General features: G+C 64.5%; 94 protein-coding genes and 2 tRNA genes (1 of these 96 only partly in view). 53 read left to right on the forward strand and 43 right to left on the reverse strand.

Translation table 11 applies throughout. The annotated features are described in order from the left end of the window. Nucleotides 1–469 carry the start of a 3-deoxy-7-phosphoheptulonate synthase class II gene (locus K8R92_11310; protein ID MCE9620477.1) on the reverse strand. It extends 905 nt beyond the left edge of the window, so the window shows 469 of its 1,374 coding nt (coding positions 1–469); the start codon lies at nucleotides 467–469; its stop codon lies off the left edge, out of view. Nucleotides 470–498: 29 nt separating this feature from the next. Next, nucleotides 499–582, reverse strand: a tRNA-Leu gene (locus K8R92_11315). Nucleotides 583–686: 104 nt separating this feature from the next. Between K8R92_11315 and K8R92_11320 the strand changes: the two genes are divergently transcribed. Genes K8R92_11320 through K8R92_11345 form a run of 6 tightly spaced genes read left to right on the forward strand, consistent with a single transcriptional unit; the run spans nucleotide 687 to nucleotide 6,538 of the window. Further along, a complete protein-coding gene (locus K8R92_11320) occupies nucleotides 687–1,298 on the forward strand; it encodes a DoxX family membrane protein (GenBank protein ID MCE9620478.1) in 612 nt (203 codons plus the stop codon). A gap of 4 nt (nucleotides 1,299–1,302) precedes the next feature. Then, on the forward strand, nucleotides 1,303–2,364 hold the full coding sequence (locus K8R92_11325) for a hypothetical protein (protein MCE9620479.1): 1,062 nt from the start codon (nucleotides 1,303–1,305) through the stop codon (nucleotides 2,362–2,364). Next, entirely contained in the window at nucleotides 2,361–3,143 is a 783-nt protein-coding gene (locus tag K8R92_11330) for a MotA/TolQ/ExbB proton channel family protein (protein MCE9620480.1), read from the forward strand. Before K8R92_11325 ends, K8R92_11330 begins: the two co-directional genes overlap by 4 nt. Continuing rightward, nucleotides 3,140–3,613 (forward strand): biopolymer transporter ExbD, encoded by a 474-nt coding sequence (locus tag K8R92_11335; protein ID MCE9620481.1) that lies wholly within the window; start codon nucleotides 3,140–3,142, stop codon nucleotides 3,611–3,613. Before K8R92_11330 ends, K8R92_11335 begins: the two co-directional genes overlap by 4 nt. Then, nucleotides 3,606–4,166 (forward strand): biopolymer transporter ExbD, encoded by a 561-nt coding sequence (locus tag K8R92_11340; GenBank protein MCE9620482.1) that lies wholly within the window; start codon nucleotides 3,606–3,608, stop codon nucleotides 4,164–4,166. The genes K8R92_11335 and K8R92_11340 overlap by 8 nt, the downstream gene beginning before the upstream one ends. Further along, on the forward strand, nucleotides 4,163–6,538 hold the full coding sequence (locus K8R92_11345; protein ID MCE9620483.1) for a hypothetical protein: 2,376 nt from the start codon (nucleotides 4,163–4,165) through the stop codon (nucleotides 6,536–6,538). The genes K8R92_11340 and K8R92_11345 overlap by 4 nt, the downstream gene beginning before the upstream one ends. 49 nt (nucleotides 6,539–6,587) lie before the next feature. Here the strand turns inward: K8R92_11345 and mqnB are convergent, their stop codons facing one another. From mqnB to K8R92_11375, 6 genes are all read right to left on the reverse strand, one after another. After that, entirely contained in the window at nucleotides 6,588–7,217 is a 630-nt protein-coding gene (gene mqnB, locus K8R92_11350; GenBank protein MCE9620484.1) for a futalosine hydrolase, read from the reverse strand. Between the two features lie 2 nt (nucleotides 7,218–7,219). After that, a complete protein-coding gene (gene hisS / locus K8R92_11355; GenBank protein ID MCE9620485.1) occupies nucleotides 7,220–8,575 on the reverse strand; it encodes a histidine--tRNA ligase in 1,356 nt (451 codons plus the stop codon). Nucleotides 8,576–8,599: 24 nt separating this feature from the next. Further along, nucleotides 8,600–9,508 (reverse strand): hypothetical protein, encoded by a 909-nt coding sequence (locus tag K8R92_11360; GenBank protein MCE9620486.1) that lies wholly within the window; start codon nucleotides 9,506–9,508, stop codon nucleotides 8,600–8,602. A gap of 62 nt (nucleotides 9,509–9,570) precedes the next feature. Next, entirely contained in the window at nucleotides 9,571–10,431 is an 861-nt protein-coding gene (locus K8R92_11365) for a hypothetical protein (protein ID MCE9620487.1), read from the reverse strand. Further along, nucleotides 10,428–11,042: a hypothetical protein gene (locus K8R92_11370; protein MCE9620488.1), complete on the reverse strand. Its 615-nt coding sequence runs from the start codon at nucleotides 11,040–11,042 to the stop codon at nucleotides 10,428–10,430. The genes K8R92_11365 and K8R92_11370 overlap by 4 nt, the downstream gene beginning before the upstream one ends. Continuing rightward, nucleotides 11,036–12,730 (reverse strand): methylmalonyl-CoA mutase, encoded by a 1,695-nt coding sequence (locus tag K8R92_11375; GenBank protein ID MCE9620489.1) that lies wholly within the window; start codon nucleotides 12,728–12,730, stop codon nucleotides 11,036–11,038. Before K8R92_11375 ends, K8R92_11370 begins: the two co-directional genes overlap by 7 nt. 96 nt (nucleotides 12,731–12,826) lie before the next feature. Here K8R92_11375 and K8R92_11380 point away from each other — a divergent pair, with 96 nt between their 5' ends. The 6 genes from K8R92_11380 (at nucleotide 12,827) to K8R92_11405 (ending at nucleotide 24,114) form a co-directional block, all read left to right on the forward strand. Then, a complete protein-coding gene (locus K8R92_11380; protein ID MCE9620490.1) occupies nucleotides 12,827–13,834 on the forward strand; it encodes an EamA family transporter in 1,008 nt (335 codons plus the stop codon). A 33-nt stretch (nucleotides 13,835–13,867) separates the two neighbouring features. Further along, a complete protein-coding gene (locus K8R92_11385; protein MCE9620491.1) occupies nucleotides 13,868–14,968 on the forward strand; it encodes a hypothetical protein in 1,101 nt (366 codons plus the stop codon). 167 nt (nucleotides 14,969–15,135) lie between these two features. Continuing rightward, nucleotides 15,136–18,033, forward strand: coding sequence for a hypothetical protein (locus tag K8R92_11390; protein ID MCE9620492.1), 2,898 nt, complete (start codon nucleotides 15,136–15,138; stop codon nucleotides 18,031–18,033). An 81-nt stretch (nucleotides 18,034–18,114) separates the two neighbouring features. Further along, entirely contained in the window at nucleotides 18,115–20,007 is a 1,893-nt protein-coding gene (locus K8R92_11395; GenBank protein ID MCE9620493.1) for a hypothetical protein, read from the forward strand. Between the two features lie 265 nt (nucleotides 20,008–20,272). After that, the gene (locus K8R92_11400; protein ID MCE9620494.1) at nucleotides 20,273–22,042 is read left to right on the forward strand and encodes a hypothetical protein; all 1,770 of its coding nucleotides are present in this window, start codon (nucleotides 20,273–20,275) and stop codon (nucleotides 22,040–22,042) included. A 74-nt stretch (nucleotides 22,043–22,116) separates the two neighbouring features. Beyond that, a complete protein-coding gene (locus K8R92_11405; protein MCE9620495.1) occupies nucleotides 22,117–24,114 on the forward strand; it encodes a hypothetical protein in 1,998 nt (665 codons plus the stop codon). Between the two features lies 1 nt (nucleotide 24,115). Here K8R92_11405 and K8R92_11410 read toward each other — a convergent pair whose 3' ends face one another. Next, complete coding sequence (locus K8R92_11410; GenBank protein MCE9620496.1) at nucleotides 24,116–25,987, reverse strand: ABC-F family ATP-binding cassette domain-containing protein; 1,872 nt, start codon at nucleotides 25,985–25,987, stop codon at nucleotides 24,116–24,118. 79 nt (nucleotides 25,988–26,066) lie between these two features. Here K8R92_11410 and K8R92_11415 point away from each other — a divergent pair, with 79 nt between their 5' ends. Continuing rightward, on the forward strand, nucleotides 26,067–26,864 hold the full coding sequence (locus K8R92_11415) for a hypothetical protein (protein MCE9620497.1): 798 nt from the start codon (nucleotides 26,067–26,069) through the stop codon (nucleotides 26,862–26,864). Continuing rightward, nucleotides 26,865–27,608: a hypothetical protein gene (locus K8R92_11420; GenBank protein MCE9620498.1), complete on the forward strand. Its 744-nt coding sequence runs from the start codon at nucleotides 26,865–26,867 to the stop codon at nucleotides 27,606–27,608. Here K8R92_11420 and K8R92_11425 read toward each other — a convergent pair. The 5 genes from K8R92_11425 to K8R92_11445 form a co-directional block, all read right to left on the reverse strand. Beyond that, on the reverse strand, nucleotides 27,603–28,157 hold the full coding sequence (locus K8R92_11425; GenBank protein ID MCE9620499.1) for a CPBP family intramembrane metalloprotease: 555 nt from the start codon (nucleotides 28,155–28,157) through the stop codon (nucleotides 27,603–27,605). The genes K8R92_11420 and K8R92_11425 overlap by 6 nt on opposite strands. Nucleotides 28,158–28,164: 7 nt before the next feature. After that, the gene (locus K8R92_11430) at nucleotides 28,165–28,776 is read right to left on the reverse strand and encodes a methyltransferase domain-containing protein (protein MCE9620500.1); all 612 of its coding nucleotides are present in this window, start codon (nucleotides 28,774–28,776) and stop codon (nucleotides 28,165–28,167) included. A gap of 155 nt (nucleotides 28,777–28,931) precedes the next feature. Then, on the reverse strand, nucleotides 28,932–29,288 hold the full coding sequence (locus tag K8R92_11435; protein MCE9620501.1) for a hypothetical protein: 357 nt from the start codon (nucleotides 29,286–29,288) through the stop codon (nucleotides 28,932–28,934). Then, nucleotides 29,285–29,878 carry a sigma-70 family RNA polymerase sigma factor gene (locus tag K8R92_11440; GenBank protein ID MCE9620502.1) on the reverse strand — a complete coding sequence of 198 codons (594 nt, stop codon included), beginning with the start codon at nucleotides 29,876–29,878 and terminating at the stop codon, nucleotides 29,285–29,287. The genes K8R92_11435 and K8R92_11440 overlap by 4 nt, the downstream gene beginning before the upstream one ends. Before the next feature lie 20 nt (nucleotides 29,879–29,898). Beyond that, nucleotides 29,899–30,855 carry a DUF1573 domain-containing protein gene (locus K8R92_11445; protein ID MCE9620503.1) on the reverse strand — a complete coding sequence of 319 codons (957 nt, stop codon included), beginning with the start codon at nucleotides 30,853–30,855 and terminating at the stop codon, nucleotides 29,899–29,901. Nucleotides 30,856–30,946: 91 nt separating this feature from the next. On the opposite strand from K8R92_11445, the gene K8R92_11450 reads away from it, so the two are divergent. Together K8R92_11450 and K8R92_11455 are read left to right on the forward strand one after the other, a co-directional pair. Then, entirely contained in the window at nucleotides 30,947–31,516 is a 570-nt protein-coding gene (locus tag K8R92_11450) for a PH domain-containing protein (protein ID MCE9620504.1), read from the forward strand. Continuing rightward, entirely contained in the window at nucleotides 31,513–32,310 is a 798-nt protein-coding gene (locus tag K8R92_11455) for a PH domain-containing protein (protein ID MCE9620505.1), read from the forward strand. The genes K8R92_11450 and K8R92_11455 overlap by 4 nt, the downstream gene beginning before the upstream one ends. Here the strand turns inward: K8R92_11455 and K8R92_11460 are convergent. Then, entirely contained in the window at nucleotides 32,270–33,394 is a 1,125-nt protein-coding gene (locus K8R92_11460) for an alpha/beta hydrolase (protein ID MCE9620506.1), read from the reverse strand. The two genes, K8R92_11455 and K8R92_11460, sit on opposite strands and share 41 nt — an antisense overlap. A 57-nt stretch (nucleotides 33,395–33,451) precedes the next feature. Next, nucleotides 33,452–34,282 carry a VOC family protein gene (locus K8R92_11465; GenBank protein ID MCE9620507.1) on the reverse strand — a complete coding sequence of 277 codons (831 nt, stop codon included), beginning with the start codon at nucleotides 34,280–34,282 and terminating at the stop codon, nucleotides 33,452–33,454. Between the two features lie 187 nt (nucleotides 34,283–34,469). On the opposite strand from K8R92_11465, the gene K8R92_11470 reads away from it, so the two are divergent. Beyond that, nucleotides 34,470–35,333 (forward strand): PEP-CTERM sorting domain-containing protein, encoded by an 864-nt coding sequence (locus K8R92_11470; protein MCE9620508.1) that lies wholly within the window; start codon nucleotides 34,470–34,472, stop codon nucleotides 35,331–35,333. Between the two features lie 48 nt (nucleotides 35,334–35,381). On the opposite strand, the gene K8R92_11475 is transcribed toward K8R92_11470, so the two are convergent. From K8R92_11475 to metH, 7 genes are all read right to left on the reverse strand, one after another. Further along, complete coding sequence (locus tag K8R92_11475; GenBank protein MCE9620509.1) at nucleotides 35,382–36,587, reverse strand: hypothetical protein; 1,206 nt, start codon at nucleotides 36,585–36,587, stop codon at nucleotides 35,382–35,384. Further along, nucleotides 36,584–37,585, reverse strand: coding sequence for an SPFH domain-containing protein (locus K8R92_11480; GenBank protein ID MCE9620510.1), 1,002 nt, complete (start codon nucleotides 37,583–37,585; stop codon nucleotides 36,584–36,586). Before K8R92_11480 ends, K8R92_11475 begins: the two co-directional genes overlap by 4 nt. Before the next feature lie 37 nt (nucleotides 37,586–37,622). Beyond that, a complete protein-coding gene (locus K8R92_11485) occupies nucleotides 37,623–39,287 on the reverse strand; it encodes an aminotransferase V (protein ID MCE9620511.1) in 1,665 nt (554 codons plus the stop codon). Between the two features lie 80 nt (nucleotides 39,288–39,367). Then, complete coding sequence (locus K8R92_11490; GenBank protein MCE9620512.1) at nucleotides 39,368–40,492, reverse strand: glycosyltransferase family 2 protein; 1,125 nt, start codon at nucleotides 40,490–40,492, stop codon at nucleotides 39,368–39,370. 27 nt (nucleotides 40,493–40,519) lie between these two features. Then, nucleotides 40,520–41,134, reverse strand: coding sequence for a hypothetical protein (locus K8R92_11495; GenBank protein ID MCE9620513.1), 615 nt, complete (start codon nucleotides 41,132–41,134; stop codon nucleotides 40,520–40,522). 123 nt (nucleotides 41,135–41,257) lie between these two features. Further along, nucleotides 41,258–42,748 carry a hypothetical protein gene (locus K8R92_11500; protein MCE9620514.1) on the reverse strand — a complete coding sequence of 497 codons (1,491 nt, stop codon included), beginning with the start codon at nucleotides 42,746–42,748 and terminating at the stop codon, nucleotides 41,258–41,260. A 62-nt stretch (nucleotides 42,749–42,810) separates the two neighbouring features. After that, entirely contained in the window at nucleotides 42,811–46,335 is a 3,525-nt protein-coding gene (gene metH, locus K8R92_11505; GenBank protein MCE9620515.1) for a methionine synthase, read from the reverse strand. Nucleotides 46,336–46,430: 95 nt separating this feature from the next. Between metH and K8R92_11510 the strand changes: the two genes are divergently transcribed. From K8R92_11510 to K8R92_11575, 14 genes are all read left to right on the forward strand, one after another. Then, a complete protein-coding gene (locus tag K8R92_11510) occupies nucleotides 46,431–47,948 on the forward strand; it encodes a hypothetical protein (protein MCE9620516.1) in 1,518 nt (505 codons plus the stop codon). A gap of 57 nt (nucleotides 47,949–48,005) precedes the next feature. Next, nucleotides 48,006–49,157, forward strand: a complete 1,152-nt coding sequence (locus K8R92_11515; GenBank protein MCE9620517.1) for a hypothetical protein — start codon at nucleotides 48,006–48,008, stop codon at nucleotides 49,155–49,157. Between the two features lie 32 nt (nucleotides 49,158–49,189). Further along, nucleotides 49,190–50,002, forward strand: coding sequence for a hypothetical protein (locus tag K8R92_11520; protein MCE9620518.1), 813 nt, complete (start codon nucleotides 49,190–49,192; stop codon nucleotides 50,000–50,002). Beyond that, nucleotides 49,999–50,970, forward strand: coding sequence for an ATP-binding cassette domain-containing protein (locus K8R92_11525; protein MCE9620519.1), 972 nt, complete (start codon nucleotides 49,999–50,001; stop codon nucleotides 50,968–50,970). The genes K8R92_11520 and K8R92_11525 overlap by 4 nt, the downstream gene beginning before the upstream one ends. Beyond that, on the forward strand, nucleotides 50,963–52,258 hold the full coding sequence (locus K8R92_11530; GenBank protein MCE9620520.1) for an ABC transporter permease: 1,296 nt from the start codon (nucleotides 50,963–50,965) through the stop codon (nucleotides 52,256–52,258). The genes K8R92_11525 and K8R92_11530 overlap by 8 nt, the downstream gene beginning before the upstream one ends. A 9-nt stretch (nucleotides 52,259–52,267) precedes the next feature. Continuing rightward, complete coding sequence (locus K8R92_11535) at nucleotides 52,268–53,737, forward strand: hypothetical protein (GenBank protein MCE9620521.1); 1,470 nt, start codon at nucleotides 52,268–52,270, stop codon at nucleotides 53,735–53,737. Nucleotides 53,738–53,793: 56 nt separating this feature from the next. Continuing rightward, a complete protein-coding gene (locus tag K8R92_11540; protein MCE9620522.1) occupies nucleotides 53,794–54,339 on the forward strand; it encodes an HIT domain-containing protein in 546 nt (181 codons plus the stop codon). Between the two features lie 318 nt (nucleotides 54,340–54,657). Continuing rightward, nucleotides 54,658–56,052, forward strand: a complete 1,395-nt coding sequence (locus tag K8R92_11545; GenBank protein ID MCE9620523.1) for an MFS transporter — start codon at nucleotides 54,658–54,660, stop codon at nucleotides 56,050–56,052. A gap of 152 nt (nucleotides 56,053–56,204) precedes the next feature. After that, on the forward strand, nucleotides 56,205–57,962 hold the full coding sequence (locus K8R92_11550; protein ID MCE9620524.1) for a 30S ribosomal protein S1: 1,758 nt from the start codon (nucleotides 56,205–56,207) through the stop codon (nucleotides 57,960–57,962). A gap of 284 nt (nucleotides 57,963–58,246) precedes the next feature. Further along, a complete protein-coding gene (locus K8R92_11555) occupies nucleotides 58,247–60,085 on the forward strand; it encodes a hypothetical protein (protein ID MCE9620525.1) in 1,839 nt (612 codons plus the stop codon). 35 nt (nucleotides 60,086–60,120) lie between these two features. Beyond that, nucleotides 60,121–60,939, forward strand: a complete 819-nt coding sequence (locus K8R92_11560) for a hypothetical protein (protein MCE9620526.1) — start codon at nucleotides 60,121–60,123, stop codon at nucleotides 60,937–60,939. Beyond that, complete coding sequence (locus K8R92_11565; protein MCE9620527.1) at nucleotides 60,940–62,220, forward strand: MFS transporter; 1,281 nt, start codon at nucleotides 60,940–60,942, stop codon at nucleotides 62,218–62,220. Then, entirely contained in the window at nucleotides 62,217–63,944 is a 1,728-nt protein-coding gene (locus K8R92_11570; protein MCE9620528.1) for a glycosyltransferase family 39 protein, read from the forward strand. Before K8R92_11565 ends, K8R92_11570 begins: the two co-directional genes overlap by 4 nt. Before the next feature lie 9 nt (nucleotides 63,945–63,953). Continuing rightward, complete coding sequence (locus K8R92_11575) at nucleotides 63,954–64,268, forward strand: hypothetical protein (GenBank protein MCE9620529.1); 315 nt, start codon at nucleotides 63,954–63,956, stop codon at nucleotides 64,266–64,268. Here the strand turns inward: K8R92_11575 and K8R92_11580 are convergent. After that, complete coding sequence (locus tag K8R92_11580; protein MCE9620530.1) at nucleotides 64,246–65,790, reverse strand: HAMP domain-containing protein; 1,545 nt, start codon at nucleotides 65,788–65,790, stop codon at nucleotides 64,246–64,248. The two genes, K8R92_11575 and K8R92_11580, sit on opposite strands and share 23 nt — an antisense overlap. A 38-nt stretch (nucleotides 65,791–65,828) precedes the next feature. Here K8R92_11580 and K8R92_11585 point away from each other — a divergent pair, with 38 nt between their 5' ends. After that, a complete protein-coding gene (locus K8R92_11585) occupies nucleotides 65,829–66,194 on the forward strand; it encodes a ClpX C4-type zinc finger protein (GenBank protein ID MCE9620531.1) in 366 nt (121 codons plus the stop codon). On the opposite strand, the gene trmB is transcribed toward K8R92_11585, so the two are convergent. Genes trmB through rpsU form a run of 3 tightly spaced genes read right to left on the reverse strand, consistent with a single transcriptional unit; the run spans nucleotide 66,181 to nucleotide 67,756 of the window. Beyond that, nucleotides 66,181–66,828, reverse strand: a complete 648-nt coding sequence (trmB, locus tag K8R92_11590; GenBank protein ID MCE9620532.1) for a tRNA (guanosine(46)-N7)-methyltransferase TrmB — start codon at nucleotides 66,826–66,828, stop codon at nucleotides 66,181–66,183. The two genes, K8R92_11585 and trmB, sit on opposite strands and share 14 nt — an antisense overlap. Nucleotides 66,829–66,833: 5 nt before the next feature. After that, the gene (gene rsfS, locus K8R92_11595) at nucleotides 66,834–67,439 is read right to left on the reverse strand and encodes a ribosome silencing factor (protein MCE9620533.1); all 606 of its coding nucleotides are present in this window, start codon (nucleotides 67,437–67,439) and stop codon (nucleotides 66,834–66,836) included. Between the two features lie 8 nt (nucleotides 67,440–67,447). Further along, nucleotides 67,448–67,756 carry a 30S ribosomal protein S21 gene (gene rpsU / locus K8R92_11600; protein MCE9620534.1) on the reverse strand — a complete coding sequence of 103 codons (309 nt, stop codon included), beginning with the start codon at nucleotides 67,754–67,756 and terminating at the stop codon, nucleotides 67,448–67,450. 106 nt (nucleotides 67,757–67,862) lie between these two features. Here rpsU and K8R92_11605 point away from each other — a divergent pair, with 106 nt between their 5' ends. Then, a complete protein-coding gene (locus K8R92_11605) occupies nucleotides 67,863–68,354 on the forward strand; it encodes an NYN domain-containing protein (protein ID MCE9620535.1) in 492 nt (163 codons plus the stop codon). Beyond that, on the forward strand, nucleotides 68,351–68,974 hold the full coding sequence (pdxH, locus tag K8R92_11610) for a pyridoxamine 5'-phosphate oxidase (protein MCE9620536.1): 624 nt from the start codon (nucleotides 68,351–68,353) through the stop codon (nucleotides 68,972–68,974). The genes K8R92_11605 and pdxH overlap by 4 nt, the downstream gene beginning before the upstream one ends. Before the next feature lie 19 nt (nucleotides 68,975–68,993). On the opposite strand, the gene dnaE is transcribed toward pdxH, so the two are convergent. The 4 genes from dnaE to K8R92_11630 all read right to left on the reverse strand — a co-directional run bounded on the left by dnaE (nucleotide 68,994) and on the right by K8R92_11630 (nucleotide 75,870). Continuing rightward, the gene (dnaE, locus tag K8R92_11615) at nucleotides 68,994–72,872 is read right to left on the reverse strand and encodes a DNA polymerase III subunit alpha (GenBank protein MCE9620537.1); all 3,879 of its coding nucleotides are present in this window, start codon (nucleotides 72,870–72,872) and stop codon (nucleotides 68,994–68,996) included. Nucleotides 72,873–72,970: 98 nt separating this feature from the next. Further along, nucleotides 72,971–73,867, reverse strand: a complete 897-nt coding sequence (locus tag K8R92_11620; GenBank protein MCE9620538.1) for an aminotransferase class IV — start codon at nucleotides 73,865–73,867, stop codon at nucleotides 72,971–72,973. 106 nt (nucleotides 73,868–73,973) lie between these two features. Further along, entirely contained in the window at nucleotides 73,974–74,867 is an 894-nt protein-coding gene (locus tag K8R92_11625; protein ID MCE9620539.1) for a hypothetical protein, read from the reverse strand. A gap of 418 nt (nucleotides 74,868–75,285) precedes the next feature. Then, the gene (locus K8R92_11630) at nucleotides 75,286–75,870 is read right to left on the reverse strand and encodes a sigma-70 family RNA polymerase sigma factor (protein ID MCE9620540.1); all 585 of its coding nucleotides are present in this window, start codon (nucleotides 75,868–75,870) and stop codon (nucleotides 75,286–75,288) included. A 212-nt stretch (nucleotides 75,871–76,082) separates the two neighbouring features. On the opposite strand from K8R92_11630, the gene K8R92_11635 reads away from it, so the two are divergent. Next, nucleotides 76,083–76,850: a type II secretion system GspH family protein gene (locus K8R92_11635; GenBank protein ID MCE9620541.1), complete on the forward strand. Its 768-nt coding sequence runs from the start codon at nucleotides 76,083–76,085 to the stop codon at nucleotides 76,848–76,850. 11 nt (nucleotides 76,851–76,861) lie between these two features. Here K8R92_11635 and K8R92_11640 read toward each other — a convergent pair whose 3' ends face one another. Beyond that, nucleotides 76,862–77,860: a hypothetical protein gene (locus K8R92_11640; GenBank protein MCE9620542.1), complete on the reverse strand. Its 999-nt coding sequence runs from the start codon at nucleotides 77,858–77,860 to the stop codon at nucleotides 76,862–76,864. Here K8R92_11640 and dnaK point away from each other — a divergent pair. Continuing rightward, nucleotides 77,812–79,977 carry a molecular chaperone DnaK gene (gene dnaK, locus K8R92_11645; protein ID MCE9620543.1) on the forward strand — a complete coding sequence of 722 codons (2,166 nt, stop codon included), beginning with the start codon at nucleotides 77,812–77,814 and terminating at the stop codon, nucleotides 79,975–79,977. The two genes, K8R92_11640 and dnaK, sit on opposite strands and share 49 nt — an antisense overlap. 99 nt (nucleotides 79,978–80,076) lie before the next feature. Here dnaK and K8R92_11650 read toward each other — a convergent pair whose 3' ends face one another. Both K8R92_11650 and K8R92_11655 read right to left on the reverse strand, forming a co-directional pair. Then, the gene (locus K8R92_11650) at nucleotides 80,077–81,042 is read right to left on the reverse strand and encodes a metalloregulator ArsR/SmtB family transcription factor (GenBank protein MCE9620544.1); all 966 of its coding nucleotides are present in this window, start codon (nucleotides 81,040–81,042) and stop codon (nucleotides 80,077–80,079) included. Between the two features lie 12 nt (nucleotides 81,043–81,054). After that, nucleotides 81,055–81,729, reverse strand: coding sequence for a tetratricopeptide repeat protein (locus K8R92_11655; protein MCE9620545.1), 675 nt, complete (start codon nucleotides 81,727–81,729; stop codon nucleotides 81,055–81,057). A gap of 38 nt (nucleotides 81,730–81,767) precedes the next feature. Here K8R92_11655 and K8R92_11660 point away from each other — a divergent pair, with 38 nt between their 5' ends. After that, nucleotides 81,768–82,166 (forward strand): hypothetical protein, encoded by a 399-nt coding sequence (locus K8R92_11660; protein ID MCE9620546.1) that lies wholly within the window; start codon nucleotides 81,768–81,770, stop codon nucleotides 82,164–82,166. 4 nt (nucleotides 82,167–82,170) lie between these two features. On the opposite strand, the gene K8R92_11665 is transcribed toward K8R92_11660, so the two are convergent. Both K8R92_11665 and K8R92_11670 read right to left on the reverse strand, forming a co-directional pair. After that, nucleotides 82,171–82,707 (reverse strand): DUF456 family protein, encoded by a 537-nt coding sequence (locus K8R92_11665; protein MCE9620547.1) that lies wholly within the window; start codon nucleotides 82,705–82,707, stop codon nucleotides 82,171–82,173. Then, nucleotides 82,704–83,444 (reverse strand): UvrB/UvrC motif-containing protein, encoded by a 741-nt coding sequence (locus tag K8R92_11670; GenBank protein ID MCE9620548.1) that lies wholly within the window; start codon nucleotides 83,442–83,444, stop codon nucleotides 82,704–82,706. The genes K8R92_11665 and K8R92_11670 overlap by 4 nt, the downstream gene beginning before the upstream one ends. 113 nt (nucleotides 83,445–83,557) lie before the next feature. Between K8R92_11670 and K8R92_11675 the strand changes: the two genes are divergently transcribed. Continuing rightward, entirely contained in the window at nucleotides 83,558–84,568 is a 1,011-nt protein-coding gene (locus tag K8R92_11675) for a sigma-70 family RNA polymerase sigma factor (protein ID MCE9620549.1), read from the forward strand. Here the strand turns inward: K8R92_11675 and gcvT are convergent. Both gcvT and lpxD (K8R92_11685) read right to left on the reverse strand, forming a co-directional pair. Further along, nucleotides 84,557–85,702 (reverse strand): glycine cleavage system aminomethyltransferase GcvT, encoded by a 1,146-nt coding sequence (gene gcvT / locus K8R92_11680; protein ID MCE9620550.1) that lies wholly within the window; start codon nucleotides 85,700–85,702, stop codon nucleotides 84,557–84,559. The genes K8R92_11675 and gcvT overlap by 12 nt on opposite strands. Then, the gene (gene lpxD / locus K8R92_11685) at nucleotides 85,699–86,781 is read right to left on the reverse strand and encodes a UDP-3-O-(3-hydroxymyristoyl)glucosamine N-acyltransferase (protein MCE9620551.1); all 1,083 of its coding nucleotides are present in this window, start codon (nucleotides 86,779–86,781) and stop codon (nucleotides 85,699–85,701) included. The genes gcvT and lpxD (K8R92_11685) overlap by 4 nt, the downstream gene beginning before the upstream one ends. 86 nt (nucleotides 86,782–86,867) lie before the next feature. Between lpxD (K8R92_11685) and bamA the strand changes: the two genes are divergently transcribed. The 7 genes from bamA (at nucleotide 86,868) to K8R92_11720 (ending at nucleotide 94,786) form a co-directional block, all read left to right on the forward strand. Continuing rightward, nucleotides 86,868–89,360: an outer membrane protein assembly factor BamA gene (gene bamA, locus K8R92_11690; GenBank protein MCE9620552.1), complete on the forward strand. Its 2,493-nt coding sequence runs from the start codon at nucleotides 86,868–86,870 to the stop codon at nucleotides 89,358–89,360. A 73-nt stretch (nucleotides 89,361–89,433) separates the two neighbouring features. Then, entirely contained in the window at nucleotides 89,434–90,081 is a 648-nt protein-coding gene (locus K8R92_11695) for an OmpH family outer membrane protein (GenBank protein ID MCE9620553.1), read from the forward strand. Nucleotides 90,082–90,135: 54 nt separating this feature from the next. Continuing rightward, the gene (locus tag K8R92_11700; GenBank protein ID MCE9620554.1) at nucleotides 90,136–90,732 is read left to right on the forward strand and encodes an OmpH family outer membrane protein; all 597 of its coding nucleotides are present in this window, start codon (nucleotides 90,136–90,138) and stop codon (nucleotides 90,730–90,732) included. Nucleotides 90,733–90,745: 13 nt separating this feature from the next. Next, complete coding sequence (gene lpxD / locus K8R92_11705; GenBank protein MCE9620555.1) at nucleotides 90,746–91,789, forward strand: UDP-3-O-(3-hydroxymyristoyl)glucosamine N-acyltransferase; 1,044 nt, start codon at nucleotides 90,746–90,748, stop codon at nucleotides 91,787–91,789. Next, on the forward strand, nucleotides 91,786–93,153 hold the full coding sequence (gene lpxC / locus K8R92_11710; protein MCE9620556.1) for a UDP-3-O-acyl-N-acetylglucosamine deacetylase: 1,368 nt from the start codon (nucleotides 91,786–91,788) through the stop codon (nucleotides 93,151–93,153). The genes lpxD (K8R92_11705) and lpxC overlap by 4 nt, the downstream gene beginning before the upstream one ends. A gap of 24 nt (nucleotides 93,154–93,177) precedes the next feature. Beyond that, nucleotides 93,178–94,032: an acyl-ACP--UDP-N-acetylglucosamine O-acyltransferase gene (lpxA, locus tag K8R92_11715; GenBank protein MCE9620557.1), complete on the forward strand. Its 855-nt coding sequence runs from the start codon at nucleotides 93,178–93,180 to the stop codon at nucleotides 94,030–94,032. A gap of 16 nt (nucleotides 94,033–94,048) precedes the next feature. Next, complete coding sequence (locus K8R92_11720) at nucleotides 94,049–94,786, forward strand: hypothetical protein (protein MCE9620558.1); 738 nt, start codon at nucleotides 94,049–94,051, stop codon at nucleotides 94,784–94,786. A 53-nt stretch (nucleotides 94,787–94,839) separates the two neighbouring features. Here K8R92_11720 and K8R92_11725 read toward each other — a convergent pair whose 3' ends face one another. After that, complete coding sequence (locus K8R92_11725) at nucleotides 94,840–96,006, reverse strand: M24 family metallopeptidase (GenBank protein MCE9620559.1); 1,167 nt, start codon at nucleotides 96,004–96,006, stop codon at nucleotides 94,840–94,842. Between the two features lie 18 nt (nucleotides 96,007–96,024). After that, nucleotides 96,025–97,728: an energy-dependent translational throttle protein EttA gene (ettA, locus tag K8R92_11730; GenBank protein ID MCE9620560.1), complete on the reverse strand. Its 1,704-nt coding sequence runs from the start codon at nucleotides 97,726–97,728 to the stop codon at nucleotides 96,025–96,027. A 377-nt stretch (nucleotides 97,729–98,105) separates the two neighbouring features. Between ettA and K8R92_11735 the strand changes: the two genes are divergently transcribed. From K8R92_11735 to K8R92_11750, 4 genes are all read left to right on the forward strand, one after another. After that, a complete protein-coding gene (locus K8R92_11735) occupies nucleotides 98,106–99,035 on the forward strand; it encodes a hypothetical protein (protein MCE9620561.1) in 930 nt (309 codons plus the stop codon). Between the two features lie 415 nt (nucleotides 99,036–99,450). Then, the gene (locus tag K8R92_11740; protein ID MCE9620562.1) at nucleotides 99,451–100,386 is read left to right on the forward strand and encodes a hypothetical protein; all 936 of its coding nucleotides are present in this window, start codon (nucleotides 99,451–99,453) and stop codon (nucleotides 100,384–100,386) included. A gap of 50 nt (nucleotides 100,387–100,436) precedes the next feature. Further along, nucleotides 100,437–100,510: transfer RNA gene (locus K8R92_11745), tRNA-Met, on the forward strand. Nucleotides 100,511–100,672: 162 nt separating this feature from the next. Further along, complete coding sequence (locus tag K8R92_11750) at nucleotides 100,673–101,968, forward strand: hemolysin family protein (GenBank protein MCE9620563.1); 1,296 nt, start codon at nucleotides 100,673–100,675, stop codon at nucleotides 101,966–101,968. Nucleotides 101,969–102,011: 43 nt separating this feature from the next. On the opposite strand, the gene K8R92_11755 is transcribed toward K8R92_11750, so the two are convergent. The 3 genes from K8R92_11755 to K8R92_11765 form a co-directional block, all read right to left on the reverse strand. Further along, nucleotides 102,012–104,657 (reverse strand): hypothetical protein, encoded by a 2,646-nt coding sequence (locus K8R92_11755; GenBank protein MCE9620564.1) that lies wholly within the window; start codon nucleotides 104,655–104,657, stop codon nucleotides 102,012–102,014. 148 nt (nucleotides 104,658–104,805) lie between these two features. Further along, nucleotides 104,806–106,041, reverse strand: coding sequence for an efflux RND transporter periplasmic adaptor subunit (locus K8R92_11760; protein ID MCE9620565.1), 1,236 nt, complete (start codon nucleotides 106,039–106,041; stop codon nucleotides 104,806–104,808). Further along, nucleotides 106,038–109,214: an efflux RND transporter permease subunit gene (locus tag K8R92_11765; GenBank protein MCE9620566.1), complete on the reverse strand. Its 3,177-nt coding sequence runs from the start codon at nucleotides 109,212–109,214 to the stop codon at nucleotides 106,038–106,040. Before K8R92_11765 ends, K8R92_11760 begins: the two co-directional genes overlap by 4 nt. Before the next feature lie 213 nt (nucleotides 109,215–109,427). On the opposite strand from K8R92_11765, the gene K8R92_11770 reads away from it, so the two are divergent. The 4 genes from K8R92_11770 (at nucleotide 109,428) to K8R92_11785 (ending at nucleotide 115,299) form a co-directional block, all read left to right on the forward strand. Beyond that, nucleotides 109,428–110,063 carry a TetR/AcrR family transcriptional regulator gene (locus K8R92_11770; protein MCE9620567.1) on the forward strand — a complete coding sequence of 212 codons (636 nt, stop codon included), beginning with the start codon at nucleotides 109,428–109,430 and terminating at the stop codon, nucleotides 110,061–110,063. A 53-nt stretch (nucleotides 110,064–110,116) separates the two neighbouring features. Then, complete coding sequence (locus K8R92_11775) at nucleotides 110,117–111,589, forward strand: efflux transporter outer membrane subunit (protein ID MCE9620568.1); 1,473 nt, start codon at nucleotides 110,117–110,119, stop codon at nucleotides 111,587–111,589. Between the two features lie 34 nt (nucleotides 111,590–111,623). Then, nucleotides 111,624–114,164 carry a hypothetical protein gene (locus K8R92_11780; GenBank protein MCE9620569.1) on the forward strand — a complete coding sequence of 847 codons (2,541 nt, stop codon included), beginning with the start codon at nucleotides 111,624–111,626 and terminating at the stop codon, nucleotides 114,162–114,164. Between the two features lie 73 nt (nucleotides 114,165–114,237). Continuing rightward, nucleotides 114,238–115,299, forward strand: a complete 1,062-nt coding sequence (locus K8R92_11785; protein MCE9620570.1) for an NAD-dependent epimerase/dehydratase family protein — start codon at nucleotides 114,238–114,240, stop codon at nucleotides 115,297–115,299. Nucleotides 115,300–115,343: the final 44 nt, after the last annotated feature.

Raw genomic sequence — 115,343 nt, forward strand, 5'->3', positions numbered from 1 at the left:
GCTGCGGATCGGGGGCGCGAGTCTTCTCGTGGAACTCCAGGCCATTGACCAGGTCGCCGCGGTAGGAATCCAGCTTGACGTCGCCGCGGGTCTCGAACTCATCGCTGCGCGGCTTGGCGTACTGCCCGGCGATGCGCCCGACGCGGATCACCGGCAGGCTGCCGCCGTGGGTCAGCACCAGGCTCATCTGCAGCAGAATCTTCAGCTTGGCGGCGATGACGGAGCTGCGGCACTCGTCGAACATCTCGGCGCAGTCGCCGCCTTGAAGCAGGAATCGACGGCCTTCAGCGGCATCCGCCAGCTGCGACTTCAGCGACTCGATCTCCCAGCTCGTGACCAGCGGCGGCAACTGGGAGAGCTCCGTCAGGGCGTGGTCCAGCACGGCCGGATCGGGATAGCGCGGCTGCTGCAGCACGGGGAAACGCTTCCAACTGTCGGGGGTCCATGAAGTGTTGTGGGAAGCGGACATGGTTTCTCTTTCGGCGCCGGTCAATCAAGTGCGGGTGACAGGAATCGAACCTGTACGGGGTTGAGCCCACTGGAACCTAAATCCAGCGCGTCTGCCAATTCCGCCACACCCGCGGCGATGGCGATCCTAGCACCGCTCGTTCGGGATCTTGTCGATAGCATTGTGGCCACGTCTGGTTTCAAGCGAGTTCCAGCACCTCCATCGACCGAATCCCCCCATGAGCCTCAGTCAAAACGCCTCACTTCATCTCGCCCCGCTGATCAGCCGGATCCTGCTTTCGGTCATCGTCCTGCCCGCGGGTTACGTCTCGATTTTCCGCAGCTCCAACTTCACCGCCGATGAGGCCGCCCGCGTCGACTCCATGGGCAGCCCGGCAAAAATGATCGAGAACTCGGTCGAGAAGATCAAGCCCGCGGCGTGGCGCGTGGAGATTCCGGCTGCGGAAGAGAGCGCCCAGGGCGCTGACGGCGAGCATGCCATGCGCAACCTGAACCGACTGGCGCTGCGGCTGGACGACTCGAAAGTTCCGCAGCCTCTGATCGTCGCCTGGGTCTGCGTGATTGCGGAACTCGTCGGCGGATTCATGCTGCTCCTGGGCCTGCTCACGCGCTGGTTCGCGCTGCTGCTCTTCGTCGGCGGCATCTTCCGGCTTGGATTGCTGACCTGGCCGCAGGTCCACGACGCGCTGCCCTGGGAGTGGACCGTCGGGCAGATGCATCTCTTCTCGGCGGCGCTGGCCGCGGTTCTGCTGGCGTTCTCGCTGGTCCTGACCGGCCCGGGAAAATTCTCGCTGGACCGCGCCTTCTTCGCCCGCAACGGCGCGGATTGAACCCATGTCCGAGCCCATGGCGAAATCGGGAGATCCCCACGCCGCGGCGATCGCCGACGACGTCCGCCGATTGGGCGGCCGCCACCGCGACGAGGGCGGCGCCCAGAAAGTTTTCGCCTGGAGCGCGGCACTCGGGGCGCACGTGCTGCTGGCGCTGCTGGTGATCTCCGCCACGGTGACCGTGGTGCAGTACTCGCGCAAGGCCGTCGCGCCGCCGGTGCTGGTGCTGGATTTCGAGCGGCCCGCCTACGCGCCGACGGCGAGCATCGCGACCGAGGCGGAGAGTGCGGCCGCTGCGGACTTCCGCCAGTCCGCCAACCTTCCCGCCGCGACGGAGGCAAGCGACCAGTCGGTGTCGCAGTCGCAGGCGCTGCAGAGCGCCGTGGAACAGGCGCTGATCGCCGTGCGCCAGGTGCAGGCCCCGGTTTCGCTGGCGGCCCACGAGGTCGGTCAATTCAGCAACTCGCCCAAGGCGGTCACCATCAATTTCGCCGGACTCAAGGCCAGCAATGCGCGGCGCGTGGTCTACCTGGTCGACGCCAGCGGCAGCCTGGTGGGCACGTTCCCGCTGATCGTGGAGGAGCTCCGCAAAAGTCTGCAGCGACTCGATCCGAGACAGAGCTTCGGCGTGATCTTCTTCCAGCGCGGCGAGGCGGTGACGGTTCCACCCGGCGGCACCCTGCAGCCGGCCACGCCGGAGCGCGTCAACGAGTCGATGAAGTGGATCGAGGCCAAGATGATTCCCTCGGGCCGCTCCAATCCCGTCGTGGCCTTCGAGGCCGCCATGGCCATGCATCCGGAGGTCATCTTCCTGCTTTCGTCCGACATCACCGGCTCCGGCGAGTTCGAGATGTCGGAGGTCGCGCTGATGGCGGCGCTGGAGCGGCTGAATCCCGTCGATCCCGCGACCGGCCGTCGGCTGGCGCGGGTGCAGTGCATCCAGTTTCTTGATCCCGATCCGCTGGGTACCTTGCGGCGCATCGCCAAGGAGCATGGCGGCGAGGATGGATTCATCAGCATCACCCGCCAGGATCTTGGCCTTGACCCCATGAGGAGCTCTCCATGAAGTTGAAACGCGTCGCGTCGTTGTCCGCCCTGCTCGCTCCGGCCCCGGCTGCGCTGGCCCAGGGTTTCGGAAGCATCTTCTTCGTCACCATGGAGAGCACCGCCGACGGCACGGGCCGCATCGACTGGCTCGGCAGCTCCATGATCTGGGCGCTGATCCTGCTCAGCGTGGTCAATGCCTACCTCATCTCGACGCTGTGGTTTCGCAACCAGCGCCGCCGGATTCTGCCCGAGCAGTTCGCCGACGAGATGGAGCGCATGCTGGAGGCCGGGCAGCACCAGCAGGCGGTCGAGCTGGCCGGCGCCGAGGTGAGCGACTACAGCGCCGTGCTCAGCGCCGCGCTGCGGCAGGCGCACTTGGGGCACGCCGCGATGACCCGCGCCGCCGAGCAGGCCGGCGAGGAGGTGGCGGTGCGCCGCTTCCGCAAGCTGGAAGTGCTGCACGTGATGGGTCAGGTCAGCCCGATGATTGGACTGCTGGGCACGGTCTACGGCGTGATCGTGGCCTTCCAGGCCATCGCCCACACCGGCGGCAACGCCGATCCGGTGACGCTGGCCTCAGGCATCGGCACGGCGCTGGTCACCACCTTCTGGGGTCTGCTCATCGCGATCCCGGCACTGAGCGCCTACGCGACCATCCGCAACAAGGTCGACGCCTCCACGCTCGAGTCGGTGCGCCGCGTCGAGAAGGCGATCGGCCGCTTCGCGCCGGCGGAGTCCCGGGCAAATCCCGCCGCGGCCCACCGCGCGGCGCCGCCGCTGGCGAAGGTCGGCTCATGAAGAGCGTCTTCGCGCGCGGACCGGCGAAGCTCGAGGTGGCGATCATGCCCCTCATCGACGTCTGCATGCTGTTGATCGTCTTCTTCGCGCTGGTGTCGCAGATCGGCATCACCGACTTTGTGAAGATGAACCTGCCCAAGCCCACCCCCACCGCCGCGGTGCCGCCGCGCAACGAGCCGCGTCTGGTGATCAACGCGATCTCCGACGGCGAAGGGGCCGTGACCTCATGGCGCTTCTCGAGCTCGGATTACTCCGCCGACCCGGAGGGCGTCAAGCAGTTGAGCGATGCGGTCGCGTCGGCGCTGCGCGGCACGCCCGCCAGCGAGGTGCACCTTCGCGCCGATTCGAATGTGAAGTACTCCTTCATCTCGCCGGTCCTGGACCAGGTGGGCCGGGCGGCGACCGCCGCGGTTCCGGGCCGGGCCGTGCGTTTGCGACTGGCCGTCCAGCCGGAGCGACGCGGTGGCTGAGGCGGCCTCGATCGCTGCGGCGTTGGAGCGGCTCGCTCGGGGCGAAGGCCCCGCGGAGTGCGTCGCACTTCCCCGCGACGACGGCTTCCGCGAGAAGCGCGCCCAGCGACGCTCGAAGCGCAGCATCACCCTCAACGTGATCTCGATGATCGACGTGACCTTTCTCATCCTGGTCTTCTTCGTCTGCACCACCAAGACGCTCGACCGCGAGGAGTTTCTGCGCACCGATCTCGCCCAGCGCGGCGCCGCCTTGGTCACGCCCACCGCGCTGGCCCTTGACGAGCCGCCGCTGCGCATCGAGCTGCTCCGCGAGGAGGGGCGCACCCGGATCCGGGTGATGGCGCCGATGTCGCAGCCCGATTCCTTCGAGCAGCTCTCCTCGCTCTTCGCCTCGAAGCTCTATTCCAAGGAAAATCCCTCCGGACTCTTTCCCTCCGACCATCCGATCGAATTGGCGCCGGCGAAGGATGTGCCTTGGGACGACGCGGTCGCGGCCTTCAACGGCTTGGTGCGCGCCGGCTACCAGCAGATCCACTTCGCGGGGGCGTCGTGACGCGCGCCGCGCTGGCGCTGGCGGCGCTGGCCCTGAGCTGCCTGTTTTTCGCGGCGAGCGCGGGCGCGGCGCCACGAGCCTCCGGCTTCCAGGCGGGCGCCTCGGCTCCGCAATCCGACGATCCGAAGAATGCCGCGCCGCCGCTGACGGCGAGTGATTCACCCGAGTCCGCCCTCGAGAGCATCGCCAACCTGAAGCAGCGCGTGAAGCTCGCTCCCACCGAGTCTTCGCAACGCGCGGCTTCCGACGAGTTGTTGCGAGTGAGCCGCGGACTTCTTTCCGCCAACAAGAATGATCCACGCTGGCCCATCTGGCTGGCGGACCATGCCGAGGCGTGCTTCACCATCGCGATGCCCGCCGGCGACGATGTGGACCGGGTGATCTTCGGACTTGCCGGGCCGGAGGCGCGACGCCGCGTGCGCGACCTGTCGCGCGAAATGCTGCTGGCGGCGGAGGACGCCGAGGCGTCGGCGCAGCAGTCGATCGCCCGCCAGGGCCCCGATCGCCCCTCGGCGCAACTGGTCGCCCAGCTCGAGCAGGTCGAGCGCTCGCGGCGCATTCCCCTGCTGCGATCGCTGGCGGAGATCCTGAACACCGAGACCGCCGAGTACGACGCGCAGAAGCGCCGGGCCATGGCCGAGTCGGCGCTGGCACGACTCGACGCGCTGGTGACCGAGCTGGACGACCGCACCGCAAGCATCGTGAGCCGCTACGCCGGGCTGGCCGCGGCGCGCATGGGCGACGAGCAGCGCGCCAATCAGTACCTCTCGCTCGCGCGGCAGAAGGCCGGCGATGACGAGGCCCTGCTCACACTGGCGGACCTCGCCTCGCTCCGCGCCGCGGGACTGTTGCGCGGACCGAGCCCCGCCGCCGATGCCGCCGTCATCCTCGAGGGCACGGGCTCGCTGTCGCGGCAGTTGGCGATCGCCGAACTTGAGTGTCGCTTGCGGAAGCAAGCGCTCGGCGAGCTTGGTGCCGAGCCGCAGTCGACGCAGCGCCCCTGGTCGGCGCCGCTGGGCGACGTCATCCGGCGCAGCGCTCCCAAGGACATCTCCGCGACGCGCGACGCGGTGCTGGGGCGCCTCGCGGCGATTGAGCGCGACGGCACGCCCCTGCCGGAGCGCGATCCCGTCTGCGTGATCGCTTCCGCCGACCAGGCGATCGACCGCGGCGAAGCCACGCTGGACCGGGCCAACGCGCTGGAATCGCTGAGCAACGATCCCGTCGTGCTGAATTCGCTGCAGGCCGCGGCGCTGCGAACGCTGGCACGCATGGATCTGGCCGCCGAGCATTGGAGCGACGCCGCGGATCGTTCCATTCGCCTGGCCAAGGAGCATGAGGATGACGCGGCGAGCCCGGCGGCGATCGCGCTGGCGATCCGCGTGAGCCGCGAGCTCGATCGCGGCGCCGACGGACAGGATCCGGTGGCGCGAAAGAGACTCGAGAAGGCTGTGCAGATCGGCGCCTCCAAATTTTCCGACCATCCGGAGTTCGGGCTCTGGCAGTTGGAGCGGAAGGTGCTGGCGACGGAGGCTCTTGCGGATCAGCGCGAATGCGAACTGGAGAATGCGTCCCCCACCGCGCCGCTTCCGACGAACTCAGCGGCGACGGCCGAGTTGCAGGAGCGACTGGCTGCGGCCGAGGCGTGGATCCAGGCCGAGCAGGGCCACTACCAGGCGGCGCTGGATTGCCTTGCCCGCGGCAGCGGAGCCGCGCTGGGTCCGACCGCGTCGGCGCGGAGACTCTCGGCGAAAATTTCTGCGACCGCGGCGCTGGCGAAGGACCTCGCCAACGATCCGGAGCTGCTCGCGGCCAATCAGAAGAACCCCTCGCTGGTCGCGGGTCTCACCGCGCGGAAATTGCACGCGCTGATGCCGGCAAACCGATGGCCCGCCTCCCTGCCCTCGCCAGACGCAAGTCTCTCGACTTCAGCGCGGTCGCTCATGCAGATGCTCTCGATGAGCAACTCCACCGACGCGGTCGCCTGGCTCGACCTCGCGGATCTGCTGCGCTTCGCCGGCGAGTTCGAGAAGGCGCAGAGCGCCTACGAGAAGTCGCTGGCTCTGAAGGCCAACTCACGCGAGGCGCTACTGGGCAAGGCCGAGTGCCTGGTCGCCAAGCGCGACGAAGCGTCGATGGGTGCGGCCATGTCCATCTACAAGCAACTGCTCGCCGGCCGCGAGTACGAGCCGGATGCGGCGCAGCGCGACCCGGCGTGGTGGCTCTGCCAGCTTCGCCAACTAGAGATTCTCCGCGCCGCCAACCGCTGGGATGAGCGGGCGTCACTGCGGCTGGCGCGGTTAAAGGCGCTGGATGCGTCATTCGGCTCCGCGGAGTGCGCCGCGGCGTTCGCGAAGCTGAGCAATTCCTGAGCGTTCAAATTGTAAAACGGGTCACAGGGCCGGAGACGCGACCACTACGTTACGCGCTCGCAAGAATCGAATCGATGTGAGCGCCAAGCCTGCCGAGCGCGGCGAACGCCTTGGCGGCATCCCACTTTTGATGCGGCCGCTCGCCCGTGGTGTTGCTGATGGCGCGAATCTCCGTCCCGGGAATTCCAAACTTGTTCGCCGCATGCGCCACCGCCGCCCCCTCCATCGCCTCGGCCATCGCGCCGGTTCTTCGGGCGACCTCGCTCGCGAATGCATCGGTCCCGCTGCACGTCGCCACCGTCGCGATGGCTCCGCTGCGAGTTCCCGCCGGCGCCAGTCGGTCGAGCGAACGAGCGGTCGGAACGATGTTTCCCGCAAAATCTCCAAGCGACCATCCCAACTTCCGCATGTCGCCGAAGCCCTCGGGAAGTTGGATGCCCTCCTCGGCGTAGACGCACTCGGTGGCCAGCACCAAGTCGCCGATCGAGAGATTCGATCCCGGCAGCGAGCCGGCGATGCCCGCGCTGAGCACCGCGTCCACTCTGCCGTGCAAGTGAAGATGCTCCGCGACGGTCAGCGCCGCGTTCACGCGTCCGAGACCCGAGACCGCCACCGTGGCACGGCGGCAGGAAAGCGCGTTCGCTTCTTTCTCGGTCGCCACGACGATCAGCAGCCGCATGCTCATCCGTTCTTGCCGGAGGTCGCGGCCGAGGCGTTCCCGCATGGAGCGCAAAGCGCCGCGGCGACCTCCTTCAGCGGCACGACGCGCTGTCCGCCGCCGTCGAGATCCTTGATGGCCACGGCGCCTTCGGCCAGCTCCGATCCCAGGATCACAGCGCGCTTGGCGCGGCACTTGCCCGCTTCGCTGAGCAGCTTGCCGATGTTCTTCGTGGCTTTCCAAGAGTAGCGCACGTGCAGCCCTTCACGCCGAAGCCGCATGGCGAGCCTGGGCATTTCGATTTCAGACGCTTCGCTGCCATCGGAAATCAGGAAGACATCGGGCCGAGGCATCAGCTCGTGACCGTCCTTGGGAAGCAATCCCTTGTCCGCCAGCACCAGGCCGAGCACGACATCACCCATTCCGAAACCCATGGCCGGCATCTTCGGTCCGCCGAACATTTCGACGAGGCCGTCATAGCGCCCGCCGCCGGCGATCGCCCGCTCCTTGCCTGCCGCCTCGTGCACCTCGAAGACCGTGCCGGTGTAGTAGGCGAGTCCGCGCACGATGCCGAAGTCCCACTGGCACCACTCGGCGAGGCCCATCGCGTTCAGCTTCAGCGCCAACTCGATCAGCGGCGCCAGCAGATCCGCGGCCACTCCCAGCTCGGCGGCGATCTCAGTGAGGCACTTGGTCATCGGAAATTTCTTCGAGCCCAACGCGGCGAATTTTTTCTGCGCCGCCTCGTCGAGCCCCAGCTTCACGGCCCGTGACTGGAATTCCTCAGGCGTCAGCTTCTCGCGGCGGTCGAGCAATTCGAAAGCTTCTCCGATGCGGTCCGCAGCCACACCGGCCGCCGTCAGCACGGCCGCCGACGCTCCGCGGTGCGCCATGCGGAACTGCACATCCGATGGCTTCAGACCCAGCCGCTCCAGAGCCAGCGCGGCGCAAGCGATCACATCGCTATCGGCCGCCGCGCCCTCGCTGCCCAGCAGGTCGACATTCCACTGCACAAACTCGCGCAACCGCCCGCGCTGCGGCCGCTCGGCGCGGAAGTGCAGCGGAATGGCGAACCACTTGGTCGGGACCGTCAGCGAGCCCGCCCGCGCCGCCGCCATCCGTGCCAGCGTGGGCGTGAATTCAGGTCGCAGCGCGTAGTCGTCCTCGCCGCCCGCGCGGCGAAATGAAAAGAGTTCGCTGACAATTCCCGGCCCGCTCTTGGCGGTGTAGAGCGCGAGATGCTCGAAGGTCGGCCCCTCGATCTCGTCGTAGCCGCAGTCGACGCTGGCCTTGCGCCAAATATTTTCAACGTGGCGACGCACCGCCATGTCGGCGGGATAGAAGTCGCGGGTTCCCTTTGGGCTTTGAAAGGCGGCCATGGCGGGATGGTAGAGAATCCTCGATCAGCCGTGCAGGAACTTCCAGATCGCGTGGTTGAGGAGCCGCAATTGCGGCAAGGTCACGGGCGCCATCAGCATCAGGAACGGAATGATCCACAAGAGAAATCCCCATTTGTTCCAGCGATGAGCCCTGAAACATTGACTCCGCGCAGGATGGATTACGAACGGCTGCGCCTCAACCAGGCCGCACTCGGGGCATGTCGTGGCCGCCGGCGTCATCAAGCGATATCCGCATCGCACGCACCAGCGTTCAGTGACTGGCCCTGCAATGAGAGGAATTGACCGCGTCAGGATGTGGGCGGCGATGAGCGCCTGCATCACCAGAATCGACCACCCATTCAACTGATAAGGGAGTTCCCCCGTCCCGATGTCCAACGCCACGCGCGGGACATCGATGCGGAGGAACACCTCCCAGATAATGTTCGCGACAACAATCGCGATGGCAAGGCCAAGCGTTGACTTCCACCATGTGCTGACCAACAGGCTGCGCCGACGCGCTACGCCTAATTCGCGCCAGGACCCCGACCAGCCCACGCAGCGCATCAAGCACACGGCGACGAACAGCACCGCGCCTTGAATCACAAGCCACACGACGACGAAAAGGAGCTGGATGTCCCAAGGAATTCTCTGAAGCATGGCCACGATCGGTAGCGTCACATTGCGATAAGAGATGGTCCGAGTCCAAGAAGTCATTTGAGCCGTTGGACACCAATCCCGCAGCACATTGATCAAGGATTCAGGCAAGTTTCGGCCAACCCAGATTCCCACACCAAATGACCACACCAATGCCGGCACGCTGTAGAAAGCCGCAGCGATCGCGACCGCACCCGGCGCCTTGGTGAAAGCGCGTCTCAGTCGGTCGGTATTGGCCGCAAAGAAGTGCACGCGCTTGGACTGTTGCAAGGCGGCCATGGCGGGATGGTAAAGGAATCCGCCGCGCGCGGAAGTGTCCGCTGGCACCGCGGCCATTCGCGTCAGAAGAGCCTGGACACGACGCGGAATAGCGCCGGCATCTGCGGCAAGATCACTGGCGCCATCAGCATCAGCAGTGGCACGAGCGACAAGAGCAAGACCCACTTGTTCCAGCGGCGATCCGCAAAGATGCGAGACCATGCAACGCGCGCCGTGAATGGCCACTCCTCGGTAAGGCCACACTCAGGACAGGTCATTGCGACCGGTTGCGTCAAGCTATATCTGCATCGCATGCATTTGCGACCGGCCTCCTTCCTCGAACCACGAATCAGCCGGGTCAGGACATGGGTGGTGAAAAGAAAAGTGATCACCGGAATCGCGAGCCGATTGAGCCAATACGGAATCGAACTGAAATCCAGCAAGACATGAGAGCCAAAATATTCAAAATCCATCAAAATGCGATCCCCTTCCCCCGCTTGCATGATGCGGAAGAAAAACAACCAGACCAACCCCACGACGGGCAATGTGGCAATAAGGCAAAGCGAAGACATCCACCACGCTCGCAGCCTCAGGTCGCGACGACCCGTCGAATCAAAATCCCGCCAGTTCTCCGGCCAACCGAAACAGCGGATCCAATACGCTGCGAGGAACAAACACAGTGCCTGCATGACAAACGTTGCGCCCGCCCAGAGCACGATGTGCGCATAATGAAGCGCGTCAACAAGGATCGGCTCCGGCCGCATGTTTACTTCCTCGTGCCTATAAGATTGGTCACGCGGCACCCAACCCTGCAGCATTTCAAAGAGTGACGCCGGCAATTGCCCGCCGATCCAAATGGCAAGATCGCAGGCGAGTTCCGCAGCGACGCAGGCGGCCATAACAATCAGGGCCACTCCGAACGTCTTGGCGAACGATCGCCTCACGCCGAGCGGAATTCCTTCGGCACATCACCCTCGCGCATCGATCGCAGGAAAATCACCGCGGGCAGACCCGCGAGCATCCAGCACACGATGCTGTCGATCATCAGCACCTGGGTCCATGACCCGGGCATGTAGAGAAAGTTCCACGAAACAAGGTGCGTTCCAATGGTCATGAAGGCGACCGCCGCGACCAGCACCATGAACCGTCGAAAAATCCCGTGGCCTGAGCCGCCCAGCCCGATCAACGCCGCGAGCGACGCAGTGGCGAACAGCTCAATGAGAAATCCGCGCACGAAAACGGTTGGATCGGCCGGATCCGCGCCTTCCTTGTGGTAGAGCACCATGAAGAAGGGACCCTTTTTATACGCGGCCATGGCCGCAGTCATCGCCGCGTCCTTTTCTGCCGCAGTCGCGTTCGCGGGCGCCGCCGGAAATCCCGGATACATGATCGCTCCGTCTTTCTTCGTGCTCGATTCGATCGCCGCCACGAATGGCTCCGGCGCCGTGATGGTCGTGATCGCCCCGCCCCAGATGTTGCCGCCCCACGCCGCCGCGCCCCAGCAAAATGCCAGGAAAGTTCCTGCCAGGCACACCAGCAAATATCGAATCACCATTCGGGTCCGCCCGCGTAGCGGCCATAGACATCGGCCATGGCCTGCACCATTTCGCCAAGCGTGCAGCGATCCAGCGAAGCCTCGACCAGCGCCGGCATCACATTTGCGCCCTTGCGAGCCGCCTCGCGAATTCCATCCAAGCCTTTCTTTGCCAGGCCCGCGTCGCGCTCCTTGCGGAACTTCGCCAGCCGATCGTTCTGCTCCGACTCCACCTCATGCGGAATCTGCAGAATTTCCATCTGCCGATCCTCGTTGCCATCGGTGTAGGCGTTCACGCCCACGATCACGCGGTCGCCCGCCTCCATCTCCTGGCCGAAGCGGTAGCTGGCCTCGGCGATCTGCCGGCGGAAATATCCCTTGTGGATGCCGGAGACCACGCCGCCCATGTCGTCAATCTCCTTGATGTAGTCGTTGGCGTCGCTCTCCATGCGGTCGGTGAGCGCCTCCACGAACCAGCTTCCGCCCAGCGGATCCACCGTCCGGTGCACGCCGGTTTCATGGGCAAGGATCTGCTGCGTGCGCAGCGCCACCCGCACCGCCGTTTCGGTCGGCAGGCCGAGCGTCTCATCCATGCTGTCGGTGTGCAGACTCTGGCAGCCGCCCAGCACTCCGGCCAGCGCCTGATAGGCGACGCGCACGATGTTGTTCATCGGCTGCTGCTCGGTGAGCGAGCAACCCGCGGTCTGCACGTGCGTGCGCATGAGCCAGCTTCGCTCCTGCTTGGCGCCGAAGCGGAAGCGCATGGCATTTGCCCAGATGCGCCGCGCCGCTCGCAGCTTGCAGATCTCCTCGAAGAATTCGTTGTGGCTGTTGAAGAAGAAACTCAGCCGCGATGCGAAGGAATCCACGTCCAGCCCGCGCTTCAGGCAGGCCTCGACGTACTCCATGCCGTCGCGCAGCGTGAAGGCCAGCTCCTGCGTCGCCGTCGAACCCGACTCGCGGATGTGGTAGCCGCTGATCGAAACGGAATTCCATTTCGGCGTGTGCTGCGCCGCGAATTCGATCGTGTCCACCACCAGCTTCACGCTGGCCTCGGGCGGATAGATGAACTCATTCTGGCTGTGGAACTCCTTGAGCACGTCGTTCTGCAGCGTGCCGCCAAGCGTGTCCCAGGGAATGCCGCGTTGCTTGGCCATGGCCAGATACATCGCCCAGATTACGCAGGCCGGGCCGTTGATGGTCTGGCTCACGGTGACCTCGCCAACGGGAATGTCGGCGTAGAGACGGTGCATGTCATCGATGGTGCAGATGGCGACGCCGCAGCGCCCCACTTCGCCCGCGGCCAGCGGATCGTCGGAATCGCGTCCCATCAGGGTCGGCAAATCAAACGCCGTCGAGAGTCCGGTGTTGGCCTTGGTTCCCTTGGCGTTGTCCAGCAGATATTTGAATCGCTTGTTGGTGTCGTCGGCGCTGCCGAAGCCCGCGAACTGCCGCATGGTCCAGAGGCGGTTGCGGTACATCGTCTCGTGTACGCCGCGCGTGAAAGGAAATTTCCCCGGCTCGGCGATGCGAGCGTGGGGCTTGGCGGGATCCTTCGGGTCGGTCGTGGGAACCTGCGGCCCGTAGCGCTGCTCGAGCTCGTAGCCCGAGAGCGTGACCGCTTCATGGTTCACTTTCCCGGCTTCGACCGCGCCTGGCGTCTTCGAGGTTTCAGCATGACTGGTGGTTTTGGATTTCAGTGAAGACATGAGGTCCTTTCGTGCGCCAGCCTGTGGCCGCGACTTCCGAAGCATGATAGGGAATTTCGCTTCCTGATCGAAGTCGCGGCTAGCATTCCAGTCCTGATGCCTCCCAGCAAACCCAGCAACGCCGGCAAGAAGCTCGCCTGCTTCGCCCTGGTGTATCTGGTCTGGGGCAGCACCTATCTGGGCATGAAAATCGCCACCGGAAAGATCCCCCCGTTCTTCATCGGCGGGTCGCGATTCCTCGCCGCCGGCGCATGCCTGCTGCTCATCCTCACGGCGCTGGGAAAATTCCAGCCACGCTGGTTGACGAACCCGGCCTATTGGCGCGGCTCGGTCCTGGTGGGCATGCTGATGATGCTCGGCGCCAACGGACTTCTTTGCGCCAGCTTGGGACGGCCGGGACTGCCCTCGGGATTGGCGGCGCTCATCGTCGCCAGCACTCCGATCTGGATGCTGCTGCTGGATCGCTGGCAGACGGGTTCGGGAAAGTTCACGCCGCAGATCGTCGCGGGTCTCACCATCGGCTTGGTCGGCGTGGGCGTGCTGATGAGCGGGAAAATTTTCACTTCGGGCGAGAGCGCTCCCATCGATGTGACCGGCTGCCTGATGGTGCTGGTGAGCTGCATCCTCTGGAGCGCCGGCAGCATCGTGGGACGAAAAGTGCAGCAGCCGCCCCATCCCCTGGCCGCGAGTTCGATGCAGATGATCTCCGGCGGCGTGATGATGCTGGCGCTCAGCGCCTGCATCGAGCAGTGGCGGCCCATCGCCGATGTCCCATGGGACGACCGCGCGTGGATCGCATGGGCCTACCTGGCCATCTTCGGCTCGATGATCAGCTTCAGCGCCTTCGTCTGGCTGATGCACAATGTCAGCGCGGCCTCGGTGTCGACCTACGCCTACGTCAATCCGCTCATCGCCATGCTGCTGGGCTGGATCTTCCTTGGCGAGCAGCTGGGATTCCGCACGGGCGTCGCGGCGGTGCTGGTGCTTAGCGGCGTCGTACTCATCCAGCTCTCGCGGCGCAAGACCAGCCGGGCCCGCCGCGCCACCACGCTGGTCGCCGACAGCATTCCCGCCCCTGCCGGGGAATCCCTCCTGCAAAAGTAGCCCGGTCGCCTGCCGGGCTACGATGTCCCAATGATGTCCGTTGTTCCATCGATTCGTTTCAAAGTGGGCGTGACGCTGCTGACCCTGCTGGCAGGCCTGCAACTGGCCGGCGACCCGCAGGACAAGAAGGCGCCGCCGAACTCGCTGCCCGCGGCCGACGGCAGCGCCAATCCCAAGTGGCTTGAAAAACTGGACGCGCCGGAACGCACCTATCTCAACGAAGGGCTGGGCAAGCCCGCGACGGCGCCCCCCGCGTCGGTGGAGTGGTTCGGTGGAAAGGCGCCGGAGGCATTTGAGAACAGCGTCACCGTGATCCAGAGCATTCAGGACAAGGGCGGCGGCATGGGCCCGGCCGAGCGGATCCGCAAGGTGTTGCCGCCGGAGGCAAATTTCATCGGCGTGGTCATTCCCGAGGACGCGGCGAAGTTGAAGAAAAAACTCGAGAAGAAGACTCCATTTCTCATCGCGTTGGACCCGGATGGATTGTGGACCACACGCCTGGGGCTGCTGAAGATTCCCAGCAACATGATCGTGGACAAGAATGGCGTCATCCGCTTCGCGGGCCTTAATCCCAATGGCGTGAAGCTGGCCTGCGCCTTCCTGCTCGCGGAAAAAGTTGCCGTGGTCGAGCGCGGTGCCGATGCCACACCGAGCTATCCGAAGTTCACCGACCCAGTGGCCGGCGCCAGCGACCGGCGCGGACAGCGCATGATTCCCTTCGCGGTGCAGGAATGGATCACCAAGCAGCCCGTGATGGAGAACAAGCTGATGGTCATCGAGTTCTGGGCGACGGCCGACGAGCCGAGCCTGGCCGCAGTTCCCCGCATGAACGCCATCGCCAAGAAATACGCGGCGGACGCCATCTGCATCGGCATCACCGACGAGTACAAGAACACCTTCGAAGCGGGACTCACAAAAAAGAAACTGACCCTCGCCTCGTTCGAGTATGCACTGGCGATCGACACCGCCCGCACGCTGAGCTCCTACTTCGACGTCAAGAGCATGCCCAACTGCGCCGTGGTCTCCAGCGATGGCATCGTGCGCTGGCAGGGCCCGCCGGCGCAGCTCGACGACGCGATCATGGCCAAGCTTGTCGACGCTCACAAAGCGTTGACCGCCCCCGCACAAAAGTGAGCTGGACGATCAGGCGATACCGGAAACTTTGGGCGCAATTGTGCCTTTTTATCTTTTGATTTATGAAATTAATTGTTTGCCCCAAGCGGGTTTTCAGTCATACTGCGCGGGCATCCTTGGCGCTGTCTCAGTCCATCATGCCGAGCTCATCCTTCCGGAACATTCAAATGAATCAAACCTCTCGATCGCTCGTCCATTTCAAAAGCTATTTCCATCTCGCGGCGCTTGCCGCGGTCGCATGCATCACGCTCCCCGCCTCGGTCGCCCATGCTCGCGGCGAAGGTACGGTCGTGGGCTGGGGAAGCAACTTCAGCGGAGAAAGCAGTGCGCCGGCAAATCTTGGCGCCTGCAAAGCTGTTTCGGGAGGGATTTCCCACAGCGCGGCCATCAAGGAAGATGGAACCGTCGTGGCCTGGGGATACAACGGCTGGGGTGAATGCACGGTTCCTGGAACTCTGGGTTCCTGCAAGGCAATTGCGGCGGGCAATTTGTTCACGGTGGCTCTCAAGGACAACGGCCTTGTCGTTGCCTGGGGCGCGGGAACTACAAACACAGGGAGTCTTCCCAACTTTGGTCAGGCCATCGTGCCACCAACACTTGGAGCCTGCAAAGCCATTGCCACAAGCGGCTACCACACCCTGGCCTTGAAAGAAGATGGGACGGTCGTGGCTTGGGGCACGGGAACGACCATTCAAGCGGCAGGCGGAGCGAGCAGTTTTGAGTGGGGTCAATCGATCGTTCCACCGACGCTCGGTCCATGCAAGGCCATCGCCGCGGGACCGAACCACTCGGTGGCCATCAAGACCACAGGAACGGTCGTGGCCTGGGGCAAGAACATCGATGGCCAGTGCAATGTGCCGGGCACGCTTGGCGCCTGTATCGCAGTTGCCGCAGGTGAATCTCACACTGTGGCGCTCAAGGCGGATGGAACGGTCGTGGCTTGGGGTTGGAATGGCTACGGTCAAACAGCTGTTCCCCCGACACTTGGCGCCTGCAAAGCAATTGCAGCGGGCGTCGGCCACACCGTGGCACTGAAAGAAAATGGAGTCGTGATCGTTTGGGGATTGAACTCCAACGGTCAATCAAGCATTCCCTACAACCTGGGTCATTGCAAGGCCATTGCCGCGGGGCAATACCACACCCTGGTTATTCAATCTCCCGCCACACCCTGTCTGGACAGCGCCGTTGGTTGGGGCTGGAACGGCTACGGCCAAACCACCGTGCCGGCCTCTTTGAGTTCTTGCAAAGCTTTGTCGGGCGGCTACGGCCACACGGTGGCGCTGCAGGAAGATGGAACGGTCAAGGCCTGGGGGTGGAATGATTTCGGCCAGGCCACCGTCCCCGCGAATCTTGGATTTTGCAAGGCGATTGCCGCCGGCGATTACCACACCGTTGCACTCAAGACAAATGGAACGGTTGTGGCCTGGGGTTACAACAATTACGGTGAAACAACGGTCCCTGGCGGACTTGGCGCCTGCAAAGCCATTGACGCCGGCGCCTACCACTCCGTGGCCGTCCAAGTGAGCGGATCCGTCGTGGCGTGGGGCAACAACGACTACGGCCAAACCAATGTGCCCGGCGACCTGGCGACATGCCAGTCCGTGTCCGCGGGCTACGGCCACACCGTCGCTCTGCAGGATGATGGCACGGTCCGAGCCTGGGGCTACGACTTCAACGGCCAGGCCACAGTGTCCCCCACGCTCGGCTCATGCAAAGCAATTGCTGCGGGAGGTTTCCACACTGTGGTCTTGCGAGATGACGGCACCGTCGCGGCATGGGGAAACGACTTCTACGGACAATCCACCGTGCCGGCGACTCTTGGCCCATGCAAGGCGATTGCCGCCGGCGATTTTCACACCGTGGCTCTTCAAGAGGATGGAACGGTCGTGGCCTGGGGCGACAACGACGATGGCGAAGCCACTTTGCCGACAAATCTTGGTCCCTGCACCACAATTGGCGCGGGCAGCTACCACACCTTGGCCATTCAAAAATCGCCTTCGCTTGGAGTGTTGAATTGTTGGGGTGACAACTCCTACTCCCAATTGAATATTCCTGTCGGCCTTGGTTCTTGCCTGGCCATTTCGGGTGGAAGCGGGTTTACCGTTGCGATACAGGAAGATGGGGCAGTTGCCGCCTGGGGTATTAACAACTTAGGTCAAACCAATGTGCCTGCAAATCTTGGCGGCTGCAATAAAGCCGTTTCAGCGGGTGGTTGGCACACGGTGGTCATTACGGAAGATGGAACGGTGAAGGCTTGGGGCGCAGGAACGACCAACGGCGTCTTTCCCAATCTCGGGCAATCAATCGTGCCGCCAACTCTTGGTCCCTGCAAAGCGATCGACACCATCTACATGCACACCGTGGCGCTGCGGGAAGATGGAACAGTCGTGGCCTGGGGCGCTGGAACAACAATTCAGGCCGGCGGTGGAGCCTATGGACTTGAGTACGGTCAATCCATCGTTCCTCCGACACTTGGTCCATGCAAGGCCATTGCGGCGGGCATATACCACACCCTGGCTCTCAAAGAAGATGGAACAGTCGTGGCGTGGGGTGACAACAGCTACGGCCAACTCAATGTGCCTTTTGCAACGCTTGGCCCATGCAAGGCCATTGCGGCGGGCGGATTCCACTCCGTGGCACTGCGGGAAGATGGAACCGTCGTCACCTGGGGCTCCAACAGCTACGGTCAAGTCGAAGTGCCCGCGACGCTTGGCGCATGCAAGGCGATTTCAGCGAATCAAGCGAACACGCTGGCATTGAAGGAGAATGGAAAAGTTGTGGGATGGGGTCACAACTTCAACGGCCAAACCGACATTCCCGCCGGCCTTGGAGTTTGCTTCGCCATTGATGCGGGCGGCTTTCACACTCTGGCGCTCGTTGACCCGTTTGGAGTCTTTTGCACCTCCGACCTGGACGATTCCGGCGAGGTTGATTCCGGCGACATCGGCTTGATGCTGCTTGATTTCGGCCCCTGCCCCGGCTGTCCCACCGATCTGGATGGTTCCGGCGAAGTGGACGGCGGCGACATCGGTTTGGCATTGCTTGATTTCGGTCCGTGCCCTTGATGGATTCTTTCACGCCGCATTCGAAGTGCGGAACATTATTTTCGGAACATTCAAATGAAAAAAATATTTCAACTTGCTGCGTTGGCCATTGTCGCTTTGACCACCCGCGCATCGGTGGCGCTCGCCTGCGACACCGGCACATTCGTTGGCTGGGGCTGGGGCGGCTACGGCCAGCTCAACACCCCCGTCAATCTTGGCGACTGCAAAGCGATTTCGGGGGGCTACGCGCACACGATGGCTCTTCGTGCCGATGGAACGGTCGCGTGCTGGGGCTGGAACGACTTCGGTCAATCCACTTTGCCTTTCGGTCTGGGCACTTGCAAGAAAATCGCGGCGGGCTCCTACCACAGCGTGGCCATTGATGACAGTGGAGCCGTCTGGGCCTGGGGCTACAACTTCTACGGTGCCGTCAATGTGCCCCCGACTCTTGGCGCATGCAAGGCGATTGCAGCAGGCGACTACACAACCGTGGCGATCCAAAACGATGGAACCGTCGTGGCCTGGGGATTCAACGAGTCGGGACAATGCGATGTGCCGGCGAATCTTGGCGCCTGCAAGGCAGTCGCGGCGGGCTTCCGTCACACCGTTGCGCTGAAGGAAAATGGAACGGTCGTGGTCTGGGGAGACAATTTCTACGGTCAATGCAATGTGCCTGCGACTCTTGCTCCTTGCAAAGCCATTTCGGCGGGCGTCTACAACATCGTGGCGCTGCAGGAAGATGGAACTATTGTCGCATGGGGGAACAATTCCTGGGGTCAGAACGATGTGCCGGCCGACCTTGGTCCATGCAAGGCAATTGAGTGCGGCGATTTTCACACCGCGGCGCTGCGCGAAGATGGAACCGCCGAGGCGTGGGGCTACAACCAAGATGGCGAATGTGTCACTCCTTCCAACCTAGGCGCCTGCGGCGCCATTGCCGCCGGCGCCTACCACACCGTGGCGCTCCATTTGCCCGCGACTGGAATGGTGAAGGCCTGGGGCGCGAATGTGAACAACCAAAATGGCCAGGCGAATGTGCCGGCAGACCTTGGCCCCTGCAAGGGCATCGCTGCGGGATATACCCACACCCTTGCTCTCAGAGAGGATGGAACGGTCACGGGCTGGGGAAACAATTTGACCGGACAGATCAATGTGCCCGCCAATCTCGGCGCCTGCAACAGGGCGATTGCGGCAGGCTCGTTGCATTCCGTTGCGCTGCAAGCGGATGGAACGGTCGTGGCCTGGGGATACAACGGGTTCGGCCAATGCAATGTGCCTGCGGGACTCGGTTCCTGCAAAGCCATTGCAGCGAATGACAATCACACCTTGGCGCTCAAGGACAATGGGATGGTCGTGGCATGGGGCTCGAATTTTTCCGGCGAAAGCGATGTGCCTACATCCCTTGGCGCCTGCAAAGCCATCACTGCGGGCTGGGAACACAACCTGGTCATCAAGGTCGATGGAACGGTCGTGGCCTGGGGTTACAACAGTTTCGGCCAATGCGATGTGCCGGCGGGACTTGGTTCCTGCAAAGCGATTGCCGCCGGCGATTACCACTCTGTGGCGATCAAGGCAGATGGAACCGTCGTGGCATGGGGCAGCAACGCCCTGGGCCAATGCAATGTGCCCGCAGATCTTGGAGCTTGCAAAGCGGTGGCGGCAGGTTCCGACCACTGTGTGGCGTTGCGGGAGGACGGAACGGTCGTGGCCTGGGGCAACAACCTGGATGGGCAATGCGACGTGCCTGCGGATCTTGGCGTCTGCCACGCGATTTCCGCGGCGACATACCACACCGTCGCGCTTCAATTGCAGAGTGCAACGCTCTGTCCATCCGACATGGATGGTTCCGGCGAAGTGGACGGCGGAGACATCGGGCTGATCCTTCTTGACTTCGGGCCATGCCCCGGTTGCCCCACCGACCTCGATGGCTCGGGCGAAGTCGATGGCGGCGACATTGGTCTGGTGCTGCTCGATTTCGGTCCGTGCCCGGAATGATGTAGGTTACGAAGCATTTGATTTGCACAACACACCTTCCCGGAGAGTTCCTATGAATCACGCGTCGCCTTCGCCGCTCCAGTTGAATGGCTTCCTCCGATGTGCGGCCGTGGCCTTCATGGCCTTGACCACGATGGCTTCCGTGGCGAACGCCAGCACCGGAGTTGGAACCGTCTTTGCATGGGGCAGCAATGCTTCCAGCCAAAACACTATCCCCGCGACCTTTGGATATTGCAAAGCCGTGGGTTCGGGTTTCCAGCACAACATGGCTCTCACCCAATACGGAACCGTGCTGGTCTGGGGCGACAACTCCCAGGGGCAGACCAATGTGCCGGGCACGCTCGGAACATGCAAGGCCATCGCGGCAGGCACCTACTTCAGCCTTGCTCTCAAGGACAATGGAACGGTCGCGGCCTGGGGTTCCAACAACTTTGGACAAAGCACGGTGCCGGGAACTCTGGGCACCTGCCAGGCCATCGCGGCGGGCGGCTTTCACGCGCTGGCCATCAAAGTCGATGGAACCGTCGTGGCCTGGGGCGACAACTCATACAACCAACGCACTGTGCCGGGAACGCTTGGCGCGTGCAAGGCAGTCGGCGGCGGCTCCTACCACTCTCTGGCCATCAAGGTCGATGGAACCCTCGTGGCTTGGGGCCGCAACACCTACGGTCAGTGCAATGTGCCGGTCGCGCTTGGAGCTTGCACGCAGGCGGCCGGCGGATTTGGCCACACCGTGGCGCTGAAAGCCGACGGCACCGTGGTGGCCTGGGGCTTGAACAACAAGGGCCAGAGCACCGTGCCTGCGACTCTGAGCGCCTGCATCGCCGTTGCGGCGGGCGAGTCCCACAGCGTTGCACTCCAAGTCGATGGCACGGTCGTGGCCTGGGGATTGAACACGGATGGCCAATGCACGGCACCTTCCGAGCTCGGCGACTGTGTCGCGATTGGTGCCGGCTCCGCAAACACGATGGCCGTCCAATTGCCTTTCGCAGGAGTTGTGGATGCGTGGGGCTCAAACGTATCGGGTATTTCCACGCCGCCCGCAGGTCTCGGTTTTTGCACGGCCCTCGATGGGGGCGACAAGCACACCATTGCGTTGCAAGTCGATGGAACGGTTGTGGCCTGGGGAGCGGGTGCGACGAATACTGGAGTCTCGCCGCATTATGGACAATCCATCGTGCCTCCAAGCCTGGGACCCTGCATTGCAATTGCTGCCGGGTTTTTCCATTCGTTGGCCATCGATGAAAATGGAATCGTTTTTGCCTGGGGTCTAAACAGTGAAGGACAATGCAACGTCCCCGCCAACCTTGGCATATGCAGGTCCATTTCTGGGGGAAGCGGTCACTCTTTGGCCCTGAAGGAAAATGGAACCGTCGTTGCCTGGGGAAGAAACACGCTCGGACAATGCAATGTTCCCGCCACGCTTGGCGCCTGCAGGGCGATTTCGGCGGGGCATGATTATTCAGTGGCGCTGACGGCGAATGGAACGATCGTCGCCTGGGGCTACAACGGCTTGAGTCAATGCGGGACCGCGAGCGAAAAAACCGGAACCGGAACCACTGCCTACTGGACGAAGTCAAGCATTGGAGCATGCAAGGCCATCTCAGCGAGCTCCGATCACACTGTTGCTCTAAAGGCGGATGGGACCGTTGTGGCATGGGGCAGCAACGCAAGTGGACAATGCAACGTCCCGGCCAATCTTGGTGCATGCATCGCAGTCGCAACGACGAATACCTCCACTTTGGCCCTCAAACTTGATGGAACGATCGTCGCATGGGGGGGCAACTCCGGTGGAGAATGCAATGTGCCGGCGAGTCTTGGTCCATGCAAGGCCCTGGCCACCGGTGATTTCCACGCCCTGGTACTCAAAGTTGCGCTGGTCGGCGATCTGAGCGGCGACGATGTGGTCGACAGTGCCGATGTCGGCTTGATGCTTTTGGACTACGGCCCCTGCCTGGGATGCGCGTCGGATCTGAACGGCGACGGCGTCGTCGACGGCGCCGACATGGGATTGCTGCTGCTGAGTTTTTCTTGAATTGCGATTCGCATTTGAATTGGTTCCTGCACGCCCCATTCGAACTGCGGAACACTCTTTGTCGGGAGACAAATATGAATCACGCTTCGCCATCGTTCCTCAATTCGAAAAACTTCATCAAGCATGTGGCGCTGGCGGCTGTGTTCTTCTTCGCGTACTCGTCCGCGGCTCTGGCGGCCGTCACGACACAGGTCGTCTCCTGGGGCAACAACGACTACAGCCAGAACAATGTGCCGACGAATCTGGGTTCCTGCAAAGCCATTGCCTCGGGGTACACCCACCACGTGGCGATCCAGGACAGTGGAACGGTCGTCGCCTGGGGATGGAACGACTATGGCCAGGCCACCGTGCCGGGAACACTTGGCGCTTGCAAGGCCGTGGCAGCCAGCGCCTACCACTCCGTGGCGTTGAAAGAAAGTGGCACGGTCGCGGCTTGGGGCGACAACTCCTACGGTCAATGCACGGTGCCGGGAACGCTCGGAGTCTGCCAGGCGATTGCCGCAGGCGGCTTTCACACCCTGGCGCTCAAAGTGGATGGAACGGTCGTGGCGTGGGGAGCGAACACGGTGGGTCAATCGACCGTGCCCGCAGCGCTCGGCGCTTGCAAGGCGATTGCCGCTGGACAATTTCATTCCGTCGCACTCAAGGTCGACGGAACGGTCGTGGCCTGGGGCTGGAATCCATTTGGTCAATCCACGGTTCCTCCGGCACTTGGCGCCTGCACGGCCATTGAAGCGGGATACGCACACTCGATCGCGTTGAAAGCCGATGGAACGGTGGCGGCCTGGGGCTCAAACAGCGATGGTCAGTGCAATGTCCCGGCATCGCTTGGCGCCTGCAAGGCCATCGCCGCGGGCGATTTCCACAGCGTTGCCCTGCAAGTCGATGGAACCGTCGTGATGTGGGGCCAAAATACGGATGGCCAGTGCAATCTTCCCTCCGATGTCGGCGCCTGCACCGCGATCGCAGCCGGCGGCCTCAACACGGTCGTGCTTCAATTGCCCTTCACAGGAATCGTGAGCGCGTGGGGCCTCAACAACTTGGGACAAACCACGGTGCCCAGCGACCTTGGTTTTTGCGTGGCCCTTGCCGGAGGTGGCTACAACACCCTGGTCATTCAGGAAGATGGAACAGTCCTGGCATGGGGCAGAAACACGTTTGGCGAAAGCGCGGTGCCGGTGAATCTTGGCGCTTGCAAGGCGGTCGCCGGCGGTGGTTTTCACAGTCTGGCGCTGCGCCAGGATGGAAGCGTCGCGTCATGGGGCCAGAACTCCTTCGGTCAATCGACCGTGCCGGTGACTCTTGGCGCCTGCAATGCGATCGAAGCGGGTTCTCAATTCTCCGCGGCTCTCAAGGCGAATGGAATTGTCGCAACCTGGGGTCTTAACAGTTCCGGACAATGCAATGTGCCGGCGCCGCTTGGCCCTTGCAAAGCAATCGCGGCGGGCACCACCCACATGGTGGCCCTTCGACAGGATGGAACCGTCATGGCCTGGGGCGACAACGCCGAAGGCCAATGTGGAACTGCAAGCGAGAAAGTTGGAACTGGATTGACCGCGTACTGGCCGAAGTACAGCCTGGGACCTTGCAAAGACATTGCCGCAGGTCAATACCACTCGGTCGCTCTCAAGGTCGATGGAACAGTCGTGGCGTGGGGGTACAACGGCAGCGGTCAATGCAATGTGCCCGCGACGCTCGGCGCCTGCAAGGCCATTGCCGTGGGCTTCAGTCACACCGTGGCACTTCGACAGGATGGAACAATCGTGGCCTGGGGGGACAACGGCAACAGCCAATGTGGAACACTCGACGAAAAAATTGGGGCAGGCCCGACCGCATACTGGGTCAAGAGCAATTTTGGCGCTTGCAAAGCGATTGCCGCGGGAGGCCTTCACACTATGGCGCTCAAAGTGCCAATCGTTGGCGATTTGAGCGGCGACAATGTCGTCGACAGCGGCGATGTCGGCCTGATGCTGCTGGACTACGGCCCCTGTCCGGGCTGCGCCTCCGACCTCGACGGCGACGGCTACGTCGACGGTGCCGACATGGGATTGCTGCTCTTGAGTTTCTCGTGAGTCACGCGCCGCGCTTGCTCTCAAGCTCCTGCCAGCGCGCATAGAGCGTGGCGATGGTGTCCTGCACGGCGTCGAGCGCCTTGCAGGCGGCGGCCATTTTCTTGTGGTCGGCGGCGACGGCGGGATCGGCCACTTTCGCCTCGGCGACCAGGCGCTCCTTTTCAGCGGTTTCAACAGCGGCTTCCATTCCATCCAGCTCGCGCTGCTCCTTGAAGCTCAGCCGCGTCCGCTTTGTGAGAGTGCCGCTTGCCCGTGCGGCGCGATTGCCCTCGGCCCGCGCGGCGCGGTCGCGCACCGTGGTGGCGTTCTCGGCGCGCTCCAGCGCGGCGAGCGCCTGATCCAGGCTGGCGACCACCGACACGCTCGCGTCGGGCGCGCCGATCACCACGATGCTCTTGGCCAGGCGCCCGAGCATGGTGCGATCGTGCGTCACCAGCAGCACGGCACCGGGGAAGGACTCGATCGAATCCTCGAGCACCTCGAGCGTGGGAATGTCCAGGTCGTTGGTCGGCTCGTCCAGCACCAGGATGTCCGCCGGCTCCAGCATCATGCGGGCGATGTGGGCGCGGGCCCGCTCGCCGCCGGAAAGATTGCCCACGGTCTGCAGCAGCTGCGCGTCCTTGAAGAGGAAGCGGCGCGACCAGGCGGTAATGTGCATCGAGCGCCCCTGGAAGTCGACCGTTTCGCCCAGCGGGCAGATGGCGTCCTTGAGCAGTGTGTTCTCGGGAATGTCGGTGCGCTGCTGGCGCAGCACCACCACGCGCGGCATCGGATCGGCGAAGCGGATGGTGCCCGCGTCGGGCTTGAGGTCGCCGCAGATGATGCGAAGAAGTGTGGTCTTGCCGCTGCCGTTGGGGCCCATCAGGCCGATGCGGTCGCCCGGCGCGATCTCCAGATCGAGCTCGCGGAAGAGCGTGCGCCCGTCGAAACCCTTGGAAATGCCGGTGGCCTGCACCAGCCGCTTGGTGCGCCGGCCGCTGGCGGTGAAGTCCACGCGGGCTCCGCCGGCCCCCGCCGCCTCGTTTCGGGCCGCGATCGCGCTGAGCTCGTCGCGCCGGTCGGCGCTCTCGTCGATGCGGCTCTTGGCCTTGGTGCCGCGGCCCTGCGGTCCGCGCGACAGCCAGTAGTCATCCAGGCGCACCTCGTTGGCCAGCGTCGCCTCGGCCTGTTCCTGCGCCGCCAGAAATTCCGCGCGACGCCGCAGGAACTCGCTGTAGTTGCCCTCGGTCATCAGCGTCCCCTGCGGATAGGCGCGGCTGAGCTCGAGCACACGCGTGGCCACCCGCTCAAGGAAGGCGCGGTCATGGGTGACGAAGACGCAGGCCCCGGCGCGGATGTCGTTGGTGCCTTTGGCGAGGAACTGCTCAAGCCAGCGGATGCCCTCCACATCAAGATGGTTGGTCGGCTCGTCCAGCAGCAGCAGGTCGGGCGTGCCCCCCGCTTCGCAGAGACCGCACGCGATGGACAGCCTCTTCTTCCAGCCGCCGGAAAGAAGCTCGACGGGTTCGTCCATGCGCGAGTCGGGAAAGCCGAGCTTGCCCAGGATCACGCTGCCCAGCACCTCCGCTTCGTGCTTGTCGCCGTGCACGCTGGCGGATTTCAGCGCGGCGGCCGTGGCCGCCGAGCGCGGGGTCAAGCCCGCGGGAAAATCGTCGCGCTGACCAACGAACACGACCACCGTGCCGCGCTGCAGGCGCACCACGCCGTGATCGGGCTCCTCGAGGCCCGCGAGCATGCGCATCAGCGTGGACTTGCCGGCGCCGTTGGGGCCGATGAAGCCCACGCGGTCGCCATCGGCGACGCTGAACGACACTCCGTGGAAGAGTTCACGCAGGCCGTGCGACTTGGAAAGATCTTTGGCGACGAGGAGCATGGGAAGGGACCAGTCGCAAGGACGGGTCGACGATCATAGGGATATTCGCTCACTGAGGACCGTCATATATCCTTCAGGCATGTGCTCATGCATCAAGATGCTGCCGCCCATTCTTCGGAAGAAGGAGCGATGGGTCTATTTCTCCATGCTGGGTGCCGTCGGCGCGTGCTTTCTCTTCGATGCCTGCTTTCAATTCATGCCGAATGGCTTCGGCCCGTGGCCGGTCCTCGTCGCGGTGATCACTGTTCCGACCCTTCTCTTCCTGGCCGCGTTCTGCATCCTCATCTGGTCCACCTGGACCTCGCTCACGGTGTGGGATCGCGTCAAGCAAATCGGCTTCCGTGCGTGCGGGCACTGCGGATGCGACTTGGGCGGCATGGAAACCCCTGGGCATTGCCCTCGATGCGGGGCGCAGTGTGATCCTGAAAAACTTCGTGGGTTCTGGAAGCGCTGCGAGAATTTCAGAAGCCAAACCATGGCAGGCGGCATCGCCAAGGGCACGGTTCCCAAATACCTGCGCAATATCGCCGGAGTCTTTGGGGTCCTTTTGCTCGCGCCGATGTTTTTATTTTCGTGCTTCCCCCCACTCTTCCCCGAGTCGATCTATCGCACGGTGCCGGCCTTGGCCATGTGTGGGACCCTTGTCCTGCTGATCCTCGCGATCAAATGCGCGCAATCAATTGTGTCGATGCGTCTATGTCGGCACGTCACGGCGCGCGACGGACTGGTGTGCCTGGAGTGCGGCGGCGACCTTGTGGCCAGCGGTTCGGACACCAAGTGCGCCCAGTGCCACGCCCATCGCCCTGAGAGCGAAGTGCGCGAGCAGTGGAATCAATGGAAGCCCCCCTGTTGGAACGTTGAAGCGATGGACGCCTGAGTGCGCGGCCAGTTTCCAAATCCGTTCCGGATCCGAACGACGCCGAAACCCAAATGCGCCCGGCAGCGCTGGTGGATCCGCGCCATCCCGACCACGCTGCTGATCGCGATGCTCGTGGTGCCTCTCTACATCGCTTCCAGCGGTCCCGCCTCCCGCTTCCGATCCCTTCCGACACCGATCCTGGCAATGGCGATCTTCGCCGTGGCGTTCACGGCGATCGTCTCGCGTCGGGACCTGCGACTGCGCGTCAAGGCCGAGCAGTGCGGCGGCCGAATGTGCACCGCGTGCGAATACGAATTGACCCATGCTCCAGACTCGGGCACATGCCCGGAATGCGGAACCCCCTATTCCATCGACGAGGTGGTCCGCGCCTGGACCGAGTGGGGATTCAAGCCCTACGACGCCGCCAACCCGGCGCCCGCCGGCATCTACTGGAAACTCACGGTGCTGATCGTGTCGTCCGTCGCGCTCTTTCTCGCCATCGTCGTGCCCGGACTGATCGCCATGGTGTCAGCGCGAATGGATTTTCTCGCGGCTCGCGCGGCGGAGGACGCCGCGACCGGCGATGCCAAGACCAAGGCGATGGACGCGACGATGGCCGCACTGAGCCGGAGGGTCGAAGCAGCGACGGCATTCATCCCGATGCCGATCTGGGGCGCCTCGATTGTTCTCGCCATTTGGATCGCCATCGCCCTCTGGCACAAGTGGCTGGGCAGACGGATCGTGGCGCGCGGCGACCTATGAGTGCGTGGACTGCCAGATGGAGTAGAGATTGCCCATCGAGTGCATCGCCATGGGCAGGATGAGCGAGCCGCTGCGCACGCGGCACTCGCCCAGGAAGATGCCGTCCAGGAAGATCAAGAAGATGAAGGCCGGCGCGTACTGCACATGGATCGCGGCCCACGCAACGGAGGTCACCAGGATCGCGCCGCGCAATCCGAAACGGGTGCGCTCAATGAGGCTCAGCACCGCGCCGCGAAAGACAAGCTCCTCGAGCACGGGCCCGACGAGTCCGATGGCCGCGACGCGCATCCAGAAGATCGGCGCCGAGTATTCCGGCCAGGGCTTGGGCTGCTCCATGCCGAATTGGGCCAGTGCGACTTCGCTCAGCGCCATCCACGCGATCCACGCCGCGAGCCAGAAGGCCGCGGCGGTCCACGTCGGTAGCCGCAGGCCCAGACCGCTCGCGTCCCGAAGTTTGATGCCGCGCTTCTTCGCCACGAAGAGCAGCACCACGCACGCCACCAGTGGCCCGAGCAACTTGATCAGCGTGGACTGGAGGACCGGATCCATGGATCCCTCAGGAGGGCTTGCGCCCCTCGATGATCAGCGTGTGCGGCGTGGCGAAGTCATCCTCGAACTCCTTCGACAAGCACTCCTGGAACAGATCCGGGTGATGCGTCTCGCGCGTCGGCATGCAGACGCGCAAGTCGGTGAAGCCGGCCGCCGTCATCAGCTCTTCAAGGAACGATCGGGTCAGGATCGTCAGGTGCTCCTGCCGGCAGAAGATGAAGTTCTCGAACTTGCCGCCGATGCTGGCCCGCTTGTCGGGAAAGTCGATGAACCAGTTCAGATCCTTCTGCATGAACTTGGCGATCGCCGAGTCCCCGTTCGGCCCGCCCACCCGGTAGATCGCGCCGGGCTTCAGGCAGCGGAAGACCTCCTTCAAGTGGGCGGCGACATCGGGCAGGTGTTCGATCACATGGTGCGAATACATCGCGTCGATCGATGCGCTGTGAAAGGGCAGCGGATTGCGCAGGTCCGCCCACACATCGCACTTGCCGGTGAACATGTTGGCGTCCACATTGATCCAGCCATCGAGATAGTTCTTCTGCCCGGGGCCCAGGTGCACTTTCAGCCGGTCGGTTTTGGGCGCCCGCAGCGCGCGGTAGAGGATTCCATTGAGCCACATCAGCGGACCCGCGGCCGCATAGAAGGTCGCCTTGGCTTTGCGGCTGATCACGGTTTCCTACCTTCGCGAACAGGTGTTTCCATTCCGCGATCCTAGCGAATGGAAAGATCCGCCGAGGCGATGGCGACGCTCTCGCGAATCCGGCGACGCCCCCGTCACGGCGTCGCGAGCGGATCGAAGCCGGGCTCGTGCGACGAGTTGCATTCGACGATGTAGACGCGGTCGCCGCGGCGACCGACGCGCTCGCAGGCGTTGGCAACTTCCAGTTCCAGCGCGAGATGGGCGTCGTCGTTGATCACCTCGACGTACGCGGGCAGCGGCCGATGGGCCGTGGCCACGAGGTTCTGGTTGCGAAATTCCGTGCCCACCACCGGCAGCAGGAAATACGACCCGAAGACGATGAGCATCACGGCTGCGGCGATGCCGGCTCGCCTTCGGCTGCGGCGCCGGGCCACGGCCTTGTCGAATTCGGCAAGTCCCCGTTCGAGGATGCGGGCGTGATGGTCGTTCATGGCGTGACTCCTTCGATGGCCTGTCGGGCGCGCTCGGTGGCGCGGCGCAGGCGGCTGTCAATGGCGGACGTTCCGATTCCAAGTGCGGTGGCGATCTGCGAAACCGTTCCCGCCATGCGGGCGCGGAGCTCCAGCAGCGAGCGATCCTCATCGGGAATCGCCCGCAGTGCGCCCAGCTCGTGGCGGGCCTGCTCCAGCAGCGAGGCGTCCTGCAGGAATGCCGTCGCTTCAACACGGCTGCGGGCCACGCGCTGCTCGCGCAGTCGGCGCGAGAGCTCGTTGCGGAGCAGATCGATGGCGGCGCTGGAAGCGACACGACGAAGCCAGGCGTCCAGGGCGACGGCGCACGGGCAATGCACCGGCTTTCGTGCGACGCGGATCCACGCATCCTGCGCGGCGTCCGGCACCAGGTCTCCGCGATGGCCCAGCGCCCGCGCCGTCATGCGCTCGACAAAGTCGCAGCGCATGACGAAGAGCTCGGCGTAGGCGTTGCGGTCGCCGCCGACCATCGACCGAGTCAACGACTCCGCCTTCGCGTCGGCGAGGGCGGTCGTGGTCGGGCGGTTCGACTCGGCGCTGGGCAAGGGCATGGTCGGTGGATCGACTTTGATCAGCGGCCCGCGCCCGACGCGTCGACGACCTGCTTCACCACGGCGATCTGCGCGTCGCTGCCGTGCACAAAGAGCGTGCCGGTCTCGCGGTGAATCTTCATGGAGAGGCCGCCGGTGCCGCCCTGCTTCTCCAGCGCGCTGTCGATGGCAAGGATGACCTGGTCCTGGGCCTCCTCCACTTGCCGCTGCGTCGAGGCGTCGGCGCGCTGCGCCTCCTGAAGGCGGAAGAGCGCGGTGGCCGGAGTCGACTTCACCATCAGGATGAGCTGCTCAGCATTGGCATGATTGGTGACAATGGTCAGCTTCGGCGGGCTGCCGGCGGCTCGCCACGCCTTCCAGTCGATCAGGAACTCCTGGTGGAGGCCGCTGCCGGCGGTTCCCGCGGGAAGCGTGGCAACGCCATCCGGCTTCACGCCCGTGACCAGGAAGGGAACGCCCTCCTTGCTTTCCAGCGTCACTCTTGTCGGCGCCGCCTCGGAGGCGTCGGAAACCTCCAGAACCTCCGGCTTCACCGCGACGAACGTTTTCACGAATCCTGTGATCGTGAAGGGCTGTGCCGCGGCGCCCTCGACTTGAAAGGTGATCTTCTTGCTCAGCGGGATGCCGGTCTTGGCGCCGGGGTCGATGGTGATGTCGATGTCGAAATGGGCGCCGGGGGCGACGGCCTCGGCGGGCGCGGCGCTGATGGTCGTGCAGCCGCACGCGGGAACGATGCGGAGGATCTTCACCGGCTTGTCGCCGGCGTTGAACACCGTGAGCTTGCCGGTCTTCTTCTGGCCGGCGACCATCTCGCCAAGATCCAGCTGCGCGGGCTCGAAGCGAAGCGATGGCGTCTGTGGTGCCTCCACGGATGGCGCCGCCGGAGCGATGTTCGATGCGGAAGAAGTCGCGGGCGATGTCTGGGGCGCGGTGCCGGTCAGAGCGAGCAGCGAGGCGAGTAGGGCGGTCGGCAGCATGGCAATCTCCTGTTGTTGGAGCCAGCGGAATGCTAGCCCTTTGAAGAACGAAGCCGACCGCCCAAATCCGTCAGGCCAGTAGAATCCGCCCATGGATGTCGACCGCACCCCCTCCAATTGCGCGCCGATCGACCCCCGCACCATCACGCGTCCCGATCCGGTGCTCCGCACCTATTACATCATCGTCGCCATCCTGACCCTGCCGGCCGTGGTGATCACGCTGCCGCTGCTGATGTTCAAGTACAAGTCGCTGCGCTACCGCTTCGACGATGAGGGCATCGCCATGTCCTGGGGCATCCTCTTCCGGCGCGAGATGTACCTGACCTACCGCCGCATCCAGGACATCCACGTCACCCGCGGCATCATCCAGCGCTGGTTGGGCATTGCCACGATCTCCGTGCAAACGGCCTCGGGCGGCATGGGCTCCGACATGCTGATCGAGGGCATCGTGGAGTACGACGCGCTGCGCGATTTCCTCTACCGCCGCATGCGCGGAGCCCATGGAGAGATCGATCCCACGACCACCGACGCATCGGGCATTTCGCGACCCGGCGATCCTGTGCACATCGCGGGCCGCGATCCCGACGAGGCGCTGGCGCTGTTGCGCGAAATCCGCGACGAGATCCGGCGCCTGAAACCAACCAGCGGAGCTCGATCGTGACGGGCCAGGCGGACAAAGCCGCGCAATGGATGTACCAGGGCATCTGGGGTGTGCTCGTCGAGCTCTTCAAGGTGCCACGTGAACCGCCCGCGCTTCCGGTGTCCACCGGCCATCGCCATGACACCTTCCAGCCCGGCCCCGGCTACCTGCGCTACATGAAGTTCAAGTTCTGGGTGATCCTGCTGTTGATGGACATTGTCTTCAGCATCATCTGGTTCGTGCTGACGGCAGTGCTGCTGAAGACTGACCATTACATCCTGGCCGGGCTGCTCGCCATTCCCGCGCTGGCCATCATCGTGCTGCCCGACATCGTGGCCTACATCGCCATTCATCTGCGCTACGACACCACCTGGTATGTCTTCACCGACCGCAGCATGCGCCTCCGCCGCGGCGTCATGGTGCTGCACGAGATGACCATCACCTTCGAAAATGTCCAGAATGTCACCGTGGACCAGGGGCCGCTGCAGCGCTACTTCGGTATCGGATCGGTGGTGGTGCAGACTGCCGGCGGCGCCTCAGGGGATCCCAAGCATGGCGGCGGCTCAACGCACCAGGCGGTCATCGAGGGGATCGACAATCCCGCGGATGTTCGCGATCGGATCATGGCCCAGGTTCGCGCCAGCACCAGCGCCGGGTTGGGCGACGAGCATCATCTTCCGAGCCACTCCTTCGCCGGAGCAAGCGAATCACTCGCCGCGCCGGGACGCGGCCATGCGCCGGCCTGGACGGCGGCGCACCTTGATGCCCTCCGCGCTATTCGTGATGAGCTTCGTTCGCTGCCGGCGAGTGCGTGACCTTCTTGACTGCGACATCGCCGACCTTGCCGCCCGCGATGAAGTTCGCCACCAATTCATCGAGCTCCTTCGGGTGGTCGTCCATGATGAAGTGACGGGAGTCTTCGATCGTGACCAGTTTCACGCTGGGTGAGGCATCCGCAAACTCCCCCGCCACCGCTTTCCTCATGACGGCGGCCATCTCCGGACCCATGTCGTCGGAAATGGCGCTGATCACCAGCAACGGCACCTGCACCTTGCTCAGCATCGGGCGCAGGTCCGATCCGACCAGTTCGAGCATGTACTCCATCGTGGTGTCCTTGGGCACCAGGGAGCAGATCTCGCCGATCTCCTTCGCGCGCACCGGGTCCGTCACCATCCGCGCCACCGACTGCTTCTGACCCGCGGGCCAGGACTCCTCAGGCATGGACTTCATCATCGAGGTGAATTGCGCCACCATCGCCGCTCGCGCCTCCCTGGTGTCAGGCTGTCCCGGCTGAGGCGGCGGGAACACCGGCAGTCCGTCGATGGAGATCGCGCATTTGATTTTGTCGCCGTGCAGGGCCGCAAGTTGGATCGCCAGGTTGCCGCCCATCGAGTGTCCGATGATGACGGGCTTGTCCAGCTTCTGAACCTCGATGAATTTCAGGATCGCGGCCTGGGCGTTTTGCAGCCAAGGGCTGTCCATCGGCGACGCGCCCGCCGCAAGCTCAGGCGGATTGCTGCAGCCGAATCCCGGCAGCGTCACCGCGAACATGCGGTACTTCGTGGCGTTGCGTGCCATGAAGGATTCGTAGACGCTCCAGTCGCATGAGAGGCCGGGGATCAGGATCATCGTGATCGGACCGGTGCCTCGCTCCTCGGTGTGGGCGAGCGTCTTGGGAGGCATGGTCAGGATTGTTTTTGAGGCGGGCGCTTTGGAAGCGGGAGTCGCCTGCGGTGCCGCAGCAGGCGCCGTGGATTTCGTCGCCGCGGGCTTGGCGGCCGGCGTCGTCGCCGGAGTGGATGCGGGCGGAGTCGTCGGCGGCGCGGAGGGCGGCGCTGCGACCGTAGCGGAGTTCAGGGCAAGCAGTCCAGCGCCGATCGAAAAGATCGCGAGGCGCACGCAAGTCATTTGAGTTTTCACAATTTCAATCCTTGAAAGATGATGTCCGAACCTGATCTATTTGTTCTTGAAGAGCGCAAAGGTCGCACCGGTGGGATCCGTGGCCACCGCGAAGCGCCCCACGTTGGGGATGTCCGTCGGCGGGCAGCAGACCTTGCCGCCATGCTGCGTCGCCCGCGCCGCGGCCGCGTCGACATCGTCCACCATGATGTAGGTGAGCCAGTTCGACGGCATGGGACCCATCTCCGGCAGAATCTTCATCATGCCGCCGACGCCACCCTGCTTCTTCGCCTTGTCGGCGCCGGGCAGCCAGAAGAGCGTGTAGTCGCCCGTGGGCATCGGCATCACGGTGGTGGTCCATCCGAGGAGCTGCGAATAGAACGTCTCCGCCTTGGCCGGATCATTGGTGAGCAGCTCGGCCCAGCAGAATGTGCCCGTCTCGTTTTGCGGGGCACGCATGCCGCACTGATCCACGCCCTTGAAGAGATGAACCACGGCGCCGGTGGGGTCGGCAATCTGGCAGATACGACCAACATTGGGGAAGTCCATCGCGTCCATGATCTTGTGCGCGCCCAGCTTCACCGCCTTGGCCACCGCGACGTCGACGTCCGGCACATTGATGTACACGGCCCAGTTGGCGGGCACGCTCGCCGGAACTTCCTTGGGCATGTTCATCATGCCGCCGACATGCATGCCGCTCTTGGTGACCCATTCGGTGTAGCTGCCGCTGCTGTCATCGGGGCAGCCGTGCGTGGTCCAGCCCACGACCTTGGTGTAGAAGTCGGCGGCGCGCTTGGTGTCGCGCGTGTGCAACTCGTTCCAGCAGATGATGCCCATGATGCGCTCGGCGGACTTGGACGATGTCGGGGTTGCGGTGGTGTTTGGCATGAGGTCAAGAATACCCTGACGCCGCGGGTGAGAAAGGGAATGGTGGGCGGGTGAAATCTCTAAAATCCCATGTAAAACCTTTGACTTGGCCCCCTTCCGCATTACTCTGCTGGTCGTCGTTCCGGCTTCCCTTTGAACCGCCGGGTGTTCAAGCCGGAACGGCGAGAATTGCTGCTGGAGAAACAACATGAATCGCACTTCCCTTGTGCATGCCTTGACGATGGTCGCCGCTCTCGTGATTGCCGCGTTCGCCACGCCGGCATCGGCCCAGTTCGTGCTGGATGGCGCCGCCGCCGACCGCACCTCGTTCATCACCATGCTGAATTCGTTTTCCACAGGCGGCGCCTGGAAGCAGGTCGGCGCAGACAACGAACTGGCCTTCACGGCCGACGGCAAGCCGCTGAACAACTTTGCCACCAAGACCAAGGGCTACAACGACGGATCGGGATTCAAGCTGACGCTGGAAGTGGGCCGCAATCAGCCCGGCGTGCTGGTCGGTTCCTTCATGGGCGGCGGCATCCAGCGGCTGGACCTGACCGACATTGCGACATTCTCCGACGACATCACCTTCAAGCCCAAGGGCGATTTCCAGCAGGCAATCCTGCTGCACGAGCTGGCGGAGGTGTACACCGCGGTCAACCGAAACCTGGGATACGACGCATCGCACCGGGCCGCCATCGATGTTGAGAACGCGCAGATCAAGGCCATGGGCGCGTTGGGCGAGCGGGATGTTCTGGGAGTGACCCAGTTCCTCAACGGCAATCCGTTGAATGGATTTCGACCGGAGATTCGCTCGCCGTGGACCTATCACGATCCCGCCGGGGACATCAAGGGCTTCCTGTCCATCAAAATCGGAAACGCCAACATTCTCAGCGACCGGTTCATTCGAGGCGGGCTCTTCGATTTTGAAAATCCGTTCGATCCCGCCACCAGCGAGGATGTGTGGATCGAAAGCTACGACTTCGTGCCTGAAGTCATTCCCGCCCCGGGAGCCTCGGCGCTGCTGGGATTGGGCATGGGTTTCGCGGTTCGCCGGCGGCGAACGGACTGACGCCGCGCGAGCGGCGGTGACTTCCTGTTGTGAATGGCGCGCCCGCGTCTAGGCGCCAGGCTGTCCGGCCAGCGCCGCCATGCGCACCCCGCGCGGCGGCAGCGGCGTCCCGCACTCCGGGCACTTCAGCGCGTCCAGGTTCAGCGTGTTGTAGTTGCATTGGGTGCAGTGCGGCAGCGCCACGCGCACGGTCAGGATCAGCCCGCACCCGACGCAAGGCGAGGAGCCCGTGGGCGCCTTCTGCTGCTTGCGGCAGTTGGGGCATTGGATCGAGACTTCACGGATCGTGTCGGCGCTGGTCGCCACTTCCAGCGGGTTGACGCGCTTGTTGTAGCGGCTGAGGATGATGACGGCCAGGGTGGCGCAGCACGCGGCGATCGCGAACGCGGCGGTCAGACGGGCCGCCAAGTCGTTGGACCCGAAGACATGATCGAAGAAGCCTTTCGTGTAGACCAGATTCACATAGGTCATTCCGGCGCAGGTCGCCGCCATCGCAGCGATGGTGGCCATCGCCATCCATCGCTGTGCAGCGGGCAGATGGAAACGCAGCACGAAATTCGCGTGGGCGACTCCCACCGCCACGATGCAGCACTCGTTGAAAATCCTGCTTTCCTCATGAATGTCGTTCCAGATTCCCCAGCAGCCCATCGAAAAGACGGCGGCGCAGGCGACGACGCCGATCCATCGCCAATGGGCCGAGTCCGTTCCGGCTCCGACCATGGCCAGGAACGCCAGCATGCCCATTCCGAAGAGAAGCCAGGCCGTCTCGAAGGACTTGTCGCTGTAGGCATTGGCCCAGAAGGTGTGCTGCCAGATGCCCACCAGAAGCAAAATGAAAATGGCCGCAGTGCACGCAAACCACACCTGTCCCGCCAGTCGCCCCGCCTTGAAGCCGATCGCGATCATGGCCATGGTCGACGTGATCCCGTACCCGCACAAGGCGAAGGCGGTCGCGACGATCCGCTCATCCATGAGCGGGTAGAACATTTGAATCCAGATTGACAGCAGCGCGGCCAAGTACGTCGCCACCGTCGCGCCCAGAGCCCACACGCCCGCGAGGCGCATCGCTGGATTGTCCATCACCTTCGCGGCGGGCATGGCGAATCCGATCGCGACGGCCGTCAGGAACCCGGAGCCGCAGACCCGCCCCATGATTTCGTTGCCGGGAATCAGGACGATCAGCACCCCCGCCCCGGCGCAGACGGCCAGCGCTATCAACATGAAGCGCAGCAAGGTTTTCTGAATGGGCGTCATGCCGAGTTGGGATTGCCGATCTGCACCACCGGATGGGCGCCGCGGTCACTCACCAGCACGACCAACAGGTTCGACACGATCTGCGCCTTCTGCTCCGGAGTCATCACCGCCAGCTTCTTTGCGGCGATCTGCTCCAGCGCCAGCTCGACCATGCCGACCGCGCCCTCGACGATCTTGAACCGCGCCGCGACGAAGGCTGAGGCCTGCTGGCGCTGCAGCATCGCCGAGGCAATCTCCGGTGCGTAGCTCAGGCACGAGATGCGGCTTTCGAGCACTTCGATCCCTGCGCCGCCAAGCCGTCCTTCGAGCTCCTCCTTCAGCTTGGCGCCGACCTGATCGGTGCTGCCGCGCAGGCTCATGCCCTCCGCGTCGGGGTAGTCGTAGTGGAAGCGGCTGGCCAGATTGCGCAGGGCCGATTCGCTTTGAATCTCCACGAATTGTTCGTACTTTTGCACCGCGAAAAGTGCCTCGGCGGTGTCGACCACGCGCCAGACCACGATCGCCGCGATGTCAATGGGATTACCGTCGAGATCGTTCACCTTGACCGGGTGGCGCGACCGCGTCGCCTCGCGAATGATCTTGCCGGCGGCGTCCTTGACCGCTTCGGTTTCACTGGAACCGGTCTCAAAGGTGCGGACGCGCAAGGAGACCCGGGTCTTGCGCGTGAAAGGATTCGTCCAGTGGAAACCGAGCTTGCGAACGGTGCCGCGGTAGTGGCCGAAGAGCACCAGCACGCGGCTTTCGTTGGGGCCGACCACGAAGAATCCGGCAAGGCTGATCACCAACCCGAGAAAGATCAGGATTGCCAAGATGATCGTTGGCGGTTCACCCTTCTTCACTCCGCCCACGAACATGGCGATCGAGAAAAGAAGAAGGAAGATCCAGACTGGAATCATCAGCCAGCCTGAAAAGGGCTTGAACAGTTTCTCGCGGAACTGCGATTCGCCGAGGAATCTTTGATTGGCCGAAGAAACACCGCCGGAAGTTGCGTTTGACATGGTGCCGTCCTTTGGGCGGGATTATATCGGTTCTGTTCTACCCCATGACAGTCTCGGCGTGCATCCGAGTGAAGCAAATTCGGTGCAGCGTGCTCGCGAGGGACGCAAGCTTACCTTGCGCGATCTCGCCCATGAGGCCGATCTGAATCCAGTTCCGGCGGCGGAGGTAATCGCTGTTGTAACTCAGGAGATAACCGGCCTCCATCAACTGCCCGCCGATGATTGCCGAGTCCAGCTCCGCCGGCAGGACGATCGTGATGATGGCGGGCGAATAGTGCCCGTCCACATCAATGAGACTAAAACCGGATCCGCGCAACGAAGTTCGCAGCGCGGCGGACACCTCAGCCACGCTTGTGAAATGCTTTTCCCAGTCCGTGTGCTTGAGGGATGCGTGCAGGGCGTGAACCAGGTTGGAGGAGTGCGTGAAGGCGATGCCTTGGTGCTGCGCGTAGTGGCCAAGGTCGAGGTATCGCGGCAGGCGCGGGCTGGTCGCGAGCTCGTGGTGGTAGAACACCAGGGCCAGTCCGGAATAGGAGCGCAAGCCCTTGCCGCTGGCGCACGACGCCAGATGCACCCCGCTCAAATCCACGGGCAGCGTGCCGATGGAACTGATGGCGTCCAAACATAATTTGATGCTGCAGTCGGCGCAGATCTTTTTCAGCGCGTCGAGGTCGTTCAACACGCCGGTGGAGGTCTCGCAATGCGCACACCAGAGCCAGCCGATGCCCGATTTCTGATTTTCGATTCCAGATATTCCGGCACCTTTACATTGGCGCTCGACGAGGGAGAAATCAATCGTGTCGCCCCATTCGAAGGATAGTGTGTCGAACTCCAGGCCCAGCCGGCGCGCGTGGTCGACAAGTCGCTCGCCGAATTCTCCGTTGACCAGGATCAATCCGCGTTCGTACGCCAGCGAAAGTTGGGCGGCGACAGCGTCGTTGGCGAGCGAACCGGAGCCAAGGAGAATTTCGACTTTGGCGGAGCGAGTCAGCTTGCAGAGTGCTTGCTTGGCCGCCTGAAAGTCGCTGACAAAGACGTCGGTCCGATGGGATTCGGGAGTCTGCTCGAACGCGCGCTTAACGACGCGGGGGATGGCGACCGGGCCGGGCAGAAAGTTCGCCGCCGCCGTCTGGAACGCGCGAGTGGGCGAGTCGCGGAGAAAGTCCTTCGCGGCGCTCTCAAATGTTTCGAGCGTAATGAACATCGGTTGAAACACAGCATCGCCCTTGCCGACGAGCGGGCCGAATGGGGTGAAGCCGATATGGCGGTAGAGTCTTTCCTGCCGCGTCGTGCCCGAGATGATGGCAAGGTCGTAGCCCTGCTCCATTCCGTGCTGCCAGAGCAGCGCGAGGATGCCGCCGAGCACCTGCCCGCCGATCAAGCCGCGGTATTTTTTTTCGGTGGCCAGCAGACGGATCTCGCAAATCTTCCGCCCGGGCGGCAGATAGGAATCGAGCCTCTCCAATTTCCCGTCGAGCGAAAATGGGCGGTTGCCGCGCACGGCCATCATGCCGACGAGCTTGCGGCCGCTGAAACAGGTGAGGTAGGTGTTCTCATTGTGGAACTTGTCCACGAGCCGCTTCGACGGCGACGCGGCGTGCTGGGGAATCTCCTCGACGAAGGTCTTGTAGTTGAGATGATGGATCGCCTCGAATTCCCAATCCTCGCTGGCGATCTTGAAGACGAGCGGTTGCTGGCTCATGACTTCTCCTGCGGGTGGACGGCTCGCGATGGCGAGCGAAGCGTTTCAAGAATTCCTCTTCGTTGAGGTGCTCGAAGAGGCTACTCCAACACCCGCAGCTTGGCGATGGCGTCGAGGTTGAGCTGTGCCTCCTTGCCGCGACGGGGACTTTGCAGGAGCGCCGTGTAGACAGTCTCCGCCTCATCGAGCTTGGCCTGGCGAATGAGTGCGACGCCAAGATTGAAGCGGGCGTCCTCGGTGATGCGCGGATCGAAGCTCATGTAGCGGTCGTGGGTTCCGGTGTCGAGCATCTTGAGCAGGTGACGCAGCTGTTGCTCGGCCTGCGGCCACTCGCCGCGCAAAGCGTGGGTGCGCGCGACCGCCCAGATCAGCGGCGCATTGCGCGGAAACCAGCGATGTGTGAGTGCGATGAGCTCGTCCACGGGCACCAGCTTCTGGCTTGGAAACGCGAAGAGCTGCTCGATGAGCGACGATGCGATGAGCGTCGGCGCCCGGGGCGAGGCGCGGCTTTGCAGCATGACGGCCGCCGCCTCCGCCAGCACGGCGGGCGCCTTGGGAGACTTGATTTCGAACAGCGCCCGCGCCAGCTCGACGAGGTAGTAGAGCTGGCCGGGGCGAAGCTGCAGCTCCTTCTCGCAAAGCACCGCGGCCCGGGCAATTTTCTCGGGAAGCCGCTCGGCGATGTAGCCCCAGTGCTGGAATCGGATGTTGGAGACCAGGACTTCCTTTCCCATGCCGCGGGCGATGTCGACCGGCTCCGGCGAGAGGTGCTCGTGAATGACACCGACAAATTTGGCGGGCAGATCGCGCCGGACCAGCCGCAACTGATGCATCTCGCTGAACCAATCGGGACGGTCCAGCGCGAAGAAATCCTGGCGGATGATCTGGTAGGCGATGGCGCGCGGGTTGGCCATCGCTTCGCGGACATCCTTCTCGCAACCGGGCTTGAGCCGTTCATCGGCGTCGAGCCAGAGGATCCACTCCCCCGCCGCGTATTGCTGACAGGCGTTGCGGGCGGCCGCAAAATCATCGGTCCACGCATAGTGCGACACCTTGGCGCCGAGCCGCTTGGCCAGCTCGACGGTGTCGTCGGTCGAGCCGGTGTCGGTGACAATGATCTCGTCCGCGATCGCACGGACGGAATTGATCGCATCGGCGAGCCGCGAAGACTCGTTGCGGGCGATCAGACAGACGCTGAGTTTCATCGAAAGGTAAACGTACCCGAACCGGGTCTAGCGCCGGCGTCTGCGTTGCAACAGGTAGAACGGCAGACACGCGAACGCGGAGGGAGCGGGAACGGGGACCACTGAGAAGTTGACGGTGCCGAAGTCAACTCCCTCGCTGAAGGCCACCACGCCGCTCGTTTTTCCGTTGGCGGTGCCGATGTCTCCAAACTGGGCGCGGAGAAACGCCTGTGCCAACTGGGTGTCGGTGAGAAGTGAATCGATGATGGCGCTTTCCTGGAAACCCGGGAACGCCGTGCTGAACTCGTTGCCGAAGAGGCGCGTGAGGCTTCCAAACGACATCACCAAGTGATATCCGTCGCCACCGCTACCGGATCCCGTTCCACCGGCAAGGCCGAGCATGGCAAAGGAATCTCCGAACTCCGAGGCGGGGTTCGTCACTCCCCAACTGCAACTGCATTCAGGAGAGATCATGAGATCGGTGAGCACGATCCCCGGGGCGCCCGATCCGGTTCCACTGAACATGAGCAAGGTATGAGTGAGATCGCCCCCAAGGTGTGCGTTGTTGCGGACTTCAGTCACGACATCCGCGCTGGCCACCGGGGCCCACGCTGAAACGAGTCCGACGGCAAGACAGGCGGCCTGCAAATTGGTCTTGGGCATTGATGCTCTCTCGAAAGGGTCAACTCGTCCGGCAAGAGGTACAGGTAGACCGTCCGGACACGGCCTGCCGTCCAGTCATACCACGGAATGCACCCGAGTCAAACGAAGTTCACAAGAGAGCGGCTAATTCTGGCCCGCCAGTTTGAGGGCAGCCTCCAATTCCAGATCCGAGCCCTTCAGAATGTCGTTGATCGTGTAAGTAGTTTCGACATTGGGCAGCACGCCTCGGCGATGATCGTGATCGTCGCCCACAGCCATGTAGTACCCCACCAAGTGGATCTCGATCCGCAGTTTCGAGTTGGGCAGCGTGAGCATCGAACCCGGGCCGGAAGTGTTGCCTGAGAATCCGCCGCCGGTTTCCTCGCCGATGAGGGTCGCCCGGCCGCTGTCTTGCATCTTGGCCAGGAATTCGCAGGTCGTGGAATAGCTTCTGGAATTCACCAGGATGATCACTCGGCCGCCAAAGTACGGCTCCGCGGGTTGCAGCTCTCCCCAGTTCGGGTGCTTGATCAACCGGTATTTCCCGTCGGGCTGCTTCTGGACAAAATCCTCCGGCAACGGCCGTGCTTCCGGATCGTCGCGCCAGAAGTCAAAGTTCAGCTTGTTCACCACCAGGTCGCGGTAATACTGGAAGGGTTGATTGACACAATGAGCGAAGAGCTGCGCTCCAAGTTCATCCGATCCCCCGCCATTGTTTCGCACATCAAGGATCAAGGTCTTCTTGTCGGACGCGGCAAGATCCCGGAACACCTCGTTCAAGTAGGCGTTGCCCGGCTTGCCATTGATCTCTTCGGAAAATTGGCCCAGTCGCAGGACTGCCGTGTCGCTTCCAATTGCGCGATAGTCGGCATCGCTCGTCGGTCCGCCCGCGGCGATGCGCGCCTGTTCGGCCCGCTCCTGGAGCTTTGGAAAGGGAATGCCTTCCACTGTGGCTTCGACTTTTTTCCCCTGCACATCCATCTCGATCCGGAAAGGTGACTCGATCCCGGCCATCGTGTACAGCCGTTTCGAGAAGAGAAGCTGATCCGCCAATCGTCCGCGTCCCGCGGTCCGGGAGTCTCCATCGCCGGTCACGGAGGAAAGCAGGATCGCAAGCAATTCCTTTGCCGGCCGCCCATTCACGCTCACCAGCCGGGCGCCGCGAAACTTGCCGGCATCGTCAGTGAAGTCGGAAGTCAAATAGACCTCGTCGCCCAACACCCGCACGGCAAAGGGAAAGAGAGCCATCACACTATTCAGTTTCTTCGTGGTTTCCACCGCCGGCAGCAGAGAGGTGTGCGCGCACTTCACGGCAGCCACCACCGGGGCGAGGATTCGATAGAGCTCGATCGATTCCATCGGCCGGGTGATTGCCTTTCGCGCCGCATCGAACCGAGCGTCCAATTCCGCCTTCGGGGTGTACCGATGAACGCCCGGGTGCGCCTCTTCCAGCGCCGCCTGAAGGATGTCGATGTCTTTGAGGGCTTCGGCCGTCGACAACAATTTCCCTGCAACTTTGGCTTCTTGCACCGCTTGTGCGGCCTTTGATTCATCGACCGCGGCCGCCGACCGCGGCAGAATGCTTCCACAAAGTGCCACGAGAACGCATGCTCCGAGGTTCGCGATTCGAGTCATGCCCTCAGGACACGGCACAGGCACTGAAGTTGCAGGATTTCTCCCGGCAAAATGCGTTTGAGCTAAATCGCGAAGTACTTGGCCTCAGGGTGATGCACGATGATGGCGCTGGTGCTCTGCTCGGGATCGATCTGCCAGTTCTCGGAGAGATGGCAGCCGATCCGCTCCGGCTTGAGCAGCTTGAACAACTTCTCCTGGTCGCTCATCTCGGGACAGGCCGGATAGCCGAAGCTGTAGCGGCTGCCGCGGTACTTCTGCGTGAACAACTCCTTCACGCGCGGGCTGTCCTCATGGCCGATGCCCAGCTCGGCGCGGATGCGCTTGTGCCAGAGTTCGGCGAGTGCTTCAGCGCACTCAACGCCCATGCCGTGCAGGTAGAGATATTCGGTGTATTCGTTGCGCTCGAAAAGCTGCTTGGCGCGGTGGCTGACCTCGATGCCCATGGTCACGCAGTGGAAGGCCACAACGTCTCGTTCGCCACTGCTCGCCGGGCGGAAGAAATCGCTGATGCAGAGCCGCTGCCGCGCCGTCTGTCGCGGGAATGAGAACCGCTCCATCTCGCGCTCGGGATCGGCCGGGTCGTACACCACGAGATCGTTGCCTTCGCTCGCACAGGGGAAAAACCCATAGACCACCGCGGGCCGCAGGATGCGCTCCGCCTTGCATTGAATCTTCAGCCGCTCGAAGATCGGCTCGGCCTTGTCGCGGATCATCGCCTCGTGCTGCGCCTCGTCCATGTCGCCGCGCTTGAAGCCCCATTGGCCGCGATAGAGCGCGATCTTGTTGACGAAGGGATAGATCGCGTCGAGGTCGATCTCCTCGACCAGTCGGTCGCCCCAGAAGGGCGGCTTGGGGACGGGGACATCCCGCTTCACTTCGCTTCGCTCCGTCGCCGTCGAAGTGGAGGACGCAGCGGCCTCGAGGCGCTGGCCAACTTTGGCGTCAACCTCGGCGCGCTTAGTCAGACGCGCCGCGATTTCGGAGTCGACTTCCGCCAGCGTGCCGCCGGCCAGCGCGTTGCAGACGGAGAGCCCCTCAAAGGCATCCTTGCCGTAGTAGAGAGGTCCCTTGTAGATGCCGCGCAGATGTCCTTCGGCATAGTGGCGCGTCAGCGCCGCGCCGCCGAGCATGATCGGGATGCGGATGTTGAGCTCGTTCAGCTCCTGAAGATTGCGCTCCATCACCGTCACGCTCTTGACCAGCAGGCCGCTCATGCCGATGGTGTCGGCGTTGGTGCTCTTCCACGCGTCCACGATCTGCTGCAGGCTCTGCTTGATGCCGATGTTGTGCACCTTGAAGCCATTGTTCGACAGAATGATGTCCACCAGATTCTTCCCGATGTCATGCACGTCGCCGGCGACGGTGGCCAGAACCACCGTGGCCTTGGGCTTCTCGGCGACCCCCTGCTTCACCATGAAAGGCTGCAGGAACGCCACGGCTTTCTTCATCACGCCGGCGCTCTGCAGCACAAACGGCAGCTGCATGGAGCCGGCGCCGAAGAGATCGCCGACAGTTTTCATGCCCGCAAGCAAGTGATCGTTGATGATGGCCAGCGGGTCGTACTTTTTCATCGCCTCGGTCAGCGACTCCGCCAGCACGCCATCGTCGCCGTCGATGATGTGGCGCTGCAGGCGCTCCTCCAGCGGCAGGTCGGACATGCCCTTCTTCTTCTCGACCTGCTCCTCGCCGTCGGGGAACAAGCTGATGTAGTGGAGAAGCGGATCGAAGTCCGCGGGCTTGCCTTCCGGACGCGTCTTGCCGCGGCGGTCGAAGATGAGCCACTCGGCGGCCTCCCACTGCTCCCGCGCAATTCTGTTTTTTGGAAGCAGTTTCGAGAAGTGCACGATGGCCGCGGTGAGTCCGCGCTTGCGGGCCTCGCCCAGGAACACCGTGTTGAGCACGGTGCGCGCCGAGGGCTTGAGGCCGAACGAAATGTTTGACAGACCGAGAATGATCCCGCACTTGGGAAATTCCTTTGCGATCTGCTCGATGCCGTCGAGCGTCTGCCAGCCAAGCTCGCGGTCGTCCTCGTTGCCGGTGGCAATCGTGAAGGTGAGCGGATCGAAGATCAGGTCGCTCTCGTCCAGCCCCCACTTGCGGGTGTAGAGGTCGTGAATGCGCTTGGCGATCTCCAGCTTACGCTCGGCGGTCTTTGCCATTCCGGCCTGCGGATCCTCATCAATGGTCAGGGCCACACAGGCGGCGCCGTAGCGCTTCAGCAGCGGGCAGACGCTGTTCATGCGCCCCTCGCCATCCTCCAGATTGATCGAGTTCACGATGCAGCGCCCCGCCGATCGCTTCAGCCCCGCTTCGAGCACGGGCGCCTCGGTGCTGTCGAGCATCAGCGGCGCGTTCACCTGCCGCACCACGCGCGAGACGAACTCACCCATGTCGGTCACGCCATTGCGCCCGACGAAGTCCACGCACACATCCAGCAGATGGCTGCCATCCTTGGTTTCCTCGCGGGCCATGCCCACCAGCGCGTCCCACTGCTCCTCGTCGAGCAGGCGCTTGAACTTGCGGCTGCCGTTGGCGTTGGTGCGCTCGGCGACGATCAGGAAGGAGTTGTCCTGCTTGAACTCCGTCATGCCGTAGAGGCTGCTGCAACCGGGAGTCTGCGGCGTGGTGGCCCTCTTCATGCGCGCCCGCGACTCGCCCAAGACTTTCCGCACTTCGTGGATGTGCTCCGGCGTCGTGCCGCAGCAACCGCCGACGATGTCGATCTTGTATTCCTCGATGAAGCGCCGCATGGCGTTGGCAAAGGCATCGGCGCGAAGCGGATACTCGGTGCGCCCCTCCACCAGAATCGGCAGCCCCGCGTTGGGAACCACGCTCACGGCGCGATCCCAGTGCTTGGCCAGATAGGCGATGTGCTCCGCCATTTCCACGGGGCCGGTGGCGCAGTTCAGTCCCAGGCTCACGATCGGGAAGGGCTTGAGCGCGTTCACCACCGCGGCCATGTCGCTGCCCAGCAGCATGGTGCCGGTGGTCTCCATGGTCACGCTCACCAGGATCGGAATGTCGTTGACCGTGCGGTTGGATTCGCCCAGCGCGTCCAGGCAGGCGTTGATGGCGCACTTCACCTGCAGCAGATCCTGGCAGGTCTCGATCATGAAGCAGTCCACGCCGCCGTCGATGAGTCCGCGCGCCTGCTCCGTGTAGGAGTCGAGCATCGCCTCCCATGACGTGTTGCCAAGCGTGATGAGTTTGGTGCCCGGACCCATGGAGCCGGCGACGAAGCGCGGGCGCTCCTTGGTCGCGTGCTTGGCGCATGCAGCCCGCGCGACTTGCGCACCCAGCTTGTTCAATTCCCGCGTCCACGCCATCAGCTCGGGATCGAACTCGGCGCCGACCAGCTTGTTGGTGCCGAAGGTGTCGGTCTCGACCACGTCGGCACCCGCGAGCAAAAACGTTTCGTGGATGCGCTGAATCATGTCGGGCCGCGACTTCACCAGGATGTCGGTGCAGTTGTCGCGGCCCAAATAGTCTTCGGGCTTGCAATCAGCGCAGGAATGAATGCTGGTGCCCATGGCGCCGTCGAAGAGAAGGACATTCTTGTGCAGGGTGTCGAGAAACCGGCTGGCCATGAGGGCACTCTATATCGGCTCGGGCGGGTATTCAACCGTGTATCCGGATAAACGGATAGATCCGATGCCTTGCGGGCTGGATAGGATCAAAACCAATGAATCAAAGGCCGATTCTCCAAGCATTTGGCGCGATCGGCCTGGCCATGGCATCCGCCTGCAGCACCCCGCAAAAAGCCCCTTCTGAGCCCCAAACTCCGATTTCCAGGGAAGTCGCCCTGGCCTCCTTCGATGAAACCTGGAGCACGGTCGAACGGTCGGACTTCGACTCTGGACATGGAGGCGTGGATTGGATGGCGGTCAAGGTGGAGTTGCGTCCCAAGGCCGAGAAGGCCGCAAGCCGCGAGGAACTCCGGCTGATTCTCAGCGACATGCTCTCGCGCCTGCATCGCAGCCACTACGGATTGATACCCGCCGAAAGCGTGGATGCCCTTCCCACCGCGGAGCCTTCGAGTGCACCGGAGAGCGACCCGCCAACCTCGGCGCCGGCCACGTCGGCTTCCGCGCCAACCTCCAGTCATGAGGCGGAAATTTCAGCTGGGGAAAAGTCGACTGCGACGAAGTCGGCCGTGGGAAAATCCTCGCATCGAAAATCCCGCCGCGCCGCCGAGGCGGAAGCTTCGTTCGGCCTGACGCTGCGCTGGATCGAGGACGCGCCCATCGTCACCGGCGTGCGCGATCGCTCCCCTGCCCAGAAGGCCGGCGTTCAATTGGGTTGGACAGTGAAGTCCATCGATGGCGTGGAGTTTCACGCTTCGGACGCCAACGCTTCCGGCGAAGCCGCGAAATACGTCAAGGATCTGATCCTGCAAAGCGCGGACGCCGGCGACGAGGAGAGCGAGGAGGCCTGGATCTTCGAGAAGGATTCCGGTGACGCGCAAGCCCTCTCCATGACCCGCGAGCCGAGCGAAGGAATCAGCACGAAACTCGGGCTTTTGCCGCCCTTTCAAGCCCACTGCGATGACCGGGTCCTGAGCAAGCAGGAGCTCCGCGCCCTATCCCTGCCGGAGGACCTCGACATCGCCGTGATCGCCTTCAACATCTGGATGCCCGCGCTTGCTCAGAGCGTGGACGACGCCTTCCAGCGCCATCGAGACGCCGACGGCTTGATCATCGATCTGCGCGGCAACCCCGGCGGGGCCGGCGGCATGGTGATGGGCATCGCCGGCCATGTGATCGACGAACCGCTCAGCCTGGGCACCATGCGCACCCGCGACACCACGCTGGAGTTCAAGGTGAATCCCCGGCGCAGCACGCGCCTGGGCGAGAGCGTGGAACCCTTCTCCGGCCCGGTCGCCGTCGTGGTTGATCCGCTCTCGGCCAGCACCAGCGAGATCTTCGCGGGCGGTTTGCAGAAGCTCGACCGCGCCCGCGTCTTCGGCCGCACCAGCGCCGGCGCCGCGCTGCCCGCACAAATGAAATCCCTTGCCTCGGGCGACGCCATCCTCTACGCCTTCGCCAACTACACGCTGCCCGACGGCACCACCATCGAGGGCGCGGGCGTGAAGCCCGATGAGCCCACCGGATCGCGCCGCGGCGACTGGTCGAACAATCGCGACGCCGATGTCGACGCGGCGGCGCGCTGGATTTCCTCGAAAATTCAAGCGGAAAACTGAGGGGATCCGGGCCGGGTCCGACCGGCAGGTACACTTCCCGCTCTTCGAAGGAGCCTCATGAAACCATTTGGAATCGTCCTGTCCGCGGCATTGTTCACCACCACCGTCCTGGCCCAGGGCGACTCGTTCGGGTCGAAGCCCTCGGGCACGCCCGGCGCTCCGCCGACCTCGGCGCCCACCGCGCCCCCGACGAGTGCGCCATCGAAGACTCCACCGACCGCGACTCCCAAGAAGTCGCTCGGCAAGGGCGATGAAGCCGCGCCCGCGGCACCGGGCGCGAATCCGCAGACCGCCCCAGCCGATGCACCGAGCCCGGTCGTCACTCCGCTGGTGCCGCAGCCCGCGGGTCCGCTTCCCTCGGCAAGCGAACTCTTCGCCAAGGGCATCAACGCGATCGGCGGGGCCGACGCGATCCGCAAGCACACATCGATGGTGACCCAGGGAACCCTGTCCATGCCCGCGGCCGGCATGAACGGCAAACTGGAGATCACCACGCTCGCCCCCGACAAAGTCCTCACCTTGATGGAATTTCCGGGCGTGGGCCAGATCCGCCAGGGTTTCGATGGCACCGTGGGGTGGAGCATGGACCCGATGCGCGGCCCGAACCTGATCGAAGGCAAAATGCTGGATGAGCTGAAAAAGTCCGGCGACATGTACAAGGATCTTGATCCCAGCAAGATTTGGACCAAGGCCGAGACCAAGGGCGCGGTGAATTTCGGCGGCGTCCCCTGCTACGAAATCGCCGTCGAAGGCGCCCCCGGCGACGGCGCCCTGTACTACGAGATTCAAAGCGGCCTGACCCGCGGCATGGTGCTCACCGTCGAAAGCGCTATGGGCAAGGTTCCCACAACCACCCTCATGAGCGAGTACAAGGATTTCGACGGGGTCAAGATGGCCACGCACACCGACGTGGAGGCGATGGGCATGAAGCAGGCGCTGGTGATCGACAGCGTGAGCTACGCGCCGGTCGATCCGGCGATCTTTGCCCTGCCGCCCGAAATCAAGGCGCTGGTGGCCGCGAAGAGCAATCCCGCGGCGCCCGGAGCCGCGGCCAAGTCACCCAAAAAACCCAAAGGTTCGAGCAAGGCCGGCAATGGAACTGCGACCGGTTCCACTCCGCCTGCTACTCCGCCACCTGCCACGACACCGCCCGCATCGACGCCGCCGAGCGCTCCTCCAACGACACCGCCACCTGGCGGCTCGCGCTGACGCGAACCTCCACGACGCCATGAGTTGAATCAATGACGCCCCGCCGCACGATCAAGGATGCCTGCATCGGACTCGCCATCGCGCTGCTCTGCGCGGCGCCCGTGGCCCAGGCCGACGACGTCTCGGCGGACTCGGTGGTGCAGCGCGCCATCGAAGTCACGGGCGGTTTCAAGGAAGTGCGCTCGCTTCGCATCGAGGGCGTGGTGAGCTCGCCGCAGGGCATCACCCGCGTCGAGATGCTGGTGCAGGGCGCCGGGCCGGAGAAGTTCCGCGTCACCCAGAAATTGCCGGGCGGCCAGAGCATGGAGACCGGCACGGACGGAGACCTGGCCTGGCTGCGCAGCCCGCTCGATGGCTCGTGGCGCCTGCTCGATCGGCGCGGCGCGCTGACGGCCACCGTCGGCGTGCTTCCCTATCGGATGATGGCCGCCATCTTCGAGCGCTTTCCGATCCGCGAGCTCGGCCCCGTCGAAAAGAAGGACGGCGTGAGCTGCCGCCGGGTCGACCTGAAGGACCGCGAAGGCCTGGAGGCAACGGCCTGGTTCGAGGAATCCACCGGGAAACTGCGGGTGCTGCAGACCTCCGAAGGCGCCGCCCCGGGTGTGCCCACGGTCATGACCATCGAGGCGTGGACCAAGGTGGGCGAGCTGGACATTCCGCGCCGCCTCTCCATCCGCAGGGGAACCGCCCTCACCACCAGCGACTTCACCACCATCTCGGTGGATCCCATCGACGCCGCGCGGTTCGCGGCACCCGCCGAAGTGGTGCGCCTCTCGCAAGGCAAGGAGCCGGGCGAAGCGCCGCGGGCCGGCACCACCGCCGCCGCGCCGAGGATCAAGCCATGAGCGATCTCGTCATCCAGCTCGATCAGGTGAACAAGCGCTTTGGCGCGCTGCACGCGGTGAAGGATGTCAGCTTTGAGATCCGCCGCGGACAGGTCTGCGGATTTCTGGGCCCCAACGGCGCCGGCAAGAGCACCACCATCCGCATGATCATGAGCATCCTGCTGCCCGACTCCGGCTCGATCCAGGTGCTGGGCGGCTCGGCGCTGGACGCCAAGGACCGCATCGGCTATCTGCCCGAGGAGCGCGGCGTCTACCGCAAGATGCGCGTGGAGGATTTCCTGCGCTTCATGGCCAAGCTCAAGGGCATCGCCCGCGGCGAGGCCGACCTGCGCATCCGCGCCTGGCTCGAGCGCGTCGAGCTGCCCGGCGTCTCGCGCAAGCGCTGCGAGGAGCTCTCCAAGGGCATGCAGCAGAAACTGCAGTTCATCGCCTCGGTCCTGCACCAGCCCCCGCTGCTGATTCTGGACGAGCCCTTCTCCGGTCTGGATCCTGTGAATCGCCGTCTGCTCAGCTCCATCGTCCGACAATTGAAGGACGCGGGCACGTCCATTCTCTTCTCCACCCACCAGATGGAGCAGGCCGAGGATCTCTGCGACCAGGTGCTGCTGATCCACAAGGGCGAGAAGGTGCTCGATGAGTCCATCCATGGAATCCGCGGGCAGTTCGACCCGCGAACGGTGTTGGCGGAGCCCTCCAACGGGATCGACTCGAGTCTGCGCACGCTGCAGGATCTGCCCTCGGTCGAAACCGTTCGCTGGAATGCCGATCAGAAAGTGTTTCAGATCCGCCTCGCCGAGGGCGTGGATCCCCAGCATGCGATGGTGAATGTGATGCGCGCTGTCCCGCTCCGCCGCGTCGAGCTGCAGCGAGCCACGCTGGACGATGTCTTCGTGAAGCTGGTCGGCGGCTCGGTGGTGGATTTCAACGAAGCGGGTTCCACCGGAAAGCTGCAGGTGAACCATGCATGAGAAGGGCTCCCCGCGGCGGATCCGCGCGATCGCGTGGCGCGAATTCCGCTACACGGTTCTCACCAAGGGCTTCGTGATCGGCGCCATCGTGCTGCCGCTGATCATGTTTGCGGCGATTCCGCTGATCCCGATGCTGATGAGTTCGAAATCCGCGCCGCTGGTGGGGCGCGTCGTGGTGATCGATCCCTCGGACAAGCTGGCCAAGCCATTTGAATTGTCGCTGCCCACCACGCCCCAGGACTCCCTGAAAAAGGAGAAAAAGAGCCTGATGGGAAGCGAAGCGGTCGAGGTTTCGCTGACCGTGGAAAATGTCACGGACACAGCCCGCACCGACGAATTCCGCAAGCAGCTCAAGGACAGTGTGTTGCGGGCGCTGATCATCGTCACGCCGGCGCCCGAGGGGCCGACCGCCGAGCTTCTGGTCCCCAGCGGCGCCAGCCCGCGCCACACCACGATCCTCGAGTCCTCGCTGCGCGAGGCGCTCACCCGGGCCCGCGTCGCCCAGGCGAACGAGGACTACGACCGGCTCAGCAAACTCATGCAACGCGCGTCGGTCGAAACCAAGCGCGTCTCACCCGAGGGAAGCGAGTCGAGGGAGATCGCCCAGCTGCGCATGCTGGTGCCCGCCGGCTTCATGTTCCTGCTGTGGATCGCCGTCTTCACCAGCTGCAACTACCTGCTGACCTCCACGATCGAGGAGAAGTCCAGCCGCGTGATGGAGGTGCTGCTCTCGGCCGCGAGCCCGATCGAGCTGCTCGCCGGAAAACTCGTCGGCCAGGCCGGCGTGGCGTCGGTCATGCTCGCGATGTATGGCGGCGTCGGCCTCGCGGGCCTGGGCGCCTTCGCCATGCTCGACATCGTTCCGCCCACCCACCTGCTGTGGCTGGCGGTCTGGTTCCCGCTGGCGTATTTCACCGTCGCCTCCATCATGGTCAGCATCGGCAGCGCGGTCTCGGATCTGCGCGAGGCGCAGGCGCTGGTCGGCCCCGCCATGATGACCCTCATGATTCCGCTGATCCTGTGGCTGCCGATCGTGGAGAGCCCCAACGGCATGCTGGCCACCGTGTGCAGCTTCCTGCCGCCGGCCGCCCCCTTCGTCATGATCCTGCGCCTGACCGCCGCCAACGAACCGGTTCCCATCTGGCAATCCATGCTCGCCGTGCTCACCAGCGTGGCCGCGGTCTGCGTCATCGTGTGGGCGGGCGCCCGCATCTTCCGCGTGGGCGTCCTCATGCAGGGGAAGCCGCCGACCCCCATGGAGCTGCTCCGGTGGATCCGTGCGCGGTGATCGGCGCGAATGAACTCTGACCTCTCCCTGACCCTGATCTGGATCGCGGTCCTGCTCTTCGCGGCCACCTCGATCTACGGGCTCTGGTGGTCGATCTACTGGGACCGGCCGCAGGGACGGCGCCGCTGCCCGAAGTGCTGGCACACGCTCGAGGACCGCTTCCCTTTCCGCTGCTGCGAGTGCGGCTACGTGACAATCTTCGAGAAAAACATTTTTCGCACGCGCCGCCGCTGGGGCTGGGCCGTGGCCGCGATCGTCACCATGCTCCTGGGCACGGTCTGGCTGCGCGATCAGGTTTCGATGCGCAGCTGGTGGACGCTTTTTCCCGACCGGGTGGTCATTCTGCTTCTGCCCTGGGCCGACAGCGCCGACGCTTTGCAGGACATCCCGCAGCATCTGGCGGTGCGCCTGGAGCGCGGCGACATGTCCGAGGAAAACGCGCTGCGGCTGCTGGCCCAGTGCGCCGGCGGCGATGCCTCGGCCCCGCCCGGCAGCGACAAATGGCGCATCAAGTACGAGGCGATCGCCGCCACGCTGAAGAATTCGCTTCCCCATGCGGAAGCCTCGGCGAAGTTCGTCCGGGACCTCGAGCTGGGCCTCAACACGATGCCTCCCTACATCCGCCTGGACACGCCGGAGATGTGGAACGCGGTGGAGCCGGTGGTGGTTTCGGCGCGGGTCCGCAACTGGTGGCCCGAGGATTCAAAGATCGAGCTGCGCTTCGAATCCGCCAGCGGCATTCCGCTGAGCGAGGAAGCGCTGCGACGCCTGCGCCAGGAAGAGTGGGAGCGGGTCACGCCGACACTCTCTTCCTCGACGATGTTTGCCTTTGACCTGGGCACGCTGCCGGTGGGCAAGCACGCCGGGGAGATCATGCTGCGATGGGAGGCCACGCTGCCGGCCCCTACGCCGACCGCCGAAGCGCGGCGCGACGAGGGTGTGGTCGGTATTCCGGTCGAGATCGAGGTGCAGGCCGCGCCGCAGCCGCTCACGCCGATCTCCTCGCCGGAGATCGACGCGCTGGTGCGCGAAGCCTTCGAGCCGGGCCTGCTGCGCTGGCCCAGCGGCCGCGTGCGCCATGCCTTCCAATACAAGGCGTACAACACCTCCTCAAGCGACCTCGAGGAAGTCGCCTTCGGCCTCGTCGTCGAGGCGCTCGAGGACGGTGTGCCGCGGCGCGAATTGCATGTGTGGTGGCGCGGCGGGCGCGGCGGCTCGCGCTCCGGCTGGAAGGTGACGCTTGAGGACCAGGAGGCGCTGGATCGAGCCAGCGCCAACAGCCACTGGACCCTGCGGATCCGCGGTGATGAAAAGCTGGCGCGACGGGCGGCCGGGCTCTACGCCGGGCCGCCGGTCACCAAGTGGTGGTCGGGAACCATCGAGATGCCGATGGCGGTCAATGACCAATCCGGCGAGCGCAGCGGTCGGGTGTGGATGTTGCAGCGCTACGTGAGCAAGCCGATCGGCGCGACCCGCTGAGCCGCGGCTCCGCGCCACGAACGATCCGTGGGATGCGCGGCGTGTAGCATTTGCGCATGCAGCGCAACCTCTGGGCACCCTGGCGCATGGCCTACATCCGCGACATCGAGTCGCAGGCGGCCCAGGCGAAGATCAATCCTCCGCCGGACTCCGACGGCGACTTTCTTCTGGCCACATGGCGCAATCCTTCCATGGACGCCACGCAGCATGTCGTGCACCGAAACGAACATGGACTGATCCTGCTCAACCGCTATCCCTATGCCAACGGCCACCTGCTGGCGGCGCTGGGCGACGCCCGGCCGCGCCTGGCGGATTATCCCGCGGAGGCCCGCGCAGACTTCTGGCGGCTGGTCGATCTCGCAGCGGCGCTCATCGAGGTCGCGCTGCGCCCGCAGGGACTCAACATCGGCGTCAACGAGGGGCGCGCCGGCGGCGCCGGGCTTCCCCAGCACGTGCATGCCCATGTCCTGCCGCGCTGGAATGGCGACACCAACTTCATGTCCGCGGTCGCAGGCGTCCGGGTGATTCCCGAATCGCTCGACCGCGTCGCCCAGCTCTACCGCGAGGCCCTTCCCGAGGCGAGAAAGCGGGTGGGCCCATAGCCGCCTCCGTTTAGACTCGAACTTTCGACTCTTCGCCCCGTCGGGCGACCTCTGACCACGCGTCCGGACCGATGCGAACCCGCAGGGATCCCTTCTTAATGGCTGCGTCGATGAACATGCCTCCCGCACTTGTGCGGCGTGGAAGTTCGGGAACGACGGCCGGGGAGCCCACTTGATTGCTGGGTTCGGACAACATCGTCGGAGAGCGCTTCCCATCGAAGCGACAGAACGCAATTTCTGTTCCTCCGACGGGGCAAAGAGCCGAAGACATGGGATGCGTTTGTCTCCGCCGCCCAACGCCTATGCTGCCCGATCCGGATGAGCGCGACCAACGACACGAAGCGTGACCCAAATGAGTCTGAGGGGCTCCTGGCGCGGTTCCATCCGCGCCATCTGCCCTTCATGTCGCGCACGGCCTACGTCAACGAGATCCTGAGCTGGGCCTTCCTGCCCTTCTTCCTCGGCGCCATCGAGGGCGGCACGCTGGGCGTGGTGGTGAAGAAGACCTTCACCGGCGTCGCGGACATCAGCCCCATCGAGCTCAATCTCGCGGTGGCCTTGGTCACCGCCGCACCCAATGTGGCCAACCTGTCCAGCTTCATGTGGGCGGCGCACTCGCAGGGCAAGCCCAAGGTCGCCTACATCGCAACGCTGCAGACCATGACCGCGGTGTGCGTCGCCGCCATCGCCGCCATGCCCGAGCAGCGCTGGGGACTGTGGACGCTCTGCCTGCTGGCCACGCTGGCCCGCATCACCTGGACCGGCGTGATCACCCTGCGCTCGGCGGTGTGGAGGGCCAACTATCCGCGGGAAATCCGGGCGAAAATCGCGGGAAACATGGCGACGGTGCAGAGCCTGGTGCTGGCCCTTTGCGGCTGGGCGATCGGCGCCGCCATGGACTTCAGCCCGATGAGTTTCCACTTCCTCTTTCCGGCCCTGGCCCTGCTGGGCATCGCCGGCAATGTGCTCTGGCGCCGCGTGCCGATGCGCGGCGAGCGGCGCCTGCTCCGCGCCGAGCTCGCGGCGCCGCGGCGCGACGGGCCGCAGATCAACCCCGTCTCGGTGTTGCGCGTGCTCAAGCAGGACCGCGCCTACGCCAAGTTCATGCTGTGGATGTCGGTCTTCGGCCTGGGCAACCTGATGGTCTCGGCGCCGCTGGCGATCGTGCTGGAGGAGGAGCTCAACGCCACCTACGCGCAGGGCATCCTGGTCACGACGGTCATTCCGCTGCTGGTGATGCCGCTGGCGATTCCCTTCTGGGCGCGGATGCTGGACCGCTCGCACGTGGTGGATTTCCGCGCCATCCATGCGTGGAGCTTCGTGACCGCGGCGGGGCTGGTCTTCGTCGCGGCGATCGCCAAATCCATGACGATCTTCTACGTCTCAGGATTGTTCCTGGGCATCGGCTTCGCCGGCGGCAGTCTGGCGTGGAACATCGGCCACCAGGATTTCGCGCCGCCCGAGCGCGACGCCGAATACATGGGCGTGCATGTCACGCTCAATGGCATTCGCGGCTTGATCGCGCCGTTTTTGGCGGTCGGCCTCTACGAATGGCTCAAGGGGATGCACGCGGGCTCCTGGGCCTTCTTCGTCTGCTTTGTGGTCAACGCGATCGGGGCGTGGGGCTTCGTGGCCATGCGACGGGACCGGAAACGGCACCGCAAGGCCACTTTGGTCAGCGACTCCCAGCCGCGCCCCCTGCCGCAGGCCTAGCCCCTTCAATCGCAGCGGGTTTTCCGCTACCATCTTCGACCCGGTCGATTTTTGCCGGTGCCTTTCACGGACGCGCGTCCGGGGCATTTCTTTCCAGCCGAGTTTGCGGCGCGGTCCGCAACGGCGCAACACGCACCCTTTCAAAAGACAACATGGTCAACCACAATCTCATTGAAGCCCTCGCTCTCGAAGCAGGCGTCGCGGACAAAATGCTCCGCGAAGCGTACGGACAAACCGAACTCAATCTCGAGGAGATCCTCGGCGCCGAAGTGGCGTCGCTGGGCACCGGGAACATCGTCAAGGGACGCGTCGTCTCCATCAGCGGCGACTTCGTCATCATCGACATTCGCGGCAAGAGCGAAGGTCAGGTTCAGAAGGAAGAATTCGAGGAATCCGGCGGCGTCACCATCGGCGACGAAGTCGAGGTTCTGGTTGAAGAAACAGAAACTCCGGACGGCAGCATCCTGCTTTCCAAGCGCAAGGCCGACCGCATCCGCGGCTGGGAGCAGGTGCTCGTCAGCCGCAAGGAAGGCGACGTCGTCGAGGGCAAGGTCCTTCGCAAGATCAAGGGCGGACTGCTGGTGGACATCGGCGTCCCCGTGTTCCTGCCCGCCAGCCAGGTGGATGTGCGCCGTCCCGGCGACATCGGCGAATTCATCGGCAAGACCGTGCGCTCCATGATCCTCAAGATCGATCTCGAGCGCCGCAACATCGTCATCAGCCGTCGCAAGCTGATCGAGGATGAGCGCGAGGATTCCAAGCGCAAGCTGATGGACAAGGTGCACGAGGGCGACATCGTCCGCGGCACCGTGACCAACATCGCCGACTTCGGCGCCTTCGTCGACCTGGGCGGCCTGGACGGCCTGCTCCACATCACCGACATGAGCTGGGGCCGCGTGAACCACCCGACCGAGATCGTCAAGATCGGCGACGAGATCGAGGTCAAGATCCTCAACATCGACCGCGAGCGCGAGAAGATCGCCCTGGGCCTCAAGCAGAAGGAAGCCAGCCCGTGGGAGGAGATCGAGAAGAAGTACCCGGTCAATTCCCGCCTCAAGGGCACCGTGGTCAGCCTGATGAGCTACGGCGCCTTCGTCCGCCTCGAGGAAGGCATCGAGGGCCTTGTGCACGTCAGCGAGATGAGCTGGACGCGACGCGTCAACCACCCGAGCGAGGTCGTGAACGTGAACGACGAGATCGATGTGGTCATCCTCGACATCGACAAGCAGAAGCTGGAGATCAGCCTCGGCATGAAGCAGACCGAGGTGAATCCCTGGGAGCTCGTCGCCGAGAAGTACCCCAACGGCACGATCATCGAAGGCAAGATCCGCAACCTCGCCAACTACGGCGCGTTCGTGGAGATCGAGCCGGGCATCGACGGCCTGCTGCACGTCAGCGACATCAGCTGGACCAAGAAGGTGGCCCATCCCAACGAGATCTACAAGAAGGGCGACAGCGTCCGCTGCGTCGTGCTCGATGTGGACCGCGACAAGCAGCGCGTCGGCCTGGGCACCAAGCAGCTCACCGAGGATCCGTGGGTCGAGGCGATCCCCGGCGCCTACCGCCCCGGCATGATCGTCAAGGGCACCATCACCAAGATCACCAACTTCGGCGTCTTTGTGGAGCTCGAGGAAGGACTGGAAGGCCTGCTGCACATCAGCGAGCTCTCCGATCAGAAGGTGGAGAATCCGCTGGACGTCGTCAAGCCCGGCCAGGAGGTCGATGTCAAGATTCTTCGCGTCGACACTGCCGACCGCAAGATCGGCCTCAGCCTGAAGCGCGCCCAGTGGGGCGCGGGCATCGATCCCGACATGCGCGCCGAGATGGCCGAGGATGCCAATCGCGAGCGTCCGACCCGCGGCGGCATGGACGATCACGGTGCCCTGGGCACGGACAAGATCCGCTTCTGAGTTCTTTGAAGTCCTGAAAACATGACGACCGCGGCCTCATCAGCCGCGGTCGTTTTCTTTTCCGGGGCCGCTCATGCGCGAAGCGGCCGCGGAAGAACGTTCAGGGCAGGCCCGTGGGTCAGCACAGGGCGATGAAGCCCATGAACGCGAGCATCAGGATTCGCTTCAGGCCGGCGCGATCATCATCGTTGAGTCGAAGGAACTTCAAGGGAAAAGCTCTCTCTGCGGAGGAAGGGAAGACCGGGTCGAAACGCTGACTCGGGCGCCTCCGTTACAGTGCCACCATGTCGCGACTTCGCCGCGTGTCCAGAAGTTTCCCGCATCCACTGGCGATTTTGCTGGTTGCGATTCTGGTTATCACGCCCGCCCTGGCTCAGGTCTGCCCGGCCGCGGATGCCCGAGCCCTCTTTCAGGCTTCGCGCGAATGGCTCGACCGGCAATCGCTGCGCGAGCCTCTCGACGCGCGCGCGCCGGATTTCTCGGGCAACCCGAAGCTCGCGCCGGAATTTTCCGCGACCGCGGCGGGCGTGGTGCTGCGCCTGAACGGGCGCCCGGTGGGACAGGCCTGGGCAAGTTCAAATTCGGATGGAGCCGCCTGCCTGGGCAGGGCGCTGCTCAAGGCGCTGCAGCAGGCGAACGCGGACCGGATCCTTGCCGCGCTGCCCGAGGCGGAGCGCGCCGAGGCTCCGCAAAAAATCTCCCTTGAGATCGAGTTGGTCGGCGAGGCGCGCCCCCTCATCGGCGACCGCGTCGACGCGCTGGCGGCGCGGATCGACAATGGGCGCCAGGCGATGGCCATCCGCGCCGGCGACCGCTGGGCCTTCTCCCTTCCTTCGATGCAGCAGTCGCTCAATCAGACGCAGCTGCCCTGGTACACGATGGTCGCCATGGCCCGCGAGGTCGGCGTGGAGGCGGGCGCCGACAAGAAGTTCCAGCTGCCCGAGGGAGTGGTCGTCTACCGCGCCGACACGCGCCGGCTGGCCCAGATCGCCGCCAAGGCCCCGCCGTTCGAGGTGACCCGCGGCATGCTGACTGTGCCCCTCTCCGACATCAATGCCGCGTCGCTCGACCGCATGGCCATCGCCATCGCGGCGCATCTGGGGGGTCGAATCCGCCCCTCCGATGGACTCACGCCCGAGACCATCGACATGCTGCAGGCCCTCGGTCCGGCGGGCGAGTACCAGCCGGCGCTTGGCTGCGCCACGCAGCAGGTCTGCTCGCCGCTTGAGCAGGCGATGGCCGCGTACGCCATGGCACGATTCGCGGAGCTTCCCTTTTCCGAAAGCGATCGAATTGCCGCGCGGGCCTTCGCGATCTCCACGCTGCATGCGCTGCAGCGCGTCGTCGGCGAGGAGCGAAATCCGCTGGATCACCCCGCCGCTGCGGCGGCCTGTGCTTTGACCATCCAGTCCCTGAACCGGACCGGCGCCGCATGGCAGGATCCACCGACGCAGGAGTGGTCGAAATTGTTCAAGACCAAGGTCGCGGAGCACTTTCGCAAGAGTGAGCGCGCCGATCTGCAGACCTGGGCTCTCTGCGCGGCGGCCTTCGCGGAGGAGGCGCCGGACGAGGTCGCCGCTGAACTCGACAAAGCGTGGCAGGTCCGGCCCGTCGAGCAACTGCTCGCTGCAAGTCCATGGTTGTTGCTTGCAGAGCAGCGCGTCGGCAAGGCCTCCGACCACGTGAAGGCAAAGGAGGCTTGGGAATTGCTGCAGCCCCTGCTCGTGAGGAATCAGCTCTCGCGGAAGCTGGATCCCGACCTTGCCGCCGATCTCGATGGAGGTTGGGCCACCACCGCCACCGGCGCTGCGGTGGCGACGGCCCAGTCATCGCGACCGGCGCTCACGCTCGCGCTGGCGATGAATCCTTCCTTGTTCGGAAGTTCCGCGGCGGCGAACGATTCAAGCCTGGATTCCCTCAGGCGTGCACTTCGCTTTCTCAAGCAACTGCAGGTGGATCAGGCTTCCTGTTACGCCTTCCGCGATCCGGAAAAGTCGATCGGCGGCATTCGCGCAGCTCCCTGGGACAGCAACCAGCCGCTGGGCGCCAATGCGACAACCTTGCTGACCCTGCTCGAAGCCCGCGGGCTTCTGGCGGAGGATTCAGCGGCCAAAAACAATTGATTCTTCCGTCGACGGTTTGCCGTAAAATCAGCCCAATGCGAATCCATCGCCCTGGCTTGTTTGTTCGACTGGCGTTCCCTGTGATCGCGGCGATCCTCCTCACGGGCGCTCCGCTCGAGATGGTTGCCCTCGCGATGCCGCTGCAATCCTCCGCGAAGAATGACGCCGCCCGGAGTCGCTGGGTCTCCACGCTTCGCACTCGCCCCATCACGGTCTCCTTCAATCATCTCCCCTTCGCCGAGGCGATCCAGGCGATCTCCAAGAAATCGGGTGTGCCGATCCAGGCCCTGATGCAGGACCAGCCCGCGGGCACGGCAGGGATTGATCCCGCCATCACGGTCGATCTCGAGGCGAAGAATCAGCCGGCCATTCGGGTTCTGGAAAATATCCTGCAGCAGGTCAGCGATGCCACGCACACAGAATGCCGCTGGCAAGCGACTCCGGGCGGCATCGAGGCGGGGCCGAAGTCCCGGCTGATGCGCAGTAGCGCCATGGAGCGGCGCGCCTATTCTGTGATTGATCTTGGTTTCAGGCCGGCGGACTTCCAAGTGCCGCAACTTCCAAGCGGCGGAAATGGCGGAGGCTCAGGAGGCGGTTCGGGCGGCGGATCGGGTGGTGGATCGGGCGGCGGCTCCGGCGGCTCACCTCCACCATTCACTCCTTCGCAGAACGAAGCTCGCTACCAGAAGATCAAGGGCCTGATTCAATCCACCGTGGAGACGGATGTCTGGTCCGAGACCGCGGGCGGCCCCTGCACCATTGCCGTCTTCAACGACAAGCTGATCGTGGTCGCCCCCGATTTTGTCCACCGGGAAATTTCCGACACTCGCCCCACGCTCCGATCATCCCGCTAAATGGATGAAGCCAGCCAGCCGGATTCGACCGCCACCCGCCGTGACTTCACGGCGTGCACGGGCGATGGCGCCACCTATTGCCTGATGGTCGGCTCGGGCGAGACCTATTTCGCGGCGCTGGTGCTGGCCCTGGGAAAAAGTCCGCTCGTCGGCGGGCTCATTGCCACCATTCCCATGCTCGTCGGCGCCGCAGTCCAGCTCGCCTCGCCCGCGGGACTGCGCCATGTCGGCTCGCCGCGCAAGTGGATCCAGGGCTGCTCCATCGTGCAGGCGCTCTCGTTTGTGCCGCTCATTATCGCCGCGGGCATGGGTGAAATTCCCAGCTGGCTGGCTTTCCTCACCATCTCCATCTACTGGAGCGCCGCCCTCGGCGCCAGCCCGGCCTGGACCACCTGGGTGGCGCGGCTCTTTCCGGAATCGCTGCGGGCCAAGTATTTCAGCGGGCGCAACCGCTTCTGCCAGATCGCCCAGCTCTCGGCGATGCTCGGCGCGGGTGCCCTGCTCTCCTTCGGCGAGCGCGGCGGCTGGCAGCTCAACGCCTTCATGCTGATCATGATCTTCGCGGCGCTGTCGCGCCTCTCCAGCGTCTGGTTTCTCCACCATCAGGGCGATGTGAAACTGCGACCCGCCGACATCGCCCCCGTGGAATTTCACGCACTGCCCGCGCGATTCGCGCGGCACGGCGACCTGCGCATCCTGCTCTGCCTGATCGCGCTGCAGTTCGCCGCCAACGTCAGCGGGCCCTTCGTGAATCCCTGGCTCCTGAACTACCTGAAGTTCGACAAGGCTTCCTATCTGCTGATCATCTGCACGCTCTTCGCCTCCAAGTGCGTGGCGCTCACGTTGCTGGGCGGCGTGATCCGCAAGATTGGCGCCCGCCGCGTGCTGCTGCTGGGCACAGCGGGCACCTCGGTCGGCGTGCTGCTGCTTTCGCTTTCCTCCAATCTCGCCTGGCTCACCTTCGTCCAGGTCTTCAGCGGCTTCATGTGGGCGGCGTGGGAATTGTCGGCCTTCCTGGTCCTGCTCGAGAGCATCCGCCACAGCGAGCGCACTTCCATGATGGCGCTTTACAACTTCACCACCTACCTGGCGATCGCCGCCGGTTCCTTCGTCGGCGCGTCCGTCCTTGAGGCAATGGGCACTTCGGGCAGCGCGTACATCTCCATCTTCGTCCTCTCCGGCGTGCTGAGACTTGCGGTGCTCTGGCTGCGGCCGTCGCGCGTTCGTCCGGCCACGGTCGAAGTGATTGAGCCGGCGCTCGCGAGCGAGGTGGCGGCATGAGGGACAATGCGGCCATCGTCAACCTTCGTAAACCGGATTTTTTCCTCTGGCTCGCCGGCATCGCCATCGTCGCCGCCAGCTGGATTCTTTCGCAGGACGCGCTCGCGCAATTCTTCCTGCATCCGGTGCGGCTGAACGCTCAGGCACATGCGATGGATTCCGCCGCGGCGGCCCGGGTGGGATGGACCGTCGTTGGCCTCTCGCTCTGCCTCTTCCCCTGGCTGCTTCGGCGCGCCGGACGTGCCGCGCCGAATCCATCCTCAACGAATACACCCCCGATTTTTTCCAAGCCACTCTTCGTACTTCTGATCGTGTCGCTCATCGTCCGGCTGATCCGGGTCAACGAAAGCCTCTGGTACGACGAGATCGCATCGCTGGCCACTTATGTCGTGCATGGTCCCGGCGTCATCATGGGCAACGCCTTCACCACCGCGAATCATCCGCTGCAATCGCTGCTCTCATGGATGTCGATGCCGCTGAGCATCGATCCGGGCATACGACTTCCTTCCATTCTTGCAGGACCGGTCGCGGTGTTTGGAGTCTGGCAATTCACGCGGCAAGTGACCAGCGAGCGCGTCGCCCTGGTCGCGGCGGCCGCGATGGCATTTGCGCCGGCCGCGGTGTTCGCCTCCGACGAGGCCCGCGGCTACGCGCTCTCCTTCGCGTTTTGCTCACTGGCGAATTCCATGATGCTTTCCATGCTGCAGGGAACCAGCCGCCGCAGAACCGCCTGGTGGTATGCCCTGTTCATGGCGCTGGCGACGTGGGCGCATTTTGTGGCCGCGTGTCTGGCGGTCGGGCATTTCCTTGTCCTGCTGTGGATGCTCCGGTTGCGCGAGCAGCGCGCGGCGGCGGTGAGCGCGATCATCGCCGTGTTCTGGGCTGGGTGCCTGTCGCTGGGTCTCTGGTCCCCGGCGCTTCCGGACTTGTTCCACACTCGCGAGCAGTTCTTCGCCGTCACTGGAAATGAGCCGCGATTCTTCAAGAACGGGCACATGAGCGACGAAGCCGTCATGCTGATCCTTCAATTCGGCGGCTCCTATTTTAGCGCGGCGCTGATTGGGTTGCCGCTGGCAATTTGGGGCCTGGTGGCTGCTTTACGGCTGCGCAACCTGCGGCTGGCATTTGCCGTCGCGGGCTTGGGGGTGCCGGTGGCGCTGCTGGCGGCGTGGCTGGGCAACAGTTGGCTCTACGCCCGATTCCTGCTTTTCGCCATGCCCGCCACCGCGTTCCTGCTCGCGGTCGGGCTGTCATCGATATGGAACTTCCGCCGCTGGATCGCCGTCACCTGGATGGCATTCGTCGGCGTGCTGTGGATCGGGCAGATCATCATGTTTGAGCCCAAGCAGCCTTTGCGCGAAGCGGTCGAATTTGTGGCGGAGCGCAAGGCGCCGCAGGACACTGTGGCCATCATCACGCCGGCGGACAATGTCGGGCAGTGGTATGCACTCGCCCACAACTTCGAGCTGCTGCCCACTGGGCAATACGGATCGGAACTCGAGGCATGCCTGCGTTCGACCCAGCCGCCGCCGTGCTGGATCGTGGTGCTGTATCCGCACTCCGTTCCAGATTCGGTCAATGCCCTGCTGCGGCACGAGAACTATAAAGCGGTCTCACGGCGGTATTGGAAGAGCGATCAATACCACGGATTCCACGGCTGGGTGGACTGGGGCCGTGGCGTAATCGACGTCTGGCAGCGCGATCCACCAGCTACCGATCGCTAACCTTCGTGCATGTTCCACGGCCCGCTCGAACTCCTGAATGAAACCGAGGCCGACCACGGCTGGCGGTTCGATGCGCAGTTCATCGAGCCCGGCGGAACGCTTCGCAAGATTACGTTCACCCTCAGTTGGGCGGACTACGACCTGTTCTGCCCCGATGGCGGAACCGAGCCTTCGCTGGTCGCGGAGACCGTGCTGCGCTGGATGATCGGTCGCGGCGATTCCGATCAACTCTCCAACCGCCTCGACGCCAGTCTGGCTCGTCGGCTCGACCCCGACGCGGACGCTCAGATTCGAAGCTTGTTCATCCCGCGCGATCCGCCATGAGCGGCGGCAATTTCTTGGCGCGAAACTCCAGCGGCATCTCCACCCAGAAGCTCGATCCCTGGTTCAATTTGGAATCGACCCCGAGCTTTGCCCCCAGCATCGTGGCCAGCTCGCGGCAGATCGCCAGGCCAAGGCCGGTGCCCGCGTGGCGCTTGGTGTGACTCGCGTCGACCTGACGGAATTTCTCGAAGATCGTCTGCTGCATGTCCAGCGGGATGCCCGGCCCATGGTCGACAACGGTGATGCGCAGCCCCGGCGCGCCGTCCACCGCCCAAAGGTCGGCGTGCACGACAACGCGCGACCCCTCGGGTGAAAACTTGATCGCGTTGCTGACGAAGTTGTAGAGAATCTGCTGCAGCTTGCCGGGGTCGGTCTCCACCGTGGGCAGATTCTCCGGCCGCTGGATCTCGATCGCGATCTTTTTCAGGTCCGCCTGCGGCCGCATGATCGCGGAGATGCCTTCGAGCATGTCCAGGATGCTGGCATTGGAGACGCTCAGCTCCATGCGGCCGGCCTCGATCTTGGCCATGTCCAGCAGCTCGTTGATCATCTCCAGCAGGCCGCGCCCGCTCTTGAGAATGTGCTCGATGTAGCGGATCCGCTTGGGATCGGCGTCGGGATCGGCGCGGGCCAGCTCCGCCAGCAGTTCGGCAAACCCGATCACGCTGTTGAGCGGCGTGCGCAGCTCATGCGAGACATTCGCCAGAAATTCGCTCTTGAGCCGGTTGCTTTCGAAGAGCCCGACATTGGCCTCGCTCAGCTCGAGCAGCTTGAAGTCCAGGCTCTCGTTCATGCTCTGCAGCTGCTTCTGGCTCGCGTCGAGCGTGGCCACCATGGAGTTGAAGGAAGTCCCCAGCTCTTCCAGTTCGTCGCCGGTGCGCAACTGGCTGCGGCTGGAGAGGTCGCCGCCGCGCACGCGGTTGGCCACGTCGCGCAGCCGCCGCACCGCGCGCAGATAGCCGCGCACCACCAGCAGGCGCACTGCGAAGAGGATGCCGATCCACGCCAGCCCGCCGCCGATCAGCAGATAAATGCGGTCCTCCAGTATCCGCCGGGCGGGAGCGCCGCCGGAGCGCTCGATGGAGAAGACGCCGGTCAACGGCAGCTTCTGCCACGCGGCGTCCACAACGTCCAGTGCGACGGGCTCCCCGGACGCGACGCGATCGGCCTGGTCGCCGCGCAGCGCTCGGACGTAGCGCGACAGCGGCGGGGCCACCTCCTGCTGCAGCTCGAAATGGTCGAATTTTGCGGGCTCCCGGGCGAATTCCTCAAAGGCCTGCGCCAGGAAGGGATCCCCCGCGGCGGCCTGGGCGTCCGAGCCCTTCACGAAGCGGAATCCGGTCGACGAGAGGTCCGGTGCGTGCGCCCAGACCTGCGCGACGTCTCGCATCGATTGCAGCAGCTCCGCCTCCGCCGACACGCGGGTCTGGATCCACGGCGTCACCATCGCCGCAGAGATGGCCAGCGCAGCCGTGGCACCCATGACGAATTGGCTGCGTTGTGTGAGACTGAGTCTCGCCATGCTGTGCGGAGCATAGCGGGCGTGCGTACCCTGTCGACATGCACCGACCCGGATCGAACTCCGATCGCATGGAGCCCGATGATTTTCTCTGCGACTTCTGCGGCCGCCCGTGGACGCTCGCCCAGCCCTTCGTCGAGGGACACCAGGGAGGCTGCATCTGCGGGCGCTGCCTGACCGCGGCGATGAGCGCGTTCGCGTCCGTGCCCACGGAAACGGCTTGCGCCGACCTTTGCACCATGTGCCTGGAGGCCCGGAAGGAGCCCGCCTGGAGCGTTCCCGCCCCGCCGCTTTCGCCCGCCGATCGCTCCGCCGCCCGCATCTGCAGACGCTGCGCCGTTCAGGCGGCGCGCACGCTGGAGCGGGACGCCGAATCCGGATGGAAGCGCCCGCTCACGAGCGCTTGACCAGGGTCGTGGCGTGGAAGGGCCGACCCTCGCGCCGGTATTTCCGCTCGAAATTTGTGCCGACCACCTCGCCCGCCTCGGCGCTGGCCGGCGGGGCGAAAGCCTTGCGCGTGAACAGATCCTGCGCCGCCAGCAGCTCCTCGTACCACTTCCACAGCTCGTCGTGATCGGTGACCAGTCGCACCTCGCCGCCCGGGCGCAGCACGCGATGGAACTGCGCCAGCGCCGCATGCTGCAGCACGCGGCGCTTGTGGTGGCGCGCCTTGGGCCAGGGGTCGCTGAAATACAAGTGGATGATCGCCACGCAACCGTCGGGCAGCCAGTGCGCGATGAACTCGACTGCGTCCGCATAGAGCATGCGCACATTGGGCAAGGCATGCCTCCGCACCCGGTCGGTGGCGTGGCGGAAGAATTCGCCCGCGTTCTCCACGCCCAGGAAGTCGCGCTCGGGGCAGCGCGTCGCCTCCTGCACGAGGAAAGTCCCCTTGCCCGACCCGATTTCGATCTCGAAGGGGCGAGACTCGTCGCGCCCCGGGAAAAAGAAATCCGCGGCGATCCGGCCTTGCTCCGGCGCCGTCAGATCCCGCTGATTCCAGCCCCACGGCCTCAGATCTGGGTGCGCTCGCTCGCTCAATCGAATTATTTGCTCGAAGTCTTATTCTTCGACTTCTTGGCGCTCTTGGCCGTGGCGCGGGCCTTCGCCTTGGTGGCCTTCGCCTTCACGACTTTGGCGGCCTTGGATTTCGCAGCCGCCTTCTTGACCGCCGGCGCCTTGGCGACCGGTGCTGCTTGTGCAGGCTCCGACTTCTCGATGGTCTTCTTGCGCCACTCCACGCGCGGCGCATCCACCCACATCCCCTCGAGGTCATACCACGCACGCTGCCCGGGCTCAAAGAGATGCACGACGACATCGACGAAATCGGCGGCGATCCAGGTGCCGTTGGTGTCGCGGTCGCGCTTCCAGCGGGGCATGCCATGCTCGGCGCCATAGGCTTTCAACTGGTCGGCGACGGCCTTCATCTGCCGGTCGCTGGTTCCGCTGGCAATGACCAGATATTCGCAGAGCTGGCTGCGGCCGCGCACATCGATCAGGGTGACCTGCTCGCACTTCAGCTCCGAGGCCATGCGCGCCAGCTCGATCGCGAACTGGCGAATGTCCTTGGCGTCGCCCTGGCTCTGCGAGCGCGACACGTTCAGTGGTGCTTCGGCTTTCTTCGCGACCGGGGCCTGGCTCTTCGAAGACACTCGCACGGTCACTCGCTGCGGCCCCGCGACATGCCGCGTCCGCCCGACTTGGACTTGCTCTTGGCGCCGGCGCGTCCGCCCGCTCCGCCGCTGCGTCCGCCGTCGCGCGATCCCGCGCCGACCGCGGTCGATCCGGGGCGTCCGAGTTCGCGTGGCGGGCCGCGCCGCACTTCGCGGCGCTTGCGCTCCGACGGCTTCTCGTAGTACTGGCGCTTCTTGACCTCCTTGGTCAGGCCTTCCTTCTCGCAGATTTTCTTGAAGCGCCGCAGAAGTTGTTCCGCGGATTCACCGGCACGAGCCTTGATACGAATCGCCATAGTTGCAGTTGTCCTTCGGGTTTGAGGTAAAGAGCCTCGTATCATGACCGTTTTCCCCCCTCCCCGCAAGCGGTTCGATCCTTGATTTTTCAGCCATAATGGCCCGATGCCCGTCCTGGTCGACGCCCTGAATGTGCTGCACGTGACGGGCGTCCTGCCGCCGGAGATGGCCGGGCCCGAGCCGGCGGATCTGGCGGGATGGATCGAGCGAAGCCGCTACCGCGGCGAGAAGGTCTCCCTGGTGTGCGACGGACAGAAGCCCTCTTCGTCGAGTTTCCTGCGCGGCAGTTTCGTCACCTTGGTCTGGACGGGCGCCCAGAAAGCCGACGACCGGATCGCCGCCACCCTGCAGGAGTCCAGTCATCCGCGCCGCCATCTGGTGGTTTCCTCCGATCGACAGGTGCAGAAGACCGCGACGCGACTCGGCGCCCGGACCCTGTCCAGCGCGACATTTCTTCAGCATCTGGCCAGTGATCTGCGCCGCACTCCGCGCCCTCAGTCGCCCGATCGCAATGTTACGCTGGACCCGCGGAGCGTCCAGAACTGGTTGGAAACCTTCGGGCTCTCCGGTGATTCCAAGAGCAAGGACCGACCATGACCGCGCCCACATCCGCACCGATTGACTTCGACCATCCGCCCGCCGATCCCGTCGCGGCGTGCCGCCAATGGTTTGCAGAGGCGGAGCAACTGCCGCTGCCCTTTCCCAACGCGATGACGCTGGCCACGATCGATCCCGACGGGCGGCCCTCGGCGCGCATCGTGTTGCTGCGCGGTTTCGACGAGCGCGGTGCCGTCTTCTTCACCAACCGTCAGAGCCGCAAGGGCATCGCGATCGCGGCCAACGCCGCCGCGGCGCTGCTCTTTCACTGGGACCAGGCGCCGATCGGCCGGCAGATCCGGATCGAGGGCGCCGCGACCCATGTCAGCGATGCTGAGAGCGACGACTATTGGAAGACCCGGCCGCGCGAGAGCCAGATCAACGCCTGGGCAAGCCATCAAAGCCATCCCGTGGCGAACCTCGCGGCGCTGAAGCAGGCGCAGCAGGAGCAGGAGTCCCGGTTCAAGGGCCGCGATGTCCCGCGCCCGCCGCATTGGGGCGGCTACCGGGTCTCCCTGGAGCGCATCGAATTGTGGCAGGGCGATCCGCAGCGACTGCACGATCGCGTGCTCTACTCCCGCGCCGGCTCCGGTTGGACGGTGCAGCGCCTCTGCCCCTGACGGTACGGGCGCAGCGCCATCAAGCCATCACTTCGGCGCCGCGCCGTGAAGACCCCTGCCATCCGCGCGGCTTCTTCGCCGGCGGCGTCCAGCCCCCATGCACGGTGACTTCGCCCAGATCCGCGAGCACCGCGCGGACGCGAGAAAGCAGCTGCTGGTCGGGCACCACGCGAAGGCCGCGCGCCATCATCACCACCTCTCGCCCATCCTCCAGTTGCAGGCGCAACCAGGTGTCCACGGGGCGCCCGTCGAGCGATTGCATGCCGCCGGCGGATTGGCGCAGCACGCCGGCCACCATGTTCCAGGCGCCGCGCAGTTGCGAATCCGTCTGCCCGTTGCCGCCCCGGAGCCGGATCTCCAGCTTCATGGCGAGGCACTCCTGGGCGCGCTGAATCGGGATCACGCGGTCCACGATGATGCTCGGCTCCGCCCGCGAGCGGTCCAGGTGACCGATCGCGATCACCACGCGGTCGACCTGCAGATGCTCGCCATGCTTGGCGAAGGACTCGGGAAAGATCACGCCGTCGACCTGTCCGACGCGGTCGGAGAAGGTCAGCATCGCCATGCGGCGGCCCGGCTCGCGCCCTTTCTGACTCACCGTAGCGCGGACCCGGCTCACGACCCCGGCGAGCACCAGCGGCGCGTCGGCAGGCATCTCCGCGATGGCGCGACTGTCCGCAGTGCAGAAGCTGCGGATCTCCATTGCAAAATCATCCAGCGGATGGCCGCTCACATGGAACCCGAGCGCCTCCTTTTCCATCGACAGCATCGTGGCGCGGTCCCACGGCGGAACATTCGGGAGTGGCGTTGCGGCGCCTTCCTTCTTCCCCGCGGTCGCAGACTCGTCGAAGGAACCGAACATGCTCAGCTGGCCGCTGAGCTTGTCCTTGGCCTTTTGCTGCGCAGCGCGCACGGCCTCCGGAATGGCCGCCAGCAGCGCGGCCCGCGAGGCCACGCCGTGCAGCGCATCGAAGACTCCGCCCTTGACCAGCGACTCGAGCGTCGCCTTGGTGACGGCCTTGGCGTCGGCCCGTTCGCAGAACTCGAAGAAGTCACGGTAGGCGCCGCCCTTCTTGCGCTCGGCCACCGCGGCGCGGACCGCGTTGTCGCCGACTCCATTGATCGCCCGCAAGCCGAAACGCACATGCCCGTGACAGGCGTCGGCAGTCTCGCCCTCCTCGAACACCACGGCGAAGTCATTCTCGCTGCGGTTGATGTCGGGCGGCTTCACCTCGACGCCGACGTGGGGCTTGGCCTTGGTCGAATCGGGCCAGAGGCAGCGATTGCAATCATCGAGATAGACCGCCCACTCCTCGATCTTGCGCGCCTGACTTTCCAGGCTCAGCACGGAGGCCATGTAGAAGGCGGGGAAAAAGGTTTTCAAGTAAGCCGTCTGGTAGGCGACGATGGCGTACCCCGTGGAGTGACTCTTGTTGAAGCCATACCCGGCGAATCGAAGAATCAGTTCGAAAAGGTTGGCGGCGTCCTGCGGATCCACGCCGCGAGTCACCGAGCCCGCGACGAAATCCGCACGCGCCGACTCGATCACGTCGGTCTTCTTCTTGCTGATCGCCTTGATGACGGTGTAGGCCGCCCGCAGCGGAATGCCGCCGAGCTGGTGGAGCACCTGCATGACCTGCTCCTGATAGACCATGATGCCGTAGGTCTCCGCGGTCAGCTTGTCCACCAGATCGTGCAGCTTGGGCACCGCCTGCCGCTTGTGCTTGCGCGCGTTGAAATCCGGAATCAGGTCCATCGGCCCGGGCCGGAAGAGGGCGTTGGCCGCGATCAAGTCCTCCAGTCGGTCGGGCTGCATGTCCACCAGCAACTTGCGCATGCCGCCGGATTCAAACTGGAAGATGCCCATCGTGTCGCCGCGACGGAAAAGCGAAAGCACGCGCTGGTCGTCGGTCGGGATCCGGTCCAGGTCCAGCGGATGGGGCCCGCCGTCGCCCTCGCTGCGTCCCACCGCGGCCCAGATCGCGCCCTCGGAGAGTCCGCTTCGAATCATCTGCCGGCAGCGCTCGATCGTGGTCAGCGTCCGCAGCCCGAGAAAATCCATCTTCAAAAGTCCCGCCTGTTCGCAGGTGGGTCCATCCCACTGCGTGACCGTCACCACTTCGTCGCCGCCACCGGTGGCCCGGCAGAGCGGAACGATCTCGTCGAGCGGCCGCGTGGCGATCACGACGCCGGCCGCGTGAATGCCCGCGTGCCGCGCGTGGTCCTCCAGCGCCTGAGCGTGCTCGAGGACCTTCGCGATCAGCGGATCGGCCTTCATCGCCTTCTGCAATTCCTCCTCGCGCTCGATCGCCTCGGCAAGCGTGATGTGCAGTTCCGCCGGCACCATGTTGGCGAGGCGCTGTCCCTCCGAGGGGGACAAACCCATCACGCGGGCCACGTCCTTCACCGCCGCCTTGGCCTTGAGCCTTCCGAAGGTGATGATCTGCGCCACATGGCCGTACTTGTTGCGCACGTATTCCAGGACCCGGGCGCGTCCGTCCTGGCAGATGTCCACGTCGATGTCGGGATACTCGCTGCGATCGGGATCGGTGAAGCGCTCAAAGAGCAGGCCGAAGCGCTCGGGGCAGGCGTTGGAGAGCCCCAGCACATAGCCCACCATGGTGCCCACGCCGCTGCCGCGGGCGATCGCGGGAATGCCCTGCTGCCGCGCCCAGTTCACGAAGTCCCACACGATCAGGAAGTAGGCCGAGATGCTTTTGTCCGCCAGGATCTTCAGTTCCCGCTCCAGCCGCGTGCGGATGGCTTCGGTGATCCCGGCCTTTCCGTAGCGCCACATCAGGCCCGCCTCGGAGAGCTCGCGCAGCGCCTCGTCGCACTCCGACTTGGCCGCCGTCCGGTCCTTCGCGGAGGCTTGCGTGGCGTCAAAGGGGCGCAGCTCGTAGGCACGGCAGAACTCGGTGAACGCCTCGGTGGCGTCCATCGCCTCCGGGCCCTTGTCCCGCTTGACTTTCTTCACCCGCACCAGCGGCGCATGGCTCTCGTCCTGCGGCAGCTCCACGTTGCAGCGGGCCGCGATGGCGCAGGCATTGCGGAGCGAATCCGGAACATCCGCGAACAACTCGGACATCTCCTCGGGGCTCTTCACATAGAGCTGCTCCGGATAGCGCAGGCGATCCGTCGAGTCCTTGGTCCTCGCCATGCTGATGCAGCAGAGCGTGTCGTGCGTGTCGTGGTCCTCTGCTCGCAAAAAATGCGCGTCGTTGTCGCACACCAGCGGCAGGCCCAGTTCCTGCGCCAGCTTCTGAAGCAGCGGATCGATCCGCCACTGCTCCTCGATGTGACGCTGCAGCTCGACGTAGAAGCGAGGCTCGCCGCGTTCGTTGGCCCCGAAGGTCTTCGCGTGCCATAGGGCCTCGTTTCGCGCGTCCTCCCAGTGCCTGGGGTCCTGCGTCTGCGCAAAAAGAGTCAGGTGATGAGCCAGGCTCGAGCCCAGGTGGCCGTTGATGGCGATGAGGCCCGCACCCCACTGCTCAAGCGTGCTCTTGTCCATGCGCGGCTTGTAGTAGAACCCGTTGAGATAGGCATCCGAGCTCAGCTTCATCAGGTTCCGCCACCCGGCGAGGTTTTCCGCCAGCAGCACCAGATGGAAACCGCCGTCGGCGATCCCGGTCTGCACGCGCTCGCGCCGATCCCCGATCGCGACGTACGCCTCGATGCCCAGGATGGGCTTCACACCCGCGCTCCGCGCCGCGTTGTAGAACTCGACCGCGCCGTGCAGATTGCCGTGATCGGTCACGGCCACCGAGTCCATGCCCAGCTCCTTCACGCGCTCGACGAGCCGCTCCAGCTTGTTGGCTCCGTCCAGCAGGCTGTACTCGCTGTGCAGGTGAAGATGCGCGAACTGTGGCCTCTCCTTGGCGTGAACGTCGTCGGGCACTGAAGCTCCTTCTTCGAGTATTGGTCAGCGGACGAAGCCATGGTAATCGCCCGACCATCCCGCCACACCATCTTCCGGGGTTGTCCACAAACGCGGGACTACGCCGCGGAACTCGAGCACTCGGCCGCCACCCGCTCAAGCCATCCCTTGCGGAGCTTGCGCGTCCCTTCGCCCGGCTCGCCGCCGCCCACCTTCGATTGCTCCACCCGGACCACCGGCAGCACCCCCCACGCGGCGTTGGTCAGGAAGCATTCATCCGCCGACAGCACGTCGTCGATGACGAGTTCCCTTCGCCGAACTTCCATGCCCAGGGTTGGCGCGAGCTCGCACACCGTGCGCCGCGCGATGCCCGGCAGCACCGGGCTCCCGTCGACCTCATCACCGGAGTTGGGCGTCTGCAATTCACCTCCCTTGATGAGAAAGACATTGCTGGTGCATCCGCTGGCCAGGCGCCCGCGGGTGTCGAACCACAGGGATTCGCTCGCTCCGAGCCGCGCCGCCTGTCGCAAGGCGAACAATCGCGGCCAATAGGCCACAGTCTTGTGCGCCGCGAATCGATCCGAACTGGCCACACGCTGATCCGAGACCGCCACCCCCACGCCGCGTTCAAACAGCTGGGGCGGGAAGGGCGTTGCGGCGCTCGCCACGATTAGCAAAGTCGGCTCGATCACCGCCGGCGCCGCGTCCCGGGAGGCTTTGAGCATGTTGACCACGCCGCCGGTCAGGGTGACGCGAATTCGTGCGTCCTTTTCGCCCCATTTCTTCGCCACCTCGGCCACGGCCTCCGCCAGAGGCTCCGTTCGCAGCGTGCTCATCAGCTCCAGCGATTCCGCGCTGCGGCGCAATCGCTCCAGGTGATCCTGCAGGCGAAACACCCGTCCCCCCCGGGCTTGCAGCGTCTCGAACAAGCCGACCCCATGCTGCAGCCCCGCATCCAGCGGGGAGAGCCGCGCGTCATCGGGAGAGAGAAAGGTTCCGTTGAGCCAGATCACCATGCGCCACAAGGTAACGCATGCCAAAAATTGAACCGGGCATTCCTGTTCGGAATGCCCGGCCTCAATCGTTGAATGGGTCCTGAGGAGCCCGCCGTACCGACGGTGCTTACAGGATCGCTCGGGTCGAAAGCACGACCGTTCCCTTGGCGTCGAGCACTTCGATCTCCTCGAATTGAAGCTTGGTCACATCAGCCGACGCGAACTTCGCGCCCGCGATCTTGCCGCCGCCGGTCAGTCTGCCCAGATCCGTCGAGGATCCGTCGATCGACTTCAAGCGCAGCGTGTAGTCGGCGTTGGCCTGAAGGCCGAAGGCCACCAGGAAGGATTCTCCGCTCTTGCGGTCGATGTAGAGAACCCCGGCCACATTGCTTTCGGCATTGGTCGTCACCAGCGAGCGCACCTTGCACGCGCTGGAGTAGAACTGCGTGAGGCTCGATCCAAGTTGCTTCTCGATTTCCTGCTGGGTCGATGTGTTCTGGGCGAGCTGGGTGACCTTCAAGGCCTGGTTCGCGATCACGCTGACCCAGACAAAGGTGGCCAGGAGCGAAGCCGCGCAGCCCACCGTGGCCGCGCGCCACGCCATCAGGGAGCGATTCATCGAGCGGGTCCGGATGGACTGCCGCTCCACTTGGAGTCGCCTCTCGACTTCATCCAGTTGATCCATGGTTCGAACGTCTTCGTTCAGGAGCGCGGTGGTCGTGGAGGCCGAAGGGCGGGCCTTCTTCAGGGAGCCGATCGTCGCGATGGGCGCCAGGCCCTGGTTCTCCTGATCAACCGCCGAGAGCACGGAACCGATGACACGGCTTCGAAGTGAAGCGGGCGGCTCCTCGTCGGAAAGCAGCTGGGCATCCGAAACGACGCTCGCCTGCAATGCGCGAATTTCCTCCTGCACGACGCGGGGCGCCTCAAGGAAGCTCCGACTGAAGAACGCAGCCTCGTCCGCCTCGAGCATTCCCAAGGCATCCAAGGAGGCCATCTCAAGCAGTTCGTCTCGTCGCATTGGTTCGGGAGCAGTCATGACATCAATCTCCATCGGTCCAAGCTCTCTCGCCCTTTAGACCTAAATCTTTACTGCTTCGCAAAGCAATAAATCCCTTTGATGGGTCCCCCTGCAGTCCAACTTAGACTACGAACGAGGAGTGAACCCGTAATTCGAGAGCCCTATTGGTCTCTCGCCACTCCCTCATTGTCATCGGGCTATCCGCATGGGTCGCCCCGACGGCTCCATCGAATTCATTTTTTTCAGAAGATCCCCACATATATGCTCGAATTTGCAGGCTTTACGTTGTTGAGGATCGGTTTGCACGGCCTGGTGGCGTCTTTGAAAAAGAAAACCTGGGAAGGTAACCCTTCCCAGGTGAAAATGCCCTTCGAACTGTCTGGCATCCAGACCCGCTTTCGGGCCTGGATGTCCTTAATTACGCCAACTCTTCGGCAGTGCCGCCGATGCGCTCCCGCAAGCGTCCCAAGCCCCGACTGAGGGCACTTTTGACGGTTCCCAGCGGGACATTCAACTGCTCGCTCACTTCGCGAAGCGTGAATCCATTCAAATAGGCCCGCTCGATCACCTCGCGCTGCAACTCGGGCAGCATGGCCACTTTGGCGCGAAGCGCCTTCTTGCTTTCACTTGCCACCATGGGCTGGGCCGCATCATTGGAACGCTCGTTCAATTGACGGAACGAGGTGTTTTCCGCGTCAAAACCCAGGGTTTCCGGACGGGAACCCTTGCGGCGGAGCTTGTCGATCAAATGCCTCCGGGTGATCAGCATCACCCAGGTGACCAGCCGCGCCCTTCGAAAATCGAAGCGGTCGGCCGTCTTCCAGAGCTGCACAAAAATGTCCTGGACGGCGTCCTCGGCTTCGGCCCGGCGTGTCAGTACCTGACGCGCGGATTTGAAGACCAAGGCACCAAAAGCGTCATACAACTGTGCGATCGCAGCCTCATCTCCAGAGGCAACTTTCGACATAAAAACCCACTCTTCTTCACCTGATTGAAAGGTCATTTTCCACTCCTCCTGGTTGTAAGCGACCCCCTGAATTGGGAATCACCATGGAGTCAACCTAGTCCGGATTTGGGAAAAGTCACGAAGAATCTGAAATTAATTTTTACTTTCATAAAAACCGTGACAAGATACGATGTAGAGGTTTGGATTGGGCGTGGGTGTACTCTCACGGACTGGGTTGTTATCGGATGAAAATCATCGCCGATCAATCATTGACCCATTCAGACCGACCCTTCAAATCGGCGGCTGGTTTTAGTCTCATCGAACTTCTCATCACGCTCTCGATCATCGCGATCTTGTTCGGGATGCTTGTGCCCACCTTCAAGATGGTGCGCGGCTCGGCGGAGAAGTTGATGTGCGCGAGCAACATGCGCATGATCCATTACGGGATCCACGGCTACTCGAACGACAATCGACGGAGGCTTCCCTACTGCTTCCATTCCGATCAGCGCCGCTACCAGGAAACGATGGCGCTCACCGCGATGACCGACACCTTCACCGGAGCTCAGGAATGGGACGGCCTCGGTCTGCTGTGGCGCAACTCCGGCGGCGGCTCCTATCTTGACAGCTGCCAGTGCCTCTTCTGCCCCTCCCATCATGGACAGCATCACTTTGCGGATGCCGAGGCCGAACTGAACTCCCCGATGAATTCGCCGCAGCCCGCGCTGAGCACCCGCAAGCTGTATTGCAACTACCAGTACGCCGGGGACCGCGACACGACAATGACTGACCGTCCGCTCTTCGACGACGGCAACAACCAGACGATCCTGGTCAGCGACGGACTTCGAACCGGCAGTGACTTCAACCACATCATGGGCGGCAACGCCTTGCGCGGCGACGGCTCGATCTCCTGGTACGGCAACAAGTCCGTGGGCTACAACCTGGAAAGGCTGCCGATCGATCAAGAGGAGCTGACGGTCAAGGAGCAGATCTCCTTCACCAAGATCTGGAGCTCGATTCAAATTGAAGTCGGGCACTGAGATCGACTGAGTCATCTCGGCCGCAGGATCAGCACATTCATCCTGTGTTTCGACGTGCCGGGGTCCCGGGTGGTGCTCTGCACGGCCTGCAGTTCCGGCGACAACAGCACATGATCGATTGACCACAGCGGAAACTTGCGCGGCCATGAGTTGCGGATTCCGCTGCCGGCCTCCTCCCAGGAGTCGTGAAAATTGGGGAAGACCTTCAGGACCGTCGAACTTCCCGGCAGGGCGTTGAAATCGCCGGCGACCAGGTCGACCTCCCCCAGTCCGCCGCGTTGAATGTCCGCGATCAGTTCACGAGTCACCTCGGCCCTGGGCAATGAGGGCTTGCTGGGAAGGTCGATCATCGCGATGCGCAGCGGCCGCGCCCCCCACGAGGGCGGGCGAAGCGTGAACTTCGCGATCCACACCAGGTCACGGCCCTGGCCTCCCACGGCGACCGTGCGCGCCTCCTCGACGGGGAAACGCGTGACGCAGGCGAACAATCCGGCGCCGGCGACCGAGTAGTCCGGGCCTGCCCAGGTGCGGGCGCGTTCCTGGGCCGTGATCGAACCGCGATTGCTGATCAGGAAAATATCCGCCTCCAGGTTGGCCAGCGCCGCCTCGCTCAGCGAATCGTTGCCGCTTGGATAGTCCGTGTTCCATTGCACGATCCGGAGATCCTGCGGCGAGGCCGGCGGAGCGCTCGACCAGGGTCGCCACTCATTGCGAACCGCGGCGCCGATGGTGATCGCAACGCACGCCAAACCGCCCCAGCGCCGCCGGCGATCGCGGCGACGAAATCCCGCCCTGCACGCCAGCCAAATCAACCCGGTCGCGACCACGCCAAGGGTTGGAATCCAGGAGACCCACTGCAGCACGATGGTTCGATCGCCGGCGATCCTGCCCGTCAGCCATGATGCGAAAAGAAAAAACCACAATGCGTCGAGAGTCCAGACCGCCACATTCAGAAGGATGGATGACTTCCGAAGAGGCGCCGCCGTCGATCCCGCGACCTCCTGCGTCATGCCTGGATTCCAAAGGGTGTCGAATTGGCAGAACAGCGGCCCCGTGGGCGATCCCGCAATTGGTCTGGCATCGGCATGACCCCTTTATCGGTTCACAAACCGCGTTGCAACAGGCCTTCTCCTCGCAACGGATCGATTCTAGAGCGTTTGGCATCGCCCTTGCACTAGGAAACTGCCCGGGATCGGATCCTGGACAGAAAAGGAAAATTCAAATGGCTGGAAAAATTATTGGAATTGACTTGGGAACAACCAACTCGTGCGTCTCGATCATGGAGGGCGGACAGCCGAAGGTGCTGATCAACGCCTCGGGAAGCCGCACGACGCCCAGCGTGGTGGGATTCACCGAAAAGGGCGAGCGCCTGGTGGGGCAGCCCGCGCGGCACCAGCAGGTCACCAACCCGAAGAACACCGTCTTCAGCATCAAGCGCTTCATGGGGCGGCGCCATGTCGAGGTGGAGGGCGAGGAAAAGATGGTGCCCTACACCGTGACCGGCGGCCCGCAGGACCTGGTCAAGGTCGACATCCGCGGCAAGGCGTACACGCCCCCGGAAATCAGCGCCATGATCTTGCAGGAACTGAAGAAGGTCGCCGAGGACTACCTGGGCGAGAAGGTGGATCGCGCGGTCATCACCGTGCCGGCCTATTTCAACGACAGCCAGCGGCAGGCGACCAAGGACGCCGGCGAAATCGCCGGCCTGAAGGTGGAGCGCATCATCAACGAGCCGACCGCGGCGGCGCTGGCCTATGGCCTTGAGAAGAAAAAGAACTCCCGCATCGCGGTCTTCGATCTCGGTGGTGGAACCTTCGACGTCAGCATCCTGGACATCGGCGACGGCGTCTTCGAGGTGCTCGGCACCAACGGCGACGGCCACCTGGGCGGAGATGACTTCGATCAGCGACTGATCGACTACATCGCCGAGGAATTCCGCAAGAAGGAAGGCATCGACGTCCGCAAGGATCCCATGGCCCTGCAGCGGCTGAAGGAAGCGGCCGAGAAGGCCAAGATCGAGCTCTCCAGCCAGTTGGAGACCGTGGTCAATTTGCCCTTCATCACGGCGGACCAGAACGGCCCGCGCCATCTGCAGGTCACCGTCACCCGCTCGCGCTTCGAGGATCTCTGCAAGGACCTCTTCGACCGGCTGCGCGGCCCCTGCGAGTCCGCGCTGCGCGACGCCAAGCTGACGGCGAAGGAAATTCAGGAAGTCGTGATGGTCGGCGGATCGATCCGCATTCCCAAGGTCCAGGACATCGCCAAGGACATTTTCCAGACCCAGGAGCTGGACCGCAGCATCAATCCCGACGAGGTGGTCGCCATCGGCGCCGCCATCCAGGGCGCGGTGCTGCAGGGCGACGTGAAGGACGTGCTGCTGCTCGACGTGACGCCGCTCTCGCTGGGCGTGGAAACGCTCGGCGGTGTGATGACCAAGCTGATCCAGCACAACACCACGATTCCGACCAGCAAGAAGGAGACCTTCTCGACGGCCGCGGACAACCAGACCAGCGTCACGATCCACGTGATGCAGGGCGAGCGCGAGTTCGCCGCGGACAACCGCAGCCTGGGACGCTTCGACCTGAGCGGGATCGCCCCGGCACCGCGAGGCCTGCCTCAGATCGAGGTGGAATTCGCCATCGACGCCAACGGCATCCTCAACGTAACGGCCACCGACAAGGCCACCGGCAAGAAGCAGGAGATCCGCATCACCGGATCGAGCGGCCTGAGCAAGGAAGAGGTGGAGCGCATGCGCAAGGAGGCGGAGCAGAACGCCGCGGCTGACAAGAACCGACGCGAGCTGATCGATCTGCGCAACCAAGGTGAGTCGCTGGTGTACTCCACCAAGAAGAGCCTGGAGGAGCACGGCGGCAAGATTTCGCAGGAGAGCCGCGGCAAGGTCGAGAGCGCCCTGTCCAACCTCGAGGACAAGCTCAAGGGCGAGGACAAGTCCTCCATCCAGGCCGCCATGAAGAATCTCAACGATTCCGCCATGGAACTTGGGAAGGCGGTGTACGAAGCCACGGCCGCCGGAGCCAAGGGCGGAGGCGACTCCGCCGCGAAGCCCGAGGGCGGCAAGAAGGACGACGTCATCGACGCCGAATTCGAAGTGAAGGACCAGAACTAGTCCGGTCCTGAAGATCTAAATTGGAGTGACATCCGCAGAGGAGCCTCTCCTCTGCGGTTGTTTTTTTGAAGCGATGTGCGGAGTGTGCCTGGATCAAACTCACGAGCGCCGCAGCAGCGCCGCGAACAGGCCCGGACCCGTGGCGACCGGATCCGGGGCGAGGCGCCGGTAGCGCAGCAGCTCAAATCCGGCCGACTTGGCGTGGCGCCGAATGGCCTCCGCGGAAAATCCAAGGTGCACGTGGCCCATGCTGGCCGCGTAGGAGCGCCGATCATGCGGCACCATGTCCACGATGAAAAGGCGTCCCTGCGGCTTGAGGGCTCGGGCCGCCTCGCGCAGGGCCCTGTCGATGTCCGCAATGTGGTGCAGCACGAGCATGGCGACGGCCAGGTCCACTTCGCCGTTTTTCAGGGGCAGCGCCTCGAAGGATCCGCGTCGGAACTCGACGGTGCCGGCCTGGGCAAGTCGCTTCTGGGCCGCGTCGAGCATGGACTTCTCGCGATCCACCGCGATGACCTTGCGCACCAGTCCGGCCAGCGCCTCGCTCGCCTCGCCGGTGCCGCAGCCCAGGTCCGCGACCTCGGTTGCGGGGTCCAGAAGATCCAGCAGCGCCTCGTGCGTCGCGCGGGTTCCGAAAAGTTTTTGCCGAACGTCGCTCCATTCTCCCGCGACCCGTCCGAAGAAAGCTTCGCTGTCCACGCGCCGCGAGGAGAGCACGCTGGCGAGCCGCTCCCGGTCCTGCACGACTTCCGGATGGGACTGGATGCCCTGCCGGGCCACCTCCCACAGGGCCTTGGAATCGTCGGGCATGGTGGACGTGGCCATGCGGTAGAGCCCCGCGGTGCCCTCGCTGCGCCGCGCAATCCAGCCCCCGTCCAGCAGCGGCTTGAGATGGCGGCTGGCGGTGCTCTGGGGCACCTGCAGGATGCGCGCGAGCTCGCCCACGCTCAATTCCTCCTCGGCAAGAAGCCGCAGCATGCGCAGCCGCACCACATCCCCCAGCGCCGCCAATTGGCTCAGCAGGCGATCGGAATCCCCAGCGTCGCGTGGGTTGCGCCGGCTCATTGCATCACGGTGTCAAATGCCGCCCGGCAGGGCCAGCGTGGGTCCAAGCACTTGACCGCGCGCCAGCAGCAGGGATTGCACCCTGGGATCGTCGGGGTTCACGCCGTAGGCCTGACGCAGCCGGCGCAGCGCGTCGGCTTGATCGCCAAGCTTCTCCTGAAGCGCGGCCATCTGCAGGTAGGGGCTGATGATGCGCTTCATGCCGTAGCCCTCGTCGAGCTCGATCGCCGCCAGCAAAGCCGTCTTCTCCGAATCCATGTCGCCCACGCTGTCGGCGATCTGTGCGAGCTTGACGTAGGCCTCCGCGCTGCGGAACTCGGCGCCCGCGTTGCGCAGCAGCTGGTAGAGCTCGGGGATGTCCTTCTGCCGCTCCATGCAGTCCGCCAAAGCGAAGACGACCTCCATGTTGTCGGGCTTGCGCGCGTTGGCGGCCTCGAGCGCGTGCCGCGCCTCGGGCAGGTCGCCCAGGCAGAGCTCCGCGCGACCGTAGATCAATTGCGCCTTCCATTCGCCGGGCCACTTCTCCACGACGGGACGGATCAGGTCCGCGGCCTCGCGGCACTGATTGAAGTCAATGAAGTGCTGCGCCTCGGCGGTCGTGCTCTCGATGGGCGGCGTGGCGCTGCACCCGACCAGGAGCGGAGCGGCGAGCAGCGTGGGGACGATGATGGCGGCGAAGCGATTCATGGGAGTCGGGATGATAAGGTCTTCCCTTGAACAGCGTGATGCCCATGGACCCCCTTGCGACCGCCCTCCTCCGCCACACGACCGCCGACGGGCGGCACCATTTCGACTGGCTTGTGGCCCGCGAAAAAATCGGGGCCGATGGCCCAGACGCGCATTGCTGGAGATGCCCCAGGCCGCTCACGCAACTGGAATGCGGGGAGCACATGCGGGTGGAGGAACTCCCCTCGCACCGCGGGCTCTACCTCACACTGGACGCGCCCCGAGATCTGGATCGCAACCGCGGCCGCGTCGAGCCCGTGGCCCGCGGCTTCGCCGAGGAATGCGCGGGCCCGGTGGGTTCGAAGGCGTGCCGAAGATTCGTGCTTCGATTCGATGGCGCCGAACCGATGCGCGTGATCCTCGAGGGCGACCGCCTGACCCGCGTGCTCGAATTTTGAATCGCTAAGCGAACGCTTCCCAGGCAAGGAGCGCCCACACAATGAGCGCGAAGGGCGCCTTCGAGAGCGCCCCGAGGATGCGGCCGACCGCGGCGCCCGTGGCCGGCTTGAGCGAGTCCTTGATCTCGCGTCCGTGCATCCGCTCGCCGACGATCGCGCCGACGACGGCGCCGGCGATGGCGCCGATGGCGGAGCCCGCGAGGGGAATCGGAATCACGATGGTGCCGATGACCAGGCCGACGAGGCTTCCGATGAGACTGCCCATGGCTCCCTTGCTCGAGGCGCCCCCCGCCTTGGCGCCCAGCGCTCCGGCGACGAATTCCAGAATCTCGCCGGCGGCGCCGACGATGGAGGCGATGACCAGGGCCTGCAGCGGAAAGGGAATCGGCCGGTCCGGCATCCACCACGCGGACGCCAGGTCGGCGCTTCCCGCGACCCCAATCAGGATCCAGGTTCCGGGTATGCCCAGCGGCGTGACCACGACGCAGACCACGCCGAAAAGGGTGAAGATCGACGCCGCGATGTACTGGACCCAGATCAAGAGGCGTGCCCCAACTGGCGGAGCTCGTCGCGGAGAATCGCCGCCAGCTCGAAGTTCTCCTGGCGGATGGCGACGTGCATCCGCCGCTCCAACTCCAGCCGCTGGCTCGCCGGAAGCTTCAGCGTGAGTGACTCGCGCAATCCGCGCAAATACTGGGCCTCGATCGACCGCTCGAATGCGTCCGTGTTGCCCGACCGGGCAAAAGCCCGGGCCAGAGCCTCCAAGCCGCGATCGATGGCCAGGCAGGCGTCCGCCTTGCGCCCCGACGCGAGGGCGATCGCGGTTTCGGCCCGGGCCTGCATCTTGATCTCGTTGGGGCGCCACGATTCGAAGCGCAGACGGTCTTGGGCTCCCGCCGATCGCGTCCACAGCAGCTCAAGACACTCGATGTTGTGCAGCGCGTCGCGGCGGACCCGCGGCCAGAGTTCCAGCACGGCGCCGGCGATCGAGCGCTGGCGAAACAGCAGGATCTCCCCAGCCAGATCCGAAGCGTCATCCTCCGACAGAGGCGTCCCGCTTCCACCCGCCTGCGACCGGACGCGGTCGAGGACCGAACCGAATCCCCCCTGCGCGATTCCGTCGGGACGGCCGTCCGCTTCCATCTGAATCACGCCGAGCTCGAGCCGGACCTGGATCAGCAGCCGTCCGTCGTGGCCGGTCAGGGTGCGGACGCCGAATTGTCCGGATTGCCACGACCACGCCTTCAAAATCGGGGTCAGATCGTCGGTGCTCGACACGCGGATCATGGTAGCTCGGCGAAAAATAATTTTTTTGGGGGTGGCATTGCCGGGGGTCCGACAACTATGATGACCGACTCGAGTGGCTGGGACCCCCCTTTCGAAAAGAAGTTATGCCGAGAGTATTTGCTTCATCCGATCTGCAAACGTACATGCGTCAAATTGGTGAGACGCCACTGTTGACTCCCGACGAGGAGAAGATCCTCGGTTGGAAGATTGTCAACAACTGCGACGACTGCGACCCGCTGCAGACCAAGGTGCGCACCGAGTCGATCGACTTGATGATCAAGTCGAACCTGCGGCTGGTGATCAGCATCTCCAAGCACTATTCCCACCGCGGACTCTCGCTCTCCGATCTGGTGGAGGAGGGCAACGTGGGCCTGATCCGCGCCGCGCAGGGGTTCGACCCCGCCCAGGGCGCCCGCTTCAGCACCTACGCGAGCTGGTGGATCAAGCAGTCGATCAAGCGCACCCTGATCAACGCCCAGCAGCCGATTCACATCCCCGCCTACATGGTGGAGCTGATCTCGCGCTGGAAGGTCGAGACGCGCAAGTTCGAGGCCAAGCATTCACGGCCCCCCTCGATCGTGGAGCTCTCCAAGGAGATGGGCATTCCCGTCCGCAAGCTCAACATCGTCAAGAAAGCGATCAGCGCCTACAACTCCCCCAACCAGGCCCCCAAGTCCTTCGGCGGCGAAGAGCCGAACCTGAGCGACCTCTTCACCGACACGCGCACGCTGGGACCCGAGGAGCGCATCAGCTCGCGCGAGGATTTCATGGTCATCGTACGGCTGCTGGATTCCATCGACCACCGCGACGCCCATGTGCTGCGGCTCCGCTTTGGCCTGGAGGGCCAGGAACCCCTCACGCTGAAGGAGATCGGCGAGCAGGTGGGCCTGACCCGCGAGCGCGTCCGTCAGATCGAGGTGGATGCGCTGAAGAAGCTCTACTCGCGGATGATGGACGACAAGCCGCTGCGCTTCTCCAACGGCGACTCGGAAGATGCCGACTCGAAGCACGAGGATGGCAAGCGGCCCTGCGAGCCAGGCGGCGCCTCCAAGTCGCGGTCGCCCCGGACTTCGCCCCGGTCGCGACCGAGCAAGCTCCCCAAATCAGACCGCTGACGCCCCCGGCTTGGTGGGGTTGTGGAACGGCAGCTCGCACAGCACCGCGGACGCGCGCTCGCGGCCAAGATCAATCATGACCGCAGGCTTCTTCTCGGCGGCGTCGCGATCCACGATGGCCATCGCGATCGGCGCGTCGAGCGTCGGGCTCAGGCATCCGCTGGTGATCCGGCCAACCGCCTTGTCGCCGACGAGCACAGGCATGCCCTGCCGCGCGCTGCGCCGGCCCTCGAGCTTGACGCCGACCAGCTTCTGCTTCAGTCCCTGCTTCGCCAATTTTTCCAGCGCGTCCTGACCGATGAAGCGCACCTCGCGCTCGTCGCCGGCGCCTTTGTCCATCTTGACCGCGAAGCCCAGTCCGGCCGTCAGCGGATCCACCGTCTCGTCGATCTCGTGCCCGTAGAGCGGCATGCCGGCCTCCATGCGCAGCGTGTCGCGCGCGCCGAGACCGCACGGCTTGACCACGCTCGAGGCGCCGCCCATGTCCTTGAGCAGCATGCCCAGGGCCAGCTTGGCCATGCCCGCGCCCAGGATGATCTCCACGCCGTCCTCGCCGGTGTAGCCGGTGCGGCTCACCAGCAGCTTCACGACCATCAGGCTCTTCTCGACGAAGCGGTAGCGCTTCAGCGTGGGGATCTCGCGGCTCATCGATCCCACCAGTTCCATGACCTTCGGCCCCTGGATCGCCACCATCGCGGTGGACACGGTCTGGTCCTCCAGCTTGAAGGCCAGGTCGCCCTTCTGCTGCGCGAAATGCTGCAGCAGTTTGGCCCGGTTGGAGGCGTTGCACACCACCAGGTACTCGTCCTCCTCAAGGCAGTACACCAGGATGTCGTCGCGGCAGCCGCCCTGCTCGTTTAACACAAGTCCGTAGCGCACCGCGCCGCGGGTCATGCCCAGGATGCCGCGCGTGCAGACGCGGTCCAGGAAGCGCCGCGCGTGGCGGCCGGTGAACTTGAGCCGTCCCATGTGGCTGACGTCGAAAAACCCGGCGGAGGATCGCGTCCAGCGGTGCTCCTCGATAATGGAGCCGAAGTGCAGCGGCATGTCCCAGCCGGCGAAGTCGGTCATCTTGGCGTGGTGCTGCAGGTGCATGGCGTGGAACGGGGTTTCCAGAAGCGTGGCCGTGGTCATGGGGTTTCCTCGGATGATTTTTCTGCGCCTTCCGCCAGCGCCTGGAGCTTTGCGACTTCGCGCTCAAGAGCCTTCAATTTGCGCGACATACCGAAGAGGTCGGTGAAGACGAGATAGTTGCGCTTGGCGGTGTTGTGTTCAATGGCGGGGACGCCGGCGACTTTCTGCCCCGCGGGAATGTCGGTGAGGATGGCGGCCTTGCCCGCCGCCTGCACGCCGTCGCCGATGGCGAGGTGCCCGGTCACGCCCACTTGTCCGCCGAGCACGACGTAGTTGCCCATCTCGACGCTGCCGCTGATGCCCACCAGGCTCACCAGCAGGCAATGCTTGCCGATGCGCGTGCCGTGGCCGATCGAGATCAGATCCGCGAACTTGGTTCCCTCGCCGACGCGGGTCTCCTCCATCGCGGCGCGCTCGATGACGCAGCAGGAGCCGATCTCCACATCGTCCTCGAGCACGACGATCCCGGCCTGGGGAATCTTTTCATGGCGCCCCTGGTGCGTGGCATAGCCGAAACCGTCGCTGCCGATCACCGCGTTGGCGTGCAGTGTGACCCGGTGGCCCAGCACGCATCCGTCGTAGACGCAGACGCCCGGATAAAGGATGCAGTCGTCGCCCATGCAGACCCGCTCGCCGATGTAGGCGTTGGGATAGACGACGCAGCGGGCACCCAACTTGGCGCCGCGCTCGATGACCGCCCCCGCGTGCACCGCGCACTCGGCGCCAAGCACGGCCTCCGGGTGGATGGTCGCGCGGTCGGAGATCCGGCCCTTGGCGCTGCCGCCGGGCTGCGGATGCCTGCGGAATCCATGCAGCACCACCATGGCCTGCCGGAAGGAGAAGTAGGGATCGGCGGATTCCAGCCGGGCCACGCCGGGGCGCACCGCGGCGCCGGCGGCCACGATCACCGCCGAGGCGCTGGTGGTGGCCAGATGGGGCAGGTACTTCTGGTTGGCGACGAAGCTGACCTGCCCGGCGCTGGCGCGGTCGACCGGGGCGCAGGAATGCACCTCGATGGCGCCGTCGCCGTGCAGGGTGGCTCCGATTTTTTTGGCAAGCTCGTCGAGACGGATGGGCATCGATGCGCCAAGCCTAACAACCCGCGTTGCACGCGTGGGCTTCGCGGATGCGATCCCGCAGCGGGATGGTTATCCTCGAACGGGACATGCAACGCCCCGTCCGTCAACGCCGTGGCTCGGGTGGTCGCCCGATCCCGTGGCGACATCCGCTGCTGTCACTCCTGCTGATCGCCGCCTTCCTGGCCGCGCCGCGGGCCCGGGCCGGGGACATCGAGGACCAGACCTTCGCCGACCGGCCGATCTCGCTGGTGACGCTCAAGGGCCTCAACCGGATCAGCGAGCAGGAGATCCGCAACAATCTGCGCATCGGCGCCGGTGAGCCCTTCGAGTCGCTGGCGGTGCGCGCCGACGTGGCAAGCCTCTACCGCCTCGGGCACTTCGAGACGGTCTCGGCGGAGGCGATGCTGCAGGCCGACGGCAGCGTCGAGGTGATCTACACGCTGGTGGAGCAGAGCCTGGTGCTGGACATCCAGACCGTGGGCAACAAGGCGGTCAGCGACCAGGAGCTGCGCGCTGTCATCTCGCTCTATCCCGGCGGGCCGCGCGACGACTTCCTGCTGGAGCAGAGCGTGCTGAAAATGAAGGAGCTCTACCGGGGCAAGGGCCACTACCTGGTGGAGATCACGGTGAAGGAGGACAAGCTGAAGGATTCCGGCATCCTGATCTTCGAGATCGTGGAGGGGCCGCGGGTGCGCATCCAGGAGGTCGAGTTCGTGGGCAACCGCGCCTTCCAGGCCAAGCAGCTCTCCGCGGAAATCAAGACCAAACCCTGGGTTTTCCTCTTCCGCAAGGGCAACCTGGACGAGGAGATGCTGGTCGACGACGTGGCCACGCTGGACAAGTTCTACAAGGATCGCGGCTTCGTCGACGTGCGCGTCGACCGCCGCGTGGAGTTGAGCTCCGACCAGAAGGAGGCCAAGGTGGTCTTCGTGATCGACGAAGGCCGCGAGTACCGGCTGCGCTCGGTGCGCGTGGAGAGCACCACCTCCGACGGGCAGCTGAAGGTCTTCTCCTCGGAGCAGCTGCGCTCGCTGATGACGCTGCGGCCCGGCGACGCCTACCAGAAGAACCGCATCGACTCCACCACCAAGAGCATCCAGACTGCGTACTTCGTCATGGGGTACATCGACGCCAAGGTGAACGTCAACTACGTCCGCTCCGGCGAGGAGGCCGAGGTCGACATGCTGGTCAGCATCACCGAGGGCGACCGCTTCGAGACCGGACTGGTGCACATCCAGGGGAACTTCATCACCCGCGACAAGATCATCCGCCGCCTGGTGCGCTTCCAGCCCGGCCGACCGATGGACGGCCGCGAGATCGAGCTGACCGAGGTCCGCCTGAAGTCCACCAACCTCTTCAACGACATCCGCGTCACGCCGCAGGAGCCGGACCCCGACCATCCCGAGTCGCGCGACGTGCTGGTGGAGGTGAAGGAGAAGAACACCGGCAGCGTGAACTTCGGACTGGCCATCGGCACCGACCAGGGCTTCGGCGGCGAAATCTCGCTGAACCAGTACAACTTCGACATCGCCGACGTGCCCACGTCGCTGAGCGAATTCGCCGCGGGCCGCGCCTTCCGTGGCGCCGGGCAGACCTTCAGCATCGCCATCCAGCCCGGCATCGATGTGAGCACCTACTCGATCTCCTTCGGCGAGCCGCACCTCTTCGAAACCGATTGGTCCGGCAGCACCAGCCTCTCCTACCGCAACCGCATCTACGACCAGTGGACCGAGGAGCGGACGTCTATCTACTTTGGAACGGGTCGGCGCCTCGGCGACTTCTGGACCTTTGGCTCCAACGTGCGCCTGGAGCAGGTCGCGCTCACGGACTTCGCCGCCGGAACGCCGCTGGTGATCGTCGGCAATCCGCCAGGCTCGACCCCAAACCAGTCCGGCCCAAGCCAGTTCGGCGTCTTCTCGGTCTCGCTCTCGCGCAACACCGTCGACAGCCGGACGCGGCCCGGCTCCGGCTCGCTCACGGAGGTGACCGCCAGCATGTTTGCCGGCGACTACAGCTTCCCGATGATCCGGGCCAACTACACCACCTTCCTCACCCTCGACGAGGATTTCCTCGGCCGCAAGACCACGCTTCGGTTGAACTCGCAGGTCGGATACATCACCAGCGACAGTTCGCCGGTGTTCGAGCGCTTCTATCTGGGTGGAAGTTCATTGCGAGGTTTCGCCTTCCGAACCATCAGCCCGGTGACCTACCAGGTGCTGGGCTTCCCCGACTCCTTTCCGCCGACGACGCAGGGCCCGGGCAACGGCGCCCCCGCCACCAACATCGGCGGCCAGTTCATGTTCTTCGCCGGCGCGCAGTACGAGACGCCGCTCTTCCAGGACGCCATCACCGCCGTCGCGTTCCTGGATTCCGGCACGGTCACCGGCAACAGCTACCCCGGGGACATCGCCAATCCGATCGGCCTTGGCCAATACCGGCTGAGCGTCGGCGTCGGTCTGCGCCTCTACATCGGGGCGCTGGGCCCGGCGCCGATCGCCCTGGACTTCGGCTTTCCGATCTTGAAGCAAAGCACCGACCAGACGCAGCTCTTCTCCTTCAACGCGGCGCTGCCTTTCTAGCCCGCGGCCGCTGGGCACCGCGCGGGCAAAATTCCGTCGTGGCACTTACACTACGGGTCTCCCAGGAGACCCCATGAAAAACACGCAGATCCAGACCATCGTCATCGCCTCACTCGTCGCTTTCGGACTCGGCTCCTTCGCCTGGGGCGTCAGCCGTCCGGCGGCTCCGGCCCAGCCCACCCGCATCGGCAGCATCAACCTGGCCAAGGTGCTGGACAAGCTGCAGGAAAAGGCCGACTGGGAGGTGCAGCTCACCGCCCTGCAGAACCAGATGCGCGATGAAGCCGACAGCCGCAAGAAGAAACTGGAGGCGGAGATCAAGCAGGCCGAGGCCGCGACCTCCGACGACGAAAAGCAGCGGATCGCCGAGCAGGTGGTGCTGGAGCAGCTCCAGCTGGAGCAGTGGGCGGCGCTCAAGGGCGGCGAACTTGATCGCGAGAACAGCCTGATGTGGCAGAGCATCTACCGCAACCTCCGCGACGAGAGCGCCAAACTCGCCGAGAGCGAGGGCTACGACTACATCATCGTCAACGACGGCACCAATGACATCGTCACCAGCCGCGAGGTCAAGGCGCCGCTGGCCCAGCAGGTGCTGGAGCAGATCGGGCGCCGGCACATCGTCTTCGCCAGCCCCACCACCGACGTCAGCGACAAGCTGATCGTGCGCATGAACAACACCCGCGCCGCCGCGCCCGCCGCGGTCGGCCCGGCCAAGAAATAGTTTCGATTCCCGTTCCACCGCCGAGACCCCGTCACCCACTTTTGGAGAAACCGCATGCGTCGCTTGTCCGCACTTCCCGTCGTCCTGTTCGTCGCGCTCGCCTCCCTCTCGCTGTGGGCGTTCAACGCCTACGAGAAACCCACCGTCATCGCCACCGTCGACCTGGAGCGCCTCTACACCGGCCTGGACGAGCACAAGGCGGGCGAGAAGCGCCTGGAGGAGACCGCCAAGGAGCTCAACGCCAAGAACGAGAAGCTGGGCCAGGGCGTGCAATCGCTGCAGGCCGAGCTGGAGAATTTCAAGGCCGACACCCCGGGCTTCTACGAGACCACCAAGAAGATCGAGGAGGCCATCGGCAACTTCAAGGCTTTCGACGACTTCTCGCGGCGCAAGTTCGAGATGGAGAAGTCGCGACTCATCCGCGACACCTACCAGTCGATCAAGTCGTCGCTGGGGGACATCTGCAAGGCACAGCAGATCGACGCCGTCTTCCTCGACGATGCCACGCCGCCCTTCGACGCCAAGGACACCCGGCCGATCATGCAGCAGATCTCCGGACGCCGCATGCTGTGGATCAATCCCGCCATCGACATCACCGACGTCGTGATCAAGAAGATGAACGAGAATTTCTCCAAGAGACAAGGGAAGTAACCCACCGTTGGCGTTGAAACCCCGAACAAGCTCTGAACTCGCGGCGCTGGTGGGCGGCGCGCTGGAAGGCGACGGGTCGATCGCCTTCACGGGGCTCTCCTCGCTCGCCGACGCTTCGGAGCACGAAGCCACCTTCATTTCCAGCGACGCCCACGCCAAGCATTGGCCCCGGAGCCGCGCCCGCATCGCCATCGTGGGCCGTCGAGTCCAGGCCGGGCTCGACGCCGGGGAGAAGCGAGCGTTGATTCGCGTCGACAACGCCGACCTCGCTGTGGCCAAGGTGCTGGAGATTTTCTCCCCCGCACCCTCGTTGCCGGCGATGGGAGTCCATCCCTCCGCAGTCGTCGATCCCGGCGCGGTGATGGGAAAGGAAGTTCGCATCGGTCCGCTCGCCAGCGTCGCGGCACAGGCTCGCGTCGGCGACGGCTGCGTTCTGCACGCGGGTGCCCGCATCGGCGCCCAGGCGACGCTCGGCAAGCATTGCGTCATCCACTCCAACGCATTGGTTGACGAGCGCTGCGTGCTCGGCGACCGCGTGGTCATCCACGCTTCGGCGGTGATCGGAAGCGAGGGCTTCGGCTACCGGCCCGCCGCGGACGGCAAGAGCCTGGTCCGCATTCCACACACCGGCAACGTGGTGCTTGAGGACGATGTCGAGATCGGGGCCAACACCTGCGTCGACCGGGCCAAGTTCGGCTCGACGCGCGTCGGTCAGGGAACAAAAATCGACAATTTGTGCCAGATCGCCCATGGTTGCCGCATCGGCCGGATGACCGTCATCGCCGGTCTGACCGGATTGGCGGGAAGCGTGACCGTGGGCGATGGAGTGCAGATTGGCGGCCATTGCGGCGTGGCCGATCACAAAACCATCGGCGACGGCGCCCGCCTGGCGGCCAAAAGCGCTGTCATGGACAACGTTCCGGCGGGGGCGGCTTGGGGCGGGATTCCGGCCCACGACCTGCGCAGCGAATTGCGTGTGATCGCCGCGATCCGTAAATTGCCTGAATGGTCACGGAAATTTCGCAAACTCCTCGAGGATCCGGCGAAGGGATCATGAAGCCTTCGGCCCCCACCGCCGTGCCCTCCGGTCCTTTGCGGGGAACCACGGCCGACCCGCAGCACACGCTGGCGCGCACCGCCACCGTGCGCGGCAAGGGCCTGATGCTCGGCGAGGAGGCCGTGCTTGAAATCACGCCGGCGCCGCCGGGAACCGGGATCATCTTCGAGCGCGTCGACCTCGATCCGCCCGTGACCATTCCCGCCCTGGTGACGCACGTGCTGCCGCGGCCGCGGCGCACCACGCTGCGCGGCGGCGACGCCACCATCGACACGGTCGAGCACTGCATGAGCGCGCTGGCCGGCCTGCGCGTGGACAACGCGATCCTGCGCCTGCGCGGCCCCGAGTTGCCCTGCGGCGACGGCAGCGCACTTCCCTTCGTGCTGCCCATCGTCGAGGCCGGCCTGGTGGAGCAGGACGCCGCCCGCCGGGTCTTCCGCCTTCGCGATCCGATCGTCGTCGAGGACGCCGACTCCATGATCGCCGCGCTGCCGCGCGACAGCGAAGGCATGGAGATTTCCTACGACCTGGACTACGGCGCGGTGGAGCAGCGCATTCCTCGGCAGACCAAGGTCTTCGACCCGCTGCGCAGCGACTACGCCACCGACATCGCCCCGGCCCGCACCTTCAGCCTGCAGGAAGAGGCCGAGGCGATCTGGGCCTCGGGGCTCTGTCGCCATCTCTCGGTGCGCGACGCGCTGGTGATCGGCGACAACGGGCCGATCGAGAATACTTTTCGCTTCAGCGACGAGCCGGTGCGGCACAAGCTGCTCGATGTGCTGGGCGACCTCTATCTGGCGGGCCGGCCCGTGCAATGTCGGATCGTCGCCTACCGCAGCGGCCACGGACTCAACCGACAGATGTGCCAGCGCCTGCTGCGGACCATGAAGGCCGCAGACCTGGCCGAGAGCCTGGTCGCGGGTCAAGCGCTGGACGCCCGCGCCATCCAGAAGATCCTGCCGCACCGCTACCCCATGCTGCTGGTGGACCGCGTGGTTGAGATCGACTCGAACCGCCGCGCCGTGGGTGTGAAGAACGTCACCATGAACGAGCCCTTCTTCCAGGGCCACTATCCCGGCACACCCATCATGCCCGGGGTGCTCATCGTGGAGGCCATGGCCCAGCTGGGCGGTTTGCTTTTGAGCCAGACTCTGGAGCATTCGGGCCGCGTCGCCATGCTTTTAAGCCTGGACCGGGTGAAACTGCGAAAACCCGTGGTTCCGGGCGACCAACTGGTGATCGAGGTCGAAACCGTGCGGGCCAACGCCCGGACCGCCTCCCTGAAATGCAAGGCCACCGTGGGCGGGAAATCCGCTGCGGAGGCTGAAATTCGCTTTATGATGGTCGATTCCACCGAAGCCTGATCTTTTTTTGACGCTCCATTCTTTATGACGAAAATCCATCCCACCGCCATCATCGATCCTTCGGTCAAGCTCGCCTCCGGAGTCACGGTCGGACCCTGGTGCGTCATCGGCCCCGACTGCGAAATCGGAGAGGACAGCGAGCTGGTGAGCCACGTGCACATGGACCGCTCCACGCGCCTCGGCCGCGAGAACGTGCTCCACCCCTTCACGATCGTCGGCGGCCCGCCGCAGGACAAGAAGTTCGCCGGCGAGCGCACCACGCTCGAGATCGGCGACCGCAACCAGATCCGCGAGTTCGCCTCCATCCACCGCGGCACCGGCAACGGCGGCGGCATCACGAAAATCGGCAGCGACAACCTGGTCATGGGCTGCGTGCACATCGCCCACGACTGCCGGGTCGGCAACCACGTCATCTTGGCCAACAACGCCATGCTCGCGGGCCACGTCACGGTGTGCGACTACGTCAACGTGGGCGGCGGCTGCGGCCTGCACCACTTCGTGCGGCTGGGCACCTGCGCATTCCTGGGCGCCATGGCGCGGGTCAGCAAGGACGTGCCCCCCTACATGATCGCCGAGGGCAATCCCGCCGAGATGCGCGGGCACAACGCCATCGCCATGAAGCGGCGCGGATTCTCCGACGCGGAAGTCGACTCCATGAAGGAAGCCTACAAGCGGCTCTTCCGCGATCGCGGCGGCAACATCGTCGAGAAGGTGGCGAAATTGCGGGCGGAATTCCCCGATTTCACCAGCATCGCCGAGGTCTGCGACGCGGTGCTCGAGGCCGGCGAGGGAACGCATGGCCGCGCCCAGGAGGCGCTGCGCCCCGACGACAAGCGCTCGCATCCGTCGGTCGCCGCCTCCACGGTTCAGAAACACTAAACCCCGAAGGCCCGCCATGAGTTCAGCCAAGAAAGACGAGCGCCTGCAGGAGCAGATGGAGAACGCCGAGGCCGCCCTGAAGAAGGGCAAGTGGTTCGAGGCCGAGCGGCTGGCGCAGCGGGCCATGGAGATGGCGCGGCGCACGGAGGACTTCGGTTCCATGGCGCGGATCTGCCTTCCGCTGCAGGAGGCACGCCGGCAGCGCGTGCAGGCGGCGCTGGACCTGAAGAAGATCCGAATCCTGCATTCCGGCAACATGGACGAGATCAAGATCGAATCCGGCAGCTACCTGCTCATGCCCATGGTGCTGGTGGGCGCCGACGCGCGGCGGCTGCGGCTGGCGGCGCTGCGCGAGGAAAAGCCGGTGACCGTGCTCTGCTGCGAGCCGCCGAATCTGCGCGGCAAGTGGCCGGTGGTCGCCATCGGCGCGGCGACGGTCCGCGCCTACCTGGATCCGCCTGAGAATCCCAAGAAGCCGAGCATGAAGTGGTATGTCGGCGCCATGGAGGCGCTGGGCAACGCGGGCCTCTCGGGGAGCCACGTGGACACCGGCATGGATCTGGATCGCCAGATCGACGCGGTCCTGTCGCTGCTGGACGCGGTTCCCGACCATGAGCGCCTGCACCAGGTGCTGGCGGAAATGTGCCGCGAGGCTGAAAAAGGCTTCGAGCGAAGCGAGACTCCGGCGCTGTCGGAACTCGACGCGGAGCTGGCCCTGGAAGAGGAAACCGACATCGACAAGGAAGGCAAGTAAGCCTCGATCGTGGAGCCACCCTCCGCAGACGCGCCTGCGCCTCGGGCCAGTCCTCAACTCCAGTCCAGACCCTCGGGAAGCGCCCGGCCCAGTCGACGCGCTCCGGCGGCCTCAATGACATAGGCATCCTCGATGCGCACTCCGCCGATCGACTTGGAATAGAGCCCGGGCTCGATGGTGATCACATCGCCCTCCACCAGCGCCGGGCCTCCGCGGTCGACCAGCGGCGGCTCGTGCACGTCAAGGCCCAGGCCATGCCCGGTGCCATGCACCATGCCGCACCAAGAATCGGGCGCGTCCATCGGGGGCGTGCCGCTGCTGAAGCCCTGCTCGTGGATCACCCGGAGGGTTTCCGCGTTCACGTCGCCGCACAGCGCGCCGACACGGGCGGCCTTCACCGCCGCGGCCTTCGCCGCAACGACAGCCTGGTGCATCTTGGCGGCCTGCGCCGGAACCTTTCCATGCACCAGGGTCCGGGTGCAGTCGCCCCAGTAGCCGCTGGCCTTGGACCTGGGAAAAATGTCCACCATCACCAGTTCACCGCTGCGCAGCACGCCCTCGCCGTCGTGGTGGCAGTCCGCCCCCTGCTTTCCGCCGGCGACAATCGACCGGGGATTTTCATACCCGCGGGCCGCGAAAAACTGGTCGATCGCGCCGCGCACCCGCTCGCTGGTCAGCGGCGCTCCCTCGTGGAGCAGCTCGCCTTTGGCGTTGACCGCCGCCCGCGCAATCATCCGGCATGCCAGTTCAATGGCGTCCTGGGTCATGCACTGCGCCTCGTGCATGGCCTGGCGCTCGGCGGAGTCCTTGCTGCGCCGCGCCGATTGAAAGAGCCCGGGGTCGCATCGCAGGGCGATGCCCGCGGCGCCCAGCTCGTGGGCGAAGAGCGCGGGAAAAGTCCGGTCGCACACGGCGCGCTTGACCTTGGCGCGGCGCAGGCATTCGGCCAGCGCCTGCGCGGTGGCGACATCGCGCTCCGCCGACTGGCCCGCCGCCGGCACGAAGTCCCCCGGCACCGCGAAGACATCCGCCCGCGCATGCTGCTTGGCGCGACCGAGCTCGATGTCGCGCACGATCAGGGTGCGCCGACGCCCACCGCCGGAGGTGGCCACCTCGGCGCAGGCCAGCGGATCGCCCACGCGGAAGCGCAGCTGGTGAAAGAGGGTCATGTTGGTGGTCGAAATGCCGCCCATCACGATGGCTTCGTCGTTGTCGATCATGGCCCCATCTTAATCGCGTTAATCGCGCGATAGTTTGCGATGGCGGATGCGCTTGGGGATGGTGTCGACGGTGGCCCCGGTGCGCTTGCGGTGGTCCGCTTCGTATTCGCTCCAGCCGCCGGGATAGAAAAAGACCTTGCTGTCGCCTTCGAAGGCCAGGATGTGGGTGGCCACGCGGTCCAGGAACCAGCGGTCGTGGCTGATGCAGAGCACGGTGCCCGCGAAATTCTGCACGGCCTCCTCCAGCGCCCGCATGGTGTTCACGTCGATGTCATTGGTCGGTTCATCCAGCAGAATCACGTTTGCGCCGCTGGTCAGCATCCGCGCCAGATGAACGCGGTTCCGCTCACCGCCCGAAAGCACGCCGACCAGTTTCTGCTGTTCCGTGCCGCTGAATCCGTAGCGGCTGACGTAGGCGCGGCTGTTCACCGTGGCGGTGCCCAGCTTGATCTCCTCGACGCCGCCGGAAATCGCCTGCCAGACGCTCTCCTTGTCGCTCAAGGTGTCGCGGGTCTGCTCCAGGTAGGCCAGCTTCACCGTCTCGCCGATCTTCAGGGTTCCGCCATCCGGCTTGTCCTGCCCGGTGATCATGCGGAAGAGCGTCGTCTTGCCGGCGCCGTTGGGGCCAACGATGCCGACCACTGCGCCGGGCGGAATCAGGAAGTTGGCGTCCTCCAGCAGCAGGTTGTCGCCGAAACTTTTGCTCAGGCCGATGGCCTCCACCACAACGGTGCCCAGCCGCGGCCCCGGCGGAATGTAGATCTCGATCTCCTTGATCTTGGCCTTGGCGTCCTCGTTGAGCATCTGCTCGTAACTCTGCACGCGGGCCTTGCTCTTGGATTGCCGGCCCTTGGGATTCTTGCGGATCCAATCCAACTCGCGTGCCAGCGCCCGTTGCCGCTGACCTTCCTGCTTCGATTCCAGAGCCAGCCGCTTTTCCTTCTGCTCCAGCCAGCCCGTGTAGTTGCCGCGGTAGGGAATGCCCTCGCCCCGGTCGAGCTCCAGGATCCAGGTGGCGACGTTGTCCAGGAAGTAACGGTCGTGCGTCACCGCGATCACGGTGCCCTTGTAGTTCTGCAGATGGTGCTCCAGCCAGTCCACGCTTTCCGCGTCAAGATGGTTGGTCGGCTCGTCCAGCAGCAGGATGTCGGGCTTTTTCAGCAGCAAGCGGCAAAGGGCCACGCGGCGCTTCTCGCCGCCGGAGCAGGTGTTCATGGGCTGGTCCGGAGGCGGGCAGCGCAAGGCCTCCATCGCCATCTCCAGTTGGTGGTCGATGGTCCAGGCGTCAAACTTCTCGAGCTGCTCCTGCACGACCGCGAGCCGGTCCAAGGTGCGCTGCATCGCCGCGTCGTCCAGCGACTCGGCCAGCTTCTCATTGAGGCGGTCATATTCGGCAAGCAGGTCGAAGGTCGCCTGGGCGCCTTCGCGGACAATCTCAATCGCGGTTCGCGTCTCGCCCAGAAGCGGCTCCTGCTCGAGGTAGCCCACCTCGTAGCCGTTGGCGCTCCAGACCTTGCCGTCGAAGACCTTGTCCACTCCGGCCATGATCTTGAGCAGCGTGCTCTTGCCCGACCCGTTCAAGCCCAGCACGCCGATCTTGGCGCCGAAGTAATAGGAGAGCGAGACATCCTTCAGGATGACCCGGCGGTCGATTTCCTTGGTGACTCCCGTCATCGAAAAGATGATCTGGGTGGTTTCGCTGCTGGTGGATGGAGCTGCCATGAATCGAGGCTTTGATCCTAGCGAATTCAATTTTTCAAAAATACCCCGGTGAAATGGCTTGTTTTTGACATTGATGTCCAATAACTTTTACGCCGCTTTGGTCAAATCAAGACTTTTGCCCTCCGCCGGAACAAACGGAAAAAAGGTTTTAACAATTTTCAAAATTCATTAACAATTATTTGCATCGCATAAAAGCCGGAGTAGGTTTCCTTCAACTCGGGATAAGGGCAGAACTGCGTGAGCAGTTTTGGTCGGTTCCCTGAAGTTTCTGAACAATTCCCTTTCACTCGTTCAGAGCCTCAATTTAACGCGTCCCCTTTTTCTAACTGTTGTATCAGTTAGAAGTGTTCTGAGTTCCCTTTTCGGAGTTTGTTCCCATGAAGATTTCCCTTTCACTTCTTTCTGTCGGCATGATTGCCGCAGCCGCTGGTGCCGGTAGCACAGATTTCTTTGATCACAGCGGCTCGGGTCTGCAGATGTCTGCAAGCCGCGCTTCCCGCAGTGAAGCCGTCACCACCCTCTTCTCCACAGACTTCAACAGTTACACAACTGGCGCTGTCTGCACGGACCTGACCGGTGGCACGATGGGTCAGGACAGCTGGTGGCAGGCCTCCTCCGGCACCTACAACGCCTTCGCCATCTCTGCTGCCACCTCCGGCAACAAGAAGATGCGGTCGAACTTCGGTTCAGCCGCTGCTGCTGCCACCAACTTCCTCTGGCAGGACAATGCCGGCGGCGGTTACACCCCCTTCACCACAGGCAAGGGTTTCGAGGCAGACTTCAATCTGACTCGCTTCTCCAACACCCTGACCGCGAAGAAGGGCCAGACCCAGCTCCGCACCTACGACGTGACCGGCACGCAGACCGCCACTGGTTTCATCTTTGACAATTACGCGACTGGAACTCAACCCTCCATCCGTGGACTTGCCTACCTGAACACCGGCACCGCTGCGACCACCGGCACCTACGCCTTCACACTCGCAACGGGTAGCGCGACGACCAGCATGGGCGTCGGCCATGACTACTACTGCGCGTATGACAGCTGCACCGGTTTCGTGTACTGGGGCTGGGACGTTGGTCTCGCCACCGAAACGAACTGGTTCTTTGATCCGCTCGGAGCGGGCTACATCTTGGCCACCGGCCAGGTCGTGAATGAGGCGGACTTCCTGTCCGTCCGCAACACGGCTACCACCGCTGGCTTCATGGATCTGGACAACGTTGCGTTCTACGCATACGACTGCCCGGCTCCAGGCGCCGCTGCACTGCTCGGCCTCGCTGGCCTCGCTGGCCGTCGTCGTCGCGCCTGAGTTACTTAGGACTCAGACACTCACTGATACTGTCACCTCAGAGAGCCCTCCGATTCGTCGGGGGGCTCTCTTCTTTTTTGCCATGGGTGCGAGCTTCGTGAACGAGGTGCTATCAGTCGCAGAGAAAACGCTCTGCGGAAAAGGTGGCACCAGTCGCTCAGACAACGCTCCGGGGCTCGCAGACTCGCCCCTGCGCTAAACTCGCTTTGTGGTGCCACCTTTTCCGCGACGCGGGATAGCGAACCCGCTTGGTGATAGCGCCTTGCCCGCTGCGTTCGATCCAGCCAAAACAGAAGAATCGCTTGGCTGCATCGCAATATGCTTCATTCTGCAGGGAGTAAGGGTTAAACTGGCAAAGCAAACTTGTTCCGTTCCCCTAAGTACCTGAACAATTCGCTACTCCGGAGCGTGCCGCATGAAGATTTCCCTTTCGCTTTTTTCGGTCGGCATGATTGCTGCTGCTGCCTCTGCCGGCAGCACAGATTTCTTTGATCACTCCGGTGTCGGTCTGCAGATGGGCACCCGCAGCGCTCGTAGCGAGGCCGTCACCTCCCTCTTCTCAGCGGACTTCAACAGCTACACCACTGGCGTTGTCTGCACCGATCGGACCGGTGGCACCATGGGCCAGGACAACTGGTGGCAGTTTAGTTCCGGCACCTACAACGCGTTCGCCATCTCGGCTGCCACTTCTGGCAACAAGAATTTGCGAGCCAGCTGGGGGACGTCCGGCACGAGTTCTGCATCTACAAACTGGCTTTGGCAGGACAATGCCGGCGGCGGTTACGCTCCGATCACGGGTTTCAACGGGGGCTTCGAGGCAGATTTCAACCTGACCCGCTTCTCCAACACCTTGTCGACCAAGAAGGGTCAGACCCAGTTTCGCACCTACGATGTGACTGTTACTCAGACCGCCACTGGTTTCATCTTTGACAACTACGCGACTGGAACTCAACCCTCCATCCGCGGACTTGCCTACCTGAACACCGGCACTGCTGCGACCACCGGCACTTACGCTTTCACACTCGCAACGGGTAGCGCCACGACCAGCATGGGCGTCGGCCATGACTACTACTGCGCGTATGAACGCTGGACCGGCTTCATCTACTGGGGCTGGGACGTTGGTCTGAGTACCGAGCAGGGCTTCTTTTTTGATCCTCAATCGAACGGATACATCCTCACCGACCAGATCATCAATGAGGCTGACTTCCTGTCCGTCCGCAACACGGCCACCTCCGCTGGCTTCATGGACATCGACAATGTTGGGTTCTTCGCATACGACGACATCCCCGCTCCAGGCGCCGCTGCTCTCCTCGGCTTGGCCGGTCTTGCCGGTCGCCGTCGACGCGCCTGATTCGTCGTTGACGGATGGGTCGTGGCGGACTACCCTGCGGAACTCAAGACTGCGGGGTAGAGCAGCCTGGTAGCTCGTCGGGCTCATAACCCGGAGGTCACTGGTTCAAATCCAGTCCCCGCTATTCGGATCTGGTCCAGGAAACTGGCCGATCCCAAGTTGAATGCGAATGCCTCGGCAAGAGCCGGGGCGTTTGTGTTTTTACAGCACTTTGCCGCGTGCCTCAACTCAAGGCTGGAGTTGGGACATCACAGGCGGGGATGGTCTGATTCGCGATAATCAGGCCATGCTCCTCCCCCTTGCCATCCTCGCGGTGCTGCTGATCCTTAATGGATTCTTTGCCATGGCCGAGCTGGCCATGATGACCTCGCGCCAGAGCCGCCTGCAACTGGCCGCCGCCAAGGGCAGCAGCGGCGCGGCCACCGCCCTGTCGCTTTCCCGGGAACCCACCCGCTTCCTTTCGACGGTGCAAGTCGGCATCACGCTCATCGGCATTCTCTCAGGCGCCTTTGGCGAAAGGGCGTTGTCGGGCGAACTTCAAATGCAGGTTGCGCGGGTTTCATGGCTCGCCGGCTACAGCGAGCCGATCTCGCTGGTGATCGTCGTCCTGGTCATCACCTATTTCTCGCTGGTGGTGGGCGAGCTGGTTCCCAAGCGCCTGGCCCTGGCCCATCCCGAGGCGATCGCTTCCTTCATCGCCAAGCCGCTCAATCTGCTCTCCAAGGTCGCGGCGTGGCCTGTCAGGGTGCTGACGCTCTCCACCGACGCGCTGCTCAAGGTTCTGCGGGTCAAGCAACGGGGTGACGACGATGTGTCGGAGGACGATGTGAAGGCGCTGGTGGCGCGGGCGGCGAGCACCGGCATCTTTGATCCCCTGGAGCACAAGCTCTTCCAGCGCGTTTTCCGCGTCGGCGACCTCACCGTCGAGTCGCTGATGGTCCCCCGCTCGGACATTGTCTGGATCGATGAGGACGAGCCGATCGCCGATGTCCGCGTGCTGGTGGGCACCAGCCCGCATTCTCACTTTCCGGTGTGCCGCCGCAAAATCGACCAGTTGATCGGGGTGATTCACATCAAGGACTTGATCACCTACGGCCTCCTGGCGGGGACGGACTTCAAGGTCGGCGTGGTGGCGCAGCAGCCCATGTTCATTCCCGGGACCATGCCCGCGCTCAATCTGCTGGACCAGTTCCAGCGCACCAAGACCCATGTGGCGTTCGTCGTCGATGAGTACGGCGGAACGCAGGGGCTCATCACGCTCAATGACGTCGTGCGCGCTGTGGTCGGCGACATTCCCCATCGAACCGAGGAGCCCGGGCCTGCGGGACAGCGCCGCGGCGATGGGTCATGGCTGCTCGACGGGTCGCTCCCATTGCATGAGATGGCGATCCTCTTGAATATCGCCCCCGAAGCCATGGCTGAATTCCCGGGCGTGAACACCGTCGCGGGCCTGGCCCTTGCTCAGCTGGGGCACATCCCCGTGCCCGGCGAGAAGGCGGTGTGGCGCGGATTCATGCTGGAAGTCGTGGACATGGACGGCACGCGCATCGACAAGGTGCTGGCGATGCCGCTCAAAGCGTAAGGCGCAGGTCGAAGGTCATGATTGGAACGAGTGTAACGAACGGTCAATTCAGCTTTGCGGCCTTGGCCTGCTCCTCGGTGAGCGCCGCGCGAAGGCGTCGCAAGGCGCTGGCGTTGAGCTCCTCGCGGTCGTAGCTGGCGTCGCCGCGCATGCGCTCGGTCACCTGCATCGCGCGGGCCTCCTTGACGCCGTCTTCCGCTTTCTTGCTGGAGGACGGTCCTTGCATCATGCGGGCAATCCCCGCATCGCTCTTGTCCGTGTGCTCGATGGATCGCTCGATGAGCGTGTCGCAGCGGAGACGGTAATCGTCCATGAGTGCGTTCACTGCCTTCAGTTGCGCTGGTGAAATCGACGGCAGCGCCGTTACGCGTTCGACGGCCTGATTCACCTTCTCCTGCGTCTTGAACACCTCGGGATGCGTCTGCTGGCGCACGGCGCGGCGGAACAACTTCGCGTCGGGCTCGCCGAGCGCGGCAGCCACCGTATCCACGCCATTCATTTGCGTCTGCTCGACGTGCTTCCAGGCCTCGGTGATCGGCTTGCGAAGCTTCTCGATTTCCGCGGCCCCCGTGGAATCGACGTTCATCGACATGGACACCTTTCCGGCGCCATCGTCGCTTGAAATGATGTTCATGTGGGACCGCTGAGCGAGGTTGAAATCCGCGATTCGATCGGGGAATGGAGCCAGTTCCTGCTGCATCTGCTGGCACCAGGCGTCGATCGAGGGCATGGCTCTCGCGCGCGCTTCGGGCGAAAGCGCGTCAGCCGCCTTGTAGAGGTCCACGCGGCCCCAGCGCGACATCATCATGTCGGGCATCGGCATGGCGGAGCTCCGCGTCGAGGCGAACACTCGCTCCAGCGCGCGGCGGCCGCGCTCGCGGTCCACGAGCACGGGATCGATCCCCTGCACGCCGGTCTTCATGTCGTCGAACCACGCGTCCTCCAACGCGGACAGCGCCGCCACGCGCTCACCCTGCTGCTTCTGGTACGTGGCGAGATCCTCGCCGACCATGATGGGAAAGCCGCCCGCCGGTGCACCCTTGAGCCACTCGGAGTTGTTCTGCAGCAGGTCGGTGGCCAGCGCATCCCAGACGGCGCGCTTCGCGTCGGGCACGGCCAGTCGCACCCGCAGGCCCTCGATCTCCTGGCGGTTCAAGGGCCGCATCTGAATCATGCCGCCATGAAAACTTCCGGCCATCGTGTCGGGTCCGTTGTTCTCCTCGATGGATTGGGCGACGGCGGACGCGATCGCATCGCCGATTTTTTCGCTCATTTGCGGGGGGATTTTCACTTCGGGATTCCCTTCGACCTGGAGCTCGGGCGGCGTCGAATCCCTCCGGATCGCGACGGAGCCGGGCTGGCTGCTTTCGTCGACCACCATCTGCACATTCATCGTGCGGATCGAGGTTCCTTCCATCATTTCGCCGCCCCCACCGTCGCCGCGCATGACGAACATGCTGTGCGAGGCCTGGACGCCGGCGCCGGCTTCGGCGCCGCCGACGACGTCAACGCTCGAGAACATCATCGCGCCGCCCTCGCCTCCGGACAATTCGCCCAGGTCGCCAAGGTCGCCAAGGTCGATCGGCCCGTCGTCGAGGCTGTTGAAACTGATCATCATTCCCGACGAGGGCTCCGCAAGATCCGGCATGTTGGCGGCCTGAGCGATGTCGGCAAGGCTGGATTCATTCAGCTGCGCGTACTTGGACTCGAGTTCCGCCATCGCCTCCGGCGCGACCTTGTCTCCCGTGAGGGTGTCCAGCGCCGCCTCCTCGAGGGCCTCCCGCTGCTTCTGCCACTGACTGATCTTGTCGAAAGCTTCCTTGTACTTCTCCGGAGCCTGCTCATCGCCGAGGCGGTTGCGCAACGACTCCGGTGTCTTCATGGCGAACGTTCCCCACGACGAACCCGAGGAGAGCGCTTGGCGGCGGAAGGAGCCGGCGTATTTTTGTCCGGCCTCTGCGGGCAGCAAGGCGGCGATGTCCAGCACCGCGGCCCGCTCGCCGGCGAGCACTTTGCGACGAAGATCCTTCTCGCGGTCGGCGCCCTTGTCGTCCAGGCTCGCCACAGCCAGGCGCTCGATGAGCGGCGTGGCGGATCGCTCCCACTCCGACAGGCGCTGGTCGATCGCAGCGGCCTTCTCGGCGGGCAGATCCTTCAGCGCGGGAGTCTTGGGCAGATTCACGGGCACGCCGCGCACCGCGGAGCCGGCACGCTTGCGGGCGCGGGTCGACGCGATGCGGTCCAGTTTCGCCTTCTGATCCTCGTCCAGCTTCGCCGTGCGCATGGCGTCGAACATCGAGCCCTCGATCCGGCTGACCGCGTCGTAGGTCCGGGCCGCGGAGGCTCGCCACGCAGCGTCCGCCGTCGCGTCGCCCTCCGCCGCGTCGCGCTTCGACTGCGCGGGGCGCACCGACTGGTCGCGCAGCTGCTCCCACTGGTCGACGTAGGCATCGAAGGCCTGCTCGAATTTCACCCGCTCCGCGTCCGCGGGCGCGATCTCCTTCATCCAATTGCCCAGATCACGGCTGCGCAGCGGCCGGGGAATCTCCGGCGCGCGCCGGGTCGGCGGCGCGTCCCCCGCATCGGGCGCGGAGGAGATCGCACTCCGGCAAAGCAATACCGTCAGAAGGCAGGCCACGGCGATCGCGAAGCGACGGTCGCCACCGATGAAGAATGGTCGTCTGTGCATGGCAAAAGTCTAACCCTATGCGCGACGAAATTGAATGCTCGCTCGGTGAAGCGGCCATTTTCTCGATTGATGATTTATGCAAAAAAATTTCCAGATTTCGAAAATTTGCAAAATTGTCCTGCCGTCTGCGTCGATCGAATCCGCCAACTCACGGCTTGGCGGCGGCCCGCGCGACCGGTGCGACCTTGGTCCCCTCGGGAAGCTGCCGTGACATGTTGGTCGCCACCCGGGTTCCCACCGGCGCCCCAGAGCGCACCTCGACCATGGTGCCGTTGTCGCGCCCAAGGGTCACGGGCAGATAGTGCAGCGTGTCCTGCGCGTCGATGACCGGCAGGGTTTGCTTGCCTTCGCGGATGACGATGACCTCGCCGGGCACCAGCGACGCATCGACGGTCGAAGGCACGACCACGGCGGCCTCGGCGAACATTCCCGGCATGAGCGCGTGGTCCGCGTTGGGGATCCTCGCCTCCACCTGCAGCGTGCGCGTAGTGCGGTCGAGTTCCGGCGCCATGCGGGTGATCTTGGTCGTGAAGCGACGGTCGGGTATCTCCTTGACCGTGACCTCCACCGGCTGGCCGACATGCATGTTCACCGAGACGGACTGCGGAACATTGATCATGGCGCGGATCTCCTCGCGGTTGGTCACCCGGAAGATCGGCACGGCGTTGTCGGTCTTGTCGGCCACGATGAGCGCACCCGCGTCGAACCCCCGCGCCGTCACTTCGCCGTCGAAGGGCGCCACGATCCGGGCCAGCGACTTCAGCGCCGCCAGCCGGTGCCCGTCCGCCTCGACGGCGGCCAGGTCCGCGCGCGCCGCCGCCAGATTCGCCTTGTCGGTGCGCGAATTCGCGGAGGCCTCGTCCAGCGACTGCTTGCTCACGGCGCGCTCGTCGCCAACGCTGCGCAGCCGCTCCAGACTCGCGTGCGAGAGGTCCACCCGCGCCTGCGCTAGGTCGATCTTCGCCTGGGCCACGTCGCGCGCCGAGATGTTCTGCTCGATCTGCCGATCGAGCAGCGGCGTCTGGATCTCGACCAGGAGCTGGTCCTTCTTCACCACATCACCCATGTCCACCAGCATCGGACCCAGATAGCCGCCGACCTGCGCATAGAGCGAAGTCGCCTGCAGGGCGTCCAGTCGGGCCGGCACGACCACGCGAGCGGACGCGGGCAATGCGGCGGCCTCCACGAAGACCACCCGCGGAAGTTCATCGTTGCGCGCCGCGGCCGATTCGGCGAGTGCCCGGGTGCGGCTCAGCGCGGGCAGGACACCGAACACAATCACAGCGGCCACGACCGCGAGCAGGGCCAATCCAAGCACGATCGGCACGGAGCGACTGCGACGGCGGGCGGCGGCGTCCTTGTGATGTGCGGGCTCGGAATTCATGCGGGGACCTCCTCAAGGGTGTTCGGACGCGGCGGCGTGCGCCGCAGCATGGAATAGATGACGGGCACGACCAGCAGGGTGACCACGGTGGCGACCAGGAGCCCGCCAATCACGGCCCGGCCCAGCGGCGCGTTCTGCTCGCCGCCCTCGCCCAGGCCCAGTGACATCGGGACCATTCCGATCATCATCGCCGCGGCGGTCATGAGCACCGGGCGCAGGCGCGTGGTCGCGGCGTTGAAGGCGGCGGTGCGCGCGTCGTCGCCCTCGCCACGCCGGTCGTTGGCGAAGGTGACAACCAGGATCGAGTTGGAGGTGGCGACGCCGACGCACATGATCGCACCCATGAGCGACGGAACGCTGAAGGAGGTCTGCGTGCAGAGCAGCATGAAGACCACCCCCGCCAGCGCTCCGGGCACCGCGAAGATGATGATGAACGGGTCGAGCCAGCTCTGGAAGTTGACCACCATCAGGAAATAGACCAGCAGGATGGCCGCAGCGAGTCCCAGGGCGAGGCCGGTAAAGCTGGTGCGCATCGAGTCGTACTGGCCGCGCATCACCACGGTGGTGCCGCGCGGCGCGTCCTTCTGGACCTCGTTCACAATGGCCTGCACCTTGCGGCCGACCGAGCCGAGATCCGCGCCTGCGGCGGAGACCAGGACATCGAAGACCGGCTGCACGTTGTAGTGGCTGATCGCCACCGGCGCCTGGGTGCGCTCGACCGTGGCCACATTCTGGAGTTGGTGGCTCTCGCCCGCGCCGGCGGTCAGCAGCGGCGTGGAGGCGAGCTCGTCGAGGTCGGCGATCATCGCCATCGGCGTCTGCACGGTGATGGAGTAGTTCACCCCGTTCCTGGGATTGAGCCAGTAGTTGGGAGCGACCTGCGCGGTGCCGCTGAGCGAAGTCAGCATGTTGCCGGCGACGTCGCGCTGCGTCATGCCCAGCTGGAGGGCGCGGGTGCGGTCGACGACCACCTTCAGCTCCGGTGCGAAGGGAACCTGCTGAAGATGCACGTCGGCCGCGCCGGGAACGCGCGCCAACCGCTGCATCAGGTCCCGCGCCAGGCGCAGATTGTCCGGCCGCGAGGGCCCGGTCACCTGCACGTCGATCGGCGCCGCCATGCCGAAGTTCAGGATCTGGCTCACGATGTCGGCCGGCTGGAAGAAGAACTCGATGTCGGGAAATCGCTGCGGAAGCATCTCGCGCAGCAGGGCCGCGTACTCGTCGGCGCTGCGCGTGCGCGCGTCGGTCAGGCTGATCAGGATCTCGCCGTCGGCGGGCCCGGCGGTGGAGGAGTCGCTGAACGCAAGGTTGACGCCGCCCGAAGGCTGTCCGATCGAATCGATGATGAGGCGAAGCTCGTTCGCGGGAATGATCCTGCGAATTTCCTGGGCCACCTCCTGGAAACGCTGCTCGGTCTTCTCGATGCGCATGCCGGGCATGCACCGGGCATGCAGGCGCAACTGCCCCGTGTCGACGCTCGGGAAGAAATCCTGCCCCACCAGAAGCGCCCCGCCGACCGCGATCGCCAGCAGAAAGGCGAAGCCCGCGAGCGCGCTGCGGCGGTGATCCAGGGTCCAGTCGATGGCCTGGCGGTGCCACGAGGCCAGCGCCTCGAAGCGGCGGTTAAACGCGCGGTGCACCGCCCACACCGCGCCGCTTCCGCCTTCGTGCCCGCCCGCCGCGTAGATCGCCTGCTCCGGCCCAAGCAGGTAACGGGCCAGCGTGGGCACCAGCGTGCGGCTGAGCACATAGCTGGCGAGCATCGCGAAGACCACGGCCATCGCCAGCGGCACAAAGAGGAACTTGGCCGCTCCGCTGATCAGGAAGACCGGCACGAAGACGATGCAGATGCACAGCGTGGCCACGAACGCCGGCACGGCAATCTGCTGCGCGCCATCCAGGATCGCCCGCACCAGCGGCTTGCGCATGCCCAAATTGCGGTGGATGTTCTCGATCTCGACCGTCGCGTCGTCGACCAGGATGCCCACCGCGAGGCCGAGGCCGCCGAGGGTCATGGTGTTGAGCGTCTGCCCCAGGGCCCACAGGCAGATGATGGAGACGAGCATGGACAGCGGGATGCTGATGGCAATCACCACCGTCGAGCGCCACGAACCGAGGAAGAGGAGGATCATCAGTCCGGTCAGCACCGCGGCGAGGACCGCCTCGTACATCACCGCGTCGATCGCGGCGCGCACGAAGAGCGACTGGTCGACCAGCGGCGTCACATCCAGCCCCGGAGGCAGCGTGGCCAGGATGGCCGGCAGCGCGTCCTTCACGCGCTGCACGATCTCCAGCGTCGAGTACCCGGTGGACTTCAGGATCGTCAGCAGGGCGCTGCGCGCCCCGTCCACATGCACGATGCTGGTCTGCGTCGTGAAGCCGTCGCGCACCTGGGCGACATCGCGCATGTAGATCGTCTTGTCGCCGACCTGCTTGATGGGCAGGTCGTTGAGCTCCTCGAGGATGTCGGGGCTGCTGTTGGGACGGACCGTGTACTCGGTGTTGCCGAAGCGCACGTTTCCCGCGGGCAGGATCACGTTCTGGGCATTCATCGCCAGGCTGACCTCGCCGGGGGAGATGCCGCGGGCCAGCAGCAGCTCGGGGTCGAGGTCGACCATGATCTGGCGCGGCTTGCCGCCGATGGGCAGCGGCACCTGCGCCCCCTGCACGGTGGCCAGGCGGGTGCGGATGAAATTCAGCCCGATGTCGTAGACCGCCTGCTCGCCGAGCGTGTCGCTGCGCATGGCCATCTGCAAAATGGGCACGTTGCTGGCGGAGTAGCGGATCACCAGCGGCGGCGTGGTGCCCGGTGGCATGATCCGCAGCAGCGTCTGGTTGATCGCGGTGATCTGGGCCACGGCGGCCTCGATCTTGGTGCCGGGCTGGAAGTAGACGCGAATGACCGCGGCCCCGGAGAGCGAGGTGCTCTCGATGTGCTCGATGCCGTTGACGGTGGTGGTCATGGCGCGCTCACTGATGGTGACCATGCGGCGCTCCATCTCCTCCGGGCTGATCCCGCCGTAGGACCAGATCACGCTGACCACCGGGATGTCGACCTCGGGGAAGATGTCGGTGGGCATGCGCAGGATCGCGACCAGCCCCAGCAGCAGCACCACCAGCGCGGCGACCACGAAGGTGTAGGGGCGTCGAAGGGCGAGTCGGACAATCCACATGGGCGAGGGGTCTCGGAGCGTGTTGATGGTGCGCCGACCCAACGGCCGGCGCGGTTGCTTTGCTTACATCGTAAGGTTACACTGTAAGCCATGCCCCTCCACGGATCAACCCGATCGATTCGAAAATCCCGATCCCCCTCCCGTCCTCCCGCGCGGACCCGCGGGGGCGGCGGGAAGCCGCCGAAGCGCCCGACGCTGAGCCCCCAGCGGGTCGTGGCAGCCGCGGTTCACATCGCCGACGAGCACGGCGTGGAGCGCGTGTCGATGCGGACCCTCGCCGCCGAGCTGGGCATCGAGGCGATGTCGCTCTACTCGCATGTTCCAAGCAAGGACGTGCTGCTGGGGTTGATGGCGGCGCAGGTCGTCGAAACCGTCCCCTTCCCCTCGCGCCGGCTGGCCCCGCGTCAGCGCCTGAGGCTCCTGGCCATCCATCTGCGCGCCGCGGCCCGAGAGCATCCCAACGTCTTCCCCCTGTTCGTGCTCAAGCCCCTGCAGATGAAGGCCTCGGCGCGGCTGACCGAGATCGCCCTGCAGGCTTTCCTCGACGCGGGCACGACCGATCTCTGCGCCATCCGCAAGCAGCGCGTCTTCCTGAGCTTTGTGCGCGGCTATCTGCTGTGGGAGATCGGCGGCTTCACCGCCGGGCGATGGCGGGCCAGTGACTCCACGCTTCTGCCGGCATCCATCGCCGAGTTCGAAGCCCTGGATCCGGCGCTCTTTCCGGAATGCAAGCGTCTCGCTGGCACCTTCTACAAGATCTCGCCCAACCAGGCGTTCGAGGAGGGATTGGAATCGATCCTCTCGTCGCTGCTTCCCCCCGCCCCGAAATTGGGACGCCCCCGCCGATGAAAAGTGAAGGCGCACCAGCTCCGCGACCGGCACCCGCGCGATGCTTCGCGCGCATGATCGCCGGCACCGCGATTTTCCTCGCCGCAGGATGCATGGTCGGTCCGGACTTCGAGGCGCCGAAGACCACGGAAGAGAAGACATGGGCGGGTCTGAGTCCGGCGGTGACCGATGCAGCACTCACGAACAAGCCCGTGGCGGGCGAGGCCGACATCTCCCAGTGGTGGACGAACTTCAACGATCCGATCCTGACGTCGCTCATCGAGCGGGCCGACGCCGACAACCAGACGCTCGCCTCGGCCGAGGCCCGCATCCGCGCAGCGCGGGCGCGGCGCGCGATCGCCATCGGCGGCCTCTTCCCCGTGGTCGACGCCTTTGGCACCGCGGCCCATTCGCCGAACTTCACCAGCACGACGCAGCCCTATTCGCCCGGCACCGACCTCTTCGCCGCCGGCTTCGACGCCTCGTGGGAGCTGGACATCTTTGGCCGCATCCGCCGCCGCATCGAGTCGACCGAGGCCGAGCTCAACGCGGCGATTTACGAGATGCGCGACGTGCGCGTCACGCTGGCCGCGGAGGTGGCCACCAGCTACTCGCTGCTCCGCACCGCGCAGGAGCAACTGCGCATTCTCCGCAGCAATCTGGCCACCCAGGATGACGCGCTGAAGCTGACGACCAAGCTGTACGAGGCGGGCATCACCGGCCTGCTCGACGTCTCCAACGCGCGGGCGCAGGTCGAGCAGACGCGCAGCCGCATTCCCATTTTCGAGAGCCTGGTGCGCGAGTCGATCTACACGCTGGATGTGCTGATCGGGAAGGATCCGCGAACGCTGCTGGCGGAACTCGAGCCCAGCGGGCCGATGCTGACCGTGCCGAAGGAAATTCCCGTCGGCCTTCCATCCGACCTGCTGAAGCGTCGGCCGGACATCCGCCGCGCCGAGTCCCAGCTGCACGCGGCCACGGCCCGCATCGGCATCGCGGTCGCGGACCAGTTCCCCACCGTCTCGCTCACCGGCGCGCTGGGCACGCAGAGCACCAATGGATACAACATGGTCAGCCTCGCCACGACCTATTGGAGCGTCGGCGCCAACGCGACCTGGACGATTTTCGACGGCGGTCGCCTGCAGGCGAACGTCCTGCTGCAGAAGGCGCTGACCGACGCCGCGATCGCCGACTACCGGCAGCAGGTGCTGGTGGCCTTCCGCGATGTCGAGGTCGCCCTGGTAAATTTCTCGCAGGAACAGTCGCGGCGCGACTCGCTGAGGCATTCCACCGAGGCCTTCACCGAGGCGGTCAGCCTGGCCACCGAGCTCTACAAGGCAGGACGAACGGACTTCCTGAATGTGCTGGCGGCGCAGCGATCCATGCTGGACACGCAGGAGGCCCTGGCCCAGAGCGAGCGGGCGATCGCCGACGACCTGATCGCGCTGTACAAGGCCCTGGGCGGCGGATGGGGCAAGGATTCGTCGAACGATTCCGCGACGGAAGAGGCTCCCCTGCAAATTACTGCAAATTCCCCGAAGAATTAATGGTCGCGGGCGATACACGGATTAGACTGGGATGATGAAACTTGCTGCCGCCCTGCTCCCCTTTCTGCTCGCGGTCGCAATCGCCTCCGCGCAGCTGCAGCGGCCCCCGCAGGACGAAGTCATCTACCAAATCATGCCGATCGCCTGGTGCGACTCCAACAATGACTTCACCGGCGGAGTGAACACCCGCTTCGGAGACTTCGGCGGGCTGGCCTCAAACACATCGCTCGACTACCTGCAGTACCTCGGCGTGACCATGGTCTATCTGCAGCCGATCTTTCCCTCGGCGGCCTACCACGGCTACCAGCACGGCCCCGCCGACACCCTGAACTCGCGCTTCGGCACTGAGGCACAGTTCCTGGATTTCGTGCAGAAGGCGCACGCCCGAGGAATCAAGGTGATCCTGGATTTCGTCGCCTACGGCATCAGCCAGAACTCCACGTACTTCCAGTCGGCCTACTTGAATCCGCTCAGTCAATGGTCCAGCTGGCTCGCCTTCACGAACTCCGGAAATTCAAGCTACGTCGGCTCCTACTACAACACCTGGAACGGCGCCGGCGTCGGCTTCATCCATTGGAACCTGAACAACGCCTCGGCGGTGACCACGGTGACCAACTACGCGAAGCATTGGCTCGACCCCAACGGCGACGGCAACACCAGCGACGGCGTGGATGGATTCCGCCTGGATCACGCATGGGCCAGCGGCGGCGAGGGTTGGGGAGCGAACATTTCCTTCTGGGAAACCTGGTGCAGCTCTCTGCGGACCATCCGGCCGGACGTTTTCATCTTCTGCGAGCCCTCCGACTGGGGCAACTACGGCACGGATTTGCTGACGCCCGGCGCATTCGACGCGGTGATCACCAAGCCCTTCGAGTTCGCGGCGCGCTCGGCGGTGATGAACAAGAGCGCCTCGGGGCTCTACTCCAGCGTGGCAACCACGGTCGCGGCGATACCCGCCGGCAAGTTCGCCGTGCCCCAGACCAGCGACCATGACTCCAACCGGCTCGCGTCGGACTTTGGCGGCAGCACCAGCAGCAACAACGCCCGGATGAAGGTGGCCGCCGCCCTCCTGCTGACCCAGCCCGGGGTTCCCAACATCTACTACGGGGACGAGCTCGGCATGAAGGGCGCGAAGGCGAATGTGGGCAGCGACGCCAACGACATCCCAATGCGCGAGCCCTTCAAGTGGAAGGCGGTGGCCGGGGCGCCCATGACCAATTACGCCGCAGTGAGCCTGTCGCCGCAACCGCCAACCTACGCGGCCAACAACGACGGCCGCAGCGTGGATGAGCAGAAGGGCGTCGCCGGATCGCTGCTGGAGACCTACCGCTCGCTCATTGCGGCGCGCAAGGGTTCGATCGCGCTGCGGCGCGGCGGATACACGCCCGTCGCCTGCTCGCTGGACGGCGTCTATGCCTTCGTGCGCAGCGACGCCGCCGAGACGGTGCTGGTCGCCATCAACCTGGATTCCGCAACCGCCAACGGGACGCTCAACATGTCGAGCTTCACCGTCCCGACGGCGGGCACCATTCCCGTGGACATCCAGACCAGCGGCACGCTGACCGCAATCACCACCGCGAATAAGGGCGCCTACCCGATCCAGCTTGCCGCTCGTTCGTGGTTCATCGCCCGGGCCGCACTGACGCCGCCGCAGGACATCGCCCACGCGGACATCGACGGGCGAAATCTGCCCTCGGACGCCGGCGATGAAAATCTGATCGCAACCCAGTCGTGCCTCTCTTCGCTGGGCGACAATGCGGGCGAGCTCGATCAGCTCTTCGCCCGGCGCGATGGCGACGCCCTGCGGGTCTCGATCAGCGGAAACCTGCCTTCCGATGGCACGCCGCTGGCGCTTTTCATCGATGTCGATCCGGGTTCCGGCCTCGGCCAGTCAACACTGGCGACCGGCGCTCTTGGCGCACCGCCACAAGGTCTGGCGCTGCTTGACGGGCTCGACTTCGACACGGGATTCGCACCCGACACGATGTACTTCATCAACACGGTTGGCTCGACCCTGTGGGTCGACCATGTCGATTTGCCGGACGGCGCCCTCGCGATCAAGGACTATCGCGGATCCGTCGGAGTCAACACCGGCCACGGCGTGCTCGCGGGCGGCGTCAATCCCAACAACATTGAGGTCGCCCTGGACAACAGCAACACGGCAGGCATCACGGCGGGCTCGGTCACGTCGGCGGCGTCCGCGACCAAGGGCATGGAGCTGCGCATTCCACTTGCGGAGCTCGGCCTCGCGTCTGATTTCAACGGATTCATCGCGCTCTCGGCGTGCCTGGAGCGGGCGGACGGCACGATCACCAACCAATGGCTGCCCGGTCTCGCGGGAGGCTCGGGCGAATTGGGCGTGGCACCGGACCTGCGCAATGTGTCCGGTCTTCAGCATGCGCTCGTGTCGATGGGCCGGTTCGGCGACCTCGACGGCAACGGCAATGTCGATGGCGGCGATCTGGGCTTGATCTTGCTGGACTTCGGCCCATGCCCGGGCTGCGTGACCGATCTCGACCGGAGCGGTTCGGTCGACGGCGGAGATGTCGGGCTGGTGCTGCTGAACTTCGACTGACGCGCCGAATTTCATCGACTTCCGTAAACTGTCCCTCATCGATCCGCCATCACGCGGATGAAGAAAGGTCCGAATGAAGCTTCTCATTCTCGGCGGCACCTCGTTCCTCGGCCCCGCACTGGTCGAAAGCGCCACGGCGCGCGGCTGGACCGTGACGCTCTTCAACCGCGGCAAGACCAACCCCGGCCTCTTCAAGGACAAGGACATCGAGCAGATCCACGGCGACCGCGACCCGAACAAGGCGCCGGGCCTGGAGCCGCTGGCCGCCGCGATCAAGGGCGGCCGCACCTGGGACGCAGTGATCGACACCAGCGCCTATGTGCCGCGCATCACGACAGCCAGCGCCGAGCTGCTAAAGCCCGCCGCGCGGCAATATGTGCTGGTAACCACGGTGAATGTCTACGCCGAACCGCTGCCGGTGCACGCGGATGAGTCTGCTCCGCTTGCTCCGGAGCCCGCGGTGATCGACGAGAAGGTTTCGAACGAATCCTACGGACCCCTCAAGGCGGCCTGCGAGCGGGCGCTGACGAAGGTCTACGGCGACCGCGCCACCCTGCTTCGCCCCGGCCTCATCGTGGGCCCCGGCGATCCCACCGACCGCTTCACCTACTGGCCGGCGCGGCTGCAGCGCGGCGGCGAGGTGCTGATCCCCAAGTCGAGCAATCCCTGGGCGAGCGAGGCATCGTTCATCGATGTGCGCGACCTGGCGGACTTTGCCTGCGTCTGCGCCGAGAAGGGCCACGGCGGCGCCTACAACTGCATGGGACCGGACGGGCCGCTCACCTTTGACGGGTTGATCTTCGGGTGTCGCGCCGCCTTCGGGAACAATGTTTCGTATGTGCCCGCCGATGAGGAGTGGCTGCTCGAGCAGAAAGTGCAGCCGTGGATGGGTTTCCCTCTGTGGATCCCAGCGTCGATGGCCGAAGAGGCGAGGATGGGCGGCATGAATCGGCGCAAGGCGATCGAGCATGGGATGAAGTTCCGGCCGCTGGCGCAGACCTCGCGAGACACCGCGGAGTGGTTTGCCAAGACCAAGCCGGATTTTGATTTCGGCGCCAAGCCGGGCGCGGCGGGCATCAGCCGTGCCCGCGAGAGTGAGCTGATCGCGGCGTGGAAGGCCCGCCCGAAGACCTGATCTAGGGCGATTTCGTGTTTTTTCGCGTGTTGTCAGCGCTATGA

This window comes from Planctomycetota bacterium, assembly GCA_021414025.1.
GTDB lineage: Bacteria > Planctomycetota > Phycisphaerae > Phycisphaerales > SM1A02 > SYAC01.

Excerpts from the sequence above, each read along its gene's own strand:
- K8R92_11385 (MCE9620491.1), top strand. The coding sequence starts at position 13,868 with ATGTCCGTTGTTCCATCGATTCGTTTCAAAGTGGGCGTGACGCTGCTG.
- K8R92_11780 (MCE9620569.1), top strand. The coding sequence starts at position 111,624 with ATGAAACTTGCTGCCGCCCTGCTCCCCTTTCTGCTCGCGGTCGCAATC.
- K8R92_11605 (MCE9620535.1), top strand. The coding sequence starts at position 67,863 with ATGCCCGTCCTGGTCGACGCCCTGAATGTGCTGCACGTGACGGGCGTC.
- lpxA (MCE9620557.1), top strand. The coding sequence starts at position 93,178 with ATGACGAAAATCCATCCCACCGCCATCATCGATCCTTCGGTCAAGCTC.
- K8R92_11380 (MCE9620490.1), top strand. The coding sequence starts at position 12,827 with ATGCCTCCCAGCAAACCCAGCAACGCCGGCAAGAAGCTCGCCTGCTTC.
- pdxH (MCE9620536.1), top strand. The coding sequence starts at position 68,351 with ATGACCGCGCCCACATCCGCACCGATTGACTTCGACCATCCGCCCGCC.
- mqnB (MCE9620484.1), bottom strand. The coding sequence starts at position 7,217 with ATGCGGCTGCTGATCGTCGTGGCGACCGAGAAAGAAGCGAACGCGCTT.
- K8R92_11400 (MCE9620494.1), top strand. The coding sequence starts at position 20,273 with ATGGCTCTCACCCAATACGGAACCGTGCTGGTCTGGGGCGACAACTCC.
- K8R92_11765 (MCE9620566.1), bottom strand. The coding sequence starts at position 109,214 with ATGTGGATTGTCCGACTCGCCCTTCGACGCCCCTACACCTTCGTGGTC.
- K8R92_11405 (MCE9620495.1), top strand. The coding sequence starts at position 22,117 with ATGAATCACGCTTCGCCATCGTTCCTCAATTCGAAAAACTTCATCAAG.
- K8R92_11430 (MCE9620500.1), bottom strand. The coding sequence starts at position 28,776 with ATGTGGCTCAATGGAATCCTCTACCGCGCGCTGCGGGCGCCCAAAACC.
- K8R92_11775 (MCE9620568.1), top strand. The coding sequence starts at position 110,117 with ATGATCGCCGGCACCGCGATTTTCCTCGCCGCAGGATGCATGGTCGGT.
- K8R92_11720 (MCE9620558.1), top strand. The coding sequence starts at position 94,049 with ATGAGTTCAGCCAAGAAAGACGAGCGCCTGCAGGAGCAGATGGAGAAC.
- K8R92_11515 (MCE9620517.1), top strand. The coding sequence starts at position 48,006 with ATGAAACCATTTGGAATCGTCCTGTCCGCGGCATTGTTCACCACCACC.
- K8R92_11435 (MCE9620501.1), bottom strand. The coding sequence starts at position 29,288 with ATGAACGACCATCACGCCCGCATCCTCGAACGGGGACTTGCCGAATTC.
- K8R92_11570 (MCE9620528.1), top strand. The coding sequence starts at position 62,217 with ATGAGGGACAATGCGGCCATCGTCAACCTTCGTAAACCGGATTTTTTC.
- K8R92_11650 (MCE9620544.1), bottom strand. The coding sequence starts at position 81,042 with ATGAGCCGGCGCAACCCACGCGACGCTGGGGATTCCGATCGCCTGCTG.
- K8R92_11360 (MCE9620486.1), bottom strand. The coding sequence starts at position 9,508 with ATGGCCGCCTTGCAACAGTCCAAGCGCGTGCACTTCTTTGCGGCCAAT.
- K8R92_11510 (MCE9620516.1), top strand. The coding sequence starts at position 46,431 with ATGAATCAAAGGCCGATTCTCCAAGCATTTGGCGCGATCGGCCTGGCC.
- K8R92_11575 (MCE9620529.1), top strand. The coding sequence starts at position 63,954 with ATGTTCCACGGCCCGCTCGAACTCCTGAATGAAACCGAGGCCGACCAC.
- K8R92_11330 (MCE9620480.1), top strand. The coding sequence starts at position 2,361 with ATGAAGTTGAAACGCGTCGCGTCGTTGTCCGCCCTGCTCGCTCCGGCC.
- K8R92_11630 (MCE9620540.1), bottom strand. The coding sequence starts at position 75,870 with ATGACCTTTCAATCAGGTGAAGAAGAGTGGGTTTTTATGTCGAAAGTT.
- K8R92_11555 (MCE9620525.1), top strand. The coding sequence starts at position 58,247 with ATGTCGCGACTTCGCCGCGTGTCCAGAAGTTTCCCGCATCCACTGGCG.
- K8R92_11325 (MCE9620479.1), top strand. The coding sequence starts at position 1,303 with ATGTCCGAGCCCATGGCGAAATCGGGAGATCCCCACGCCGCGGCGATC.
- K8R92_11530 (MCE9620520.1), top strand. The coding sequence starts at position 50,963 with ATGCATGAGAAGGGCTCCCCGCGGCGGATCCGCGCGATCGCGTGGCGC.
- dnaK (MCE9620543.1), top strand. The coding sequence starts at position 77,812 with ATGACTTCCGAAGAGGCGCCGCCGTCGATCCCGCGACCTCCTGCGTCA.
- lpxC (MCE9620556.1), top strand. The coding sequence starts at position 91,786 with ATGAAGCCTTCGGCCCCCACCGCCGTGCCCTCCGGTCCTTTGCGGGGA.
- K8R92_11440 (MCE9620502.1), bottom strand. The coding sequence starts at position 29,878 with ATGCCCTTGCCCAGCGCCGAGTCGAACCGCCCGACCACGACCGCCCTC.
- K8R92_11695 (MCE9620553.1), top strand. The coding sequence starts at position 89,434 with ATGAAAAACACGCAGATCCAGACCATCGTCATCGCCTCACTCGTCGCT.
- lpxD (MCE9620551.1), bottom strand. The coding sequence starts at position 86,781 with ATGCCCATCCGTCTCGACGAGCTTGCCAAAAAAATCGGAGCCACCCTG.
- K8R92_11470 (MCE9620508.1), top strand. The coding sequence starts at position 34,470 with ATGAATCGCACTTCCCTTGTGCATGCCTTGACGATGGTCGCCGCTCTC.
- K8R92_11725 (MCE9620559.1), bottom strand. The coding sequence starts at position 96,006 with ATGATCGACAACGACGAAGCCATCGTGATGGGCGGCATTTCGACCACC.
- K8R92_11410 (MCE9620496.1), bottom strand. The coding sequence starts at position 25,987 with ATGCTCCTCGTCGCCAAAGATCTTTCCAAGTCGCACGGCCTGCGTGAA.
- K8R92_11500 (MCE9620514.1), bottom strand. The coding sequence starts at position 42,748 with ATGACTCGAATCGCGAACCTCGGAGCATGCGTTCTCGTGGCACTTTGT.
- K8R92_11465 (MCE9620507.1), bottom strand. The coding sequence starts at position 34,282 with ATGCCAAACACCACCGCAACCCCGACATCGTCCAAGTCCGCCGAGCGC.
- K8R92_11480 (MCE9620510.1), bottom strand. The coding sequence starts at position 37,585 with ATGTCAAACGCAACTTCCGGCGGTGTTTCTTCGGCCAATCAAAGATTC.
- K8R92_11535 (MCE9620521.1), top strand. The coding sequence starts at position 52,268 with ATGAACTCTGACCTCTCCCTGACCCTGATCTGGATCGCGGTCCTGCTC.
- K8R92_11525 (MCE9620519.1), top strand. The coding sequence starts at position 49,999 with ATGAGCGATCTCGTCATCCAGCTCGATCAGGTGAACAAGCGCTTTGGC.
- gcvT (MCE9620550.1), bottom strand. The coding sequence starts at position 85,702 with ATGACCACGGCCACGCTTCTGGAAACCCCGTTCCACGCCATGCACCTG.
- K8R92_11540 (MCE9620522.1), top strand. The coding sequence starts at position 53,794 with ATGCAGCGCAACCTCTGGGCACCCTGGCGCATGGCCTACATCCGCGAC.
- K8R92_11625 (MCE9620539.1), bottom strand. The coding sequence starts at position 74,867 with ATGCGACGAGACGAACTGCTTGAGATGGCCTCCTTGGATGCCTTGGGA.
- K8R92_11375 (MCE9620489.1), bottom strand. The coding sequence starts at position 12,730 with ATGTCTTCACTGAAATCCAAAACCACCAGTCATGCTGAAACCTCGAAG.
- K8R92_11485 (MCE9620511.1), bottom strand. The coding sequence starts at position 39,287 with ATGAGCCAGCAACCGCTCGTCTTCAAGATCGCCAGCGAGGATTGGGAA.
- K8R92_11750 (MCE9620563.1), top strand. The coding sequence starts at position 100,673 with ATGCTCCTCCCCCTTGCCATCCTCGCGGTGCTGCTGATCCTTAATGGA.
- K8R92_11660 (MCE9620546.1), top strand. The coding sequence starts at position 81,768 with ATGCCCATGGACCCCCTTGCGACCGCCCTCCTCCGCCACACGACCGCC.
- K8R92_11545 (MCE9620523.1), top strand. The coding sequence starts at position 54,658 with ATGAGCGCGACCAACGACACGAAGCGTGACCCAAATGAGTCTGAGGGG.
- K8R92_11390 (MCE9620492.1), top strand. The coding sequence starts at position 15,136 with ATGAATCAAACCTCTCGATCGCTCGTCCATTTCAAAAGCTATTTCCAT.
- K8R92_11580 (MCE9620530.1), bottom strand. The coding sequence starts at position 65,790 with ATGGCGAGACTCAGTCTCACACAACGCAGCCAATTCGTCATGGGTGCC.
- K8R92_11655 (MCE9620545.1), bottom strand. The coding sequence starts at position 81,729 with ATGAATCGCTTCGCCGCCATCATCGTCCCCACGCTGCTCGCCGCTCCG.
- K8R92_11785 (MCE9620570.1), top strand. The coding sequence starts at position 114,238 with ATGAAGCTTCTCATTCTCGGCGGCACCTCGTTCCTCGGCCCCGCACTG.
- K8R92_11415 (MCE9620497.1), top strand. The coding sequence starts at position 26,067 with ATGTGCTCATGCATCAAGATGCTGCCGCCCATTCTTCGGAAGAAGGAG.
- K8R92_11675 (MCE9620549.1), top strand. The coding sequence starts at position 83,558 with ATGCCGAGAGTATTTGCTTCATCCGATCTGCAAACGTACATGCGTCAA.
- rpsU (MCE9620534.1), bottom strand. The coding sequence starts at position 67,756 with ATGGCGATTCGTATCAAGGCTCGTGCCGGTGAATCCGCGGAACAACTT.
- K8R92_11335 (MCE9620481.1), top strand. The coding sequence starts at position 3,140 with ATGAAGAGCGTCTTCGCGCGCGGACCGGCGAAGCTCGAGGTGGCGATC.
- K8R92_11740 (MCE9620562.1), top strand. The coding sequence starts at position 99,451 with ATGAAGATTTCCCTTTCGCTTTTTTCGGTCGGCATGATTGCTGCTGCT.
- K8R92_11495 (MCE9620513.1), bottom strand. The coding sequence starts at position 41,134 with ATGCCCAAGACCAATTTGCAGGCCGCCTGTCTTGCCGTCGGACTCGTT.
- bamA (MCE9620552.1), top strand. The coding sequence starts at position 86,868 with ATGCAACGCCCCGTCCGTCAACGCCGTGGCTCGGGTGGTCGCCCGATC.
- K8R92_11450 (MCE9620504.1), top strand. The coding sequence starts at position 30,947 with ATGGATGTCGACCGCACCCCCTCCAATTGCGCGCCGATCGACCCCCGC.
- K8R92_11620 (MCE9620538.1), bottom strand. The coding sequence starts at position 73,867 with ATGGTGATCTGGCTCAACGGAACCTTTCTCTCTCCCGATGACGCGCGG.
- K8R92_11735 (MCE9620561.1), top strand. The coding sequence starts at position 98,106 with ATGAAGATTTCCCTTTCACTTCTTTCTGTCGGCATGATTGCCGCAGCC.
- K8R92_11520 (MCE9620518.1), top strand. The coding sequence starts at position 49,190 with ATGACGCCCCGCCGCACGATCAAGGATGCCTGCATCGGACTCGCCATC.
- K8R92_11640 (MCE9620542.1), bottom strand. The coding sequence starts at position 77,860 with ATGACGCAGGAGGTCGCGGGATCGACGGCGGCGCCTCTTCGGAAGTCA.
- K8R92_11370 (MCE9620488.1), bottom strand. The coding sequence starts at position 11,042 with ATGGTGATTCGATATTTGCTGGTGTGCCTGGCAGGAACTTTCCTGGCA.
- K8R92_11755 (MCE9620564.1), bottom strand. The coding sequence starts at position 104,657 with ATGCACAGACGACCATTCTTCATCGGTGGCGACCGTCGCTTCGCGATC.
- K8R92_11490 (MCE9620512.1), bottom strand. The coding sequence starts at position 40,492 with ATGAAACTCAGCGTCTGTCTGATCGCCCGCAACGAGTCTTCGCGGCTC.
- K8R92_11565 (MCE9620527.1), top strand. The coding sequence starts at position 60,940 with ATGGATGAAGCCAGCCAGCCGGATTCGACCGCCACCCGCCGTGACTTC.
- ettA (MCE9620560.1), bottom strand. The coding sequence starts at position 97,728 with ATGGCAGCTCCATCCACCAGCAGCGAAACCACCCAGATCATCTTTTCG.
- K8R92_11320 (MCE9620478.1), top strand. The coding sequence starts at position 687 with ATGAGCCTCAGTCAAAACGCCTCACTTCATCTCGCCCCGCTGATCAGC.
- K8R92_11585 (MCE9620531.1), top strand. The coding sequence starts at position 65,829 with ATGCACCGACCCGGATCGAACTCCGATCGCATGGAGCCCGATGATTTT.
- K8R92_11425 (MCE9620499.1), bottom strand. The coding sequence starts at position 28,157 with ATGGATCCGGTCCTCCAGTCCACGCTGATCAAGTTGCTCGGGCCACTG.
- K8R92_11550 (MCE9620524.1), top strand. The coding sequence starts at position 56,205 with ATGGTCAACCACAATCTCATTGAAGCCCTCGCTCTCGAAGCAGGCGTC.
- K8R92_11475 (MCE9620509.1), bottom strand. The coding sequence starts at position 36,587 with ATGACGCCCATTCAGAAAACCTTGCTGCGCTTCATGTTGATAGCGCTG.
- metH (MCE9620515.1), bottom strand. The coding sequence starts at position 46,335 with ATGGCCAGCCGGTTTCTCGACACCCTGCACAAGAATGTCCTTCTCTTC.
- K8R92_11700 (MCE9620554.1), top strand. The coding sequence starts at position 90,136 with ATGCGTCGCTTGTCCGCACTTCCCGTCGTCCTGTTCGTCGCGCTCGCC.
- hisS (MCE9620485.1), bottom strand. The coding sequence starts at position 8,575 with ATGGCCGCCTTTCAAAGCCCAAAGGGAACCCGCGACTTCTATCCCGCC.
- K8R92_11445 (MCE9620503.1), bottom strand. The coding sequence starts at position 30,855 with ATGCTGCCGACCGCCCTACTCGCCTCGCTGCTCGCTCTGACCGGCACC.
- K8R92_11760 (MCE9620565.1), bottom strand. The coding sequence starts at position 106,041 with ATGAATTCCGAGCCCGCACATCACAAGGACGCCGCCGCCCGCCGTCGC.
- K8R92_11560 (MCE9620526.1), top strand. The coding sequence starts at position 60,121 with ATGCGAATCCATCGCCCTGGCTTGTTTGTTCGACTGGCGTTCCCTGTG.